The 115343-nt window shown below is 53.4% G+C and carries 108 protein-coding genes, 4 pseudogenes and 1 riboswitch (2 of these 113 cut by a window edge); of the genes and pseudogenes, 57 read left to right on the top strand and 55 right to left on the bottom strand.

Features of this window, described 5'->3' with window-relative positions:
- Window positions 1-1031, top strand: partial view of an ABC transporter substrate-binding protein gene (locus HFD87_RS07395; protein WP_167423173.1) — the 3' portion only. The gene continues 19 nt to the left of window position 1, outside the view; 1031 of the gene's 1050 nt are visible here — the last part of the coding sequence; the start codon falls outside the window, past its left edge; its stop codon occupies window positions 1029-1031.
- Complete coding sequence (locus HFD87_RS07390) at window positions 1031-1717, top strand: molybdate ABC transporter substrate-binding protein (protein WP_167423172.1); 687 nt, start codon at window positions 1031-1033, stop codon at window positions 1715-1717. The genes HFD87_RS07395 and HFD87_RS07390 overlap by 1 nt, the downstream gene beginning before the upstream one ends.
- A 70-nt stretch (window positions 1718-1787) precedes the next feature.
- Here the strand turns inward: HFD87_RS07390 and HFD87_RS07385 are convergent, their stop codons facing one another.
- Window positions 1788-2369, bottom strand: coding sequence for a DJ-1/PfpI family protein (locus HFD87_RS07385; protein WP_045140103.1), 582 nt, complete (start codon window positions 2367-2369; stop codon window positions 1788-1790).
- 151 nt (window positions 2370-2520) lie between these two features.
- Entirely contained in the window at window positions 2521-2904 is a 384-nt protein-coding gene (locus HFD87_RS07380; protein WP_010670360.1) for a cupin domain-containing protein, read from the bottom strand.
- 284 nt (window positions 2905-3188) lie between these two features.
- Between HFD87_RS07380 and HFD87_RS07375 the strand changes: the two genes are divergently transcribed.
- The gene (locus HFD87_RS07375; protein ID WP_010247110.1) at window positions 3189-3986 is read left to right on the top strand and encodes a MetQ/NlpA family ABC transporter substrate-binding protein; all 798 of its coding nucleotides are present in this window, start codon (window positions 3189-3191) and stop codon (window positions 3984-3986) included.
- Between the two features lie 133 nt (window positions 3987-4119).
- On the opposite strand, the gene HFD87_RS07370 is transcribed toward HFD87_RS07375, so the two are convergent.
- Complete coding sequence (locus HFD87_RS07370; protein WP_010247108.1) at window positions 4120-4827, bottom strand: phage antirepressor KilAC domain-containing protein; 708 nt, start codon at window positions 4825-4827, stop codon at window positions 4120-4122.
- 390 nt (window positions 4828-5217) lie between these two features.
- Between HFD87_RS07370 and HFD87_RS07365 the strand changes: the two genes are divergently transcribed.
- Window positions 5218-5652, top strand: coding sequence for a 6,7-dimethyl-8-ribityllumazine synthase (locus HFD87_RS07365; RefSeq protein ID WP_010247107.1), 435 nt, complete (start codon window positions 5218-5220; stop codon window positions 5650-5652).
- Window positions 5653-5707: 55 nt separating this feature from the next.
- Window positions 5708-6181, top strand: a complete 474-nt coding sequence (locus HFD87_RS07360; RefSeq protein WP_010247104.1) for a nuclear transport factor 2 family protein — start codon at window positions 5708-5710, stop codon at window positions 6179-6181.
- 45 nt (window positions 6182-6226) lie between these two features.
- On the opposite strand, the gene HFD87_RS07355 is transcribed toward HFD87_RS07360, so the two are convergent.
- Entirely contained in the window at window positions 6227-6622 is a 396-nt protein-coding gene (locus tag HFD87_RS07355; RefSeq protein ID WP_010247102.1) for a hypothetical protein, read from the bottom strand.
- Window positions 6623-6983: 361 nt separating this feature from the next.
- Here HFD87_RS07355 and HFD87_RS07350 point away from each other — a divergent pair, with 361 nt between their 5' ends.
- From HFD87_RS07350 to HFD87_RS07340, 3 genes are all read left to right on the top strand, one after another.
- The gene (locus tag HFD87_RS07350; protein WP_064690786.1) at window positions 6984-7754 is read left to right on the top strand and encodes a MerR family transcriptional regulator; all 771 of its coding nucleotides are present in this window, start codon (window positions 6984-6986) and stop codon (window positions 7752-7754) included.
- 122 nt (window positions 7755-7876) lie between these two features.
- Window positions 7877-8266 carry a DUF1090 domain-containing protein gene (locus tag HFD87_RS07345; protein ID WP_167423171.1) on the top strand — a complete coding sequence of 130 codons (390 nt, stop codon included), beginning with the start codon at window positions 7877-7879 and terminating at the stop codon, window positions 8264-8266.
- A gap of 465 nt (window positions 8267-8731) precedes the next feature.
- On the top strand, window positions 8732-10006 hold the full coding sequence (locus HFD87_RS07340; RefSeq protein WP_010247095.1) for a Glu/Leu/Phe/Val dehydrogenase: 1275 nt from the start codon (window positions 8732-8734) through the stop codon (window positions 10004-10006).
- Window positions 10007-10048: 42 nt separating this feature from the next.
- Here HFD87_RS07340 and HFD87_RS07335 read toward each other — a convergent pair whose 3' ends face one another.
- Window positions 10049-11218 carry an ROK family transcriptional regulator gene (locus HFD87_RS07335; protein WP_167423170.1) on the bottom strand — a complete coding sequence of 390 codons (1170 nt, stop codon included), beginning with the start codon at window positions 11216-11218 and terminating at the stop codon, window positions 10049-10051.
- A gap of 297 nt (window positions 11219-11515) precedes the next feature.
- Here HFD87_RS07335 and HFD87_RS07330 point away from each other — a divergent pair, with 297 nt between their 5' ends.
- From HFD87_RS07330 to HFD87_RS07310, 5 genes are read left to right on the top strand one after another with little or no spacing between them, the layout of a single operon-like run.
- The gene (locus tag HFD87_RS07330; RefSeq protein WP_167423169.1) at window positions 11516-12763 is read left to right on the top strand and encodes an extracellular solute-binding protein; all 1248 of its coding nucleotides are present in this window, start codon (window positions 11516-11518) and stop codon (window positions 12761-12763) included.
- A 9-nt stretch (window positions 12764-12772) separates the two neighbouring features.
- Window positions 12773-13681 carry a carbohydrate ABC transporter permease gene (locus tag HFD87_RS07325; RefSeq protein WP_022624334.1) on the top strand — a complete coding sequence of 303 codons (909 nt, stop codon included), beginning with the start codon at window positions 12773-12775 and terminating at the stop codon, window positions 13679-13681.
- A complete protein-coding gene (locus HFD87_RS07320) occupies window positions 13671-14510 on the top strand; it encodes a carbohydrate ABC transporter permease (RefSeq protein WP_033760458.1) in 840 nt (279 codons plus the stop codon). Before HFD87_RS07325 ends, HFD87_RS07320 begins: the two co-directional genes overlap by 11 nt.
- Before the next feature lie 2 nt (window positions 14511-14512).
- Window positions 14513-15460 carry a carbohydrate kinase family protein gene (locus tag HFD87_RS07315; protein ID WP_064690787.1) on the top strand — a complete coding sequence of 316 codons (948 nt, stop codon included), beginning with the start codon at window positions 14513-14515 and terminating at the stop codon, window positions 15458-15460.
- 2 nt (window positions 15461-15462) lie between these two features.
- On the top strand, window positions 15463-16545 hold the full coding sequence (locus HFD87_RS07310; RefSeq protein ID WP_033760468.1) for an ABC transporter ATP-binding protein: 1083 nt from the start codon (window positions 15463-15465) through the stop codon (window positions 16543-16545).
- Between the two features lie 162 nt (window positions 16546-16707).
- On the opposite strand, the gene HFD87_RS07305 is transcribed toward HFD87_RS07310, so the two are convergent.
- Window positions 16708-18648, bottom strand: coding sequence for a methyl-accepting chemotaxis protein (locus HFD87_RS07305; protein ID WP_167423168.1), 1941 nt, complete (start codon window positions 18646-18648; stop codon window positions 16708-16710).
- Between the two features lie 522 nt (window positions 18649-19170).
- Between HFD87_RS07305 and HFD87_RS07300 the strand changes: the two genes are divergently transcribed.
- Window positions 19171-20298 carry a Fic family protein gene (locus HFD87_RS07300; RefSeq protein ID WP_167423167.1) on the top strand — a complete coding sequence of 376 codons (1128 nt, stop codon included), beginning with the start codon at window positions 19171-19173 and terminating at the stop codon, window positions 20296-20298.
- Window positions 20299-20366: 68 nt separating this feature from the next.
- Here HFD87_RS07300 and HFD87_RS07295 read toward each other — a convergent pair whose 3' ends face one another.
- From HFD87_RS07295 to HFD87_RS07225, 15 genes are all read right to left on the bottom strand, one after another.
- Window positions 20367-21761 (bottom strand): glycoside hydrolase family 1 protein, encoded by a 1395-nt coding sequence (locus HFD87_RS07295; RefSeq protein WP_137241102.1) that lies wholly within the window; start codon window positions 21759-21761, stop codon window positions 20367-20369.
- A 12-nt stretch (window positions 21762-21773) separates the two neighbouring features.
- Window positions 21774-23636 carry a PTS beta-glucoside transporter subunit IIABC gene (bglF, locus tag HFD87_RS07290; protein WP_167423166.1) on the bottom strand — a complete coding sequence of 621 codons (1863 nt, stop codon included), beginning with the start codon at window positions 23634-23636 and terminating at the stop codon, window positions 21774-21776.
- A 137-nt stretch (window positions 23637-23773) separates the two neighbouring features.
- On the bottom strand, window positions 23774-24607 hold the full coding sequence (gene licT / locus HFD87_RS07285) for a BglG family transcription antiterminator LicT (protein WP_010247080.1): 834 nt from the start codon (window positions 24605-24607) through the stop codon (window positions 23774-23776).
- A 615-nt stretch (window positions 24608-25222) separates the two neighbouring features.
- Window positions 25223-25567 (bottom strand): YebG family protein, encoded by a 345-nt coding sequence (locus HFD87_RS07280; RefSeq protein WP_022624344.1) that lies wholly within the window; start codon window positions 25565-25567, stop codon window positions 25223-25225.
- Between the two features lie 158 nt (window positions 25568-25725).
- Complete coding sequence (locus HFD87_RS07275; RefSeq protein WP_010247078.1) at window positions 25726-26520, bottom strand: SIR2 family protein; 795 nt, start codon at window positions 26518-26520, stop codon at window positions 25726-25728.
- Complete coding sequence (locus HFD87_RS07270; protein ID WP_010247077.1) at window positions 26517-27077, bottom strand: non-canonical purine NTP pyrophosphatase; 561 nt, start codon at window positions 27075-27077, stop codon at window positions 26517-26519. The genes HFD87_RS07275 and HFD87_RS07270 overlap by 4 nt, the downstream gene beginning before the upstream one ends.
- Before the next feature lie 156 nt (window positions 27078-27233).
- Complete coding sequence (locus HFD87_RS07265; protein ID WP_050679335.1) at window positions 27234-28133, bottom strand: ABC transporter substrate-binding protein; 900 nt, start codon at window positions 28131-28133, stop codon at window positions 27234-27236.
- Window positions 28130-28924 (bottom strand): amino acid ABC transporter ATP-binding protein, encoded by a 795-nt coding sequence (locus tag HFD87_RS07260; RefSeq protein ID WP_010247075.1) that lies wholly within the window; start codon window positions 28922-28924, stop codon window positions 28130-28132. Before HFD87_RS07260 ends, HFD87_RS07265 begins: the two co-directional genes overlap by 4 nt.
- Window positions 28908-29834 (bottom strand): amino acid ABC transporter permease, encoded by a 927-nt coding sequence (locus tag HFD87_RS07255; protein WP_010247074.1) that lies wholly within the window; start codon window positions 29832-29834, stop codon window positions 28908-28910. Before HFD87_RS07255 ends, HFD87_RS07260 begins: the two co-directional genes overlap by 17 nt.
- 9 nt (window positions 29835-29843) lie before the next feature.
- Entirely contained in the window at window positions 29844-30362 is a 519-nt protein-coding gene (locus HFD87_RS07250; protein ID WP_010247073.1) for a GNAT family N-acetyltransferase, read from the bottom strand.
- Between the two features lie 10 nt (window positions 30363-30372).
- Window positions 30373-31314, bottom strand: a complete 942-nt coding sequence (locus tag HFD87_RS07245; RefSeq protein WP_010247072.1) for an ABC transporter substrate-binding protein — start codon at window positions 31312-31314, stop codon at window positions 30373-30375.
- An 11-nt stretch (window positions 31315-31325) separates the two neighbouring features.
- Window positions 31326-32639, bottom strand: a complete 1314-nt coding sequence (locus HFD87_RS07240) for an LLM class flavin-dependent oxidoreductase (protein ID WP_167423165.1) — start codon at window positions 32637-32639, stop codon at window positions 31326-31328.
- 80 nt (window positions 32640-32719) lie between these two features.
- Entirely contained in the window at window positions 32720-33871 is a 1152-nt protein-coding gene (locus HFD87_RS07235) for an amidohydrolase (protein ID WP_167423164.1), read from the bottom strand.
- 23 nt (window positions 33872-33894) lie between these two features.
- Entirely contained in the window at window positions 33895-34893 is a 999-nt protein-coding gene (locus tag HFD87_RS07230) for an MsnO8 family LLM class oxidoreductase (RefSeq protein WP_010247069.1), read from the bottom strand.
- Between the two features lie 553 nt (window positions 34894-35446).
- Entirely contained in the window at window positions 35447-36181 is a 735-nt protein-coding gene (locus tag HFD87_RS07225) for a GntR family transcriptional regulator (RefSeq protein WP_010247068.1), read from the bottom strand.
- Window positions 36182-36757: 576 nt separating this feature from the next.
- On the opposite strand from HFD87_RS07225, the gene HFD87_RS07220 reads away from it, so the two are divergent.
- From HFD87_RS07220 to HFD87_RS07210, 3 genes are read left to right on the top strand one after another with little or no spacing between them, the layout of a single operon-like run.
- The gene (locus HFD87_RS07220; RefSeq protein WP_010247067.1) at window positions 36758-37207 is read left to right on the top strand and encodes a PTS sugar transporter subunit IIA; all 450 of its coding nucleotides are present in this window, start codon (window positions 36758-36760) and stop codon (window positions 37205-37207) included.
- A 48-nt stretch (window positions 37208-37255) separates the two neighbouring features.
- Window positions 37256-37528 (top strand): PTS sugar transporter subunit IIB, encoded by a 273-nt coding sequence (locus HFD87_RS07215; protein ID WP_010247066.1) that lies wholly within the window; start codon window positions 37256-37258, stop codon window positions 37526-37528.
- Between the two features lie 39 nt (window positions 37529-37567).
- Window positions 37568-38941: a PTS ascorbate transporter subunit IIC gene (locus tag HFD87_RS07210; protein WP_167423163.1), complete on the top strand. Its 1374-nt coding sequence runs from the start codon at window positions 37568-37570 to the stop codon at window positions 38939-38941.
- Window positions 38942-39056: 115 nt separating this feature from the next.
- On the opposite strand, the gene HFD87_RS07205 is transcribed toward HFD87_RS07210, so the two are convergent.
- Window positions 39057-39470 (bottom strand): type II toxin-antitoxin system HigA family antitoxin, encoded by a 414-nt coding sequence (locus HFD87_RS07205; RefSeq protein ID WP_010247064.1) that lies wholly within the window; start codon window positions 39468-39470, stop codon window positions 39057-39059.
- Entirely contained in the window at window positions 39467-39778 is a 312-nt protein-coding gene (locus tag HFD87_RS07200) for a type II toxin-antitoxin system HigB family toxin (protein ID WP_010247063.1), read from the bottom strand. Before HFD87_RS07200 ends, HFD87_RS07205 begins: the two co-directional genes overlap by 4 nt.
- Window positions 39779-40218: 440 nt before the next feature.
- On the opposite strand from HFD87_RS07200, the gene HFD87_RS07195 reads away from it, so the two are divergent.
- The 13 genes from HFD87_RS07195 to HFD87_RS07135 all read left to right on the top strand — a co-directional run bounded on the left by HFD87_RS07195 (window position 40219) and on the right by HFD87_RS07135 (window position 56988).
- Complete coding sequence (locus tag HFD87_RS07195; RefSeq protein ID WP_167423162.1) at window positions 40219-41772, top strand: aspartate aminotransferase family protein; 1554 nt, start codon at window positions 40219-40221, stop codon at window positions 41770-41772.
- 10 nt (window positions 41773-41782) lie between these two features.
- Complete coding sequence (locus HFD87_RS07190) at window positions 41783-43075, top strand: lysine N(6)-hydroxylase/L-ornithine N(5)-oxygenase family protein (RefSeq protein WP_010247061.1); 1293 nt, start codon at window positions 41783-41785, stop codon at window positions 43073-43075.
- 1 nt (window position 43076) lies between these two features.
- Window positions 43077-45431 carry a GNAT family N-acetyltransferase gene (locus HFD87_RS07185; RefSeq protein WP_167423161.1) on the top strand — a complete coding sequence of 785 codons (2355 nt, stop codon included), beginning with the start codon at window positions 43077-43079 and terminating at the stop codon, window positions 45429-45431.
- Between the two features lie 77 nt (window positions 45432-45508).
- The gene (locus HFD87_RS07180) at window positions 45509-46735 is read left to right on the top strand and encodes an MFS transporter (RefSeq protein WP_167423160.1); all 1227 of its coding nucleotides are present in this window, start codon (window positions 45509-45511) and stop codon (window positions 46733-46735) included.
- 318 nt (window positions 46736-47053) lie between these two features.
- Complete coding sequence (nudI, locus tag HFD87_RS07175) at window positions 47054-47479, top strand: nucleoside triphosphatase NudI (RefSeq protein ID WP_022624355.1); 426 nt, start codon at window positions 47054-47056, stop codon at window positions 47477-47479.
- Between the two features lie 347 nt (window positions 47480-47826).
- The gene (locus HFD87_RS07170; protein WP_167423159.1) at window positions 47827-49461 is read left to right on the top strand and encodes a TIGR04028 family ABC transporter substrate-binding protein; all 1635 of its coding nucleotides are present in this window, start codon (window positions 47827-47829) and stop codon (window positions 49459-49461) included.
- 12 nt (window positions 49462-49473) lie between these two features.
- Window positions 49474-50415, top strand: coding sequence for an ABC transporter permease (locus HFD87_RS07165; RefSeq protein ID WP_033773385.1), 942 nt, complete (start codon window positions 49474-49476; stop codon window positions 50413-50415).
- The gene (locus HFD87_RS07160) at window positions 50412-51263 is read left to right on the top strand and encodes an ABC transporter permease (RefSeq protein WP_010670388.1); all 852 of its coding nucleotides are present in this window, start codon (window positions 50412-50414) and stop codon (window positions 51261-51263) included. The genes HFD87_RS07165 and HFD87_RS07160 overlap by 4 nt, the downstream gene beginning before the upstream one ends.
- Window positions 51260-52879, top strand: a complete 1620-nt coding sequence (locus HFD87_RS07155; RefSeq protein ID WP_060679216.1) for an ABC transporter ATP-binding protein — start codon at window positions 51260-51262, stop codon at window positions 52877-52879. Before HFD87_RS07160 ends, HFD87_RS07155 begins: the two co-directional genes overlap by 4 nt.
- Entirely contained in the window at window positions 52876-53883 is a 1008-nt protein-coding gene (locus HFD87_RS07150) for a putative FMN-dependent luciferase-like monooxygenase (RefSeq protein WP_062758887.1), read from the top strand. The genes HFD87_RS07155 and HFD87_RS07150 overlap by 4 nt, the downstream gene beginning before the upstream one ends.
- Complete coding sequence (locus HFD87_RS07145; RefSeq protein WP_167423158.1) at window positions 53880-54980, top strand: alkylhydroperoxidase domain protein; 1101 nt, start codon at window positions 53880-53882, stop codon at window positions 54978-54980. The genes HFD87_RS07150 and HFD87_RS07145 overlap by 4 nt, the downstream gene beginning before the upstream one ends.
- Window positions 54981-54982: 2 nt before the next feature.
- Window positions 54983-56122: an amidohydrolase gene (locus tag HFD87_RS07140; protein WP_167423157.1), complete on the top strand. Its 1140-nt coding sequence runs from the start codon at window positions 54983-54985 to the stop codon at window positions 56120-56122.
- 20 nt (window positions 56123-56142) lie between these two features.
- Window positions 56143-56988: a VOC family protein gene (locus HFD87_RS07135; RefSeq protein WP_010670393.1), complete on the top strand. Its 846-nt coding sequence runs from the start codon at window positions 56143-56145 to the stop codon at window positions 56986-56988.
- A gap of 114 nt (window positions 56989-57102) precedes the next feature.
- On the opposite strand, the gene HFD87_RS07130 is transcribed toward HFD87_RS07135, so the two are convergent.
- On the bottom strand, window positions 57103-57513 hold the full coding sequence (locus HFD87_RS07130) for a type II toxin-antitoxin system HigA family antitoxin (RefSeq protein WP_167423156.1): 411 nt from the start codon (window positions 57511-57513) through the stop codon (window positions 57103-57105).
- A 170-nt stretch (window positions 57514-57683) separates the two neighbouring features.
- Window positions 57684-59906 carry a ferric-rhodotorulic acid/ferric-coprogen receptor FhuE gene (gene fhuE, locus HFD87_RS07125; protein ID WP_167423155.1) on the bottom strand — a complete coding sequence of 741 codons (2223 nt, stop codon included), beginning with the start codon at window positions 59904-59906 and terminating at the stop codon, window positions 57684-57686.
- Window positions 59907-60350: 444 nt separating this feature from the next.
- On the opposite strand from fhuE, the gene pagP reads away from it, so the two are divergent.
- Entirely contained in the window at window positions 60351-60920 is a 570-nt protein-coding gene (gene pagP / locus HFD87_RS07120; protein WP_033768928.1) for a lipid IV(A) palmitoyltransferase PagP, read from the top strand.
- Between the two features lie 18 nt (window positions 60921-60938).
- Here pagP and HFD87_RS07115 read toward each other — a convergent pair whose 3' ends face one another.
- The gene (locus HFD87_RS07115; RefSeq protein ID WP_167423154.1) at window positions 60939-62045 is read right to left on the bottom strand and encodes a site-specific integrase; all 1107 of its coding nucleotides are present in this window, start codon (window positions 62043-62045) and stop codon (window positions 60939-60941) included.
- Between the two features lie 307 nt (window positions 62046-62352).
- Here HFD87_RS07115 and HFD87_RS07110 point away from each other — a divergent pair, with 307 nt between their 5' ends.
- Both HFD87_RS07110 and HFD87_RS07105 read left to right on the top strand, forming a co-directional pair.
- The gene (locus tag HFD87_RS07110; RefSeq protein ID WP_167423260.1) at window positions 62353-64527 is read left to right on the top strand and encodes a TonB-dependent siderophore receptor; all 2175 of its coding nucleotides are present in this window, start codon (window positions 62353-62355) and stop codon (window positions 64525-64527) included.
- Window positions 64528-64821: 294 nt separating this feature from the next.
- The gene (locus tag HFD87_RS07105; protein WP_010247042.1) at window positions 64822-65043 is read left to right on the top strand and encodes a hypothetical protein; all 222 of its coding nucleotides are present in this window, start codon (window positions 64822-64824) and stop codon (window positions 65041-65043) included.
- A gap of 175 nt (window positions 65044-65218) precedes the next feature.
- Here the strand turns inward: HFD87_RS07105 and HFD87_RS07100 are convergent, their stop codons facing one another.
- The 4 genes from HFD87_RS07100 to HFD87_RS07085 form a co-directional block, all read right to left on the bottom strand.
- On the bottom strand, window positions 65219-65401 hold the full coding sequence (locus HFD87_RS07100; RefSeq protein ID WP_073999505.1) for a hypothetical protein: 183 nt from the start codon (window positions 65399-65401) through the stop codon (window positions 65219-65221).
- Entirely contained in the window at window positions 65398-66036 is a 639-nt protein-coding gene (locus HFD87_RS07095) for a TetR/AcrR family transcriptional regulator (RefSeq protein WP_061703176.1), read from the bottom strand. The genes HFD87_RS07100 and HFD87_RS07095 overlap by 4 nt, the downstream gene beginning before the upstream one ends.
- 171 nt (window positions 66037-66207) lie before the next feature.
- Window positions 66208-66519, bottom strand: a complete 312-nt coding sequence (locus HFD87_RS07090) for an antibiotic biosynthesis monooxygenase (RefSeq protein WP_167423153.1) — start codon at window positions 66517-66519, stop codon at window positions 66208-66210.
- A 106-nt stretch (window positions 66520-66625) separates the two neighbouring features.
- Window positions 66626-67492: an alpha/beta fold hydrolase gene (locus HFD87_RS07085; protein ID WP_031292354.1), complete on the bottom strand. Its 867-nt coding sequence runs from the start codon at window positions 67490-67492 to the stop codon at window positions 66626-66628.
- A 175-nt stretch (window positions 67493-67667) separates the two neighbouring features.
- Here HFD87_RS07085 and HFD87_RS07080 point away from each other — a divergent pair, with 175 nt between their 5' ends.
- Window positions 67668-68069 (top strand): VOC family protein, encoded by a 402-nt coding sequence (locus tag HFD87_RS07080; RefSeq protein WP_010247037.1) that lies wholly within the window; start codon window positions 67668-67670, stop codon window positions 68067-68069.
- 207 nt (window positions 68070-68276) lie between these two features.
- Here the strand turns inward: HFD87_RS07080 and fetB are convergent, their stop codons facing one another.
- The 4 genes from fetB to HFD87_RS07060 all read right to left on the bottom strand — a co-directional run bounded on the left by fetB (window position 68277) and on the right by HFD87_RS07060 (window position 72290).
- Window positions 68277-69056: an iron export ABC transporter permease subunit FetB gene (fetB, locus tag HFD87_RS07075; protein WP_167423152.1), complete on the bottom strand. Its 780-nt coding sequence runs from the start codon at window positions 69054-69056 to the stop codon at window positions 68277-68279.
- Window positions 69043-69711 (bottom strand): iron ABC transporter ATP-binding protein FetA, encoded by a 669-nt coding sequence (gene fetA, locus HFD87_RS07070; protein ID WP_010247035.1) that lies wholly within the window; start codon window positions 69709-69711, stop codon window positions 69043-69045. The genes fetB and fetA overlap by 14 nt, the downstream gene beginning before the upstream one ends.
- Window positions 69712-70013: 302 nt before the next feature.
- Window positions 70014-70502, bottom strand: a complete 489-nt coding sequence (locus HFD87_RS07065) for a hypothetical protein (protein ID WP_163852104.1) — start codon at window positions 70500-70502, stop codon at window positions 70014-70016.
- A gap of 429 nt (window positions 70503-70931) precedes the next feature.
- Window positions 70932-72290: an esterase-like activity of phytase family protein gene (locus HFD87_RS07060; RefSeq protein WP_167423151.1), complete on the bottom strand. Its 1359-nt coding sequence runs from the start codon at window positions 72288-72290 to the stop codon at window positions 70932-70934.
- 304 nt (window positions 72291-72594) lie between these two features.
- Between HFD87_RS07060 and HFD87_RS07055 the strand changes: the two genes are divergently transcribed.
- On the top strand, window positions 72595-73194 hold the full coding sequence (locus HFD87_RS07055) for a hypothetical protein (protein ID WP_022624377.1): 600 nt from the start codon (window positions 72595-72597) through the stop codon (window positions 73192-73194).
- A 521-nt stretch (window positions 73195-73715) separates the two neighbouring features.
- On the opposite strand, the gene HFD87_RS23105 is transcribed toward HFD87_RS07055, so the two are convergent.
- Entirely contained in the window at window positions 73716-74891 is a 1176-nt protein-coding gene (locus HFD87_RS23105; RefSeq protein WP_167423150.1) for a PAS domain-containing protein, read from the bottom strand.
- A gap of 816 nt (window positions 74892-75707) precedes the next feature.
- On the opposite strand from HFD87_RS23105, the gene HFD87_RS07045 reads away from it, so the two are divergent.
- Window positions 75708-76880 carry an EAL domain-containing protein gene (locus tag HFD87_RS07045; protein ID WP_010670407.1) on the top strand — a complete coding sequence of 391 codons (1173 nt, stop codon included), beginning with the start codon at window positions 75708-75710 and terminating at the stop codon, window positions 76878-76880.
- Window positions 76881-77046: 166 nt separating this feature from the next.
- Here HFD87_RS07045 and HFD87_RS07040 read toward each other — a convergent pair whose 3' ends face one another.
- Complete coding sequence (locus tag HFD87_RS07040) at window positions 77047-77910, bottom strand: LysR family transcriptional regulator (RefSeq protein ID WP_029519200.1); 864 nt, start codon at window positions 77908-77910, stop codon at window positions 77047-77049.
- A 101-nt stretch (window positions 77911-78011) separates the two neighbouring features.
- Here HFD87_RS07040 and HFD87_RS07035 point away from each other — a divergent pair, with 101 nt between their 5' ends.
- Both HFD87_RS07035 and HFD87_RS07030 read left to right on the top strand, forming a co-directional pair.
- Window positions 78012-78863, top strand: coding sequence for an alpha/beta fold hydrolase (locus HFD87_RS07035; RefSeq protein ID WP_181955672.1), 852 nt, complete (start codon window positions 78012-78014; stop codon window positions 78861-78863).
- A 4-nt stretch (window positions 78864-78867) separates the two neighbouring features.
- Window positions 78868-79470 (top strand): glutathione S-transferase, encoded by a 603-nt coding sequence (locus HFD87_RS07030; protein ID WP_010670410.1) that lies wholly within the window; start codon window positions 78868-78870, stop codon window positions 79468-79470.
- Window positions 79471-79758: 288 nt separating this feature from the next.
- Here the strand turns inward: HFD87_RS07030 and HFD87_RS07025 are convergent.
- A pseudogene (locus tag HFD87_RS07025) lies at window positions 79759-79947 on the bottom strand (LysR substrate-binding domain-containing protein); the annotation flags it as partial.
- A 441-nt stretch (window positions 79948-80388) separates the two neighbouring features.
- On the opposite strand from HFD87_RS07025, the gene HFD87_RS07020 reads away from it, so the two are divergent.
- Complete coding sequence (locus HFD87_RS07020) at window positions 80389-80736, top strand: hypothetical protein (protein ID WP_167423149.1); 348 nt, start codon at window positions 80389-80391, stop codon at window positions 80734-80736.
- Between the two features lie 163 nt (window positions 80737-80899).
- Here HFD87_RS07020 and HFD87_RS07015 read toward each other — a convergent pair whose 3' ends face one another.
- Window positions 80900-82315: an MFS transporter gene (locus HFD87_RS07015; RefSeq protein ID WP_243207464.1), complete on the bottom strand. Its 1416-nt coding sequence runs from the start codon at window positions 82313-82315 to the stop codon at window positions 80900-80902.
- A gap of 413 nt (window positions 82316-82728) precedes the next feature.
- Window positions 82729-83892, bottom strand: a complete 1164-nt coding sequence (locus HFD87_RS07010) for a mandelate racemase/muconate lactonizing enzyme family protein (RefSeq protein ID WP_010247024.1) — start codon at window positions 83890-83892, stop codon at window positions 82729-82731.
- A 192-nt stretch (window positions 83893-84084) separates the two neighbouring features.
- On the opposite strand from HFD87_RS07010, the pseudogene HFD87_RS07005 reads away from it, so the two are divergent.
- A pseudogene (locus HFD87_RS07005) lies at window positions 84085-85010 on the top strand (LysR family transcriptional regulator).
- Window positions 85011-85273: 263 nt separating this feature from the next.
- Here the strand turns inward: HFD87_RS07005 and HFD87_RS22945 are convergent.
- A pseudogene (locus HFD87_RS22945) lies at window positions 85274-85373 on the bottom strand (rhizopine-binding protein); the annotation flags it as partial.
- A 64-nt stretch (window positions 85374-85437) separates the two neighbouring features.
- Window positions 85438-86391 (bottom strand): MBL fold metallo-hydrolase, encoded by a 954-nt coding sequence (locus HFD87_RS07000; RefSeq protein WP_167423148.1) that lies wholly within the window; start codon window positions 86389-86391, stop codon window positions 85438-85440.
- Window positions 86392-86472: 81 nt separating this feature from the next.
- Between HFD87_RS07000 and HFD87_RS06995 the strand changes: the two genes are divergently transcribed.
- Window positions 86473-87399 (top strand): LysR family transcriptional regulator, encoded by a 927-nt coding sequence (locus HFD87_RS06995; protein ID WP_167423147.1) that lies wholly within the window; start codon window positions 86473-86475, stop codon window positions 87397-87399.
- A gap of 196 nt (window positions 87400-87595) precedes the next feature.
- On the opposite strand, the gene HFD87_RS06990 is transcribed toward HFD87_RS06995, so the two are convergent.
- The 6 genes from HFD87_RS06990 to HFD87_RS06965 form a co-directional block, all read right to left on the bottom strand.
- Window positions 87596-89020, bottom strand: coding sequence for a trehalose-6-phosphate synthase (locus HFD87_RS06990; RefSeq protein WP_167423146.1), 1425 nt, complete (start codon window positions 89018-89020; stop codon window positions 87596-87598).
- Between the two features lie 458 nt (window positions 89021-89478).
- Window positions 89479-89988: a GNAT family N-acetyltransferase gene (locus HFD87_RS06985; RefSeq protein WP_241689622.1), complete on the bottom strand. Its 510-nt coding sequence runs from the start codon at window positions 89986-89988 to the stop codon at window positions 89479-89481.
- A gap of 46 nt (window positions 89989-90034) precedes the next feature.
- A complete protein-coding gene (locus HFD87_RS06980; protein ID WP_033768883.1) occupies window positions 90035-90712 on the bottom strand; it encodes an anti-sigma factor domain-containing protein in 678 nt (225 codons plus the stop codon).
- Window positions 90709-91257 (bottom strand): sigma-70 family RNA polymerase sigma factor, encoded by a 549-nt coding sequence (locus HFD87_RS06975; protein WP_033768880.1) that lies wholly within the window; start codon window positions 91255-91257, stop codon window positions 90709-90711. Before HFD87_RS06975 ends, HFD87_RS06980 begins: the two co-directional genes overlap by 4 nt.
- A gap of 61 nt (window positions 91258-91318) precedes the next feature.
- Window positions 91319-91879 (bottom strand): fasciclin domain-containing protein, encoded by a 561-nt coding sequence (locus HFD87_RS06970; protein WP_167423145.1) that lies wholly within the window; start codon window positions 91877-91879, stop codon window positions 91319-91321.
- Between the two features lie 329 nt (window positions 91880-92208).
- Window positions 92209-93783 (bottom strand): methyl-accepting chemotaxis protein, encoded by a 1575-nt coding sequence (locus tag HFD87_RS06965; protein ID WP_167423144.1) that lies wholly within the window; start codon window positions 93781-93783, stop codon window positions 92209-92211.
- A gap of 299 nt (window positions 93784-94082) precedes the next feature.
- Between HFD87_RS06965 and HFD87_RS06960 the strand changes: the two are divergent.
- Window positions 94083-94361: pseudogene (locus HFD87_RS06960) on the top strand (GrpB family protein); the annotation flags it as partial.
- A gap of 27 nt (window positions 94362-94388) precedes the next feature.
- Here HFD87_RS06960 and HFD87_RS06955 read toward each other — a convergent pair.
- Window positions 94389-94910, bottom strand: a complete 522-nt coding sequence (locus tag HFD87_RS06955) for a GNAT family N-acetyltransferase (RefSeq protein ID WP_033787104.1) — start codon at window positions 94908-94910, stop codon at window positions 94389-94391.
- Between the two features lie 109 nt (window positions 94911-95019).
- On the bottom strand, window positions 95020-95694 hold the full coding sequence (locus HFD87_RS06950) for an SOS response-associated peptidase family protein (RefSeq protein WP_033787106.1): 675 nt from the start codon (window positions 95692-95694) through the stop codon (window positions 95020-95022).
- Window positions 95695-95827: 133 nt separating this feature from the next.
- Between HFD87_RS06950 and HFD87_RS06945 the strand changes: the two genes are divergently transcribed.
- From HFD87_RS06945 to map, 3 genes are all read left to right on the top strand, one after another.
- Window positions 95828-96262, top strand: a complete 435-nt coding sequence (locus HFD87_RS06945; protein WP_122459766.1) for a hypothetical protein — start codon at window positions 95828-95830, stop codon at window positions 96260-96262.
- A gap of 1042 nt (window positions 96263-97304) precedes the next feature.
- A complete protein-coding gene (locus HFD87_RS06940) occupies window positions 97305-97550 on the top strand; it encodes a ParD-like family protein (RefSeq protein ID WP_010247005.1) in 246 nt (81 codons plus the stop codon).
- Window positions 97547-98332: a type I methionyl aminopeptidase gene (gene map, locus HFD87_RS06935; RefSeq protein WP_010247003.1), complete on the top strand. Its 786-nt coding sequence runs from the start codon at window positions 97547-97549 to the stop codon at window positions 98330-98332. The genes HFD87_RS06940 and map overlap by 4 nt, the downstream gene beginning before the upstream one ends.
- A 35-nt stretch (window positions 98333-98367) precedes the next feature.
- Here the strand turns inward: map and HFD87_RS06930 are convergent, their stop codons facing one another.
- Both HFD87_RS06930 and HFD87_RS06925 read right to left on the bottom strand, forming a co-directional pair.
- Entirely contained in the window at window positions 98368-99462 is a 1095-nt protein-coding gene (locus HFD87_RS06930) for a sensor domain-containing diguanylate cyclase (protein ID WP_033773481.1), read from the bottom strand.
- Window positions 99463-99664: 202 nt separating this feature from the next.
- Window positions 99665-99973 (bottom strand): hypothetical protein, encoded by a 309-nt coding sequence (locus HFD87_RS06925; RefSeq protein ID WP_010247001.1) that lies wholly within the window; start codon window positions 99971-99973, stop codon window positions 99665-99667.
- A 230-nt stretch (window positions 99974-100203) separates the two neighbouring features.
- Here HFD87_RS06925 and HFD87_RS06920 point away from each other — a divergent pair, with 230 nt between their 5' ends.
- From HFD87_RS06920 to HFD87_RS06910, 3 genes are all read left to right on the top strand, one after another.
- Entirely contained in the window at window positions 100204-100428 is a 225-nt protein-coding gene (locus tag HFD87_RS06920) for a hypothetical protein (protein WP_010246998.1), read from the top strand.
- 2 nt (window positions 100429-100430) lie between these two features.
- On the top strand, window positions 100431-100673 hold the full coding sequence (locus HFD87_RS06915) for a hypothetical protein (RefSeq protein WP_167423143.1): 243 nt from the start codon (window positions 100431-100433) through the stop codon (window positions 100671-100673).
- Between the two features lie 93 nt (window positions 100674-100766).
- Complete coding sequence (locus HFD87_RS06910) at window positions 100767-101453, top strand: hypothetical protein (RefSeq protein WP_010246994.1); 687 nt, start codon at window positions 100767-100769, stop codon at window positions 101451-101453.
- A 218-nt stretch (window positions 101454-101671) separates the two neighbouring features.
- On the opposite strand, the gene HFD87_RS06905 is transcribed toward HFD87_RS06910, so the two are convergent.
- Complete coding sequence (locus HFD87_RS06905) at window positions 101672-102721, bottom strand: NAD(P)-dependent alcohol dehydrogenase (RefSeq protein WP_167423142.1); 1050 nt, start codon at window positions 102719-102721, stop codon at window positions 101672-101674.
- Between the two features lie 113 nt (window positions 102722-102834).
- On the opposite strand from HFD87_RS06905, the gene HFD87_RS06900 reads away from it, so the two are divergent.
- A complete protein-coding gene (locus tag HFD87_RS06900; RefSeq protein WP_010246990.1) occupies window positions 102835-103227 on the top strand; it encodes a helix-turn-helix domain-containing protein in 393 nt (130 codons plus the stop codon).
- A 29-nt stretch (window positions 103228-103256) separates the two neighbouring features.
- Here the strand turns inward: HFD87_RS06900 and HFD87_RS06895 are convergent, their stop codons facing one another.
- Window positions 103257-104078, bottom strand: coding sequence for a Cof-type HAD-IIB family hydrolase (locus tag HFD87_RS06895; RefSeq protein ID WP_167423258.1), 822 nt, complete (start codon window positions 104076-104078; stop codon window positions 103257-103259).
- A 255-nt stretch (window positions 104079-104333) separates the two neighbouring features.
- Here HFD87_RS06895 and HFD87_RS06890 point away from each other — a divergent pair, with 255 nt between their 5' ends.
- Window positions 104334-105596 (top strand): DUF1479 domain-containing protein, encoded by a 1263-nt coding sequence (locus HFD87_RS06890; protein ID WP_010670439.1) that lies wholly within the window; start codon window positions 104334-104336, stop codon window positions 105594-105596.
- Between the two features lie 75 nt (window positions 105597-105671).
- Window positions 105672-106421 carry a DNA-binding transcriptional regulator YciT gene (locus tag HFD87_RS06885; RefSeq protein WP_159226844.1) on the top strand — a complete coding sequence of 250 codons (750 nt, stop codon included), beginning with the start codon at window positions 105672-105674 and terminating at the stop codon, window positions 106419-106421.
- Here HFD87_RS06885 and HFD87_RS06880 read toward each other — a convergent pair.
- Complete coding sequence (locus tag HFD87_RS06880) at window positions 106418-107437, bottom strand: LacI family DNA-binding transcriptional regulator (RefSeq protein ID WP_167423141.1); 1020 nt, start codon at window positions 107435-107437, stop codon at window positions 106418-106420. The two genes, HFD87_RS06885 and HFD87_RS06880, sit on opposite strands and share 4 nt — an antisense overlap.
- 256 nt (window positions 107438-107693) lie before the next feature.
- On the opposite strand from HFD87_RS06880, the gene ascF reads away from it, so the two are divergent.
- From ascF to HFD87_RS06850, 6 genes are all read left to right on the top strand, one after another.
- Complete coding sequence (gene ascF, locus HFD87_RS06875) at window positions 107694-109160, top strand: PTS cellobiose/arbutin/salicin transporter subunit IIBC (RefSeq protein ID WP_052271342.1); 1467 nt, start codon at window positions 107694-107696, stop codon at window positions 109158-109160.
- A 36-nt stretch (window positions 109161-109196) separates the two neighbouring features.
- Window positions 109197-110627, top strand: a complete 1431-nt coding sequence (locus HFD87_RS06870; protein ID WP_163641272.1) for a 6-phospho-beta-glucosidase — start codon at window positions 109197-109199, stop codon at window positions 110625-110627.
- Window positions 110628-110733: 106 nt separating this feature from the next.
- Window positions 110734-110836: riboswitch (TPP riboswitch) on the top strand.
- A 68-nt stretch (window positions 110837-110904) separates the two neighbouring features.
- Entirely contained in the window at window positions 110905-111606 is a 702-nt protein-coding gene (locus HFD87_RS06865) for a TenA family protein (protein ID WP_167423140.1), read from the top strand.
- A complete protein-coding gene (locus HFD87_RS06860) occupies window positions 111603-112343 on the top strand; it encodes an ABC transporter ATP-binding protein (RefSeq protein ID WP_158149830.1) in 741 nt (246 codons plus the stop codon). The genes HFD87_RS06865 and HFD87_RS06860 overlap by 4 nt, the downstream gene beginning before the upstream one ends.
- Window positions 112340-113101 (top strand): ABC transporter permease, encoded by a 762-nt coding sequence (locus tag HFD87_RS06855; RefSeq protein ID WP_010246973.1) that lies wholly within the window; start codon window positions 112340-112342, stop codon window positions 113099-113101. The genes HFD87_RS06860 and HFD87_RS06855 overlap by 4 nt, the downstream gene beginning before the upstream one ends.
- 23 nt (window positions 113102-113124) lie before the next feature.
- On the top strand, window positions 113125-114060 hold the full coding sequence (locus tag HFD87_RS06850; RefSeq protein WP_167423139.1) for an ABC transporter substrate-binding protein: 936 nt from the start codon (window positions 113125-113127) through the stop codon (window positions 114058-114060).
- A gap of 42 nt (window positions 114061-114102) precedes the next feature.
- Here the strand turns inward: HFD87_RS06850 and HFD87_RS06845 are convergent, their stop codons facing one another.
- Window positions 114103-115343: the 3' portion of an EAL domain-containing protein gene (locus HFD87_RS06845; RefSeq protein WP_050679293.1), read on the bottom strand. Its footprint extends 526 nt past the window's final position; only the last 1241 of its 1767 coding nucleotides appear in the window; the start codon falls outside the window, past its right edge; it ends in the stop codon at window positions 114103-114105.

Below are 115343 nucleotides of genomic sequence, written 5' to 3'. Positions count from 1 at the left end.
CATGCACACTCGGTTTACTGATACTCCTTCCGCTCTCTTCCCAGGCATCGCGCCAGATAACCGATCAGACAGGCCGCCAGGTCACGATTCCTGATCGTGTTGATCGTATTGTGGTGCTTCAGCATCAGACGCTGAACCTGCTGGTGCAGATGAACGCGACCGATAAAATCGTCGGTGTGATGGCGAACTGGAAGCAGCAACTTGGCGACAGCTATGCCCGCCTGGCTCCTGAGCTGAACCAGAAAGCGACACTGGGGGATCTGACGCATGTTGATCCCGAAAAACTGGTGGCGCTGCATCCGCAGGTGGTGTTTGTGACCAACTATGCGCCGCATGAGATGATCGACAGCATTACCGCGCTGGGCATTCCGGTGGTGGCTATCTCACTGCGTCATGACGAGCCGGGTGAAAAGGCAAAAATGAACCCCTCTATCCGCGACGAGGAAATGGCCTATGACAAAGGACTGCGTGAAGGGATTACGCTTATCGGCGAGATCATCAATAAACCGGCAGAAGCAAAAGCGCTGATTACGGCCACCGATGAGGGCCGCAAAATCGTCAGCGACCGCCTGAAGGATGTTCCGGCGGAAAAACGCATTCGCGCCTATATAGCGAACCCGGAACTGACCACCTACGGCTCAGGAAAATATACCGGCCTGATGATGCTGCATGCGGGCGCGGTCAATGTCGCCGCAGCGACCGTAAAGGGATTTAAAACCGTGTCGATGGAGCAGGTCATCGCCTGGGATCCACAGGTGATTTTTGTGCAGGACCGTTATCCCTCCGTCGTGAATGAAATCAACAGTTCACCACAGTGGCAGGCTATCGACGCGGTAAAAAATCATCGCGTCTGGCTGATGCCGGACTACGCCAAAGCATGGGGTTATCCAATGCCGGAAGCGATGGGGATTGGCGAATTGTGGATGGCGAAAAAACTCTATCCGCAGAAATTTCAGGATGTGGACATGAATAAGCTGGCCAATAAGTGGTATCAGCGCTTCTATCGCACCGCTTATCAGGGAACAGAGTGATGCGCGTACTGGCGGCGGGCAGCCTGAAAGCGGTCTGGCCCGCGCTAATGGCGTACTTTCCTGAGCCAGTTGAAACCCGGTTTGGCCCCGCCGGTTTGCTTCGCGAACGGATTGAAGCCGGTGAGCCCTGCGATCTCTTTGCTTCAGCCAGTGAGGAGCATCCGCAAAAATTGCTGAACGCTGGGCGAGCGCTGGCAGTCATACCGTTCACGACTAATAAACTCTGCATCACGGTTCGCAGCGATCGGCTACAGGCGGGAGACGACTGGTATCAGTTACTCACCCGCGACACACTGCGAATCGCAACCTCCACGCCCACCGCCGATCCCTCTGGCGACTACGCGCAGGCCCTTTTCACCCGGATGGGCAAAGCCGGTGAAGCGGTGCGCCAGCGCGCAAAGGCACTGGTGGGTGGGCGCGACTCTGCACCCATTCCCGCAGGCAGGCTGGCGGCAGAATGGATTATCCTGGAGGATCAGGCGGATCTGTTTATCGGTTATGCCAGCCATCGGGCTGCCCTGAGCCAGATTGCCGGGCTGAAAGTTGTTGATATCCCTGCGGCTTTCAATTCTGTTGCGCGCTACGCCTGTGCAGTCATTACGCCAGAGGCGCGTCGGCTGGCGGATTTTTTAGAATCGGAGCAGGCAAAAAAGGTACTGCGGGAAGCGGGATTTGGCGGGAAGTAAATGCCTTTTCTGTCGCGGATGACTTTGCGCCCTGCCAGCATCTCGCTTTAAGGGCGCGAAACACAGCTCATTAAAGCTTAGCGAAATCCACCTTAAGCTTGTGACTGATATGTTCAGCCTGCTCGGTGGCACTATCAGCGTCGCCAGTCAGGATAAAAGCGATCGCGAAGGCGAAATCAAACGCCGCGCCCAGATCCTGTCCACTCAGCAGATTGCCATCTTTCACTACCGAGGCATTAACGTAAACGCCATCGGTGACACCTTCTGATGACGTCCCAGAACTGACATAGCGACGCCCCCTTAAAAGACCCTGTGGCGCCAGCACTCTGGCCGCTGCGGAGCAAATTGGGCAGACCAGGCGGCCCGCCTCATCATGGCGGCGAATAAAATCTATCACTGCCGCATTTGCCGCCAGATTTTTGCTGCCGTCAGGACCACCCGGCACAATCACCGCATCAAACAGCCTGTCCCGATTCGCCTCCAGCAGCTCATCGGCGACAACCTTCACATGATGATAACTGTTCACTTCGCGATAGGGCTGACAGGCCAGGGTTGTAACCTGAACGCCCAGGCGTGAGAGGATGTCGAGAGTGATAATAGCCTCAGCTTCTTCAAAGCCTGGGGCAAGCAGCAGAGCAACATTCTTATCCATGAAAATTCCTTTTTAATTGGTGTGGATGAAGCAGAGAGCGTTTAATCCTGGTCTGTGCAGGCGCACCCTTTACTGATCCGAATCAAGTCTGAGCAGGGTTTTTAAACGGCAGCGGGCGACACTACCGTGGTGCGTCATGAAGTAAGTGCGTTTAAAACTCTTCCGGCTCGCCCGGCAGTGGCTCGGTCAGTTCCTGCCCTTTAACACCGGCATAGGTAATCACCAGTTCGGCTGGCTCATCCAGGGTGTAACCGCGATGCGCACTGTTGACCGTCTCATTGAGGGCTTCACCCGCATGGAAGGTGCGCTGTTCGCCGCTCTCTTTATCCTCAACAATCAGGGTGCCGGAAAGAATAAACGCCGCATTCGGCATTGGATGGGTGTGCCAGGGTAATGACGTATGGGCAGGCAGTGACAGCCGCATAACAGTCAGCTCAGGTTCGCCGGTGGGATAGGCCTCAAGAACGTCACCGTTCCAGGCCTGGCTGCTGCGCATCACTTCAACCGCGTTAATTTCGTTATCTTGCTTCGACATGGTTAATCCCTGTTAATAATCAATAGAATGCCAGTAGTGACCGATAAGTAAGCTTAGAAGAAAACTGTGTTGATGCCCGCCTGCGTTTTAATAAGCCTGTTAACAGGAATTTTCCGCCAGCGAACAGAGGGATGAAAACCGGCCATTAGCGGACTGGCTGAATTACTGATTAATTAATGTTCAATATTTGCGTTGTGGTTATAAGATATATTCCTCAGTCAGTACGCAACCTGTGAGTTCTGTATTATCTTTGAAGCCATCAACCACCTGAGGGATTTCTGATAATGAAAGGTCTGTTTACGGCATTACTCGCCAGTTCTGTTCTACTATTATCCGCCTGCTCAAAAGATGACGATAACAAAGTTAAAGTTGCGATTAATACCGGGCCTGATGAAGCAATCTGGCAGGTGGTAAAGCAGGTGGCGAAGGATAAATACAAGCTGGATGTCGAAGTGCTTAACTTCAATGACTATGTGCTGCCAAATGAAGCGCTGAATAATAAAGAAGTTGATGCTAACGCCTTCCAGAGCCTGCCTTATCTGGAATCACAGTCTAAAGAGCGCGGCTATAAGTTTGCGGTAGTGGGTAAAACGTTCGTCTTCCCGATTGCTGCCTATTCGCACAAAATCAAGAACATCAGTGAGCTGCAGAATGGTGCCACTATCACCATCTCTAACGAAGCCACCACGCTGGGACGCAGCCTGCTGCTGCTGCAGGCGCAGGGTCTGATTAAACTTAAACCGGATGTGGGGTATTTACCGACCTCACTGGATATCATCGAAAATCCAAAAAATCTGAAGCTGGTTGAAGTGGACACCCCACAGCTGACCCGCACCTTAGACGATCCCAACGTGACCCTGTCGATCATTAATACTAATTTCTCGGCTCAGGCTGGATTATCAGCGCACCGCGATGGCTTATTTATGGAAAGTGCCTCATCGCCTTACGTCAATGCGCTGGTATCACGTGAAGATAATAAAGACAGCGATAAAATTCAGAAGCTGAAGTCAGCGCTGCAGTCACCGGAGGTGGCGGCCAAAGCCGAAGAAGTTTACAAGGGTGATGCGATTAAAGGCTGGTGAGTTGCCCGATAATCGATCATTAACGATCCAAAAAGGCCGCACTCTGTTGCGGCCTTTTTTTATATCTGCACTTTTACAGGCACATCTGCCAGCACTTATACATCCGCGCCAGCCCGCAAGATCACAGGAACGGTTACGCAGCTGCGCCTTTTGGCTGAGCAGAGAGATGCCCTGCCCACAGACTGGCGACCCATTTCACCCCTTTAGACGTAAAACGTGCCTGAGAGAAAGCGTGCTGATTTTCACCCGTGCCGGTGTGCAGCGTAAAGTAGCCGGCCTGCATATGGTAGTGCTGCGGCGTCAGGGTGCCTTTTGCGCGATACATGATGTTGCGCTCCAGCAGAAACTGGCGAAACTCCGGTTCTTTCACTTTCAGCATTTTGCAGAGCTGCCGAAAGCCCAGCGAGTCATCAACCTCAACGAAGTTATCAAAGAACGCCGCCTTGGGTGCCGAGAGAGCCAGTTGCTGCTCCGCCGCCTGACGCTGTTCAAACTGCTCAGCCCAGGCGCGAGCGGCTTCAGCCGGATTGGTAAAGTCAGGCAGATGGGTCGTCTTCTCGCGGTCCTGCCAGCGATCCAGCACTTCTGCCGTGAAGCCTGGCGACAGGCGTGCCACGGCCAGCAGCGAGTCACGCTTGCACAGACGGTACTCCTGACGCACTTCCCCTTCCCGCTCATACTCATTCACGCTGAGCGGCTGGGAGAGACGCTGAGCCGTCTCCAGACTTTTGATTAACCGCTTCACTTCTCCGTGTGTAATACCGGTCATCTGAGCCAGTTCACGACTGCTCATTGTGACCGATTGTTCCAGAGATTTGAGGCTTTCAGTTGAAATCATCATGGGTTCACCCCTCGCTAACGCTACCAATACCCGGCGGGCAGTCGATTAATTATACAAACAACTGTTCAAATATCCAGTATTTTATTTAAGCAATAACGTAACTGGAAGCTGTTACGCAAACAACAGGGTGTGAGGCGGTTTGGCGGGCTGAAGCGTGTGTGTTGAGTGCCTTGCAGGAGACGTTGCAGGCTTTTGCTGCAGCATAAGCGGGTAATCCATCGCTCAGTTATTTACATATAATCACAATGATGGACACAGACTCTTTACATTACAGTATAGTGAAGGCTGTCAGCAGGTTACTGGCCTGCCGGGCGCACTATTTTTGATTCGGGGTGCAGGGGCGCAATCTGGCCCGTTACCACTGGATGTCACCTTTTACTGGAGTAAGTCATGCAGCCGTTGAAAGTCGCCTTTATTAAAGCTAACTGGCACAGCGAAATCGTTTCTCAGGTTCTGACAGGATTCGAACAGGAACTGGAAAGCCGCGGTACATCATACGAGATTAAAACATGGGATGTTCCGGGCGCTTTTGAAATGCCGCTGCTGGCGCAACGCCTGGCGCAGACCGGCAACTACGATGCGATTGTCTGTGCAGCACTGGTGGTGGATGGCGGCATCTATCGCCATGATTTCGTCGCACAGGCTGTAGTAAGTGGTCTGATGCAGGCGCAGCTGGCAACCAATGTGCCGGTCTTCTCGGTGTCACTCACGCCGCATAATTTCCAGCCATCGGCCGAGTTTATCGACTTCTATACTCAGCATTTCGTGAAAAAAGGTCAGGAAGCGGCGCGAGCCGTCTGCCAGATTCACGCCCTGGAACTCTGATACGACTGTAACGAATGCTGACAATGCGTTTGCCTGCGCTGTTAAGGAGAGAAAGTTGGAAAATACACGTCCGCCTCTACCGCCATTTACCCTGGCTGCACAGGCGATTGAAAAAGTCCGGCTGGCTGAGGATGGCTGGAACAGCCGGGATGCGGAGCGAGTCGCTCTGGCCTATTCAGCGGACAGTAAATGGCGCAATCGCGATACCTTTCTGACCGGGCGGGCAGAAATCATCGCCTTCCTGCAGCAAAAATGGCAGCGGGAGCAGCAGTATCGGCTGATTAAAGAGTTGTGGAGTTTTGACCAGAACCGGATTGCGGTGCGGTTCGCCTATGAATGGCATGACGAGCAACGGCAGTGGTATCGCTCATATGGCAACGAGAACTGGGCCTTTGATGAGCAGGGTTTAATGCAGCAGCGTTATGCCAGCATCAACGATCTGAAAATCAGTGAAGAACAGCGGCTGTTTCACTGGCCGCAGGGCCGACGCCCTGACGACCATCCTTCACTGAGCGAACTGGGATTATAGTGCCAGCCCTTCCAGCGGAGAGCGCAGCTCTCCGCCGTCATCCACTCAGCCCTGCTCGTCCTTGTTCTCAACAAAGGTCGCTTTGTTGCGTGTGACCGTATAAGCCACTTTTTTTACATCTTCCGGTGACGTGGTCACTTCTACCGGTGCAATGGTCACCCGACCCATGCCAAACAGAGTGGGTACATAGCCACCGACCTGGTGTTTTCCGGCCGGAACATGCAGCAGCATGCTTTCGCCGTTAGGCAATCTGCCGGCGTCTTTACCATCTACAGTCAGGAATACACTGGAGCCATCATCTGCGCGGGTCTTGATGTGTGAGACATCAATCTGCGTCGGGCCAGCAGCAAATTCATCTGGCGCATCGCTGGCGGCATGTTTTGCACAGCCAGTCAGTACAGCAGCAACCGTTACAACGGCGAGACTAAAACGATAACGCATTGGGCACTCTTTCTCCTGATCATCAGAACCCGCTATTTTAGCGATTTAGCGGGAGGATGTAAGGGGGATAAGAGTCGGCATGCTCTTAAAAGAGGCTTAAAAGTACCGATTTCCCGGTATATTTGCGTAAAGAATATTTACTGAATAAATACACAGTATTTTTATTGCCTGATCGCAGCGCTTTTAACCTGCTGATCAGCATAAATTTAATCGGAGAATAACAACGAATAAGCGTAGCGTCACAGGCACATAGCGCCGATTTGCCTTAACTCTGCCTCTGTTAATTGGCTGTTATAAGGTTCATAGTGGTGGTTCATCCCCGGTTAATCCCGGCGGCCTTCCCCTCTACAGAGGGCACGATATGCATTCTTATACCACCGATACTGTTTGCGCCATAACCGGCACCCATCCTGCTAACCTGAAGAGCTGGATGAAGCAGGGATTACTGACGCCGCAGCAGTATCAGGAACGCTGGAGTGATCATCACCTCAGTGAAATCCAGACCCTGGTTGGCTTAACAGCCACTGGCGCGACGCTCGACGAAATCTGGCAAGGTCAGCAGGCTGCTTCGACGGTCACCACCTATGGCTGGGCGGCGCGCAAAGGCGACCTGCTCTGGCAACTGGAATTTGGCACACCGCTGTCGCTTTCACGCCAGATGCACACGATGTCCAGCCACTATAGCGGTGATGATTTCGTCATTAATCTGCTGCGGCCGCTGAGCGCCTGGCTTTACGCCGATCTCCGCCGGGGAGCGTCACGTCGCCTCAACCGTTTTGAGCAAACCGTGCAGCAGCAGGCGGATAAAGTCATGCGCGCCTCATCGCGCAATGAATCTTCTATTCCTCTGTTTCTGGAAGCGGTGAGCGTACTTGATAAAACCGAAATCTGGCTTGAAGCCATTCGTCTTACTGCGATGGGCTTTAATGTCGAGGTTGACTCGCGTGCAACCGGGTTGCCAGCCGTTAAAACCGACCTTCATCAGCATCATGTGATGTGGTGTGGTGCCGGTATCAGCCAGCAGATGCAGGACTATTTTGAACAGCAGAGTCTGGATGGCCATCCGGTAATGCTCAGTGGACCTGATTGTAACCTGCAATTTGCCCAATCCAACGCCTCCAGCGCTGCCTGACAGCAGGCAGCGCCTTCTTTACCCCTGTTTTTCCGCGCCAGTAAATAATTTTTTTCGTTAAGAATCTCTTAAGGTGGTTCCGTATACTGGTGCCACAACCCTGACTCATTGACGAGACTAAGATGAAAAAGACCTTACTGACCTTCAGCCTTCTCCTGTTACCACTCACTTTTACTGCTGCTCACGCGGCCTCTGGCCTGACCGGTTGTGCAGCCAAAAAGCAGGAGCTTGAGACCCAGCTCTCTTTTGCCCGCCAGCACAATAATACCCATCAGGTTGCCGGCCTTGAAAAAGCGCTGAGCGAAGTAAATCAGAACTGTACCGAAAGCAGTCTGCTAAAGCAGCGTCAGGAAAAAGTGGCAGAGAAAAAGTTGAAGGTACAGGAACGCGAACAGGAACTGGCTAAAGCGAAAGCTGAAGGCCGCAGCGCCAGCAAGATCCAGAAGCGCGAAGATAAACTGGCTGACGCTCGCCAGGAACTGAGAGAAGCCGAGCAGGCTCTGCATCAGTAAAACTCATTCTGGCCAGCCACTGCGCTGGCCCGTTATTCTCCCTTCCCCAGCCCTGACCCTCTCTCCTTTCTAAATACCTGATTAGCCTGCGCTATTAACGTCCAATCCATTACTTTATGTAATCCTTTGATTACTTATTCTCATGCACTTAATTGGTGCAGCAAAGTCAACATGGTTACGATCAATTATTTAACTTTTTGAACGCCCTCAAAGATTTGAAAGATAGCGATATTTCTTGTCCTATGCAGAAAATACGCACTCCACGCGCATCTTTATTCGTCTGTAAGGGGCCAGCAATACTAATCTATTCACTTACCCTGCCCCAAAACAGGGCATTACTGCGTTGTGTCATGGCTGATGCCACATCTTATTTGTTTCAGTAGTGTTAGATTATGTCGGCGCAATGCAATGCGCTCTCCATCCACGGCTCCACACAATAAATAACTTCATTAAGAAAGGTTTTTTATGGATAAGTTATCTTATGCGTCTGAAAGCAGCACATCTGCCTGGTCCACCTATTTACAGCAAATCGACCGGGTTGCGCCTTATCTGGGCGATCTTTCACGTTGGATAGATACTTTGCGTCATCCAAAACGTGCGTTGATTGTTGATATTCCTCTCCAGATGGATGATGGCTCAATTCGCCATTTCGAAGGCTATCGCGTTCAGCACAACCTTTCGCGCGGCCCAGGAAAAGGCGGTATTCGCTACCATCCGGATGTCGACCTTAATGAAGTGATGGCGCTCTCCGCATGGATGACCATCAAATGTGCGGCGGTTAACCTGCCTTATGGCGGCGCTAAGGGCGGCATCCGCGTTGATCCGTTCAAACTGTCCGACGGTGAACTTGAGCGACTGACCCGCCGTTACACCAGCGAGATCGGCATCATCATCGGGCCGCAAAAAGATATTCCTGCGCCAGATGTCGGGACCAACAGCAAAGTGATGGCGTGGATGATGGATACCTACTCCATGAACCACGGCACAACGATTACCGGCGTTGTCACGGGCAAACCGATTCATCTGGGCGGTTCACTGGGGCGTGAAAAAGCCACCGGTCGCGGCGTGTTTATTACCGGACGCGAAGTGGCACGCCGTGCAGGTATTGAAATTGAAGGCGCACGCGTTGCGGTCCAGGGTTTCGGTAACGTCGGCAGCGAAGCGGCACGCCTGTTTGATGAGGCGGGTGCTCGTGTGGTAGTGATTCAGGATCACACCGCGACGCTGTTTAATGCCGATGGCATCAACATGGCTGCCCTGACCGAATGGCAGATCGCCAATAAGCAGATTGCCGGTTTCCCTGGTGCGCAGAGCATTGATAAAGAGGCGTTCTGGACCACAGGGATGGATATTCTGATCCCGGCGGCACTGGAAGGTCAGATTACCCGTGAGCGTGCTGAAGTCCTGAGTTGCAAAATCGTGCTGGAAGGCGCAAACGGCCCGACCTATCCGGATGCCGATGACATGCTGGCCACCCGCGGCATTATCGTGGTGCCGGACGTGGTCTGTAATGCCGGTGGCGTGACCGTCAGCTACTTCGAGTGGGTTCAGGACATGGCCAGCTTCTTCTGGAGCGAAGATGAGATCAATCGTCGCTCAGACAAGATCATGACGGAAGCGATGGTACACGTCTGGGAAAAGTCGAAGGAGAAAGATTGCTCGCTGCGCACCGCGGCCTATATCGTGGCCTGTGAGCGTATTCTGATGGCGCGTAAAGATCGCGGTATCTACCCGGGTTAATGCCTGTGGCGCTGTTGCCTGCAGCAGCGCCCTTTTCCCTGACTACTTCATCAGCACCTGAAACTTCGGATTAAATTCATCGAAAATCGGTAAAGCGGCGGCGCCGAGAGCGGCTGTATCGCTGCCGGTCATGCCAATTTTTAGTCGCATATCGTTAAGATAGCGTCCGCGCACCGACTGATAAAGCGGCGGCAATCGCTGCACCATCTGCTCCAGCAACGGCGCAGGCATCATCCCGCCAATAATTACCGCCTCAGCATCAAACACCGACTCCAGAATATTGATCGCCTGACGTAACGGCGTCGTCACATTCTCAATCCATGCGGTAAAACGCGCGGGTTCAATCTGTAACAGATCTTCGGGCAGCGCCCGCATTGGATCGAGACCGCAGAATTCATAAGCGGCCTGCACCGAGACGTAACGCTCGAGGCAGCCCTGATTTCCGCAGTAGCAGTCGCGACCGCCCGGCTCGACCACAATGTGTCCGATTTCGCCCGCATTATGGGCGTGGCCGGTATAGATATGACCATCGGTGAAGATCCCCGCGCCCAGGCCGGTGCCGATATAGAGATAGATAAAGGAGTTCAGGTGGCGCGCTGTGCCGTGAAAGCGTTCGCCGATGGCGGCGACCGTAGCATCATTTTCCAGCGTCACCGGCAGACCACTGATGGTGGCGAGTTCAGCCTCAATATCGACCTGCTCCCAGCCGTTCAGCGTGGTCGGCCCCACTGATGAAATGCCCTCCACACCAAAAGGCCCTGGCATCACCACGCCAATCCCCAGCACTTTTTGCCACTGAGTACCCAGGAAGGCGCGCATCTCCTCCAGCACGCTGGCAATGCACGCCAGGGTGGCAGCAGGCTGGGGCTTTTGCACCAGAACGAGGCGGCGGAAACGCACTTCGCCGCTGAGATCGACCAGAACCAGCAGCAGCGTCTGGTGATCAAGATGGATGCCGATCGACCAGGCACTGGTGGGATTGAGCGTAACCGGAATTGAGGGCTGACCACGCCCGCTGCGGCGCGGCTGGCGGCTGGTCAGCAGTTCGGCCTGCTCCAGTTCCGCCACGATATTCGAGACGGTCTGCGGCGTCAGTGCCGTCATGCGGGCCAGTTCGGCACGGGTCAGCTCACCGTGCAGGCGAATGGCTTCAATCACCACACGTCGGTTATGCGCCCGCGCATGTTCAAGGTTGGTACCCGAGGTTTTCATGTTGTTTTCCATTTCAGCGGGACCCGACAGTATTGGTCTCCGAATGCATTCGGGCAAACAATATCTTTGATGCTGCACGCAATTCTCGCGCATCAGGATAGGCAATTTTGCCATAAAAGCGCAGTCTGAGTTTTAGCGTTGTTACGGCTTTGTTGCAATGCCCTCCGGCACTGTGGCACGCCGTTTGCTTAGATTCAGACAGGTCAGTTCACCCACTGACCAAAATTATGCCCCCGATTAAATCAATCAAATTGATTTAATTAACCGACAGCCTGTTGCTGCACAGTGGAGAAGACCATGTCACAGCGTTACACACCCCAACTAAAAGCCGGTTTTGCCGCCTTACTGATGTTAAGCGCAGGCAGCGCGGCGGCGGCCAGCCAGATCAATGCCCTGTTTATGACCCAGGCGGCTTACAGCGAAAATGATATCCGCGCGATGACGCAAAATTTTCAGAAGCAGCACCCGGATGTCAGCGTCAATCTGGAGTTTGTTCCTTATGAGGCGCTGCACGACAAGATTGTGGCGGCGCGTGGCGCGGGCGGCAATGGCTATGATGTGGTGCTGTTCGATGCCATCTGGCCAGCGGAATTCGCCCGTTTCGATTTGCTGCAGGATGTCAGCGCACGCATTACGCCAGAGGATAAAGAGAAGGTCTTCCCGGGCGCGATGAACACCGTGGTTTACAAAGGTAAAACGCTGGGTATGCCGTGGATCCTCGACACCAAATACCTTTACTACAACAAAGCGATGCTGGCTAAAGCGGGCATCACCACGCCGCCACAGACCTGGCAGCAGGTGCTGGATGACGCGAAGATCATCAAGGATAAAAAGATTGTCACCTGGCCGCTGGTCTGGAGCTGGTCCCAGTCTGAGGCACTGGTGTGTGACTACACCACACTTGTTTCAGGCTTTGGTGGTCAGTTCTATCAGAACGGCAAACTTAACTTCTCCAGCCCGGCTTCACTCAAGGCGCTTAACCTGATGAAAAGCTCGCTCGATGAGGGCCTGAGTAACCCGGCGTCGCGTGAATATCTGGAAGAGGATGTGCGTAAATCGTTTTCTAATGGCGATGCGGCTTTCGCGCTGAACTGGACCTACATGTACAACATGGCCAACGATCCGAAGCAGAGCAAAGTGGCGGGCGACGTTGGGATCATGCCTGCGCCCGGCGATGCGCCAGGAAAAGTGGGGGCGGTAAACGGCTCAATGGGGCTGGGGATCACCAAAGGCAGCACCCATGCCAACGAGGCCTGGCAGTACATTCAGTACATGACCTCACAGCCGGTACAAAACCAGTATGCGAAGCTCAGCCTGCCGATCTGGAAATCCTCTTATCAGGATGAGGCGGTGAAAAAGGATCAGGAGAGCCTGATCGCCGCGGCGGACAAATCACTAAACGTGATGCTGTCACGTCCGGAGACCGCTGACTATTCCCGTCTGTCGAACCAGCTGCAACAGCAGTTACAGCAGGTGTTGCTGGGTAAAGCCCCGGCGCAGGACGCGATGGCGACGGTTGATAAAAGCGCCGCCCGGCTGCGTTAAGGAGTCACGATGCTGAGTTTGCGTCAACGCGAACAGCGTCAGGCATGGGTGCTGCTGGCACCCATGTTGCTGGTGATGCTGCTGTTAACCGCCTGGCCTCTGCTGCGTACCATCTGGCTCAGCTTTACCGATGCTGCGCTGATTGGCAGTGGTGAAACGCCTGCCTGGATTGGGCTGGAAAACTATCTCTATGCGCTTAGCGATCCCGACTTTCGGGCGTCGATCTGGCGCACACTCTATTTCACCCTTGTGTCTGTCACCGTTGAAGGGATTATCGGCGTGCTGGTGGCGCTGCTGCTGAATCAGAAATTCATCGGGCGCAACGTTTTGCGGGTGCTGGTGATTCTGCCGTGGGCGCTGCCGACCATCGTCAACGCCATGATGTGGCGGCTCAACTTCAACCCTGATTACGGCAGCATCAACGCCCTGCTCAGCCAGCTCGGCATCATTGACGGCTATCGCAGCTGGCTGGGATCGCCGGAGGCGGCGCTCAACGCGGTGATGTTTGCGGATATCTGGAAAAACTATCCGCTGGTCACCCTGCTGGTGCTGGCGGCGCTGCAGTCGATCCCCGAGGATCTGTTTGAAGCGGCACGACTGGACGGTGCCTCCGCCTGGCGGCGTTTCCGGGCGATTACCTTCCCGGCGATTGTTGCACCGCTCGGCGTCGCGCTGGTGTTACGCACCATCGATGCCTTTAAAATCTTCGACATCATCTACGTGATGACGCGCGGCGGCCCGGTGGACAGCACCAAAACCCTGAGCTTTTTCGTTTATCAGGAGTCGTTCAGCTATCTGCGTGCCGGCAGCGGTGCCGCCTACGCGATACTGATGACCCTGATGTGCGCCCTGCTGATCACGCTCTATCTGCTGATGTTATGGCATCAGCGCCGCCGGAGTACCGCTTATGAAAACTAAACTGCGACGGGTGCTGCGTTACGGGGCTGCGCTGCTGGTCGCCGTCAGCATTCTGGCCCCGATGGGCTGGCTGTTTCTGATGAGTGTCAGTTCTGCCAGCGATCTCTCCCGCGTGCCGCTGGAGTGGCTGCCGCGTCAGTGGGATTTCAGCCGCTATCAGGGGCTGGTTTCGCTGGCACCGAATCAGCCCGGCAACGTTTTTCTGCACGCGCTGGGCAACAGTTTGCTGGTGGCGACGGTGGCCACAGCGATCTCGCTGCTGCTGGCGATACCCGCAGCGTTCAGCTTCTCACGCTACAGTGGTCGTGATGCCTGGCTTTCCGGCGCTCTGGCAATCTATATGGTGCCGCCCGTGGCGTTTGTGCTGCCGCTCTACTTTCTGCTGCAACAACTGGGGCTGCTCAACACTCGTCCCGGCCTGGTGATGGTCTACTGCTCACTGATCCTGCCGTTTCTGACCTGGATGCTGAAGAACCAGTTCGACTCACTGCCACGTGATATCGAACAGGCAGCACGGCTTGATGGCCTGCGCTTCTGGCAGGTTCTGCTGCGCATTACGCTGCCGCTGGCAAAGCCGGTGCTGGGCGCTGCCGCGCTGTTCGGCTGGCTGCTCGCCTGGGATGAGTTTTTCTACGCGCTGCTGTTCACCAGCAATATTTCGGCACAGACCCTGCCGGTCGCGATTGCCGGTTTTACCGCCGGACGCGCGACCGATGACGGACTGATCGCGGCAATCGGCATTCTGGCTTCGGTGCCGCCACTGTTTATTGCCATCTGGTTGCAGAAGACGCTGGTCAGCGGTCTCACCAGCGGCGGAAGTAAGGGATAATTATGGTCACTACCCTCACGCCCACCCTCTATGTGGTGGGCAATATAAATGTTGATTTAATCATGAGTACGCTCAGCGACTGGCCGCAGCGCGGCACGGAAGTGATGCTGCAGCACAGCGAGTTACGTCCCGGTGGGTCCGCAGGTAACTGTGCGCTGGCGCTGGAGGCGATGCAGGTGCCGCATCGGGCCATTGCCAATCAGGGCGACGATGGCTTCAGTCACTGGCTCGCCAGTCACTTTCCTCATAGCGCTGCATACTGGCCGCGCTATGCCTGTGAAACCTCGCTGACGGTAGGCGTGACCCATCCCGATAACGAACGCTCGTTTCTCAGCAATCACGGCCATATTACCGTGCTGACCGCGGACGATGTGCTGGCCCAGTTGCCGTCGCAGGCGACGTCGGGCGACATCGTACTGCTGTGCGGCACCTTTCTCTGTCTGGAACTCTATGATCACTACCCGGCACTGCTGGCCGCGCTGCAACAGCGTGGCTTCTGTGTCGCCGTGGATACCGGCTGGCCGCCTGCGGGCTGGAGCGATGCGCTTCGCTTACAGATTGGCAACTGGTTAGCGGACTGTGACTGGCTGCTGCTGAATGAGGTGGAAGCGCTGGGCTTATCGGGCGCAGAACTGCTGGATGAAAGCGGTAAACAGCTGGCAGCCCGGCTCAGTGGTCGCGGCGGCTGTGTGATTAAGTGTGGCGCAGAGGGCGCACGTCTCTGGTCTGCCGCCTCTGTGCAGTATGCTGCTGCCCAGCCGGTAACGGTGGTAGATACCATTGGAGCCGGTGACAGTTTTAATGCCGGTTTTCTTACTGCACTGCTCTATCACCAGCCATCGCACACGGCGCTGCGCTGGGGCATTGAAGTGGCATCACAGGCGATAAGCAGCTCTCCGCGCCGCTATCCCAGCTGGCAACAACTCCAACTATCAAATGAGGTGCGCTGACCATGGCCAGTGTTGAACTTGTACAGGTGGCGAAGCGCTACGGTAAACAGAGCGTGCTTCACCCGCTGGATTTAACCATTCCTGATGGCAGTTTCACTGTGCTGGTCGGCCCCTCCGGCTGCGGCAAATCAACCCTGCTGCGGCTGCTTGCCGGTCTGGATACCGTCTCTGACGGGGCGATCATGCTGGATAAAAAACAGATTAACGATCTCGATCCTGCTGACCGGGATATCGCCATGGTGTTTCAGAGCTATGCGCTCTATCCGCATCTCACCGTCGCGGAGAATCTGGCGTTTCACATGCAGGTGAAAAAGGTGAAGCGCGAGGAGCAAAAAAGCAAAATCGCCCGCATTGCCGGCATTCTCGGCATCGATCAGCTGCTGCAGCGTTATCCAAGAGCGTTGTCGGGTGGACAGCGGCAGCGCGTGGCGATGGGGCGCGCCATGGTGCGCAATCCGCAGGTGTTTCTGTTTGATGAGCCGCTTTCTAATCTTGATGCGCAGTTACGCATGGAGCTGCGGGCCGAGATTAAGTCGCTGCATCAGCGTTTCAAAACCACCATGGTCTATGTTACCCACGATCAGGTCGAGGCGATGACGCTGGCGGATCAGATTGTGGTGATGAAAGAAGGGGTCATTGTGCAACAGGGTGCACCGCTGGCGATTTATGACCGCCCGGTTAACACCTTCGTGGCGCGGTTTATCGGGTCACCGCCGATGAATCTGCTGGATGCCCGTTTCCAGACACGCGATGGGCTGCCTGGCGTCTGCTGTGGCGAGCAGTGGCTGCCGTTGCCGCGTCGCTGGCACAGTGCGGCACAGCAGCAGGCCGATCAGCCGGTCACGCTTGGCGTACGACCCCACGATCTGATTTTTGATGCCAGCGGGCAACCGGCGGCGGTCAATATTGTTGAGATCACCGGCGAATCGACCCTGCTACATCTGAACTGGCAGGGTTTCCCGCTGCATATGCAACTGACCGGCCGCAGCGATGCCGTGCCTGGCGGCACGCTGCCGGTGACCGTTAATCCGGATAAAATGCACTTGTTTGATGCCAGCAGCGGCATGCGGCTGACGGAGCAGTGATTAATCTGAAGTCAGCACTGAATGCAGGCGGCAAAACCGCTTTAAGCGATGGGAGCAAACGCCTGTAGCAAAGCATCGCGGGCCAGGGATGGCCCGCGTTGAGCCGCCACGGATGGCGCTTTTGCGTCTTTGCGTAAGGCGTATGCTCCCTGAGCCGCCTCCTTACGCCAGATGAAACTGCTCCACCGTCTGTGACAGCTGCTGCGCCTGATCCTCCAGCGAACTGGCGGCAGCCGACATCTGCTGCACCAGCGCGGCGTTCTGCTGGGTGACGCCATCCATTTCATTGACGGCAATCGTTACCTGACTGATGCCACGCGCCTGTTCGCTTGATGCTGTAACAATCTCACCGATAATCCCCTGCACCGAATTCACCGCCTGCATCATCTCCTGCATGGTTTTACCGGCATCGTTTACCAGCCGGACGCCGCTCTCGACCCGCACGCTCGACTCTTCAATCAGTGCGCCGATCTCTTTCACCGCGTTCGCGCTGCGCTGGGCCAGATTACGCACTTCAGAAGCCACCACCGCAAAACCGCGTCCCTGCTCACCGGCACGTGCAGCCTCCACCGCCGCGTTCAGCGCCAGAATATTGGTCTGGAAGGCAATGCTGTTGATCATGGTTGTAATGTCGCCGATCTTTTTCGAACTGTCATCGATCTGCGCCATGGTCTGCACCACTTCACCCACCAGCGAGGCACCACGACTGGCGATGTGGGTAGCGTTTTCAGTCAGGCTGGTCGCCTGCTGCGCGTTATCGGCATTCAGGCGAATCGTGGCGCTGATCTGCTCCATGCTGGCTGCGGTCTGCTCCAGCGCGGCGGCCTGTTGTTCGGTGCGTGACGCCAGATTGAGGTTGCCGCTGGCAATTTCGCCCGCTCCCTGGCGTACTGATTCACTGGAATCTTTAATCTGCCCGACAATCTGCCGGAGCTGGCTTTGCATGGTATCCAGGGCGAAAAAGAGGCTGCTGCGATCGCCGTTTTTCACCACAATCGCGTTATCCAGCTTGCCATCAGCGACGGCCAGCGCAATATGCGCCGCTTCAGCCGGCTCACCGCCAATCGGACGCAACACTTTACGGCTGAACAGCATGCCCAGCACCGTCCCGACCAGCAGAACGCTCACGACCATCAGGATCACCGCCCACATCAGCTGCCGGTTTGAGGCGGCCATCACCTGACTGACCGGTGCCACCACGCCGAGATACCAGGGTTTGTCGCTGTTACCTATCATCACCGGCTGCCAGGTGACTAAAGCGTCTTCACCCAGCACGGCATCAAATCGCTGGACGACTTTCGACGTAAAACCCTCTTTTTCGCCTTTCCAGGGCTTCCCGGCTTCATCTTTCACCGGCGAAGAGACCACATTCCCGCCGTTAGAAAGCAGCAGCGCATAGCCGCTTCCCTGCCAGGGTTTGATCTGATTCACTTTCTGTTGCAGTGATGCCAGTGAAATGTCAGAGGTAACGATCGCCTTTAAGGTGCCCTGATCGATAATCGCGGCGGCGACGGAGGTGAGCAACGTCGGTACGCCGTTGTAAGCATAGCTATAGGGTTCGGTGAGCGTATCTTTTTGTGATTTTTGCGGGATCAGATAGTAATCGCCCTGACCCGGTGTCAGATAGGAGAGCAGCGGATGCATCGCGTATTTTCCTGACGCGTCACGATCGACAAAAAAGGCATAACGGCCCTGCGGTGCCTGACCTGGCTGTGAAGCGAACTCGGCATCACGGCCATCAAACGCATTCTGTTCAAATATCACTGACATCGACAGATAGTCAGGGTTAGCACGCAGCGCATACTCCATCACCTTATCGGCCGCTTTGCGATCGGTAATACCAGCGTGGGGCAAGGCAATCAGACTTTGTCCAAGGTGACTCGCGACATCACGTGCATGGCTCAATTCCTGCTGTACCTGTAAGGCACGGCTCTGCGCAATCTGCTGCAGATATTGTTCGGCCAGCGCCTTCTGCTCTTTACCGGATTGCCAGCTGAGAACCCCAATCGTCACGGTAAATCCCAGCACTATCGTTAAACCACCCATGATCAGCATCTGGGCACGGGTACTCATTCTTTTCTTATGTGTTAACTGACTGACCATAGTGCTTCCCCTGAAATTTACCTGGCTCAATACCTCCTTGTAGTTATGGTGCTCCTGAGATCATCTATCGGCGGCGTTTTTTTGAACTTTAATGGCCATTTCCCCGCCGTGATGGGGGTCTCACAGCGCGTGATTACGGGAAGTTGATCGCAAAGGGATTATCGCGCTGCGAATGAACGGCCTTTTTTTGATCTGCAACAATACTGGTGCCCGCCATTACTGTCAGTTTATGTCAACAGTTGCTGTAGCCCCCTTATCGCAGTGGAGATAGAACAATGATCGGTAAATCAGGATTAGCTGTTGGGATGGTTGTCTGGCTGGCATATGTCGCCTGGATCGTTCACTACTATTCAGACACCTTTATGCAGTTCTCCCGCTAAGCAAACAGGACCTTCGGGTCCTTTTTTTTGCCTTCACTTCAGCCGGGTTGGCCTGTGAGCCAAATATTCGCTATTATCGACTCATTCTGTGAGCCGAATAACCTCCTTTATTCGGCTCATCCACCCTTAGCGTGAGCCGATTATGAGCGTTACCTGGATCTGGCAACAGCCGGACTGGCCCCATTTTCAGTGGCAGGACGCCGTGCTGTTACCGCGCCTGCGCCATCTGCAGCAGCAGCGCGGATTGCTGCTGGGCCGTGCCAGCCTGCATTCAGACAGTGAAACCCAGACGCTGGATACACTGCTCAGCAATATCCTCTCCTCTTCCGCGATTGAAGAGGAGCGGGTCAACGTGCAATCGGTCCGCTCATCGCTGGCGCGTCGGTTAGGCGTGACGGAAGAGCAGCCCTATCCGGTCTCCGATCGTTCAGAAGGCCTGGCTGCCATGATGCTCGATGCCATCAATAACCGCAGCCAGCCGCTGGCGCCTGAGCGTCTCTGTCAGTGGCATCGCTGGCTTTTCCCGGCCGATGAGTGGACGGTGCAGCGCCTGAGCGTCGGCACGCTGCGCGGCAGTGAGCCGATGCAGGTCATCTCAGGTCGCATCGATCGTCCCACGGTGCATTTTGAAGCGCCGCCGCGACAGGGACTGGAGCCGCAGCTGGCGCAGTTTATTGAGTGGTTCAACAGCAGTCAGCATGATGTGATGCTGGACCCGTTGCTGCGCGCCGCCATCTGCCACCTCTGGTTTGTCACCCTGCACCCTTTTGATGATGGTAATGGTCGTATCACGCGTGCGTTAACCGATCTGGCGCTGGCGCAGGCCGACAGTCAGAGCATCCGGCTTTATGCCATGTCACCCGCCATTCTGACGCAGCGTGCCGGTTATTACCGCATCCTTGAGCAGACGCAGAAAGGCGGCCTGGATATCACCCACTGGCTGGTGTGGTTTCTTGATATCCTGGATGAGAGTCTGCAACAGGCGATGAACGTCATCGATCGCACTCAGATGAAAGCGCGTTTCTGGCTGCGGCATCAGGGGATGGGATTGAGTCCGGAACAGGTGAAAGTGCTGAACCGGCTGCTGGATGGCGGCGAGCAGGGTTTCGAACTGGGGATCAGCGCCAGTCAGTACCAGAAGGTCGCCAAAGTGAGTAAAGCCACCGCGACCCGTCATCTGGCCGATCTGGTTGAAAAAGGCTGCCTTTACCGGCTCGAAGGCGGAGGCAGGAGTACCCGCTATCAGGTTAACACCCGCGAGAAGCCCTGAACCGGGCTGTTTTAACTGCTAACCGGGAGTACATCGCGATCGTTGTGATGTACTCCTGAGTGCGGGAATTACTCTTTAAGTGAAGCCCCGTTGGTCGCAATGACCTCTTTATACCAGTAAAAGCTTTTCTTCCGGCTGCGGGCCAGCGAACCTTCCCCGGTATCATCGCGGTCAACATAAATAAAACCGTAACGCTTAGACAATTCGGCTTTTGATGCGCTGACAAGATCGATAGGTCCCCAGCTGGTATAACCCATGACCTCCACGCCATCGTCAATGGCCTCACGCACCTGAACCAGATGATCGTTGAGGTAGCTGATGCGATAATCATCCTGCACGACGCCCGTTGCATCCGGTATGTCTTTGGCGCCCAGTCCGTTCTCAACAATAAAAAGCGGCTTCTGATAACGATCCCACAGCAGATTCAGTAAGGTCCGCAAGCCCACCGGGTCAATCTGCCAGCCCCATTCAGAACTCTGCAGGTGAGGATTTGGCACCATGCTCAGAATGTTACCCCGCATCTGCTGATTCAGTGCTTCATCGGCGGTCACGCAGCCGGACATGTAATAGCTGAAGGAGATAAAATCGACGGTTGACTGGAGTATCTGGCGATCGGCATCCGTGATATCCAGCTGAATATTATTCTCGCGAAAGAACCGCAACATATAGCCCGGATAAACACCACGGCACTGAACATCGCCAAAAAATTGCCATTTCCGGTTCTCCTGCAGCGCTTCCAGCACATCATCAGGCTTACAACTGAGTGGATAGACCAGCCCTCCCAGCAGCATATTGCCAATGCTGGCGTCCGGGTTAATCTCGCGGCAGGCTTTCACCGCCAGCGCACTGGCGACCAGTTGATGATGAATTGCCTGATACACCTCAGCTTTGCTGCTGGTTTCCGGCAGACCCACACCGGTCATCGGCGCGTGAAGCGACATGTTAATTTCGTTAAAGGTCAGCCAGAGTCTGACTTTCTTCCTGTAGCGGGCAAACACCGTGCGGGCATAATGCTCAAAGAAGCCAATCACCTGACGGTTACCCCAGCCACCATACTGCTTCACCAGGTGCCAGGGCATCTCATAATGTGACAACGTAACAAGTGGAGTAATGTGATGTGCGGCAAGCTCATCGAATAACCGGTCATAAAAGGCCAGACCGGCCTCGTTAGGTTGTTGCTCGTCACCGTTCGGAAAGATGCGCGTCCATGCGATTGAAACCCGCAGACAGCTGAACCCCATCTCTGCAAACAGCCTGATATCGTCCGGATAGCGGTGGTAAAAGTCGATCGCGATGTCTTTGAGGCTTTGGCTGCCCTCAACGCGCTCCGATACCGGGCCAAAAATTCCCTGTGGCTGAACGTCAGAGGTTGAGAGGCCTTTGCCCTCTTCCCGCCATGCGCCTTCAACCTGATTAGCGGCAACAGCACCGCCCCATAAAAATGAATCCGGGAAAGTTTTCATCCTGTTCTCCTTTTATTGACGAGTGACGCTGAGTAAAGGCGTACCTGCAGTGACCGCGGTCCCTGCAACAGTCATCACCTCAGGATACTCATCGCTGTTAGTGATAATGATCGGTGTTGCCAGGTCATATCCGGCATCGAGAATGGCCTGACGATCGAACTCCAGCAGCAGATCGCCGGCCCTGAACGCGTCGCCCACTTTTACATGTGCCGTGAAAGGTTTGCCGTCGAGCCTGACGGTATCGATACCCACATGGATCAACAGCTCAATCCCGCTGTGACTCAGCAGCCCTATGGCGTGTCGGGTCTGAAACAGGGAGGCCACCTCACCCGCAAAAGGCGCAATCACTTTGTTGTCGGAAGGGATGATGGCCACACCCTGTCCCAGCAGGCCACTGGCGAAGGTTGGATCGGGAATCTGACCAAGCCCCAGAACGGTGCCCGTCATCGGTGACAGAATGTCATCTTCGCCAGGGGTAATCGGGAGCGCTGCGTCTGGCGCCGTGTTTCGGGGCATGCCCGCTACCAGCGTCATGCCGCAACCCAGTGTCAGCGCGAGTAGCGTCCCGGCAATACCGCCCCATAACGTGGAATCCACACCGCCAGGTGGGATCATCTGTGCGATGGTAAAGATGTTGGCAAAACCAAATGAATAAACGTGGGTGCTGCTGAGGCCGACAATGGCACCGCCAATAGCGCCCGCCACGCAGCCAAAGATAAAGGGACGGCGCAGCGGCAGATTAACGCCATAGACAGCCGGTTCAGTGATACCAAAGATCCCTGCGGTCACGGATGAACCCGCCAGCATCTTCTGTCGTGCATCCCGACTGCGCAGAAACACCCCCAGCGCCGCGCCAACCTGGCCCATGACAGCAGGCAACAGCATGGGCAGCATTGAGTCATGCCCCAGTACGGCAAGATTGTTGATCATCAGTGGCACCAGTCCCCAGTGCAAACCAAAAATCACACAGACCTGCCACAACGCGCCCAGGGCGGCACCAGCCAGCCAGGGTGCCAGCGCATAAATCCACTGGTAACCGTTCGCCAGTATCTGACTTAAGCCTGTGGCCAGTGGGCCAATCACCAAGAAGGTCAGCGGCACGGTGACGCTCAGACAGATCAGTGGCGCAAAGAAGTTTTTCATGGAGGCGGGAAGTCGCCGGCTGCTCTGTTTTTCCAGCCAGCAACTTACCCAGGCAGCGAGAATAATCGGGATAACCGACGCACTGTAATTAAACCAGGTTACAGGGATGCCGAGAAACGCGTCCGTCATTTCACCTGACTGCTGGCTGGCATTAAAAGCTGCAATCATCGTCGGGTGGGTCAGCGCCCCACCAATCACCATGGTAATAAAGGGATTGCCGCCAAATTTCTTCCCGGCGGTGTAGCCCAGCACCAGAGGAAAGAAGAAAAACAGGGCATCACTGGCTGCAAACCAGATTTTATACGTTCCACTTTCAACAGAAAGCCAGCCACAGACCACGGCCAGCGCCAGTAAACCTTTTAGGATCCCGGAGGCGGCGAGAATGCCGATAAACGGGGTAAAAATGCCTGATACAATGTCGATCAGATGATTGAAAACATTACCCCCGGTCTTTTCCCCTTCTGTTGCTGCAGAAAGCTCATCAGCCAGGCCCGCTTCACTACGCACTGCCTGCCAGACATCATGAACGTGGTTGCCAATCACCACCTGAAACTGCCCGCCGCTTTCAACGACCATAATAACGCCCGGATTTTTCTTCAGTCCTTCAGCGTCGGCTTTATGGTTATCTTTCAGTTTGAAGCGTAACCGGGTGGCACAATGAACCAGACTTACGATGTTCTCCCGGCCACCAATATGGCTGAGGATATCTTGTGCCAGCGTGTGATATTCCATCTCGATTTCCTTACAACCGATGCCTGCGGACATCAGTTAACTGAGCCAAAAATGAAAAAAACCTGAGAACGTCCTCCTTTCAGAGGCCGCGCTCAGGTTTTGCCTGCGTAAAGCAGTAACAATCCGGTTTATGGAGCTTATTGCCCCTCTTTTCTCACCCGTTCGATGTTAATGGCGAGAAACATGATCTCTTCTGCGGTCAGATCACGCTGATAGCTTTGTTGCAGATGCTGCGCGATTTTCACCGCACATTTCCAGGCTTTGGGATAGTTATCTTTTACTGCTGTATGCAGCGATACATCGTCATCGTCCACCACGGTACGCGTCAGCATCCGCTGAGCAAAAAACTTCAGATGAGTGACAAAACGCTGGTAACTCAGCGACGATTCGATGTACTCCAGCTGCAGTTGATACTTCACCAGTTGCAGAATCTCCTGCATAACCCGGGTGACATGCATCACTTCCGGCATTTCATTATTGAGCTGCGCCGTCACCAGATGTAGCGCGATAAATCCGGCTTCATCCTCCGCCAGTTCGACATTCAGACGACGTGAAATGATAGCCCTGGCCTCCTGACCCAGTTCGAACTCTTTGGGGTAGAGGCGTTTGATATCCCATAGCAACACATTTTTAATTGCCAGACCTTTTTTCTGCCTTTCAATGGCAAAGTAGCAGTGGTCGGTCAACGTGATATACAAGCTCTCCTGCAATGTCCCCAGACGTTGTGTTGCCAGATCAATAATGCGGTCGCAGGTGGTCATCACTTCTGGAGGGATCTGGTGTAACAACTCCTCCAGACGACGTACCAGCAGATCACTTTGCAGCGCAAATACCTTCTCAATGTGCGCAGCGTTGAGACTGTCACCGATGCGCTTCTGGAAAGCCAGTCCACGCCCCATCACGACCTGTTCGCGTCCCTGCTCATCCTGAACCATCACCACGTTGTTATTAAGAATTTTGGCGATTTTCATCGGAACCCCAGAAACAAAAAAACCTGACATCCGACAGAGGCCAGAAGTCAGGTTTTGCCTGCCTAAGCAGTAACAATCCAGTTCGGGAACTCTATCAGTTTTAGTCGTGACCTCAATCTGTCAGGGCAAAAAGCGTGACAGCGATCGAAATCCTCTTATTAACTTAAAAAGTGACTACCGTGTTGAGTTCAGTCACCCAGGCATCCTGCGTGTGGCGATACCCGCAGGACGAGACCAGTATTAAAGCCCAGGGTGCGGTTCCGGGCAGCAAAAGGGGTATGACGCTCAGTGGAATGGAAACTCACGTTATGGGAGGAAGATAGTCATGCGAGGAAGGTCGTCTGAAAAATCGACTAATGGACTGCAGCGTTCATTAACTGCCATTTAGCGATTAAAAACACACCGCTTTGAACGCTTTTGTCACTGATCACAATATTTTGATTTATCGGACGAAAAGTTTTTAACGTGTGAAATCGTTCCGTTGAGCGTCAGAGCCCGTTATGCAGGGTAAAAGAGTGGAAGGAAGACTATCTGTAAAAAAGTTAGCAGGAGAACAGCTCAAACCGCTATTCAGAAACAGCAACGCCGGAAGGTTCGCTTCCGGCGCTGTTGAGATTACGCGGCTTTAACGGCGCGCACTTTCTTTGCAGCAGGCTCTTCCTGCGGCTCATCCGCGCTATCGTCTGAGACAGCTTCTGGCTGAGAGACGGGTGCTGCTGCCGCTTCCGGCAGTTTGCTGGTGCGCAGAATATGCTGAACCGCATCTTTTTGCTCTGCAATCAGCAGGCCCAGCGTTTCTGCCTGAGATTCATCCAGTGCAGGTTGATGCTGTAACAGCCAGTCGGTGAAGGCTTCGGCCATATCGAGCATTTTGTCGTAGGCATCGGCCTCTTTCTTATTGGCAAACGTCATCTTCTCTTCACCCTTTCTGACTACTACAAATTTTGTTTCAACAGCCATCTTTTCGCCCTCAGGTACTGTGTATACATACAGTATATCATGCCGATCCTGCTTTGCCAGCAGAGAATAGAGTTTATCGGTTGTGCACGGGCTAACCTTAACCTGGCACAGGCTTTTTTCATTTTTCCTGACGCATTCTCCGCCGCGAGGGCCGGCGGCTACACCAGCAGCTCTTCAAGAAACATCGCCAATGCCTTACGGGGATCGTCCTCTTCCGAGACGATCACCTCAATCCCCCACTGCCCCAGCACCTCTTTGGCCACCGGGTTGTTCCGGTTAGTGAACAGGTACGATTTTGGCCGGGCGGTTGCCAGCCCGGTGCGGCCCCACATCTTGGTCAGACGGTAAAACAGCAGGCGAATATTGAAATCACTTATGCTGTAGCCGACAAACAGCACTGAGTTGCCCATCACATCGTGAGTCAGTTTGATGTCGAGCGGCGAATCAAAATAGAGGCGTTCAAAATAGCTGCTCTCATCGAGCACGATTGAGGTGTCATCATCAAAATCACCGTGCAGCTTGATGATGTGACGCTTATCTTCGGTGAGAGAAACCAGGTCCGCGGCGTTTGCCACTTTATAATAGGGTACGCCGTGCGCTTCATGCGCCGCTTCCAGCCAGCGATCGTAATTGGTGGTGTAGATACGCGAAAAGTTACCCTGGGTAATCATGGTATGAATTTCAGAAGAGCGGACATCAATATCGGGGCGATGCCATTCGCGATCCATCCAGCTGCGCAGCGGGCCAAGCGAACCTTTTTTCTGTTTGTAATACTCCGCCAGCGACAGGTGCGTGCCATAGGTATTGAAGATTTTTGGATCGTAACCCAGCTCATTAGCAAGATGCGCAATCAGTTCATGCCACTCGGGCAGGCCAAAATTGCGCGAAATACCGGCACCGGCAAACAGAATCAGTTTGCCGGAATCATAGGCGCGTTTGAGTTCAGGTTTCATGCCATGCCCCGCGAGGTTTTTAAAAAGGTGGCGAAGCGATCCAGCGCGATGCGCCGCATCGAGATCTCATTCTTGAGTTCGCCCATTTCAGCAAACGTCTGCTCATAGCCTTCGGGAATAAAGACGCAGTCCCACTGAAAGCCGCGCGTTCCGGCAGGTTTCGCGGCGATAGTGCCGCGCAGTTCACCCGAAAACTGGTACATTTTGCGGCCATCGCAGTAGCCCAGCACCGTTTTGGCCGTCACGGCCTGGCTGTCGAGCCCCTGTACCAGCGCGGTAAAGCGCTCAGCGTCCAGGCGGTTCCAGAAGATGCGGGTCAGACCGGCGGGCAGGCCATTGAGGCCATCCAGATAGAGGCCGGTATGCTCCACAAACAGCGGTCGCCCAATCAGCGAAAAGGCTTTGGTCAGTTTGTCGCGCACCAGGTCGAGTTCGTTTTCAGTCTGAATTTCTTCGATGCGACGGGCGATGGGCAGAACTTCGACCCCGACAGGTTCGAGTATTTTGCGCACCTCCGCCAGCTTTTGCTCATTGGCAGAAAGGAATCTGATTTTCATGGGGCTTCCAGGTCAATTACTCCGCCACGCAGTGAGGATTTTACGGAAACAGGCGGGCAGGATAAATCACTAACGCTGGAGAGTGTAGTTCAATTCTGTGCTCATCAGGTTGAAGTGCGCAGAACCGGCCGCAGCAGGCGAGCCGGTTCTGCAGACTCAGTAAACAATGCCGGGTGGATTCACCGTGGACTGAGTGATGGCCTCATCCTGTTCGCCCCAGCGTGCCAGCACCTGCTGATACTGCCCGCCTGCGATGGTGCCATCCAGCGCAGCCTGCAGCGCGGGTGCCAGGCCATTGCCCTTTTTGGTGGTCACGGCTACCCAGGCGCGAAACGGTCCGCTGCCAACCAGCTTTGTCTGTCCGCGTGACGCCACTTTCCAGGCCGCCATCGAGTGAGGGCCAAACATCGCATCTGCCCGTCCCGACAGTAGCGTCAGCGTCGCGGAGGCATCATCAGTCAGGTAAATCGGCGTTACCGCAGGCAAACCTTTAGCCCGGTTCTGCTCATCCCAGCTCAGTAAAATACGCTCCTGATTGGTGCCCGAGGCGACGATAATCCGCTTACCGGCAATATCCGCCGGACTATTAATCTTGCTGATATGACTGTCGCTTTTCACCGCAAAAGCGTGGTTGTCGGCGCGATACGTCGCAAAATCGAACTTCTTCTTGCGCTCTTCGGTCACGGCAATATTGAACATCGCAACATCATAGCGTCCGGCGCTGATGCCCAGCGGCCAGTCCTCCCAGGAAGCCGGAACCAGCCTGAGTTTCAGCCCCAGGCTATCAGCAAGGAGTCGGGCGATATCGGGATCGCTGCCGATCCGCGTGACGTTATCAGACGCCAGCAGCGACAGCGGCGGCGAGTTGGTCGCTGAGGTAGCGACCGTCAGGGTGCCCGGTTCGATAAAACGGTAATTGGCCGGAATTTTACCAATAGCCTGCGGATTGGCCGGGGCATGAATCGGCGTCTCGTTTTGCAGGACATCGAGCTTCTCAGCCGCAGAACAGGCCAGCGCCGGAAGCAGCGTCAGAACCGTTAACGTTAATGCCCTCATAACACGCGCGCCAGAAAGCGTCGGGTGCGCTCATGACGCGGATTATTGAGCACCTGGGTGGTGCTGCCCTGCTCCACAATCCGGCCATCCACCATAAAGACCACGTTGTCCGCCACTTCACGGGCAAAGCCGATCTCATGCGTCACAATCACCAGCGTAGTGCCGGAACGCGCCAGCTTTTTAATTACATCCAGCACTTCGCCCACCAGTTCAGGATCCAGCGCCGAGGTTGGCTCATCGAACAACATGACCCGTGGATTGAGCATCAGCGCACGCGCAATCGCGATGCGCTGTTGCTGCCCGCCCGAAAGGTGACGCGGCCACGCATCGGCTTTATGCCGCAGGCCCACAATATCCAGCAGTTCGCCTGCACGCTGTATCGCTTCCGGTTTCGTTAACTGACGATGGGCAATCGGCGCTTCAATCAGGTTATCCAGCACGCTGAGGTGTGGGAACAGATTGAAGTTCTGGAACACGTAGCCGACGTTGATGCGCTGGCGCAGAATCGCCTTCTCTTTCAGTTCATACAGCTTATTGCCGCGCTGCTGATAGCCGATGTAGTCGCCATCAATCTGAATAAATCCTTCGTCGACCCGCTCCAGATGATTGATGGTGCGCAGCAGCGTGGATTTACCGGAGCCGGACGGCCCGAGGATCACCGTGACGGACCCCGGTGCCAGTGACAGCGATACATCATCCAGCGCTTTATGTTTACCAAATCGTTTACTGACGCCGGTGATGCTGATGGCACCGGTAGTGTGTGAGGTGCGGTAATCAATGGCTTCGGACATGGCTGATCTCCTCGGTCGGATGAAGTGGCGTGACGCGGTTGCGCCATTGTCGCCAGCGCGACGGTTGCGGTTCACGGGTGACGCTGCGGGCCATCCAGCGTTCGGCGTTGTACTGAATCACGGACAACACGGTGGTGATAATCAGATACCAGGCAGCACCGACCATCAGCAGTGGGATCACTTCCTGATTGCGGTTGTAGATCATCTGGATGGTGTAGAACAGCTCCGGCATCGCCAGCACATAAACCACGGATGTGCCTTTCGCCAGACTGATGATCTCGTTGAACGCGGTGGGGATAATGGCGCGCAGCGCCTGCGGCAGAATGATGCGGAAGGTGCGGCGTGTGGCGGAGAGACCCAGCGCGGACGCGGCCTCTACCTGACCGTGATCGACGCCGAGGATCCCGCCGCGAATAATTTCCGCGCTGTAGGCCGCCTGCACCAGCGTCAGACCGATAACGGCTGCCTGAAACTGCCCCAGCACGTTAATCGTCTGATATGCCCCCCAGGAGAGGCCGGTAAACGGAATGCCGACAGACAGGGTGTCGTAGAGATAGGAGAAGTTATAAAGAATGATCAGCACCACAATCAGCGGCAGTGACCTGAACAGCCAGATATAACCCCATGCCAGCGTGCTCAGCAGCCAGGATGAGGAGAGACGTGCCAGCGCCAGCAGACCACCCAGAAACAGACTGAATATTGTACCCAGCAGCGTCAGCAGCAGCGTCTGACCCAGACCGTGCAGGATCACCGGGTCAAAGAACCAGCGGGCAAACACGCTCCATTCCCAGCGCGGATTAAAGGCCACTGACTGCACCACGCCTGCCAGAATAAACAGCGCAACGATAGCCCCTGCCGTGCGTGCCGGGTAGCGTGCCGGCACCACCTGCAGATGTTGATGTTTGCTCATGGTCACTCCTTAACTCGCCGCGGCGACGTTATAGACGCCGATCACTTTGATAAAACGCAGTCGTCCGTCGTGCGGCGGCTGGCCATAACGCTCCAGATCCCCGCTGAGATCGAACTGTGGCTGATAACCGTGACCGGTATAGAGCCGCACCGCCTCCGGCTGACGGAAGCCGGTGGTGAGAAACAGCCGCTGATAGCCCGCCTGTAAGGCGCGACGCTCCAGTTCCTGTAACACCACCAGCGCCAGCCCCTGACGCCGCAGATCGCTGCGGGTCCAGATGCGCTTCAGCTCGGCGGTCTGCGGGTCATAGGGTTTATAAGCGCCCATCGCGATGATCTCGCCGTCACGCTCCAGTACGATAAACAGCCCCTGCGGCGGCAGATACCATTCGGTCAGCTCCTGTTCCAGCTCGTTACGACGGGAAAAATAGTCGCCATAGCGTGCGGAATATTCGCCAAACAGGCCGCCCAGGATCGGTTGCAATTCCGGCGCGTCGGGTGAAACTTCGCGAAAAGTGGATTCACTCATGGTCAGCTCCTTAGTCGCCCAGCCCGGCGGGATTGATTTCGGAACGATCTATCTTCTCAACACCTTCACCCCAGCGGTTCAGCACCTTCTGATAGTCACCGTTGCCGATCACACCGTTCAGCGCGGTGCTGATCGGTTCCGCCAGACCGCTGCCTTTCTTCACGGTAACGGCAATGTGCGCCGCTTTGGGCCAGCCGCCATCGACGCTGCCGACGAGACGGGTTTTGCCGGTCAGTGCCGCTTTCCAGGCACCAATCACATTGGGACCAAAGTAGGCATCAGCCCGGCCAGCCTGAAGAGCCAGCGTCTGAGCGGCATCATCTTTGGTATAAACCGGCGTAAAGGCTTTCAGTCCCTTTGCCTGATTCTCTTTATCCCACGCCAGCAGAATCGCCTCCTGATTGGTGCCGGATCCCACAATGATCCTCAGCCCGGCAATATCTTCTGCTTTGGTCAGTGACTTTATCGGGCTGCTGGTTTTGACATAAAAGCCCAGTGAATCTTTGCGGTAGGTGGCGAAGTCGAACTTCTCTTTACGATCTTTGGTCACGGTAATGTTGGAGATCGCCGCGTCATATTTGCCCGAGGCCACGCCCAGCGGCCAGTCTTCCCAGGACGCTGGCACCACGTTGAGTTTTAATCCCAGGCTGTCAGCCACCAGCCGGGCAATATCCACTTCGCTGCCAAGCAGGGTTTTGTTGTCATCGGAAAACACCGTTAACGGCGGGGAGTTCAGCGCTGCGACTGCCACGGTAAAGGAACCCGGCACCACAAAACGATGACCCGCAGGCAGTTGCGCGATCGCCTCCGGATTCTTCACGGTATTGATCGGCGCTTTGTTAGCTTCAAGGCTGACGCGCTGGCCGTTATAGGAGACGCTGGTATCTTCAGCCAGCGCATGGCTACTGGCCGCCAGAATAAGCAGGGCGATAAGACGCGATGTTTTGTTCATGGCTTGTGCTCTTATTGTGAGGTGAACTGATTAACGGGTTGTTTCAGGGCGAAGCTGTCACGAAGCGTGCTGCCCGGATAGTCGCGGCGCGTCAGGCCGCGAGCCTGCAAAATCGGCACCACGCGGTCGACAAAACGTTCAAAGGTATCGGGCGTGCCGCCATTAATGATGAAGCCGTCAGTAGCCTGGGTTTCAAACCAGAGCTGCAGGCCATCCGCCACCTCTTCCGGCGTGCCGTGAAACAGCGGGCGTGGTGTTGCCGCTTCCAGCGCGGCCTGGCGCAGGGTATGCCCATGCTGCTGTGCTTTGCGTTTGATCTCGTCGGTGGTGCTGCGGAAGCTGTTCTGACCGATGTCACCGATATCCGGGAACGGCTGATCCAGCGGATACTGTGAGAAGTCGTGATGGTCGAAGAAACGCCCGAGGTAGTTAAGCGCATCGGTAATCGACACCAGCGCCGCCGTGGTCTGATACTGGCGCTCCACGTCCTCTGCATCATCGCCAACAATTACACTGACACCCTGGAAGATGTGCAAATCGTCTGGCTGACGGCCATTCGCCACCAGTTGCTGTTTCACATCCTGGTAAAATGCCTGCGCCTCTTCACGCGTCGGCTGATGGGTGAAGATGGCGTCAGCATGACGCGCCGCCAGTTTTTTACCGTCGTCGGACGCGCCCGCCTGGAAGACAATCGGACGACCCTGCGGCGTGCGGGCGATGTTCAGCGGCCCCTGTACCTGGAAGAAATCACCGTGATGATCGAGCGTGTGCAGCTTCGCCGGATCGAAAAATTGTCCGCTGGCCTTATCACGCACAAAAGCATCCTGCTCCCACGAATCCCACAATCCTTTCACCACCTGCAGATACTCATCGGCAATGCGGTAACGCAATGCGTGCTCCGGGTGCTGCTGACGCGAGAAGTTTTTGGCCGAGCCTTCCAGCGGTGACGTCACCACGTTCCAGCCTGCACGCCCGCCGCTGAGATGATCAAGGCTGGCAAACTGACGCGCCACGGTGAACGGCTCGCTGTAAGAGGTCGATACCGTGCCGACCAGCCCCAGATGTTCAGTGACGCCCGCCAGCGCCGAGAGCAGCGTCAGCGGCTCAAAGCGATTCAGAAAGTGCGGGATCGACTTTTCGTTAATAAACAACCCGTCGGCGACAAACAGAAAATCGAGTTTGCCCTGCTCCGCCTTGCGGGCGATTTTTTTGGCGTAATCCAGATTAATACTGGCATCGGCCTGCGCCGCCGGATGGCGCCAGGCAGACATGTTTCCCGATGCGCCATGCAGAATGGTACCCAGCCGAAGTTGTCTTGTGGTCATGATGCTCTCTCTTTTTTAGTCGTAGCGATGCCCGACGACGGTGGTCAGAACCATCGTGCTGTAGCGGGTTGCAGATGAATTCAGTTCAGAATGGCTTCCCGACATCGCGCGTTAAGATGTTGCAGCGCCTGGCGAGCCAGTCGGGCGAAGTAGTCGGCGGCGGGCGCAATCAGCGCCTCATCCGGGGTAAAGCTGGCATGGTGCAGACCAAAGTCACTGGCGCTGCCGATGCTGACAAACGCCCCCGGCACCTGTTGCAGATAGAAGGCAAAATCCTCACCCAGCAGATGGAGATCGGCGGTCTGCACCCGATAGCCCGCCTGCTGCGCCACTTCGCTGCTGAAGGTCGCCCAGTGCGCATCGTTGATCAGCACTGGCGGGCCAGGATGCCAGCTGAGGGTTGCCTGCGCGCCATTGGCGTCGGCGAAGTGCTCAACCAGCGTGCGCACCCGCTGTTCCAGTTCGGCGCGCACCTGTAAATCGTGGGTTCGGGCCGTGCCGCCAAACTCAACGCCGCCGGGTAATACATTCCAGCTTTTGCCGCCGTCGATGCGGGTAATGCTCAGTACCAGACTGTCCAGGGCACTGAAGCTGCGGCTGGTGAGTCCCTGTAACGCCTGGATAATCTGGCTGGCCGTCACAATGCTGTCGACACCCTGCTCCGGATACGCGGCATGTGCGCCTTTGCCGGTGACGCGGATAATAAATTTGTCAGCATTCGCGTAGAACGCCCCGCTGCGGGTGGCAAAGGTGCCGACGGGCAGCGAAGGCTCGTTGTGCATTCCGAAGATAGCCTGCACCTCATCCAGTACCCCCGCCTCAATGAACTGATGCGCACCGCGCGCTATCTCTTCAGCGGGCTGGAACAGGATGCGCACCCGGCCAGCTAACCGATCGGCTTGTGAATTGAGCTTTAAGGCCGCACCCAGCATCACCGCGCTGTGCAGGTCATGACCGCAGGCGTGCATCACGCCAGGATGGCGGGAGTGAAAACGCACCCCGCTCGCCTCATGGATCGGCAGCGCATCGATGTCGGCGCGCAGCGCGATCACCGTCTCTCCGCTGCCAATTTCTGCCACCAGGCCGGTTTCCAGTGGATAGTCCAGCAGCCGGATGCCCGCCGCCTGCAACCAGCCCCGCAGTCGCGCGGTGGTGGCAAATTCCTGACCCGACAGCTCCGGCCAGGTGTGCAGTTCGCGTCGCCATTCAATCAGTTGTGACTCAGGGTTCATGATGACTCTCCACTGACGGGGATTCAGGCTGCGACCAGATGATGCGTGGCCAGCAGTTCAAGTGACTGCAGACGTGCAACCGGCTCAGTAATCGGCGTGTCGATAACAAACTCATCAATGTCAAAATTATGATGCAGCGCGTCCAGCTGGGCATGAACCTGCGCCGCCGTGCCTTTCAGAAGTGACGGCGTGCGCGGCTCAATCTGATAATCGCGGTATCCACCCTGACGCACATAGCGCTCCGCCTGTTCCAGACTGGCGACGTTGACGCTGGGGCCATCTTTCACCGCTACATGGTAGTGACGAAGATTGGCTACCAGCAGGTCAGCCCCGGCGGGTGAGTCGGCCACCACCACCTGCACGGCCACCAGGGCGCGCTGACCCTGGCTCAGGCGGGAGTAGGTACTCAGCGCATGCTCCAGCAACTGGCGGTCGCCATTAAGGTGAGCGGCAAAGACAAACTGCCAGTCCAGACTGGCGGCCAGCCGGGCGCTCTCTTCACTGGCACCCAGCAGAAAACGGTTCGCCGGACGTGACGGCAGTGGCGTGGCGGCTAAACCCTCATCGTCAGGATCAGCCTGACCGGGCTTCAGCCAGCTATCCAGCAGCTGAAGCTGTTCGGCAAAGCTCCCTTTTTTAGCGGCATCAACACCCTGTTGCAGCGCATGGGTGGAGAGTGGAAGTCCGCCCGGCGCTTTGCCCACGCCGAGGTCAATACGGCCCGGTGCCAGCGAAGCGAGCAGATTAAAGTTCTCTGCCACTTTATAAGGGCTGTAGTGCTGCAACATCACGCCGCCCGATCCGACGCGAATATGTCGTGTCTGGGCAATGATCCAGGCAATCAATACCTCAGGTGAAGGACTGGCCAGCTGCGCGGTGTTGTGATGTTCCGCCAGCCAGAAGCGGTGATAACCCCACTCCTCTGCCCGCTGCGCCATCTGCAGCGTGCGCTGCAGCGCCGCGGTGGGTGATTCACCCTGCAGCACGGGCGCTTTATCTAACAGACTTAATCGATATGCCATTCACCTGGTCCTTGTTTATTCCGGTTGCAGACCAGTGTGCTGCGCAGTCGATCATTGGTAAAACATCATATTGTTTTATGCATTATTGATTTCGTCATAATGGAGAACAGTGAGAAGTGAAAGAGGGAAAACGGGCTCTGAAACAGGGAATCAGGCAGATATTTTGCGTATAACGCTATTCGTTGCCTGATATTAAGGTGAGTAAAATCGGCGAACTGGCAAAGGTTTGCAGAAAATCGTCTTACGTATTGAAAGATGACAGCTGTTGTTAGCCGCGACTGCAGGAATTCAGACAGCCTGAATTCATGGCATTGAAATACATTCTTCACAGGATGTTGAAGCACGGGTCGCCAGATAGATAAATAAGCATATGAAGAATGCAATTGAGTCAGAGATAACTCATTGCAACTGCCAGATGATTTACAGGACCTTATACATTATCCGGAATTAAGATCCTCTACTGTAATGAGAGGTGTAAACCGGGCACGAATCTGTCTGATAGGGTCATATCTGGGCACAGCAAAGCATTGAGCCCAGAAACAAGATTATTTTTCTAAGGCCGTTGCGAATTTTGTTTCAACGGGAAGAATCGGGTGTTGATAAGCGCCACATTCACTTCACAGGGAACGCCGTCGTCGAGATAAACGGTTTCATTAAGCTGAATGACAGCATCCCCTTCAGCTAAATTAAGCAGAGTAAGCGACTGTGTATCCGTAAGATTGACGGCCGTTAAATGCTGGTCCCTTAGCTGCACTTTCTTACCGGTAACTTCTTCAATGTAGGCATATTTTGACAGTTCCAGCTTGCTGAACTCCATGCTGCTAAACATATTAACCGGCAGGTGAATATGTTCCAGAGCCACCGGGATGTCATCGAAACACATCAGGCGTAAAATTTTATAGATCTGATCGCTGTTTTTAATACGCAGCGCCTGAGCGATATCAGCAGAAGGAACCTTGATAATGCTAACCGATATGATTTTTCTTACACCTTTATGGCCATTTCTTTGCGCCTGGTAATCAAAAGGTGAAAGCACATGATATCGGTTCGCCTGGCTACTCATCTCCGTAGAACCGACAAAAATACCCGACCCTTTAACCCGGTAAATTCTCTGCTGCTCCACCAGAATGCGTGTGGCTTCACGCACCGTTGCGCGAGTAATACCGATGCTTTTGGCAATTGATATTTCGGTATCCAGTTTCTCTCCGGGTCGAAGGCCATCATCCTTAATTTTATTGAGGATGTAATCAACAACCTCTTTTTGTTTTTCAGTAATGCCATCAACCATTGGCTTTCTTCCCGTTTGAGTGAAGGACAGACTCCCTCTAATCCGTGTCAGTACAGTTCTGCCTGACATTGCCGGATGAGTACCACTTCCGCTAGCTGAATATGTGATCAACTTATCAAATTGGCACTGATGTTAAGCCTGATAAGCAATATTTTAACTTTACATGTTGTGTCCGTACACGTCGAAGGACATCATCAGGATGACTAGACACCTTTAACATGTACAGATGTGATGACCGTTGTGAAATATAACCCCATCTGAACAATGAGAAAATATTTTTTTAATAACTCCATGAAAATCATGAATTTTAAGGATGTTGCCTCCTTTTACTACATTCGATTTTTGTCTCGCTCTGCTGACAGAAAGTTTATCTAAAAAAGTGATAACGGGGGTTTTGAGGGAAACTGACTGTACATACTCAGGAATTTATGAAAAATCGGAATGCATAACAGGCCCTGTTCCGGTTGAGAACATTTTATATGAGATGGGTTATGCGCAACCGGGAGCAGGCAAACGCCACACGGTTTATGCGTTTAGTTAAATTTTATTGCGCATTTAAACAGGAGGAGTAAGACGATGTCACACCTGGCTAAGTGGTTAAATAACGAGAAAATCCAGTACGTCGAAAGCGTGACTGACTGGCAGGAAGCGTTAGTTATTGCGGGACGTCCTCTGCTCAGTGAGGGCGCAATATCGCAGGATTATATTGATGCGATTATTCAGCAAAAAGAGGAGATCGGCCCCTTTTTTGTCATCGCGCCCCAGATTGCCATGCCCCACGCACGCCCGGAACAAGGCGCACACAAACTGGGGTTGTCGATTGTGCTGCTGGGTACAGCAGTGAAATTTGACTCCGAAGAAAACGATCCGGTGAAGGCTATTTTCATGTTTGCCGCACCGGACAGTAATAGCCATATCGAAATGATCTCCCAGCTGGCGGAAGTGCTGTCCGATGAAGAGATCATGGCGCAGATATTCAATGCGAGCAGCAAAGAAGCGCTCATGACGATTTTATCAGGCGTTTAGTCTGCCCGTTGAAACGCGACTTTTAATCATTAGTTAATGAGGTTTGATATGAAAATTATGGCGGTGTGTGGTTCAGGTTTAGGCAGCAGCTTCATGATGGAAATGAACATCAAGAAAGTGCTTAAAACGATCGGTGTTGAAGCTGAAGTGGAACATTCGGATCTCGGCTCTGTCACCCCCGATGTGGCAGATGTTTTTGTTATGGCCAAAGACATTGCTTATAGCGCAAACCTTCCTGAACAGAAGGTCATCATCATTAATAACATCATTGACCTGAAAGAAGTGGAGCAGAAAATACGTGAGTATTTTGAGAAAAAGTGACGCTAATAATTAGATAAACACCTTACCCTCGAGGTTAATATGTTTACTCAAAATCTTTTGCAGTTCGTCGTCGACGTGCTGAAAGTGCCCTCTATATTAGTCGGACTGGTGGCATTTTTCGGACTGATTGCGCAGAAGAAGCCGTTTCCTGATGTTATCAAGGGCACGGTAAAAACTATTCTGGGCTTCCTGGTACTGGCAGGCGGTGCGACCGTTCTGGTCGGTTCACTGACGCCACTGGGCGACATTTTCAAACATGCGTTTGATGTTCAGGGCATCATTCCTAATAACGAAGCGATGGTCTCTATCGCTCTGGCAAAATATGGTGCGCCTACCACGATGATCATGGCCTTCGGCATGGTCGCCAACATCATTGTCGCCCGCTTCACCCGACTGAAATATATCTACCTCTCAGGGCATGTGACGTTTTATATGGCCTGTATGATCGCGATTATTTTATCGGTTGCTGGTTTTGAAGGTATTCAGCTTATTTACACCGGGTCACTGCTGTTGGGCATTCTGATGGCCACCTTCCCGGCGATCGCCCAGCCCTATATGCGTAAGATCATTGGTGGCGACCATGTCGCGCTGGCGCATACCGGGACAATTGGCTATGTCTTATCAGGCTGGATCGGCTCTTTGGTAGGCAAAGGATCTAAATCCACCGAAGAGATGAACATGCCAAAAAACCTCAGTTTTTTGCGTGACAGTACCATCTCGATCTCTCTGACGATGATGATTATCTACTTAATCCTGTCGGTGTCTGCCGGTAAAGAATATGTAGAGGCTAATTTCAGCAATGGTCAGAACTACCTTGTTTACTCCTTTATTCAGGCCATTACCTTCGCGGCGGGTGTCTTTATCATTCTGCAGGGTGTGCGCTTAATCCTGGCTGAAATTGTCCCTGCCTTTACCGGCTTTTCAGAAAAACTGGTTCCGGAAGCCAGACCGGCGCTGGATTGCCCGATTGTCTTCCCCTACGCCCCGAATGCGGTGCTGGTTGGCTTTATCTCCAGCTTTGTCGGTGGCCTGGTGGGGCTGTTTGTACTCGGTCAGCTGCACTGGGTATTGATTCTGCCGGGTGTGGTTCCTCACTTCTTCTGTGGCGCTACGGCTGGCGTGTTTGGTAATGCGACCGGCGGCAAGCGTGGGGCGATTTGCGGTGCCTTTGCTCATGGCCTGTTAATTACCTTCCTGCCTGTCGCCCTGCTGCCGGTACTCGGACAGATAGGGCTGACCAACACCACCTTCTCGGATACCGACTTCGGCGTCACCGGCATCCTGCTGGGTAATATGGCTCACTTTATGGATAAGGGAACCATTACCATGATTATCACCGGCATTTTTGGCTTGTTAGTGATTTATAACTTTACGGCTAAAAAGAAGGTGCCTGTAGAAACGAATGCAGGGTAATAGTAACGCTTAATGGCAACCAGAAAGGGCAATGAGCGCTTTCTGGTTGTTTGCGGAATACCTTCATCATTCAGTTTCCAGAAAAAAAACCGCACTCATATAAGTTCAGGCTAAGTTATTCAGCGAATGCTTCAAACGGCAGGTTAAAACGCGCTGCCAGTCGGGCTTTATGTTTATCCGTCAAAGGACGATCACCACGCAGGATACGACTGACATAAGAGCGCTGCCCTATTTCATCCGCAAAAGAGGATTGAGTCAGGCCGTGCTGATCCATGATGACTCGCAAAAGTGCTACTCCGCGCGGAATAGCATCAGTACGCGCGTTAAACGCAGCGAACTCAGGGGCGCTGTTTTCGTATCGGGCGACTTTATCAGACAGTATCTCTACTAACGGGCTGTCCGGCTGGTGCTCAACCAGATATTCAACCAGTTCCAGCGCCTGCTCGTAGTCCCTTTTATCGGTACTGCCTCCCAGAAAGGGAACAATTCTGACCAGGTCATTGGTCGCCTGGATTGCTTCGGTAATCATTCTTTACTCTCCCGGTACTTCTTCACCAGCTTGTCATATTCCGCATGCGTCACGATGTGTTTGATAAAAATTTTGCCGCGATCAAAGTCAGCATAAAACATGATTCTCAGGCTGTTTCCGCCCACATCGATTACCCACCACTTTTCCCGGTACTTCATGCGGTCAAGGCTCTGAAAGCGAATTTTCAGCGCATCTGGCGTGGCAAAGTTTTCGTCCCTTAGGACCAGATAAGCCGCATCCAGTGCGGAGGCATGATTTGGATAAATTATTGCCGCTTCCCTGAACGGCCCTCTTGAGATGATATGCATTTTTCTCTCAAACTTTCCATGTTGGAAACATTCTAACCCACAAAGCTAATGTTTCCAACATGGAACACACGCAGATGAGTTCTGAATGAATTGCTGGCGCTAAACCTAGTAAAAAAAGGATTATTCCGATCCAGAAAAGTGATCAACATCACATTTTCAACATTAGACATACTAATAAATAAAATTTAACAACAAAACATTTGAATGATAATGATTAACATTTACACTCTCATCCGCATATAACAAAGCGTTTAACGCTGCCAAATCCACAAATAATATGCGGTATTTATTCTTTTTAAGGTGAAAACACTAATCCATTTAATGGTCAGGGTTTTTATCTGGTTAGTTAGTTTTATGTTTACTGGAGTTGTTGAGCGGACATCCAACGCTGCTGACCTTACGTCGGCAGGGTCACTGGTATTAACGCACAGGAACTGAACATGCTTTTACGCTCATCCACTCAGGCGGCACAGGATCTCGCGCCAGCATCCAATGCCAGCGGTGCCGAAACGGCTATTTTTAACGATCAGCAACTGGCGGCCTGGTCGCAGCAGACTCAGGAGGTGCTGGCGCTGATGACCCGTACCGTTACCGGCGTTGAGAAGCCTTTCAGCGGTATCCTGCCCCATGAACTGGCGGCGGAATTCAGTGAGGTCGATCTCGATCGTCCGCTGGGTAACAACGATGACGCCCTGACAGAGCTGAGTCAGCTCTATCTGCGTGACGCCGTCTGGTTTCACCACCCTAAATATCTGGCGCACCTGAACTGCCCGGTCGTGCTGCCCTCTCTGATGGCTGAGCAGATTATGGCGGCAGTGAATAGCTCGGTCGACACCTGGGATCAGAGCGCAGGCGGTACGCTGATTGAGCAGAAGGTGATCGACTGGACGCTTGGCCGCATCGGCCTGCCTGCCGGATCTGATGGGATCTTCACCAGCGGCGGCACCCAGTCCAACCTGATGGCAATGCTGCTGGCGCGTGATAGCTGGTGCGCGGCACATCATCCGGGGCATCTGATTAAACATCGCGGCCTGCCTGAGACCGCGTCGAAATGGCGAGTGTTTACCTCAAAACTCAGCCACTTCAGCATCCAGAAATCGATGGCGATTTTAGGGCTGGGCTATGACGCAGTTATCGCCGTTGATCACGACGCCCACTACCGTATGGACGCAGCGTGCCTGGCTAAGGAGATCGAGAAATGTCGCAGTGAAGGGCTGATCCCGATTGCTGTGGTTGCCACCAGCGGCACCACGGACTTTGGCAGCATCGATCCGCTGTCGGAGATTGCCCGTCTTTGTGACAATTATGGTTTGTGGATGCACGTTGACGCCGCTTACGGCTGTGGGTTGCTGGTCTCAGAGAATCATCGCTCACGCCTGAATGGCATTGAACGGGCTGATTCCGTCACCGTCGATTATCACAAATCTTTCTTCCAGACCGTCAGCTGCGGTGCGTTCTTTGTGCGGGACAGCCACAATCTGAAGCATGTCACGCACCATGCAGATTACCTGAATCCGCTCAGTGCCCAGCAGGAAGGCACACCGAATCTGGTCAACAAAAGCATTCAGACCACCCGCCGATTTGATGCGTTGAAAATGTGGCTGACCCTGCGCGTGATGGGTCCGGCGGCGCTGGGTGACGCTTTCGATACGCTGATAGAGCTGACACAGGCGGCTCATGAGCGGTTAACTGCGCATCCTGCTATCGAAGTGCTGCACGCGCCTGAGCTGACCACCCAGATTTTCCGCTACGTGCCCGGCAAAAACGCCAGCGACGCACAGATCGACGAAATCAACGCCGCTATCCGTAAAGCGCTCTTCCGCTCCGGCAACGCAGTGATTGCCGGAACCAAAGTCGATGGGCGTCAGTACCTGAAATTCACCCTGTTAAATCCCACCACGACCATCGCCGACATCGAAGATGTGCTGAGCCTGATCGCGCAATATGGCCGCGAGCAGGTACGTGCGTCTGCGCTGAACGCGGCGAAACAGTGAGAGCTCTGAAATGAATAATTCCGTTTACGATTTTATTGGTATCGGTATCGGCCCTTTCAACCTGAGTCTGGCCTGTCTGAGTGAGCCGGTTGAGGGACTGAACGGTCTTTTCCTGGATGAGAACCCAGGCTTTGACTGGCACACCGGCATGATGCTGGAAAATGCCCATCTGCAGACGCCGTTTATGGCCGATCTGGTGACACTCGCCGATCCGACCAGCCCTTACAGCCTGCTTAACTACATGAAGGAAAAGGGGAAATTATACTCTTTTTATATCCGTGAAGACTTCTTCCTGATGCGCAAAGAGTATAATCAGTACTGCCAGTGGGCCAGTTCACGGCTCTCTAATCTGCGCTGGAACAGCCACGTTGAGTATGTCAGCTACGATGAGGCGGCTGGCGTCTATCAACTCCAGGTGACCGACACCCGGAATGGTCAGAAACAGAACTATCTGGCACGACATCTGATCCTCGGCACCGGGCCTAAAGCCTGGATGCCGGAGTGCAGCCAGCCGCACCGCCAGCGCCTGACGCACTCAAGCCACTATCTGGTCAACAAAGCGGAACTGCAGCAGAAGCGTTCCATCACCGTGCTGGGCAGCGGCCAGAGCGCGGCAGAAATCTACTACGACCTGCTGACCGATATCGACCGCTTTGGCTATCAGCTCAACTGGATCACCCGCGCGCCGCGCTTCTATCCGCTGGAGTACACTAAGCTCACGCTGGAGATGACCTCGCCGGAGTGGGTCGACTATTTCCACGCGCTGCCCGCCAGCACCCGCGACGAACTGAATGCGCGCCACAAGAATCTCTACAAAGGCATCAACAGCAGCCTGATTAACGACATTTATGACCTGATGTATGTAAAACAGCTCGATGGCGATCTGAACGTTAACCTGTTTACTCACTCGGCGCTGACCGCTATGCGCTGGCTGCCACAGGGAGAGTTCGAGCTGACGCTGCATCAGGAGGAGCAGGATTGCACCTTCACCCGTCGCACCGAAGGACTGGTGATGGCGACCGGCTATCACTACCAGCCACCGATGTTTTTAGAGGGCATCAACGCCCGCCTGCGCTGGGATGACAAAGGCCGCTACGACGTGCAGCGCAACTACAGCATCGATTATCACAATCAGATCTTCGTGCAGAACGCCGAACTGCACACCCACGGTTTTGTTACGCCGGATCTCGGCATGGCCTGCTACCGCAACTCGGTGCTGCTGCGCGAACTGACAGGACGCGAGGTCTACCCGATCGAGCGTCAGATTGCCTTCCAGACCTTCCCGGCTAAATCGGAGCACTGAGATGAGTTCACAAACACTGTTCAGCGCCGCCCGCCCCGCAGGCCAGTTCACCCTGAGGCCCATGCTCGCCAGCGATGCGCCGCTGATTCATCGCTGGGTCACCCGCGATTACGCCCGCTTCTGGGGCATGCAGCAGCAGAGCCTGAATCAGGTCGCTGAGTTCTATCAGACGCTGACTGCAGCCGATCCCCATGCTGCGCTGATTGGTTGCTGCAACGACCAGCCGGTCTGCCTGATTGAGTGCTATCGCGCCAGCGACGATGAGGTCGGCAAGTTTTATCCTGCCGCACCCGATGATTACGGCATGCATATTCTGATTGCCCCCGCCAGCCAGCCGATCAGAGCCTTCAGCTGGCAGGTCTTCACGCTGGTGATGGACTACATGTTCAGCCGCCCCGAGGTGCGCCGCGTGGTGGTAGAGCCAGATGTGCGCAATGAGAAGATTCACGTGCTGAATAAGCGTGCCGGGTTCCGCTATCAGCACACCATCGACATGGGTCATAAAACCGCCTGGCTGGCCTTTTGCCAGCTGGCAGATTATCAACACGCGTTACTGCAGGAGTCGCAGACTATGAACACCCCCTCTTCTCTGATGAACGGTACACATCTGACGGGCGACCAATGGGCGCAGGCAAACCGCATGCTGATCCGGAAAGCGATTGCCGAGTTCGCGCATGAGAAAATCATTACGCCACAGGAGTCGGGCGACGGCAGCTATCAGCTTTCGGTGCCAGGCGGTGAAGCAAGCTACCATTTCCGGGCGTCGCGGCTGGCGCTGGATCACTGGGAAATCGACGCCGGCTCACTGCGCAAGCAGGAGAACGGTCGTGATCTGCCGCTGGATGCGTTGAAGTTTATCGTGGAGTTTAACGGGGAGATCGGTATTACACAGGCACTGCTGGCGACCTACATGGAAGAGATCAGCAGCACGCTGTGCAGCAGCGTTTATAAGCTGCAGAAGAATAATCCTGACAGCCAGGCGCTGGTCTCAGCCGATTTCCAGACGGTGGAAGCGGCGATGACCGAAGGCCATCCCTGCTTTGTTGCCAACAACGGGCGTATTGGCTTCGATGCTCATGATTATCTGGCGTATGCGCCCGAGGCCGCCGCGCCCGTTCACCTCATCTGGGTCGCGGTTCATCGCCGCAACGCCCATTTCTCCAGCCTCAGCGAGCTGAGCTATGAGCAGTTGATGCGTGATGAACTGGGCGACACCACCCTGGAGCAGTTTACTGCGCAGCTGGTGAATAAAGGGCTGGCGGTTGAGGAGTATATCCTGATGCCGGTGCATCCGTGGCAGTGGCAGAACAAACTACTGACCGTATTTGCGGCGGACATCGCCAGTCACGATATTGTTTATCTCGGCACCGGAGACGATGCTTACCAGGCGCAGCAGTCGATCCGCACCTTCTTTAACCGCAGCCAGCCCACGAAGCGCTACGTGAAAACCGCCCTGTCGGTGCTGAACATGGGCTTTATGCGCGGACTGTCCCCCTACTATATGGCGACAACGCCTGCGATAAACGGCTGGCTGGAACAACTGGTTGCTGGCGATGCGTGGCTGAATCGCTGTGATTTCCGCATCCTGCGCGAAGTCGCGGCGGTCGGCTATCACAACCGCTACTATGAGCAGGCGATCAAAGGCGACTCAGCCTATAAAAAGATGTTCGCAGCGCTGTGGCGGGATAATCCTGCGGCCAGCCTGCAGCCCGGCCAGCGTCTGATGACCATGGCCTCTTTCCTGCACGTCGATCACCATCAGCAGGCACTGCTGCCAGCGCTGATAGCGGATTCTGGTTTGCCCGCGAAGCAGTGGATAGAACGCTACCTGACCTGCTATCTCAGCCCGCTGCTGCACTGCTTCTATCAGCATGACCTGGTGTTTATGCCGCACGGTGAAAACCTCATCATGCTGCTGGAGAACAACGTGCCGGTCAGTGCATACATGAAGGATATCGGCGAAGAGATCGCCGTGATGAATCCGGATGCGGTGCTGCCGGAAGGCGTGCAGCGTCTGGCCGTGGATGTGCCGGAGAACCTGAAGCTGCTCTCGATCTTCACCGATGTGTTTGACTGCATCTTCCGCTTTATCAGCGCGATTCTGCATCAGTCAGGAACGCTGCCGGAGGAAGAGTTCTGGCAGGCGGTGGCGCAGTGCGTGAAGGATTACCAGCAGGCGCACCCGGAGCATGCCACTAAGTTCGCGCGCTATGACATGTTCGCGCCGGAGTTTACCCGCTCCTGTCTGAACCGCCTGCAGTTGGCGAATAACCAGCAGATGATAAACCTCGCCGATCCCGCTGAGAACCTCAAGTTCGCCGGAACGCTGAATAACCCGATCGCCCGCTGGCGATAAGCGTTACACCGTCACGCTGAAATTATGCGGTCACCCTGGTGGCCGCTTTTTTAATGGCTTTATCGCAGGTATCCGTAATGGTTTCTTTCGAACCGGTCGCGCAACTGACCCGACGACATCTGATCTTCCCGCTGTCGCTGGTGTTGTTTGAGTTCGCCACCTATATCGCTCACGACATGATCCAGCCCGGCATGCTGCTGGTGACTCAGGAATTCAAGGTCGGGCCGGAGTGGGTCTCTACTTCGCTCACCGCCTATCTGGCCGGTGGCATTATGCTGCAATGGCTGCTTGGCCCCCTCTCTGACCGCATCGGACGACGTCCGGTGCTGCTCAGCGGCGTGGCCTTTTTTATGCTCTCGTGTGTGGCGACGCACTGGGTGCAAAGCATTGAGCAGTTCGTCCTGCTGCGTTTTCTGCAGGGCGTCAGCCTCTGTTTTATTGGCGCGGTAGGCTACGCGGCGGTGCAGGAGGCGTTTACGGAATCGCTCAGCATCAAAATGATGGCGCTGATGGCCAACGTCGCCCTGCTAGCCCCGCTGGCCGGTCCGCTGGCGGGCGCGGCTTTTCTTACTGTGGGTGAATGGCGCACCCTGTTCTGGCTGATTGGCGCTATTGCGGCGCTGGCGCTGGCAGGTCTGTGGTTTGCGATGCCCGAAACCGCAGGTGACCGGCAGAAACCGCTGTCGCTGCGATCGATTATCAGCGGTTACGCGGCATTGCTGAAGGATCGTCAGGTGATGCGCGGCTCGCTAGCCATCGGACTGGTCACTGTGCCCTGCATCGCATGGGTCGCATTGTCGCCGGTGATATTAATCCACGATGCGGGACTCAGCCGCATCGGCTATGCGTTGTTACAGCTGCCGGTCTTCGCCGCCATGATTGCGGGCAACCTGACGCTGGGACGCTTATCCAGCCGTCTGCCCATTGAACAGCCGTTACGGCTCGGTGCCTGGCCGGTGGTCTGCGGGCTGGCAATCGCAGTAACCGCTACCGTGCTAAATCCGCAAAGCTATCTGTGGCTGACTGCCGGAATTAGCCTCTACGGCTTCGGTGCCGGGCTGGTCAGCGCCGGACTCTATCGCATGACGCTTTTTTCCAGCAGCGCCGGAAAAGGCAGCGTGGCGGCGATGCTCGGCATGGTGAGTATTCTGATTATTGCGCTGGGCATTGAAGCAGCCAAAACCGCCTATTTTAGTTACGGCACCGGCGGCTTCAGTGTGGTGAACCTGATCTGCGGTCTGCTGTGGCTGGTTCTGGTCAGCGCTTTTCTGCGTGCAGGCCAGCGGAAATTGTGCGCGGAATAATCGAATATATTTAGCAGTGCGATACAGTGCTTGCCCGCACTGCTAACCATAAAGCATCCGGTTACGGCATCATTAAAGCGTGATCGCCGCACCATACCCTTACAATTTACATGGTTATAATCTTTCTGATTTGAGAATTCTTAAGAGTGCTTACTGGTTTTTATAACAGGAATGCCACTTTCGTGACATCGGTGTCAGAAACATTGTCTTGCTAAGCTGATGAGCGGTAAGTATGACCAGAAAAACGACAAAACAACTATCGGCCTTCTGAACCGCCCATTTCAGATCTGGAATTTTTAACATCAATAAGGAGAAGTAATGCGACAGAGAGTCATTGTGTGCCCGGTCATTCAAAATGAGGGTAAATATTTGCTATGTAAAATGGCATCTGACAGGGGGGTTTTTCCTGGACAGTGGGCTTTGCCAGGCGGCGGAATGGAGCCAGGTGAAACAATCGAAGAAGCATTAAAGCGGGAAATCAGGGAAGAATTAGGCGAGGCGCTCAAGATAACAAATATCACACCCTGGACGTTTCGGGATGATGTCAGAATCAAAACCTATTCTGATGGAATGACTGAAGAAATTTATATGATCTATCTTATCTTTGATTGTCTGAGCGCAAACCGAACAATAACCTTCAATGAAGAGTTTCAGGAGATTATCTGGGTAGAACCTGAGGCTTTAAAAAACATTGATCTGAATGAAGCCACCCGGATTACGTTTAGCCAAAAAGGACTTATCTGAATATGCATTGCAGGATCTCCTTAAAAGTCTATCGATAACTTAAGTACGATTTTAGCTAAACGGGGCAGTGCTTATGCAACGGAAAACTTCAGCGTTTTCTGGCATGTCCAGTGTTTCAACACTGCCTCATCTTACACTCTATTCATGGGCTCCCTGCTCTGGCAATGGATGCCGATTTACACTTTGAACGTTTATCTTAGGTCATCCCATTCAGACTAATATCAACCACCCAATCCCGCATTTATTTTTTTCAGATAAGCTTTGACCAAATCGTTACTTTATCTGTGTGTTGCGTCATTCGATGATGATTCCGCCTGCTGAGGCAATTGATAACAAAGGAATTCACCATGAAGACGTTATTTCCCCTTAAACCACGCGCACAAACGCTGGTTTTTACTTTACTTGCCGGGACTCTGACCTTTAACGCGGTGGCTGCACCGGTCAAAGGCGGTACGCTGATTTATCTTGAACAGCAGGCACATACCAACCTCTATCCCCCTGCCGGCGGCTTTTACCCTAATGGCGGCATTCTCAATCAGATTACCGATAAATTAACCTGGCAGAATCCCGAAACGCTGCAGATTGAACCCTGGATTGCGGAAAGCTGGACCACCAACGCCGACAAAACCGAATACACCTTTAAATTACGGCCTGGCGTGACTTTTTCCGATGGCACACCATTAGATGCGAACGCGGTGGCGAAAAACTTTGATACCTACGGGCTGGGAAATAAAGCGCTGCGCCTGCCGGTATCGGAAGTGATTAATAACTATGAACGCAGCGAAGTGATCGACCCGCTGACGGTGAAATTCTATTTTAAAAAACCCTCGCCCGGATTTTTACAGGGCACCGCCACCATTGGCTCTGGCCTGGTCTCGCTGAGTACCCTGGCGCGCAGTTTCGATCAGCTGGGCGATGCCCGTCACATTATCGGCTCCGGCCCGTTTGTAGTTAGTGATGAGAAGCTCGGTCGGGAGGTGGATCTGGTAGCGCGTAAAGATTATCAGTGGGGACCGAAAAACATTCAGCAGCAAGGTCCGGCCAATCTGGATGCGATAAAAGTGATCGTGACGCCGGAAGACAGCGTGCGCATCGGTGCACTGCTGGCGGGCCAGGCAGGCCTGATCCGTCAGGTGCAGGCCTACGACGAGAAGCAGGCTAAAGATCAGAACTTCCCGGTTTATGCCGCGCCGACCCGTGGCGTAAACGACAGCCTCAGCTTCCGTCCGGATAATCCGCTGGTCAGCGATATCCGGGTGCGTCAGGCGCTGCTGCACGCCACTAATTCCAAACAGGTGGTTGAGACGCTCTTCTCGCCGAACTATCCGCAGGCAACCTCGGTCGTGGCGACCACCGCCGCCGGCTACGTCAATCTGGCGGACAAACTCACTTTTGATCTGGCAAAAGCGAAGGCATTGCTGGACCAGGCGGGCTGGCAACCGGGTGCCGATGGCATCCGTGAAAAAGCTGGCCAGCGACTGGCGCTAACCGTCTATGAATCACTGCCGCAGCCGCAAAACAAAGAGGTGCTGCAACTGGTGGCGCAGCAGTGGCGCCAGGCGGGCGTCGCCCTCAGCGTTAAAGCGGGCGATGCCGGCAGCAAAACGCTGGATAACCTCGACCCCCTTAAGACCCCGCTGAACGTCACTGAAGTCGGCCGCGCCGATCCCGACGTGATCAAAAGCAGCTTCTACCCGGCTAACCGCGACAACCTGCTGCAGAAAGGCGGCTCCAGCGACAAAGTGAAAAACTTCCGCGATGACAAGCTGAACCAGCTGCTGGTCGCCATCTCCGCTGAAGTTGACCCGGCAAAACGGTTACAGCTGACCGGTGACGTTCAGCGTTATCTGTTGGATCAGGCCTATGTGATTCCGATCTTCGAAGAGCCGCAGGTCTATGCCGGTGCGCCCTGGCTGAAAGGGGTCAGTTTTGAAGCGGTAGGCCGTCCGGCACTCTATGGCGCCTGGCTGGAAAAACAGTAACCGGAGGTGAGGATGCGTCATTATCTGCTGCAACGTGCTGGCCTGGGTGTATTGGTCCTGTGGGCCGCGTTTACCCTGTCGTTTGTGCTGCTACAGGTGCTGCCAGGCGATGCGGTCCTGATCAAGTTTCAGAATCCGGATCTCGGCCTGAGTCCGCAGCAGATTGCTGAGATGCGTCAGGCCTATGGCGCGGACAGCCCGCTGTGGCAGCAATATCTGCACACGCTGGCGGCGATGCTGCACGGCGACTTCGGCTATTCGGTGCAGGCGGGCGTGCCGGTCAGTGAACTGCTGACCAGCAATCTGCCTGGCACGCTGCGACTGGCCCTGTGCGGTTTTTTGCTGGCGACACTGCTGGCATTCGTGCTGGCGACACTGTCGCGGCTGCCTGCCCTGCGCGGCCTGCGTAATCTGCTGCAGTCACTGCCCGCGCTGTTTATCTCAGTGCCGACCTTCTGGCTCGGCATAGCCCTGATTCAGCTCTTCTCATTCCAGCTGCGCTGGATCCCGGTAATCAATCCCTCACCGTGGCAGGGACTGATTCTGCCCATTATTACGGTCGCCGTTCCGATCTCTGCGCCGCTGGCTCAGATTCTGTTGCGCAGCATCGATGAGGTTGCAACCCGGCCTTTTGTGGCGGTGGCGCGCGCCAAAGGGGCCAGCGAGCACTACGTGCTGTGGCGGCACATCCTGCGCAACGCCATGCTGCCGGTGCTCACCGTGGCGGGCCTGCTGCTGGGAGAACTGATTGCCGGTGCGCTGATTACCGAAACGGTGTTTGGCCTGGGCGGTCTGGGACAGCTGACGCAGCAGGCGGTGAACAATCAGGATGTGGCGGTATTGCAGGCGGTAGTGATGATCTCCGCGCTGGGTTTTGTGGTGATCAACCTGCTGGTGGATCTGCTGATGCCGCTCTTTGACCCGCGCTTACAGCTGTTACGAGGTGCAACATGAGTCTGGTTGATTACGCTGCCGCGCGGCAACCCGTGGCGGCAAAGAGGCGCACTTTACAGTTCTCGCCGGGCCTGTGGCTCGCCGTTTCAGTCATGCTGCTGGCCGTACTGGCGGCCCTGTTCCCGGCCCTCTTTACCCAGGCCAGCCCGATTGAAGGCGTTGCGGGTGCACAGCGACTCTCTCCGCAGGCCGGACACTGGCTCGGCACCGATCAGCTTGGCCGCGATCTCTTTGCCCGCATCGTTTACGGCGCGTCCCATTCACTCTCCGCCGCCGTCATGGCGGTGGCGATCGGACTGCTGGCAGGTACCGCGCTGGGTCTGGTGGCAGGGGCTATCGGTGGCAAAACTGAATCAATTGTGATGCGCGCAGTGGATGTCCTGCTGGCGATTCCGGCGCTGCTGCTCTCTCTGAGCGTGCTGATTTTACTCGGTTTCGGCACCCTGAATGCCGCATTAGCAGTGGGCATTGCCTCCATCGCCAGCTTCGCCCGACTGGCACGCGCCGAAGTGGTGCGCATCCGTCACAGTGAGTATGTCGAAGCGGCTTACGGCAGCGGCGGCCGCTTTTTCAGCGTGTTGTGGCGTCACATTCTTCCCAATGCGCTGACGCCGGTGATCGCCTATGCCGCCCTGCAATTTGGTCAGGCGATTCTGGCGCTGTCGACTCTGAGTTTCCTCGGCTACGGCACCCCGCCGCCAGTGCCGGAATGGGGTCTGTTAATCGCTGAAGGGCGTAATTATCTGGCTACCGCCTGGTGGCTGACCACTTTTCCTGGTGTGGTGGTGGTCGCTGTGGTGCTCGCAGCCAACCGCATCAGCCAGCAACTTTCAGGAGGACGCCGATGAGCGCTCAGCCGTTACTCGCGGTCAACAATCTCACGCTAAGCTATCGCAGCGGCAACCGTTGGCAGCCGGTGGTACATAACGTCAGCTTCGAGCTGCAGCCCGGTGAGATGGTGGCGCTGGTCGGGGAGTCCGGCTCCGGTAAAACCACCACCGCACAGGCGATAATGGGTCTGATGGCGGAAAATGGCCGCCGCGAAGGGGGCGAAATCCTGCTCAACGGCGTGGATATCAGTCAGTGGTCGCAAAAGCGTTTCGATACCCTGCGCGGTGCGCGCATCAGTCTGGTACCGCAGGATCCCGGTAATTCCCTGAACCCGGTGAAAACGGTCGGCGAACAGGTGGAAGAGATCCTGCGACTGCACCTGAAATTACCGTCAGCGCAGCGCCAGCAGCGGGTGATTGACCTGCTGAATCGCGTCGGCCTTAGCCATCCGGAACAGCGGGTTAAGCAGTATCCGCATCAGCTGTCGGGTGGCATGAAGCAGCGGGTATTGATCGCCATTGCTCTCGCCCTGCAGCCGGAGATCATTATTGCGGATGAGCCGACCAGCGCGCTGGATGTCACGGTGCAAAAGCGCATTCTCGATCTGCTGGACAACCTGCGGCAGGAATCCCGCACCGCCGTGCTGTTTGTCACCCACGACCTGGCGCTGGCGGCGCAACGCGCAGATCGTATTATCGTGTTTCGTCACGGCGAGATTCAGGAATCGGGCCGCACTGAACAGGTTATCAGCGCGCCTGCTCATCCTTATACCCGTCAGTTACTGAATGATGCGGCACCACAGCGACCCGCCAGAGTTAAATCTGCAACCGCCCGTTTTTCTGCCCCCGCCATCCGGGCAACCGGCGTGATGAAAAGCTTTTCGCTGGGCAAACAGCAGCGTTTGCAGGCGCTGAACCAGGTCAGCTTTCAGGTGGCGCGCGGCACTACGCATGCACTGGTAGGCGAATCCGGCTCAGGCAAAACCACGCTGGCGCGCATCGTTATGGGTTTTGAAACCGCAGACAGCGGCGAGGTGACGCTGGATGGCATCGTGGTCAACGGATTACGCGGCGAGGCGCTGCGTCAGCTGCGGCGGAAGATCCAGTTTGTCTATCAGAACCCATTTGCCTCGCTCGATCCGCGTCAGACGCTATATGCAATTATTGAAGAGCCACTGCGTAATTTTGAGCGACTGAGCCGCAGTCAGCGCCGTGAGCGCGTAGAAGGGATGACCACGCGGGTGGCGCTGCCGCTCTCTCTTCTGTCACGTCATCCTCACGAACTTTCCGGCGGACAGCGGCAGCGTGTGGCGCTTGCGCGGGCACTGATCTGCAAGCCGGAGATTCTGGTACTGGATGAGGCGACCTCGGCGCTGGATGTCACGGTGCAGGCGCAAATCCTCGACCTGTTGCAGCAGCTCCAGGCCGAACTGGGTCTGACCTATCTGTTTATCACGCACGACCTGGCGACGGTGCGGCAGATTGCCGACAGCGTCACGGTGTTAAAAGCGGGCGAAGTCGCAGAGCAAGGTGACGTTGTCACGATTTTCAGTGCGCCACAGCATCCTTATACCCGGGAATTAATGGCTGCCATTCCTCCGCTTATTCCCTTAACCCACAAGGAGTCAGCATGAGCCGACGTCTCGGATTTTTTACCCGGCTGCTGGATAAGGTGCCGGCGAAACAGCGCTATCAGCTGGCCACCGAACAGATTCAGCATGCCGAACGCTGCGGATTTGATAATGCGTGGATTGCTCAGCACCATTTTCATCAGGATGAGGGGGGTCTGCCGTCGCCGCTGCTCTTCCTGGCGCATGTCGCCGCGCAGACCCGCACCATCCGGCTCGGCACCGCCATCATCACCCTGCCAATGGAAAATGCGCTGCGGGTGGCTGAAGATGCCGCAGTACTGGATCTGCTGGCAGATGGGCGGCTGGAGATCGGGCTGGGCTCCGGTGGCACGCCGGATTCTTTTTTGCCGTTTGGTCTGACCTTTGCCGAGCGCGGTGCCGCTTTTGCCGACCATCTGCATACGCTGCTCAGTGCCTGGCGCGGGGATTCACTGGGGCATCCTGATAATCATCTCTATCCCGCCGCGCCGCAACTTGCCGGACGGGTGTGGATCGCCACCTTCTCGGTTGAGGGCGCAATCCGTGCCGCTCAGGGCGGCCATGGCCTGATGCTGTCCCGCACCCAGCCGCGCCCGGCGGGCCAGCCTGAGCTGCCGCTGGATGCATTGCAGAATCCGCTGATCGATGCCTATCTTGCGGCACTTCCTGCGGGAACCACTCCGCGCATCCTCGCCTCCCGTACCGCATTCGTGGCCGATTCTGACCGCTATGCCCGTCAGGTAGCTGAACCGGGAATTCGTCAGCAGGCTGCGCAGTATCGTGGCGAATTACGCGGTGAACGCTTTGATGACCTGCTGGCGCAGTTTGATGCCCATGTTGGCGGCATCGATCAGGTGCAGCACTCGCTGGCGCAGGACAGCGCACTGGCGCGCGTCACTGACATCTCATTTCAGGTGCATTCGGTTGAGCCTTCGCATGCCGACACGCTGCGCTCGATTGAACTGATTGCCCAACATCTTGCGCCCGCGCTTCGTGCCGCTGGCGAACCTCACAGGAGAATTTCATGAATCAACCTGACGATTTGATTGCCACACTGGCAGATATCGATCCCGATTCCGAACTGGCCCATGCGCGCCAGACACGTCACGCCGCCACACAACATGCTCAGGGTAGCTACACCCTGTTGTTTAGCCAGGGTGATGAAGATTTTCCGCTGGCGGAGCGCCGTCTGCTGGCCGCTCAGGTTGCAGGCTGGCATGCACAACCCGGCCTGCAGGCGCACTACCAGCCACAGGAGAGTCTGGCCGGGAGTGTTCGGATCAACGCGGCACAGGCTTTTGCCCATCGCCTGACCTTTGAGCCGGTTACTGCTGCTCCCGCGCATCTGGAGGCTTTGAAACAGGCGGGCTGGAGCCTGCGCGGCATTGTCACACTGGCACAGCTGGTGGCGTTTGTCAGTTTTCAGAGCCGGTTGCTGGCGGGTCTGCGCAGCTTACAGGGCGATGAGGCATCGGGTGAGGTTGCCCCGGTAGTCGCCGGTCACTGGCACGAGGCCTTACATACCGCCAGCGGCAAAACTGCCCTGACCGCGTTTACGCAACAGGAACTCGGCTGGGAGCCCTGGCTGCCGGCAAAACCGCTGTCGGAATTCAGCGAGGAAGAGCAGGCGACACTGGCAAAATTCGGTCACACCGACTCCGACTATTTTCGCCTGCTGGCGCGCAATCTGCCGTTGCTGGAGCAGCGCACCCTGACCGATAAAGGCATTTTTTATACCGCAGGAGGGCTGCCACGCGCCGAGCGCGAACTGGCTGCCACCGTGGTAAGTAAGGTCAACGGCTGCATTTACTGCGCATCAGTCCATGCGCGTAAAGCCAGCCAGCTCTCAAAGCAGGATGAAGCGGTACAGAAGCTGCTGAATGTTGCACCCGGCGCGGTGTTATCTCACGGACACGCCGCGCGCTGGCAGGCGATCATCGAATTCTCAGCAGCGCTGTCGCTGACCCCTGCCCAGCCGACACAGTCCCAGCTATCTGCACTGCGTGAACAGGGTCTGGATACGCTGGCCCTGCTCGATCTGATTCAATCAACCGCCTTTTTTGCCTGGGCTAATCGCCTAATGCTGACGCTGGGCGAACCTTTTCTGCCGGAACAACAGGGATAATCATGACTTTGCCTTTAACCGACCAACTGGTGCAGTGGCGTCGCGAACTGCATCAGCATCCGGAACTTTCGAATCATGAATTTGCCACCACGGAACGTATTACCCGCTGGCTGGAGCAGGCCGGAATCCGGCTGTTGCCGCTGGGGCTGAAAACCGGCGTCGTGGCTGAAATCGGTCATGGCGAACCCCTGATCGCCCTGCGCGCGGATATCGATGCATTACCGATTGAAGAAACCACCGAGCGCCCATGGCGATCACAGCAGCCGGGCGTGATGCACGCCTGTGGTCACGACGTTCACAGCGCCGTGATGCTCGGCGTGGCGTTGCAGCTGAAACAGCAGGAAGACACGCTGCAAGGCCGGGTACGGATTCTGTTTCAGCCCGCTGAAGAGACCTTTAATGGCGCACGTCAGCTGATTGATGCCGGTGCGCTGGAAGGCGTTCAGGCGATATTCGGCCTGCACAACGCGCCCGACCTGCCGCTGGGCACGCTGCGTAGTCGGGCGGGTGCGTTTTATGCCAACGTAGACCGCTTTGTTATCCGCATTGAGGGCAAAGGCGCCCATGCCGCACGACCGCAGGAGGGCATCGATTCGATTGTGATTGCCAGCCATATCGTAACAGCTCTGCAGACCCTGCCGAGCCGGGTGTTCAGCTCGCTGGAAACGGTGGTGCTGAGCGTGACGCGCTTTACCGCCGGTAATACCTGGAACGTGCTGCCACAAAGCGTTGAGCTGGAGGGCACCGTGCGCACCCACAACGGCGAAATTCGGGCGCAGATCCCGCACCGCATGCGATCCCTGATTCAGGGTATTGCCGCCGGGTTTGGTGCGACCGCCGAACTGGAGTGGACTGAAGGACCGCCGGCCCTGATTAACACGCCAGGCTGGGTGGATGTTGCTCTGGACGTTGCCCAACAGAGTGGCTATCTCGCGGAGCACGCTGACTCGCCGCAGATGGGCGGAGAAGATTTTGCCTTCTATCTGCAGCAGGTGCCGGGGGCATTTGTCAGCATCGGCAGTGCCAGCGAATTTGGTCTGCATCACGCCGCCTTCGATCCTGATGAAGCGTTGATTGGCCCGGCGGTGGACTACTTCACGCAGCTGGTGCCGCGCGCGTTGCAGATTGTGGCGGCGCAATGACGAAAAAAAGGAGTGCTGCTATGTCAGTTCAGGTTCCACAACCGATTCTTGATCATGCTGTGATTAACGTGGCCGACCAGCTCGACAGCGCCAGCGCGCGCTTCCGAAGGCTCGGCTTTCAGCTCACTGAACGGGGTCATCACTCGCTGGGATCGAGTAATCACCTGGCTATTTTTGGTGAGAACTACCTGGAACTGCTGGGCTATGAGACGGGCAAAGGGAGCCAGCGCGCCGATCTCTGGCAATCGCCGCTGGGATTGAGCGGTCTGGTGTGGAAAAGCAGCGATGCAGAGAGTGAGTTTCAGCATCTGCAACGGCAGGATCTGGATGGCGATCCGCCAGCGGCCTTTCACCGTCCGGTCACCCTGCCCGACGGTTCGGTGAGTGAAGCGCACTTTCGGACCGTACGGATTCGCCCTTCGCTGGTACCCAATGGCCGCAGCTTTTTTTGCCAGCATCTGACGCCCGAAGCGGTATGGCAGCCGGCATGGCAGCGTCACCCCAATGGCGTGCGTAATATCAGTGAGTTTGTGATTGTCGCGCAGGATCCGGCGCTTTCAGCGCTGGTCTATAGCCGCCTGTTTGGGGCCGCTAAGGTGCTCGCCTGTCCCGAAGGCGCCTTTGTCCTGCGCGCGGGTGCTGCCACGGTTCGTTTTGCTTCGGCAGACTATGCGCAGCAGCGATTTGGCCCGCTGCCGGAAGACTATGATGGCAGCGCCCGGATGGTCGCGCTGGGTTTTGAGACGGAAGATCTCGACCTGGTGAAACGCGCGCTGGTGAAGGGTGAAATTGCCTTTCAGGAGCAGCCCGAGGCGATTGTGGTGGAGTCGGCAGAAGGTTTTAACCTGGCACTGCGTTTTACCTGAGTGCAGATTCAGGAGGTGATGAAAAACGCCTCTACTGAGGCGTTTCTTCAGAGCACGGACCGATAAAATATAAAGACTTATCGAATCTTAATAGTCCATCGCAGCACGCTTAAATCAGAAAAACAGAGATGGCGACAGGCCAAACCGGGCGCATAATGCCCGGATATGCGACACAGTCAACTGACGTTCGCCGCTGAGGATTCGGCTAACCAGCGATTTTTTACCGATCTCATTTTCGAAGTCGCTCAGGCTAAGATTGTGTTGCTCAATAAGCACGCGCAGAATGCCGGGGCCTGTGCTGATTTCATTTTGACGTGCATTAAATTCGGCCAGCTCCGGATCTTTATCTTCATAGTGAGCAATGCGCGCGCAAAGCAGGTCAACCAGCGGATTATCCGGCTCATGTTCAATCAGATATTCGACCAGTTCCAGTGCTTCTTCATAATCCTCGCGCTGGCTGCTGCCAGCCAGCAGCGGTACCGCTTCAGCGAGCTCATTTGACAGCCTGATAGCTTCAGTATTCATTCGGTAACCTCCCGATATTTCGCGGACAACTGTTGATCGCTCTGCACATGCTGTGAAGCCTTTCAGCCGATCGTTTCAGCAGACAAAGGCCATAAAATTAAACTCTCCGATCTTAATATAAAAAAACGCCTCAACTGAGGCGTTTTTCACAGGCTTTACAACGACACAAATCAGAAAGTGTAGCTGGCGGTCACTGAGAAATTACGCGGTTCGCCGTAGACTACGGAGCTGGCCACGTTAGTGTCATACTCTTTGTCGAACAGGTTATTGAGGTTGCCCTGCAGCGACAGATTTTTGTTCACCTGATAACGGGCGAAGAGATCAACCAGCGCATAGCTGCCCTGACGGGCACGCCAGGTGCCATTGCCTTCCGGGCCACCGACATCATTCCAGATATGTGTCTGCCAGTTCACACCGCCACCCAGCGTCAGCTGCTGCAACGTCGGCAGGCGATAGCTGCTGAACAGGTTAAAGCTGGTCTGCGGCAGTTGCGGGTTAAAGGTGCTGCCATCGCGGTTTTCCGCAATGTAGCGCGTGCCGCCCAGGGTCATCTGCCAGTTGTCGGTTAATGCGCCGTTGACTTCAAACTCCACGCCACGACTCACCACGCCTTTACGGCCAATGTACGCGACATCACCTGACCCCTGAACCGTCTGAGTGGTTGCTTCACCGACATTATTCAGCTCGGTGCGGAACACCGAAATCGAGGTGGTGAAGCGACTATCCATCCAGTCAGATTTCAGGCCTGCCTCGTAGTTTTTGCCGATAACGGGCGACAGGAAAGCGCCGCTGGCATCGCGATAGTCCTGTGGCTGGAACACCGAGGTATAGCTGGCGTAAGCCGACCAGTTTTCAGCAAAGTCATAAATCAATCCGCCGTAAGGGGTGGTGTTATTTTCTTCCATTTCACCGCCTGGCGTTTCACGGTTCCAGTTAGTGTAACGAGCACCGATAATCAGGTGCAGCGGATCGGCGAGCGACAGACGGGTCGCCATATAAGTCGATTTCTGGCGAACCAGTTGGGTATCGCTTGCTGGCAGACGCGGCGTCCAGGCCGATTCCGGATACTGACCGTTAAACTCGTTGTAGTTGCCCAGCGACTCCGATGAGATATTCTCAAAGGTACTGAAGTACTTGTTATCCTGGCGGGTGTAATTGACGCCGACCATCAGCTCATGCTGACGACCCAGCAATTCATAAGGACCGCTGGCGAAGGCATCAACGGCATCCACTTTACGTTTACCGGTGTTGTAACCGGTCCCGCCTACCACCGGATAGTTGGCATACGAAGAGACGCCCGCCCCGGTGTTACGATCGAAATAGCCATCAAGATAGATCTGCTTACTGTCGAGGCGCATCTCGTTGTGCGCGCCGTTCAGCGTGATGTTCCAGCCGTTATCGAAGTCCTGTTTCAGGTTCACAAAGACTTTACGGTTCTCTTTATCGTTGTAGGCCCAGTCAGGTGCGGTGTTGTAGCCGCGTCGGGTATGTATCTGCGTGCCGTCTGTGTACCAGCGCGGCGCGCCACCCCACATGGTGGAATCCGTATTGACCTGGCTGAATTCATAGCCGACCGAAAGCGTGGCAGAGTCGGTCAGGTCAGCGTCAACCACGCTATAGATGAACTGTTTTTTGGCGCCATAGCGCTCTATGAAGCTGTTGTTATCCTGCCATCCCGCGATCAGCCGGCCACGAACATTGCCTGAGTCACTGAGCGGAGCCGAGAGATCGGCCACATAACGCTGCTTATTCCAGCTGCCGTAACTGGCGGAGACGGTGCCGCCGAACTCTTTGCTGTCGGCGTGTTTGCGCACCATATTGATGGCAGCTGATGGATTGCCCGGTCCGGTTAACAGACCGGTCGCTCCGCGCACCACTTCAACGCGCTCATAGAGCGCCATATCGGTCTGCGCATCACCCAGGTTCCAGCGAGCGGCAAAGGCAGTAGGGATACCATCGACCATGTAGTTGTCGATCATAAAGCCGCGCGCATAGTAGTTGGTGCGATCCATATCACCACTGATACCGCGAATACCGGTGGTATTTGCGAGCACATCATTCAGTGACTGGAGTTGCTGATCGGCCATACGCTGCTTACTGACGATGCTGACTGACTGCGGGACATCACGTACGGTGCCCAGCATTTTAGTGCCCGCACGGGTAACCGGTACGCTGTAATCAGTGGCGGGCGAAGCGGCTACGGCATCATCGGCTGACGCGCTGACCGTCATAGTCTGGTTATCGCTGGCAGCGGGTGCGCCGGTCTCTGCTGCATGAGCAGCGTTATGCGCCAGCGACGAGGCGACGATGGCAGCCAGCAAGGAGAAGCGGAATGGACGTTGCAGAGCAGAGGTGCCCGTCGCCCCGGGGTGTTGAAGATCGAAAGCGTTCATTAATTCCTCAATTATCTTTATGTTTTTATGCTGCCACTGTCACGACCATGCTTCCTGCGGACATCGCTGCCCTGCTTATGGTTTGAGGAACCAGAAACCTTTCCCTGAGCGCCTGCGCGCGGGTGTGATGAACTTCTAAAACAAATGAGAAATATACGCATTGCGATTATCATTGCAAGATTTTGTTAGCAAACAATACGAATTTTTTCAGGAAATTGTCTGCGCGTGAAAGGCGGCTGGAGGGTAATAAAGGCAAGGAGGCGTTTATGGGGTCAGCGCGCCCGCTGACTTGTCAGAGAAGCAGGGCTGCTGCATCATTTTTTGATAAAGATAAAATCCTGTAATGGCCGTTCATTGAACTGTAGTTGTCACTCCTGATGCCACAATATCTGCCTTAAATCTTTTATCACCTTATTTAACACCAGATATTGCAGGAATTCGTACGTGCGCAAAATTTCAATGCTTAAAGCGCTGATAACGACCACCGTTTTCAGTGTTTTTTCAGCCCACTCCGCCACACTTGTGGAGACCGTGAGTGCGGGCTGGGATAATTTCAGTGATAAAGTCGCCACAACCTGGCAGCAGCCTGAAGGTTACGACTTTTATCTGCCCGCGATTACCTGGCACAACCGTGCCACTTACGATCGTGAACACATCAATAAATATAATGAAAGACCCTGGGGCGCGGGCGGAGGTATCTCCCGCTACGATGAAAAAGGGAACTGGAACGGCATCTACTTAATGGCGTTTAAGGACTCCTTTAATAAATGGGAACCCTTTGGTGGCTATGGCTGGGTGGCAACCTGGCGTCCGCTGGCCGACCAGAATTTTCACTGGGGTGCGGGTTACACGGCGGGCTTTACCGCACGGCACAACTGGGATTATATTCCGGTGCCTGCGCTACTGCCGCTGGCCTCTGTCGGCTATGGCGATCTCGATTTCCAGATGACCTATATTCCCGGCACCCATAACAACGGTAACGTCTATTTTGCCTGGCTGCGCTACCACTTCTGACAGTTGCCGATATAAGCGTTAGCGTGACATCGCCATGAGCGATAGATCGTCCAGCGTGAGGGTTTCGCCATCATAGCGATGACGCAGCAGATGGTAGCTTTCGCATTCAATAATCTGCTCAACCGCGTCCGAAAAGATATTCATGGCGCTGCGCATCTGGCTCAGATAGTCATGGGTGTCATAGACCCGATCGATGCCTTCCAGCGCATGGTTCATGATTTTTCGGGCGACGTCATTAGGCGTGTCGAGCGCTGAGAGTTTTGAACGCGCAGTCCTGCGCAGATCGCGCGGGGTAAACGCCTCCAGTCCCAGCCCACGGGGAGCGCGGATCATCCGGCGAAGTGCCTGATTCATCGCGCCTTTTGACAGCGGCTGTTGCGGATCGCGTGGCGCGGGCACCAGCCAGGGTGAGGCTGGATCGGCGGCGCGCAACAACGCTTCGATGCACTGACGCATCAGCGGTGAAATGGGCAGCACATGCTCACGCTGCGACTTATTGCGCGTACCCTGCATCCACAATCCTAATTGCAGATCGAACTCCGCTTTCTGCGCCTGCACAATTTCATCCGGCCGCCGGGCGCTGACCAGGCATAAACGCAGCGCCCAGCGCGCCTGTTCCGAGAGTGCCCAGTTATCCAGCCCGTGCCAGAACACCCAGATTTCTGCATCGGTAAGTTGCCGACTGCGCGGCGGCGTAGCGCGACCCGCGACATCACGCTTTTTCATTGAAGCGATGGGTGAATGATCGAGATAGCCCTGCATCTCTGCCCAGGCGAGAAATTGTTTGGTCAGCGCGAACACCCGCCGCGCCTCCTCTTTTTTACCGTCGGCGATCAGAATGTTATAGAGCCGGTTAAGGCGTAAGCGGTTCAGCGTTTTGAGTGGCTGCGAACCGATGTTCGGCAGGACATGTTTCAGCAATGAGGAGATGGCGATCTCCGGGCGGCGCCGGCTGATCAGCAGCGAGAGTTTTACCCAGACCTTCATCACCTGCTCCACCGTGCCTTCATCGCCAAAATTATCCAGCTCACTAAGTGAAGCCTTTTTAACCTGCTCCAGCCAGATCAATACATGGCGGCCTACGTGGGCTGAACGCGCAGGGATCTGTGTCAGATCTGGGGTCACATTTATACCTGTTAGTCACTGCAGAGCGCGCCATTCTATCCATTGTTTATCCATGACTCCAGACCTAATAAGTCTGGAGTCATAAAGACGCGTTCTGATGAAATCTGAGGAAGTTTTCGGGTGATGACCAACAAGTAAAACTAACGTCACTTCTCCCTTCTGGTCACGGTTATGGCGAATAAATAGCCCATTGTTATGGAATGTAAAGGTGGCTTACCGCGATATACAATGATAACTATTATCATTATCATACGCATTTGCTTACATACCTTAATACTTCAGGGAGATTTTCTAAGTGAATGTAACCATGCGTGTCCATAAGCGCCCTGTTGCGCTACTGCTGGCCGGTTTATTGAGTACCTCTGCTAACGGCGCTAATCAGGAAGAGACAGAAAAGCTGGCTGATGATGAGACGATGCTGGTCACTGCTGAACAGGAGCTGAAACAGCAGCCTGGCGTTTCGGTGATCACCTCGCAGGACATTGAGAAAAACCCACCGGTCAACGACCTTTCCGACATTATCCGTAAAATGCCAGGCGTTAACCTTACCGGCAATAGCGCCAACGGTGTACGCGGTAACAATCGTCAGATCGATATTCGCGGCATGGGGCCGGAAAATACGCTGATTCTGATTGATGGTGTGCCGACCACCTCGCGCAATTCGGTTCGTTATAGCTGGCGTGGCGAGCGCGATTCCCGCGGTGACTCAAACTGGTTACCACCAGAAATGGTTGAGCGGATTGAAGTGATTCGTGGACCGGCGGCAGCCCGTTACGGTTCCGGCGCGGCCGGTGGCGTAGTTAATATCATTACCAAACGCCCGACCAATGACTGGAGCGGATCGCTGTCGCTCTACACTAACCAGCCGGAAGATGATAAAGAAGGCGCAACCCGCCGCGCTAACTTTAACCTGAGTGGTCCGCTGGCGGGCGATGCTCTGACCATGCGGCTCTATGGCAACATCAACAAAACCGACAGCGATGCTTTCGACATTAACCAGTCGCACAATGGCTCCGGCGCCGCCGGTCGCGAAGGCGTTCGCAATAAAGACATCAACAGCGTGCTGTCGTGGAAGATTACGCCATTACAGGTGCTGGATTTCAGCTACGGATACAGCCGCCAGGGCAACATTTACACCGGGGATACCCAGTACAGCAACGGTGCCGGTAATGCCTTGATCGAATCTCTCGATGGTTCGGAAACCAACCGTCTGTATCGTCAGACCTGGGGCCTTGCGCATAATGGCATCTGGGACTGGGGACAATCTAAGCTCACCTTTAACTATGAAAAAACCAATAACACCCGCCTGAATGAAGGCACGGCGGGTGCGGGTGAAGGCCGGATCAACAGCAACACGTTCTCAACCAGTCGCTTTGAAAGTTACCGGGCAGGAGGCGAAGTCAGCTTCCCGCTGGAACTGCTGCGTGAACAGACCGTTACGCTGGGATCCGAGTGGAACCGTGATGAGCTGAACGATCCAAATTCAATGAACGGCACCAGTGCGCCTGGCGTATCCATCGACGGTGTCAGTGGTGATGCGGGCAGCCGCAACAGTAAAAACAGCGCAACGCTGAGCTCACTCTATTTTGAAGATAATATTGCTGCGACCGATAGCACTGAAGTGATCCCCGGTCTGCGTTTTGATTATCACGACACCTTTGGTGCGAACTGGAGTCCGTCGCTCAATATTTCTCAGGCTCTGGGAGAAAGTTTTACCCTGAAAGCGGGTATCGCCCGTGCGTTTAAAGCCCCTAACCTTTATCAGTCCAGCGAAGGCTATTTACTGGCGACGCGGGGAAATGGCTGTCCGATCAACGTTACCCGTGGCAGTTGCTATCTGCTGGGCAATGAAAATCTCGATCCTGAAGTCAGCATCAATAAAGAGCTGGGTATCGAGTTCAGTCAGGATGGCTATATTGCGGGTATCACCTGGTTCCGCAATGACTATAAAAACAAAATCGTCTCCGGGACGGAGGTGCTGGGTTACGCCTCTAATGGTAACAATATCCTGCAATGGAGTAACGGCGGCAAAGCGGTAGTGGAAGGTCTGGAAGGCAATTTCACTATCCCGCTGGTCAGTGACGAGCTGGAGTGGCGGACTAACGCGACTTACATGATCGAGTCGAAGGATAAAAAGACCGGTAATCCGCTGTCGATCATTCCTGAATACACGATCAATACAATGCTGGACTGGCAGGTGACGCAGGATTTCTCCACTAATCTGAACTGGACAATGTATGGTCGTCAGAAACCACGCCAGTATGCGGAATCCCGCACAGAAAACAATTCTATGTCGAATCGCGAAGTCGGCGCTTATTCAGTATTTGGTGTCAATTTTAATTATGACATCACCAAAAATCTGCGTGCCAATGCCGGGATTAATAACCTGCTGGATAAGCAGCTATATCGCGAAGCTGATGGTGCATCAACCTATAACGAGCCGGGACGCGCATATTACGCCGGGCTGACAATGTCCTTCTGATCTGCAGCAGCGCTTCCCGGTGGAGGCGCTGTTTTTTCGTCGTCGTCGAAAAACCCCCTGTTTACACTCCCCCCTATTTATCTTCTCAGTGCTAATCTCTGGCTGCCGCTTAACGAGCCGGAAAGAATCTGACTCACGGGTATGGCATTAAATACTCACATTCCGTCTGGAAAGCGTAACGACAGGTAACTAATGTCGTGATTCCTGTATCCCGGCCAGCGAAACACCCCAGAGTGCGGCTATGCTCTGTCGGGTTCAACCTGCAACTATAACTAACTATCAGGATATTAAGTGATGAAAAAATTATCAGTTATCGTTATTGCTACCGGGCTGTTTTTGTCGGTCAATTTACAGGCTAATGCCCAGGGCTGTCTTAAGGGAGCCGCAGTAGGCGGCGTCGCAGGTCATGTTGCTCATCATGGTGTGGCCGGTGCCGCAGCGGGCTGCGCAGTCGGTCATCATATGGCGAAGAAAAAACAGAAAGAGGCTGAGCAAAATCAGCAGTCTCAAAAATAAGCTGAGTTTGTAGCATCGATGTAAATCAGCCGATTACCGGGCAATGATAATGTCCGGTAATCGCTGAGTGATAACTATTCTGAGTCTGTTGCATCGCTAAAGTACGGCGCATTAAGGGCAGCCGGTTATGTTAATTATGTTTATTTGAACTCGATGTCTTTAAAGGTGCAGTGATTTAGGTGAGTGACCAGAAATTTGAATAAGGTACGCATATTTTTAATTCAGACAGTGGAAAACGTCTTTTGAAAAAACGTCCTTTATCGACCCAGCCGCACAATGCCATGCCATCTTCATATTCAATTACCACCATTATTCTTCTTCTTTTTCTTCGCCGAACAATGGTGCCCACTTCAATCATGCGGATGCCTTAACCGCACTATTGCCGGTTACGTCATGGGTATCTGAAAGTATCGTTCTGACAATGAAGTCATTACTTTTTCTCAGATCTCCAATCGCTGGCTGGAGTTTTCCATATATCCGCATACCTTCCAGCATCATGAAAATGCTTTGAGCCATGACTCGCGCATCTTCATCCTGGCGAAATACCCGCTGATCCTGGCCTCTTTTTAAGATGTTCTCTATCTCGTTAATTAAATGGTTAAATTTAAAGGAAACTTTCCCTTTAACCTCTTCGTCTCCGGGTAAAAGTTCACTGGCTGCCGCAATAGTAAAGCACCCTTTCTCTCCGGCAGGAGCAGATGATAACTGAGCCACAAATTCGAGCGTTTCTCGCAATGCAGCTTCTGGCGACATTTCTTCATTTCGTTTCACTGTCCTTGAAATGCCTTCATCCATATATCGCTGCAAAGCAGCCAGGTAAATAGCACGCTTATCGGGATAAAGTTTATAGATGCTGGCACTTGCAAGACCTGATGCTTTCATAAGATCAGCCATAGATGTTGCCTGATATCCCTTCTGCCAGAAGCATTCAAGTGCGGTGTTGAGGAACGTCTCTGGATCGAATTCTCTGGGTCTGCCTGCTGATGCTTTCATAAGGTTCTCCTGTTTTGAAGGTTGATTGTAGATCGATCAATCTACAATTAAAAGGCTTTATCTAAACCTTGTGTTAAAAGTCATGCTTTTTGCCTGGTAAAATTTAATGCTGAGTCAGTGGACAGGCACAGGTGAGTCATTGGCCGCCTTCTGGCGGCGGCAGGCAAATACTTATAATGGGATTACAGTCTGGACCTGATGCTGAAAAACGTAGGGATCTGATAGCAACTCATATTCTTCATCGTCCGGATAGGTAACGGCAATCTGATACTGTTCGCCTGCAAAGGCTTTGATGGCTTCTAAATCTTCCCAGTACGTCGCAAGGAAGAAATGCTCCCATTCGCCCTGCGTTTCTCTGCGTACATAGGCTCCCAGATTCCCTGGTGTCGCTTCTGAATGTTCAACACCAGTCTCCTGCAAGTGAGTTGCAAAACCTTCGGCGTGCCTGGCCGGTACGCATCCGTGCCATGTTCTTACAATCATGTTGCTATCCTCATGTTGTTGAAGAGTTTAACCATAACATGACAATGCAGGAACAACGATTCGTTCTCTGAGGATGGAGAATGGGATGTTACTGCGCAACGGCCAGTTAAGGATTCTCATGCAATAAAAAATGCCGGAGCTCAGTTGTCACTTCTTCTGGTGCTTCTTCAGCCATATGGTGACCGCTGGCTATCGCTTTACCCCGAACATGTGGTGCCCAGGATTTCCAGATGCCCAATAGGTCGCCGTAAATATCTTCCAGATCATCATATTTTGACCATAAACAGAGCGTCGGGCATTCAATCAATCGCCCATTCTGACGATCATAAAGCTCATGCTCTTTGTCTATAGTAAGACCGGCACGATAATCCTCGATCATCCCATGTACAGTCTCCGGATCGTGTATAGCTCGTCTGAATTCAATGTATTCATCATTCCCCATTGTTTCGGGCTGGCCTCCATACCACTTGTCCGGATCGGCTAAAATTGCCATTTCGGGTTTTTCAGGCTGAGCGAAGAAGAACCAGTGATACCACTGTCGGGCAAACTTCTCATTACACCGGTTGAGCGCTTCAAGTATGGGTATACAATCCAGTACAGCTAGTCGTGTAATTCTCTCAGGGTAATCAAGTGCGGCCCTATATGCTGTATAGCTACCTCTGTCATGTCCCACCAGCGCGAATTGATCAAAACCTAACTGGCTCATCAACTCAATACAATCTTTCGCTTTAGCTCGCTTAGAAGAACCAGCATGATTGGGCTCATCAGCAGGTTTAGATGAGCGGCCAAATCCCCTTAAATCGGGACAAACCACGGTAAAAGATTCGGCAAGTTGCGGGGCCACCTTTGACCAGGTTACGTGGGTGCGGGGGTGTCCATGCAACAGCAAAACCGGAGGGCCATTACCTCCATAGCGAACATTTAGCACTGCTTCAGAAAGTCTGACTTTTGTATGAGTAAATCCCTCAAACATTTTTTGATACCCGCGCCATAAATTTATAAAAATTATAGGCTTAAGTCAGCTGATGTATCTTTATTACAACGGCTTAATACTGTGAAGACTGAATCAATTCACCCAACTCCGGAATACTCGTTTGTGTTAAAACAATGTTTCAAGGCAACCAGGCCTGAAACATGACGGAGCAGAAATGAGAACGCAAAAGCGATGTATGGGTTATGTGGCCATCGTGGTTGATGACTATGATCGGGCAATTGAGTATTACACCGAAAAGCTGGGTTTTACCCTTGTTGAGGATACACCGCAGCCAGGTAAACGCTGGGTTGTAGTTACACCTGACCCTGAAAGCGATTGCAATCTTCTTCTGGCTCGCGCTTCAAATGACAGACAGGAAGGTTTTATCGGCAATCAGTGCGGCGGAAGAGTATTCCTTTTTCTGCAGACGGATGACTTCTGGCGAGACTATAAAGCCATGAAATCGAAAGGCGTTACATTCTCCCAGGAGCCTCGTGAAGAGGAGTACGGAACCGTGGTGGTTTTTGAAGATCTGTACGGCAACCGCTGGGACCTTTATCAGAACAGGCAGAATTAAAAACCAAAGCCAGTTGTGTATCAGGCATCCAGATGAACAATAAAAGTACGAACCCTGCCGGCATACTTCAGATCAGCGGGGAGTGTTTTTGAAGCATCCCCTGAGCACTCTGCTATCAATTAAGCGCTCGCGAGCAACAGAGCGCCGTGTGATAGCAGACTTACTTTCCTCACAAGCTATAACCTTCAGATCCGCCAATCAGTTTCGCTAATCCAGCGATCTATCCGATATTTTTAGCTGCGCCCTGGCATTATAAAAACGACGATAGGATAAATAGATAGCAATGATCGTTGACAGACTGGCAGTTCCTATCAGCATAAACGTAACCATAATCTGATACTTAATCGCCTTGAGCGGATCTATTCCGGCGAAAATCAGTCCGGACATCATCCCTGGCAGGCTGACCAGTCCGACGGTTTTGGCAGCGTCCACCGTCGGCATCATGGCTGTACGAATGCTGTCGGCAATGATGCGGCCCGATGCCAGCTTCACCGATGCGCCAAGGCTCAGCATCTCCATAATTTTCTGCTGGTTGTCGCTGAAGCGCTGGTTCAGGTTGCTGTAACAGAGCCCTACTGCGACCATGGCATTACCGGCGATCATGCCCGTGATGGGGATGACCTGCATCGGAACAAACGCTATCGCTCCGCTCAGCACCAGAATCGTTAGCGTGATAACGGTGCCACTAAAAATAGCGACAAACGATATCGTAAAGGCGTTATCAATATTTCGTCCGCGTTTACGGGCGTTGATCGCGGCATTAACGCAGATAAACAGCACCATCAATACCGTGAGCCAGCTGTTATTAACATCGAAGATCGACTTTAATACAAAGCCGACAATGACCAGCTGAATTATCGCCCGGGATACACTCCAGAGAATATCTTTGCTCATGCCGAGCTTTTCTTTCTGGCTGATAAGCAGCGCTATAGCCACCAGCGTCAGTGACAGTAACAGCGAGGTGTCACTGATATTATGCTGATTCACGCTTATTCTCCTTTTCTGGCGGCTCAAGCCGAAGCACCTGCTCAGCCTGCTGGATATCGTTAACGTCATGGCTAATCCGCACCACGGCTACCTTTTCTTCAGCTGCGATCCGGTTAATCAGTGAAAGTACTGATAGTCTGTTCTCTTCATCAAGGGCGCTGGTGACTTCATCCAGCAACAGCACCTCAGGCATGAACTGCAGATTGCGCAGTAGTCCGACACGCTGTTTTTCTCCGCCTGAAAGTTGTTCAACAGGTTTATTCAGCATATCCGGAGAGAGATTTACGCTTTCCAGCGCAGCAACAAGTTTGTCCCGCTGAGGTTTCTGACGGCGAATCTGCCATGGCAGCGCCAGGTTGTCATATACCGTCTGACCAAACAGTTGCGGCGTCTGAAAACAGTACGAGACCTGCTGGCGATAGGCCTCTGCTCTCAGCGTGGTGATATCACTGTTCCTGAAGAAAAGTTGCCCGGAGGTGGGGGTAATCAGCGAAGCAAGGATTTTGAGGAAGGTGCTTTTTCCGCTTCCGGATGGACCGGTCAGCAAGACGCAATCACCCTGATATAACTGCAGGGAGACCGGTTTCAGTAGCTGACGATCCCCGACTGAAAAAGCGACATCCTGCACATCCAGCAGGAGTGAAACTCTGTCCATATTTGCGCCTCAGGACCTGACAAATTGAGTGTTGGCAGTATCAAAAAAAGCAGGAGTTACCCTTCACAGGCAAATTACCGGTACTGCATGTTGCAGCGCACTCACACTGCTGGCGTGGGCGCTGCAAGGCAAATGTACATCAGGCTATGAAATATAAGGCATTTAATTGCGGCTATGCATCTTCTGAGTAAAAAATCAGTGTGTGGAGGTGTCCGCCAGCCAAAACTCAATATGATCCTGCGCGAGGAACGTGGCAGGCATCGGGTTTAAATCAGAGTGGCAGACACGCTGTCACCCGACAATTATTTGTTTTTCCAGCTGGTAGAAACCGGGTTGGTTACGGTGTTTTTTTCCTGAGTATAGGTGCCGTTCTGCTGCGCAATGGCTTCACCGGTATCCACAATGGCATTCTGAATAAAGACGTTCTGCCTGTCACCTCTGATAAAAGTTAACTGATGAAAAGCCGTTTTATTGCCCCAGTCAGCAGAAGGCAGAGAGATAAAACGCACGGTGAAAGTTTCATCATCAAACTTGCCCTGCATAACGTAAACGCCGTAGTGGTTTTCGCCCTGAGAAATGATTTTATAGGTACCGTTGTCGTAATAATAAATCTCCGCATCCGGAAACGGCTTTTTGTCATACATTTTTCGGTAGTGCAGCACCTGTTTGATGGTGGGCTGGCCGAAGCTGACGGTGAGGTTTTTACCATCTGCCGACGTCGTCAGACCTTCAGCGTGAACACTGCTCATCAGCATTAACAGACTTGTAGCGGCCATTGCGGTTGCTTTCACTCTCTTTCTCCTCAGCGGATTATGGGGACAACAAGCGTATAAGACCCCAGAACTTACACGGTGGTGAGTATCTGTTGAAGAGGCAGATAACACATTATTACACAATGTTATAATCACGCCCTGTAACCTGGCGACTTGAGCCGTAGTTGACCGGGTTGCCCGATATCGAAAGCGCTCGGATGCAGAAGGAAGCGGTTATCGCATTGAAAATAAAAATAAACGCCAGACTGACGTTTAAAGTTCGCCAGTGACGCTTAATGCCGCAACGCGGTGGAAAGCTGTTTAACTGCTTAAACGAATATCGGTCTGCTGCCGGCCGCTATAACAAAACGGCGCAGACCGATCTTTCGCTGGCAAATCCGGGCTGAATCCTGCTCTTTTACAGAAAATCAGGCACTAAGCGCAGACAGCCCAGGGCAAGGGGAACGTTTATTTCAGCGGTTCCGGCAGCGTTACGATCCACAACTCGCTGTCCGACTCCGGTTTCTTCAGCGGCTTCACGCCGATCGTCGTTGCAACCGGCTTACCCTCTACAGTAAGTTCCCCCTTTTCGTTCAGCCGATAATCCTTGCGCTTCTTACCTTCCACCGGATTTTGCATGACCGTTTTCACGCCGAAGTCATTGTCATTGGCGACCGCCAGGGTTTTACTGTCGATAAGCGCCAGTCCTTCGGCCTTCTCCTGCTGCCAGCCGAGTTGACGTAAATCGACCACCAGCGTTTTAGCTGCGAGCTTAATGCCTCGCTGCGCCAGCGCTTTCTCGTCGTCCGACTCCGGATACTCACCAGGCTTATCGAATGCGGCAAGATCGGTAGCCGCACTGAGGTCCACCTTATAGATAAGGTTGCGCATCGCGTCGTTTTTATCGCTGCCTTGTTCAATCAAGAGAATATGCTGATTATCGAGCGCCACGATATCGCCAATTTTGGCGTCGCTGTTTTTACTGTAAGCCTCGCTGTCGATAGGGTATCCATACATCGCGGTTTTACCGGTCGCCGGATCGAAGCTCACCAGCCGGGTAAAGCGCGCCTGCTTTTTACTTTTACCGTCGATATCCAGCGTACTCTGCACCGCGGCGATGATGCGCCCGTCCGGCATACGGGTAAGCCCTTCAAAACCACGATTAGGCTGACGCCACTTAAGAATATTAGGCAGTCCGCCCGCAATGGATTTTTCCCCTTCAATAGCCTGCGGCCCGTGAATCGCCAGAATCTTGCCGCGTTGATCAACGTTAATCAGAAACGGGCCATATTCGTCGCACAACCAGTACCCGCCCTTCCCGTCCGGCGTAATGCCTTCCGTATCCAGACCACGGTTATCGCCCTTCAGCACTTTCAGTGTGTCGCTTAACGCGACTTCATTGGTTGAGCCGATGACACCATCCTGTAGCGGCAATCCGTTGATATTGCCCTTGTCGTCATGCAGCGGTCGGGCATCCGTGGCTTCTGCTTTGCCGTTCTGCACCCGAATATTCATCAGCAGCGGAGCGAAGTCTGGCGTGACGAAAATTTTTGACTCATGTTTGTCCACATCGGGTGAGTCGGCATTCGGCCCACGATCGGTGACGGTCGCGAAGGTGAGCGCATCCCCCTGGTTACCGGTAAAGAGCAAACCGGAGCCGATTCCCACCGGCAAACCATCCGGAAACGCGCTGGCGAACGCGCCGCTGTAGCTCACGCGCGTACCTTCCGGAAAACTGACGATATAGTGCTCAGCCTGAGGTTGCGCCGCAAGACCAGAAAACGAGAGCGCACAACTGATAACCAAAGAAATCGTTTTTATTTTCATAATATTAAATCCATGAGAGAAAGCTGACAGCGTAAAGAACATAAATGACAGGAAAATGATATTTGCGATAAAAACGGACAGCTAACAGGTTGATTTTGCCACCGTTAAGGCGCCGGCTGGTGAGGTGGTGAACGTAGAGTGAACGTTGCCTTGTGCGCAACGCTGTCTGCTCAGTGCCAGGAGCTGACATTGGCAGAAAAATGATTGTTATTCATCACCATATTGCTATCGTTATGCACTTCCGGATGTGAACCACAGATGAGAAAGCTTACGGGCTACTCACTTTTCAAAAAAAGGATTTGATATGTTTATGCGCCGTGCTTCTCTGTTTTTAATGTCAATGATGGCTATATCCCAGGCCCAGGCTGCTAACCTGCGGGCTGCCGATGTAATCACCTTTGATGTTGCCGGGGTAAAAACCGGTATGGATTATGATGAGGCCGTAAAAGCCATGACTGAGCACTTTCATGTGCCAGCATCATCGTTAGACGTTGATAAATACCCGGCTCTAAATGTGGTAACAGGAGATAAGCAGCCACAGTATATTGCTTACGAAAAAAACGGCGTCAAACTGCTTGTACATTTTGAAGGCCGTGTTCCTGCAGATCCGAAACATGCGCTGGCTGTGTCTCAGATTTCTTACGAGCTCCCATACTCCACTGAGAATAAAAATGCCATGGCCAAAGCCGCCGTTGAAAAATATGGTGTCCAGTCAAATGCACCTTATACACCAATGGTTTGGTGTAAAGCGCCCGGAAAAATGGCAACCATGGCATGCGGCCCGGATCCTGAGCAGCCGGTACTGAAATTATCAGGCACATCCCTGGAGATGAATGACCCATCGTGGACAAATGCCCGTATTAAACTGATGGACAGTAAACAAACCCGCACACCTGGTTTCTAAAGTGACTGATGCCGCCAGATGATCTTCTGGCGGCTAAGTGCCAGACGCTGTTCATGGTTTTATGACAAAGGCTGAAGAGCAGCAGGTGATATTCAGGCGAGATGATTATCAAACGTGATGCGGGACAGATCTGCACAAAGCCAGCTCAGATAAGCTTTCAGTCCTTATTGAAAATTTTTATAAAACATACACAGAGCCTCAGCCACCAGCAGGCTGGCATTTTCTAATGACTTTAATCTGACTCAACGCCCATAACAAACCTCTATCAGACACATGATTTCTTAAAGCCCAGGCTGATAAAAGATGACAAGGCCATACTCTCTGCTTTGAGGTGGTGAGTAACTCCCAGAGCCAGTTTGCATACGGAAATGTGTACTCGCTCCGGGAGAATTTTCATAGGTTGAAACTGCGAACTGAACTGATGTTCTGGTTAGAGTAAATCAGAGACAGGCCGTCGTATCTCTTCACCAGAACATCCCTGTATTTACCTGAGATAAGCGTTCATCAATATGTGATGTTTATTATTCAGGCGATTTTTCTATGCCGCTAGCAGAATTACTTATTCGCATCTGAAGACGAGAAATGTGTCCGGTGATATCTGCCGTCCTTTCTGCTAATCCCCGGATAGCACTGGCGATAACAGAAAACCCACGGCCATGTACACCTGCTCTCGCGGCTTCGATACTGGCGTTCAGTGAAATGAGTTTGATCTGCGCAGCAATAATCCCGTTTTCAGAGACGAGTTCGGCAATTTCTTTTGCGGTTTCGGCGGTCTGAATGTTTCGCCTGACTTCGCTTTCCTCATGTCGGCCACGGTCTTTACGGCCCTGAATATCAATAAGCGCGCCGACGGCACGCAAAGGGGTACCATCAGGTGCACGTTTAGTCTGCCCGCGGGCCTGAAACCACCGGTATTCACCACTTCGCAGTTTAAGACGATATTCAATATCAAAACCGGTTTTACCACTGAAGTCCATCAGGTGGTTGACGAAAGCATCGAGCGCATTCTGTTTGTCATCCGGGTGAAGGCGTGATGCCCAGCTGTCCATCACATCAGGAAACTCTTCAATGGTTTCAAAACCCAGCAGCTTCCTGAACTGCGGTGACCACCAGAATACGTTGTCGGGATTCAGGGGATTTCCGCCAATAATATCCAGATCCCAGAGGCCGTCATTAAGCATTTCGCGCGACAGGTCAAAACGGGTGGAGACAATATCAAACTGGCGGGACTGGGACGTTTCTTCTTCTGTATTCTCTATAACGGCAACCAGGCGCGGCGGCGTAAATTCACGACTGTATGATGCACGGATGCAAAACCACTGAAAGGTATTTGCGCCAGTTTTGATCAGGCAGCGTAACAGCTTTTCATCACCGCTATGTTTGAGTGTATGACTTATCAAACCTTTGAACGCTTCCCGGAAATCCGCATGGATCATCTGGATCAGCGAAGAGAGCCCGACCTCCTTCTGCAGAGGCAATCCCATAAGCTGGCGTGCTTCAGGTGAAACAAATGCAGGCGCGTCACTTTTAAGATCGGTCGTCTCAACATACCAGTAGCCTTTCTGGCTGAGGTTCATAATACATTTCAGCAGCGTGGTATCACTATGATCCACATCCAGCGTTTCATCGATAAATTTCTCAGCGATATCCATCGTTGTCGGCTCTTTGGCGGACTGTTTCCGGAATAAATTCAGCATTATTTCTCCTGGTGAGCATATACAGGCATAAAAATATGCCTGAAAGGGTTATCGGCAGAACCTTCTGGATATTCAGTTAAAGGTCGCTGGTTTGAATTAATACTGTAACAAGATGCTATAGATAGCTCGCCAGCTATAGCTACCGGAACAGAGATGATGGATGAGCATCACCACCAGCGTGCTAAATGTATTTTTTTGAAATCATGTGGCACAAAATTATCTTTGGTCTATGATATCTGAAAAATTTCAGGCCTTATAATCCCGACGCTCCGATCCCCCATGAAGATTCACAGTGAGTTGTTATGCTGAGTTTTGACATACGGTTGTGAGTTTATATTTTCCGGCTATCGCAGGTATTAAATGAGTGGCTTAGCTTTGAGCTGCCACCTCTGCCTGCAGACAAAAGTCCGGACATGACTTATTGATATCCATAAGTATAATTCGTCAACGCATAAGAGAGCCTGGCTGCTGATCATATTAAATGCATTAACAGGGTTTAATATTTAACTTAAGCGATATTTTTATGGGATTGGTTTCACTTTGTTTCTGGTTTACCATACCAGATACCATCAGCCTCATGCAGACCCGTGAGTTAAATAAATATGGCATTTTATGTTCATGAAACTTGCCCGCTCACTGACATCATAGCTATGTATCTCGCACTTAATAACCATAGACAATTTAAGGCCTCCGCAAAATGACGTTTGCAAAAGATTAATTTTCCGCCGCAAACAAAACAGGGTTTTAAAAAGGTTTTCTATTCCGTTCCCGCTCAGGTCATCAATGCCTTACAGAAATACGTTTCAGGATATTTAAATGAATGAAAAATTGAAAGATGCTGATGCTCGTGCAACTTATCAGCAGCTAATTAAATCGGGCGAGTTTAAACCTTTTTTTCAGCCGATAGTCTCACTTGAGGATCAGCGCGTAGTAGGTTTTGAATTGCTGGCACGGCGTATTTTGCCCGAAGGGCTTATCGTATCTCCGGCTGAGTTCATTCCGGCTATGGAACATCATGGGTTACTCAATGAGCTGATGATAAGTCTGGCCGCTCAGGGATTCATGACAGCGAGCACCTGGCCAGAACACCAGTTTCTGTCTTTAAACGTTTCTCCTTCACAACTGAACGGTAAGCACCTTCCCGAAATTTTAAGAAAACTGGCTGAACGTTATCAGTTCAGCCTTTCGCGGCTGAGGATAGAAATCACCGAGACAGCATTGATCGATGATATAGAGACGGCTCATGCAGAACTCGAAGCATTGTCTGAAATGGGTTGTATGATTGCTATGGATGACTTTGGCACCGGCTGTTCAAGCCTTGCCTGGCTTATCCAGCTTCCCGCCAGCACGATTAAGATTGATGGCAGTTTTATTCGTTCAATGCTTCAGAAAAAGGATAGCCGGAAAATTATCTCCAGCGTAGTCGGTTTGGGCCGCAGCCTGGATATGGACGTCATTGCTGAGGGTGTTGAAACAGAGGAACAAGCTGAGATGTTGCGGGGTATCGGCTGCGCTTATGCACAAGGCTACTTATTCAGCAGGCCGATCCCGGCTGAAGAAACACATAATTTTCTCACCGCTGGCTCTGGCCGTAAATTTCATAGTCGTGTGGCACGAATGTCTCTTGAGCAGCGCGCGCATCAGATTTCATCGATGTTTGCTGCGCCTGACACCTCTATCTGCTTTCTCAGCCCTGAACTGATGATTGTTGACGCAAGTGATACCTTTGCAGCGCGGGTTGGCTGGCCAATGCAGGACATTACCCATCGCCATATTTTTGAAGTGATACCGTCTCAAGCTGAGAAGCTGCTTTGGTTGCAGGATTTCAGGACAAAAGGTCTTCCTTACCCTCCATTTGAGGTAAAGCTGCCCGGCGGTAGCACCGATTTGGTTATGATTACGCGGGTGGAGGATGAGGCAAAAGATTTACTGGGGTTTTGTGTGTTTGGCTTTAACATTGACCGTCAGAACAGCCTTGTTCAGCCTTAGTGCCAGTTTATGACATCAGATGATACTTCCCTGTCGCTAAAATAACCTTAACGGTGCAGGCTTCAGTTTCAGGTTGTTAGCTGAAGATGGGGATAAGTCCGCCTGGTCGGAAGCGGACATTATTAACAACGCCTCTTTTCATCAACTAATTGCAGCCACTTCACTTTCAATCTTTATGCATCAGCCGGGTCAGCATCTCGCAGAAGGCTTCGCTTGCTGGGTTAACGCGGTATTTGTTCAGGCGTAGCAGGCAATCAACCGAAGGCAGAGGCATCAATTTCTCAAGTTCAGACACGCTACAAATCGCTTTATCAAGGCTGTATTGATTGAGTATTCCCACACCTAGCCCGGTGGTTATCGCCGCAAGCATACCTGCTACTGAAGGACACTCCAGCATCACAGCAAATGGGATATTTGCCTGCCGAAGTTTCTCCTCAGCCAGGTTACGATAATAGCAATCCGGTCCCCAGGTAATAAGCTTCAGGCTCTTATCCGAGTCATGTCGCCAGGCAGGCGTTGCGTACCAGTATAAATTTTCACTCCACAATACCGTATCTTCCGTCGATGCCGTGCCCGTGAAATCCTGATGTAAAATGATCTCCAGACTTCCTTCAGAAAAATGCTGACGCAGGAGATGACTTTGCTCCACCACCAGTTGTATATCCACCTCTGGATGGTGGTGAGTGAAGGTTGAAATCACCCCGCATATTTCAGTCATTGAGATGTGTTCAGTGACCCCGATTCGCAGCTTGCCACGCAGTGCCGAAGGCGAAAAATAGGCTACGGCATGATCGTGTTCAGTAAGTATTTTTTCCGCATGTTGCAGCAGAACGCTGCCCTTTTCTGTCGGAACGGCTTTTCCGGCGATGCGCGTTAATAGCTGGCATTGAAGTTGATCTTCAAGCCGTCTGAGCTTCCAGCTTACAGCGGACTGGCTCAGGTTGAGGAGTAATGCGGCCTTACTCATATTGCCCGTTTGCAGCACGGTCCGGAACACTCTGAGTGAGTCAACGGAGAGTCGTTTATTCATTTTTGTATGACAAAAGTAGGATTACAGCGGGAAAGAATGTCACTGGTGTCATATTCAGTCAACGGATAGCCTGACTGAAACAAACACAACGGAGAAAGCAGATGCCCGCTAATAACCCATTACTGAATGACGACGTTCTGATAAACGGTTGTCGCATTGCGACCGGAGTCCATGGTTCAGGAAGACCTCTGGTGCTGGTTCATGGCACGCCCGCACACTCAATAATCTGGCAGTCACTGGTGCCGGTATTTGTCGATGCGGGTTTTCATGTTCATCTGTATGACCTGGCTGGGTTTGGCGCGTCAGAGCGCCCTTTGACGGCTGATACTTCGGTTACCGCTCAAGTCAGTTTTCTGCTGAAACTGCTTGAACACTGGCAGCTCGAAAAAACAGATCTTTTTGGTCACGATATCGGCGGGGCCATTTCACTCAGACTGGCGTTCGACAACCCATCCCTTCTGAAGACGCTTACGATTGCCGATATTCCGAGCTACGATTCCTGGCCTTCGCCCACATGGAAAGATATGCGGGATCACTATGCGGATTATGCGCTGATCCCCGCCACTGAGCATTACCGCGCGATGTGGCGCCAGTTAAAGATGGCTGTTTTTAATAAGGATCGTATGACTGAGCAGCGGCTGGAAAATTATCTTGCACCGCTTTGTGGTGTGGTAGGGCAACCTTCATTTTATCAGCATCAGGTTGCGCACTATAATGAGTGTTACACCAGTGACTTTGCAGAAAAATTGCCGCAACTCCGGCTGCCAGTACAGATTTTATGGGGCGCCGAAGATGAATGGCAACCCGTTGAGTATGCAAGGCGTTTGCAGCGCGACATCGTCTCTTCCACGTTGCATATCTTTGAACAGGCCGGGCACTTTTTAATGGAAGATGCCCCCTTGCCAGTCGCCGCACAGGTAATTGATTTTGTTAATCAACATAATATGAGGTAGAGCCATGATCCTGATCGGAATGCTGGATTCACCCTATGTCAGACGGGTTGCTATTTACATGAAAGTATTGGGTATTCAATTCGAGCATCGCCCGCTTTCGGTATTCGGCGATTTTGATGCCTTAACGAAAATTAACCCGGCCGTTAAAGTTCCAACGCTTATCACAGATGATAATCAGGTGCTGATCGATTCCACACTAATCATTCATTACCTTGAGAAATATTGCGGTCATTCGCCTGCACCTACATCAGCGTCCGGCGTAGAAGAGTTCCGGGATCTGCATCTTACCGGCTTCGCCCTGGCCGCCTGCGAAAAAGCGGTGCAGATTGTGTACGAACAGCGCCTCAGGCCGGAAGAAAAACAGCATCAGCCCTGGGTGGATCGCGTAACTCAACAACTGCATGGTGCCTGGCAGACGCTGGAGAACGGGCTGCGGGAAAGTCATCCTGACATGCTGTCCGTGGCCGGTATCAGCATCGCAGTGGCCTGGAGTTTTACAGAATTGATGCTGCCGGATACCGTCAGCCGTGAGCGATATCCGGAATTGGCCGGGTTTACATTGCTAGCCGAACAGCGACCGGAATTTCTGGCAACGCCTTTGATTTAATGAGGATGGGTTTTGTATATAAGAGCCCAATGATGCCTTACCTAATGTATAAAGAACTTATAGCTTTAGAATTAGTCGATAGCAAAAGGTGACTCAATGAGCACCAATTGAATATCTTCATACAATATAAATAACTCTTAATAATCTAATAAAGGCAAATAAACGTAACATCCGCTTTTTGCATATAACGGGCAATGCTCTGCTCTATGCCAGAAACGGGCGTTTATGATTTTGAATTAAGCATAAAAGTGCATACGATTTCAGAAAGCATTAACTTCCCGATACGGATTACAGAGACAGGCCTGACTCAGCAATAAAAACGATAAAGCAGCGTATTCTCGATGAGAGATATCGGCTGGCCGGCCAGAGTGCCGAGAAATACCCCTGCCTGGTACAGTAACCGGGCAATACCTCTTTCAGTTGCCCCGAATCCAAAGATTCACGTACGACAAAATCGGGCACATAGCTGATACCCATACTGACTGGTATGCTACACGGATAACAACAATATATGAGTCAGCACCTGATGTCATACTGACGGCCTCCGGTTAAACGTGACGGCAGGATTGAGAGATGAGCGATTGAAGAGCGCGAAAAATCTTAAACTTAATCTGATGTTCATCCTGTTAAGTGGCTGAAACACACAGCTAACGCGTTGCGCATATAGATAAATGCATTCCCCACTGGAACGAATAACCTGCCACCTGCTGGCCTTTCCTTAAGTCAAATCCGCGCCCCGACGCCATGATCGGGTTACACCTCAGTTATTGATAGTGCCAGCGAAAACTGGAGTAAAAATAACGCGCGTTATCGTAACCTTAGAACTCTACATTTTTCATTCAAAAACAGTAACTTCTCCTCTGATTACAGTTCGCCTATGCTGGCTGCTCATTAAATTTCACTTCAGAAGGATCTGTTATGTTTGTTGTGCCCGCATCCTACAGTGCAGAGGCTGTTCAGTGCCTGTATGAAGTTATCGGCATACTCAACCTGAACGGCGTACGCTGCCACGTTATCTTTGACAGTCAGGCATCCCGCGCCGCAGTGATCCAGGCGGACGCAATAGAGGAACATGGCGAAATGCGCCATCCTGTGCTGGCCGTACTGGAAATGGAACGCGTAACGAGTATCAACACCATACTGCGCATCAAATCGTTCTGGACCGATTCCGAGGGCGCTCAATCAGGTGTGGAACCAGGCACGCTGGCAAAAGCGTTGTATAAAGCGCTGACAATAAAGAAACATATCACGCTGGTGGGATTGTAGGCATTCTGAAGCCCGTGAAGTACGGGCTGTAACAGTCAGGTATTGAGAGAGATACACGCCGGGGATGAGCATGATAATTCCACAGGTGCACAGGAGTGCTTAATGCTGATCCGCGCATCCTGCCCGATCGGGCGTTCGATGGCAGTGTGAAGATTCCGCTTTATTATTGATGTGTTGATACTGCTCTGTGTGAAGACACAGAGAATGCCTTGCTGAAGTCCCGGATGCGTTCCTCACGTCCCACGGCAAGGGCAAACAGCACGCCACCCACAATAGAGAACATCCCCAGAACACCCCATGCCAGCGTCATATCACTACCACCACCCAGATGCTTGAGGTATCCGGCAACAAGGGGGCCGCCAGACTGTCCAATGAAGTTACTGCATGCGCCGACAAAAGCCACCGCAGGGACGGCTTTCTTTGTCGGGAGAATTTCAGTCAGCCTGACGTAAACCAGTGGCACCAGCATCTTCATTGTCAGGCCGACAAACATGAATAATCCTATCTGAGCCCAGTAATACTCCAGCGGCACAAAAGCGGCAGCCAGTAATGCCACACCACAGAGGATGGTGGGAATAGCGGCATGCAGTCGTCGCTCCTGGTTGTACTTATCTGAACGCCGGGTGATGTACCAGATGCCCAGCATCGTCATCAGGAATGGCATCCCACTGATGAGACCGACCATAAATTCACTGAGCGTGCCATACCCTTTGAAAGCTGTCGGCAGCCAGAGCGTAAAACCGTAAGCGAGCATGCTATGCAGGGAGTAGCCGATCAGCATCAGCCAGAGGGCCGGTATTTTGAGAATGGTCCACCAGGGATCGGATTTCTCATTCCTGTAGTTTGACTGCTCAGCGGCCAGGTCTTTCTGGATATAATCCCGATCTTCGGCACTCAGCCAGCCAGCGGCCTGAATACTTTTAGGAACCAGATAAAACCAGATGATGCAGAACAGCCAGGCCGGTGCACCTTCAATTACCATCATCAGGCGCCAGTTATGATGTGCAAGGATCCAGCCAGATATCGGACCGGCCAGAAACGCGCCCGCACCCAGGCTAAGATTCCAGATTCCGAATGCACGCCCCCGCTCAGGCTTCATAAACCACTGGGCCAGGAACATGGCCGTGGCGGCCTGAATTGGACCTTCAGCGATGCCCAGTAAGAAACGGATCGCTACCAGTTCACCGAAGTTACGCGTCAGGCCGGTAAGCATTGCGCAGGCCCCAAACAGAAACAGGCTGAGGCCGATTATTTTCCGTGATCCAAAACGGAGAGCCAGCCATCCTGCGGTAAATTGCGTGGCGACGTAACCCCAGGCAAAGGCACCGCCAAGCCAGCCGGCTTTAACAGGACTCAGGCCCATTTCAGCTGTTATATGGGGCAGCGCCATGCCTATATTCACCCGATCAAAAAATGAAATGGTATACATGATGAATACGGCAGGTAATATAATTGTCCAGCGTTTATTTCCGATAAGCGCATGACCCTTGAGAGTTTTCTCACTCATGATAACTTCCTCATTTAACACTGTGGCAGGGGGAGGAAATGCTGACTTCAAATCCATCTGAATATCAGTCAAAATGTTTTTTATTCATTATCCGAAGGATGTTACGGAGAAATGAGCAACCTTAAAGCAAAAGGCGAAGATAAACAGGCAAGGCGTCAGAATTCATGACTTGCTCTAAATTTCTGATATCTATAAAAACTTCCAATGCATATTTAACCCGGCAAGAATATCTGAATATCGATAATTCAACGGTTAGCTGATATACCCACAAGAAGATGTTGTGCCTGAATCAAAGCCAGCCCTTCAACCCGAAATTATTAACAATGCTACCAGTTGCCAGTTCAATAACGCCCTCTCCTCTCAGATTCAGATAAATTTATTCTTCCTGAGGCGTCAGGTTAATTAAGAGATTGATATTTTTCCGCAGCCCCTCGGCTTAACGAGGGGCGCAGTGACATTAAACATACCGTAATGTAAGCGAAAACTTATTCAGCCAGCGCCCGCATTTCTTTAATGAGGTCTGATTTGCCTTCGAATCCGATACCCGGCAGTTCCGGCATAATAATATGGCCATCTTCAACTTTCACCGAGTCCGGGAAACCGCCGTAAGGCTGGAAAAGATCGGGATAGCTTTCGTTACCACCCAGACCGAGGCCGGCGGCGATATTCAGGGACATCTGATGGCCGCCATGAGGTATGCAGCGTGACGGTGACCAGCCAAACTGCTCCAGCACATCCAGTGTGCGCAGATACTCAACCAGCCCATAGGAGAGCGCGCAGTCAAATTGCAGATAGTCGCGATCCGGACGCATACCGCCATAACGCAGCAGGTTTCGCGCGTCCTGATGTGAAAAGAGGTTTTCGCCCGTTGCCATTGCGCCTGGATAGAACTCCGACAGGGCTGCCTGCAGAGAATAATCGAGCGGATCGCCAACCTCTTCGTACCAAAAGAGCGGATATTCACGCAGCATTTTTGCGTAGGCAATACCGGTTTCCAGATCAAAGCGACCATTGGCATCAACGGCGAGGCGCGCTTCGCTGCCGATTTCTTCCAGTACGGCCTCAATACGGCGGCGGTCTTCGTCCAGAGAGGCACCACCGATTTTCATTTTCACAACGTTATAGCCGCGGTTCAGGTAGCCGCGCATTTCCTGTCGCAGTGCGCCAGGGTCTTTACCCGGATAGTAGTAACCCCCAGCCGCATAGACGAAGACGCGCGGATTAGCCTCAACGCCCTTCATTTCGGCCAGCAGGCGGAACAGCGGCTTGTTTGCAATTTTTGCCGTTGCATCCCAGATGGCCATGTCCAGGGTTCCCACTGCAACTGAACGCTCGCCATGACCGCCAGGCTTTTCGTTGCTCATCATCACAGCCCAGACTTTATGCGGATCCAGGTTGTTACCTTTGGCATTCAGCAGGCTTTCGGGATCGGCTTCCAGGATGCGGTCACGGAAGCGTTCCCGGATGAGGCCACCCTGGCCATAACGGCCGTTAGAGTTAAAGCCGTATCCCACTACACGGCGCCCGTCGACTTCAACATCTGTCACAACGGCGACCAGGCTTGTCGTCATCTTGCTGAAATCGATGTACGCGTTACGAATAGGGGAAGCAATGGGTTTGGTAATTTCTACAACATCAAGGATGCGCATGATCTCTCCGGTAGTTCTCAGTCAAAGACTGTTTTACTAAAATACCTACGCAATCAGTTATGTCATGCCATCTGTTTATCGGTATTCATCGGCACAATGAAGTAGCGTAGTGTTAAAGGACCTGATTGTTCTGTCTGCTATTATCCTAAGCAGTACGTGGGTTCCGTTCTAATGCCAAAGAGGCAGCCTGTAATGCAAAATCGGCATCACCTGGAGTTAACCTGGCTTGAAGACTGTATTGCGCTGGCGCAATCACTCAATTTTTCCCGTGCGGCAGCTTCACGATATGTGACACAGCCTGCATTCAGCCGCAGAATCGTCTCGCTGAAGAGTGGCTTGGCACGCCAATTTTTGAAAGAAATCGTCGGGGCGTCAGCCTGACCCGCGCCGGAGAGGTTTTCGTCAGGCAGGTGCCGGAACTTATTCGTGCGCTTTATACCCTGAGGAGTGAATCTATCGAGGCCGCAGGAGAGGCCCGACCGGATGTTATTTTTTCCGCCACGCACGCGCTGTCATTTTCTTTTTTTCCGGCACTGATGCGTAACAACGAAAAAATTGCCCGCTTCGGATCTTTTCGACTGTTATCAGACTCATTAAGTGCCTGCGAACGCATGATTGAGAAAGGTGACGCGCAATTTCTGCTTTCTTATTACCATCCTCATATGCACATTCATCTCGATCAGTCGAAATATCTCAGCGTCCGGCTTGGACAGGAAATTTTACAGCCGTATTCACGATGCGATCCGACAACGCGTGAGCCTCTATTCCATGCGTCAGGCGGTAAGAAGTTTCCTTTCCTCTCCTATTCTGCTGAATCCGGCCTGGGCCGCATCCTGTCTAATACCTCACAGGTTAACCGGGCCAGACGCGGAATGGATATTGCCTTCACGGCCGATCTTGCTGCCACCTTACTCGCCATGGTCAAAGCCGGAGACGGCATCGCATGGCTGCCGGAAACACTGGCAGCGCCGGATGTTGATGCTGGCTCGATTGCCGTAGCAGCTAATAAGGAGAGCGCACTCTGGATACCCATAGAGATCCGGCTGTTCAGACCCGCAGCGAGGATGTCCCGGGCGGTAGAAGCGTTGTGGGAAATTTTCTTAGATGGTCAAATCTGAGCGGAAAACCATTTTGCGCTGATCGCGACGGCATCTGAAATGAATAAAGCGAGAACACATCAGAACCGCAAACTGACAATATATGCACGCCAGCTTTCCGTTTTTAATTAAAGCGGTCCTGAACTCGCGCGCATGTCCGTTTTTGTCAGATGCGGTCATTTATTTCATGTGAACAACAGGAGAAATTAACGTAACTTCTGAACCAGAAATTATCCTGCATTCTCAGCAGAGAAGCTTTGGTAATTCTCAGGCGTAATCAGCATCTAAGGCACCCAGTTAAGCGTCTCAACTTTCTTCTTATCCAGCAGCGCTTTGGTCACCTGGACCGTACACCTGGCCTCTGGCATCCTGAAAAATAGTCAGCGCCGCCTGTTAACTCACATCAAAATTTTTCTCCCTGATATTATTACGTTTTTTAGTTAAAAACCTACTGCCCAAGCTGCGTGGTGTAATTAGCGGGCACCCAGCGATAAGCGTTACCTTCATGCTGCACATGGCCCAGGCCAGGGAAGGCGATATGCGCCGCAGCCACCCAGTAGCCCTGATCTGCAGCCTGTTTCAGTACCCTTTCACGTGTAGTGATAGCCTGCTTCTGATTGACATCAAAATGGATGGCCACTTCAGGATCGGGCATTTGCACCGCTTTGGCATGGATAATATCTCCCCACAACACCAGGGTCTGACCTTCACTCTCTACGCGATAAAGTACGCTGCCCGGCGTATGGCCGGCTGTCGACTCTGCACGGATTCCCCCCGTTAATGTGGCTGGTGCCATAAACGTTTTAAGCAGGCCAGCATTGATGACCGGGCGAAGAGTCCGTTCAGATTCTGCAAAGGTATGGGCCTGACTGGTCTCTACCCTGCTGACGTTAGCCGGATTAAGCCAGAAATCGACATCCCGTTTATCCACGAACACTTCGGCCTTTGGAAAAGCAGGCTTGCCCGCGCGTGAAACACCGCCTGAATGATCGGCATGAATATGGGTTAAGAGTACGGCATCGATCGACTCTGCCGAATAGCCAGCGGCGGCCAGATTAGTCAGCAGATGTCCGCCATTGTGTCCAAAAAGCTCACCGGCCCCGGTGTCGATTAAAATGCGCTTTTTACCATCATCGATAACGAAGGCATTGATTGATGTTTCGGCCTGCGGCGTCATCGAATCTCTGGCCATTTCCTGGTTTAGTTTTTCAGGCGAAATGTTAGTCAGTAATTTATTCAGGGGAACGGTAACCGTGCCGTCGGAAACCGCGGTAATGCGTAATTTTCCCAATGTCATCCGGTAATAACCCGGAGCTTGCTGATCCCACGCAGAGGTCTGTTCGGCCGCATAGACCGGACTGAACGCGATAAGAGAAGCCACCAGCATCAGTAAAATTTTCATAAATATCTCTCCAGAAAGTTTCATCACAACGTGGTGGGCAGTATCATTACGCAACCTGTATCACTCAAATTGATTAAACTGATGCTCACTATCAGAGAAAATGATTTTCATCGAATCGACCTGAATTTACTGACGGTGTTGTTGGTTCTGAAGCGGGAAGGCAGCGTGTCGCGTGCGGCAGAAAAGCTGCATCTGGGTCAGCCAGCAGTCAGTAATGCACTGGCCCGATTGCGGCTAATGTTCAGCGATCCACTGTTTGTGCGCACGGCGAAAGGCATGGAGCCTACCCCGCGTGCTGAAGCGCTGATCGCTGAGCTGGGCCCGTTAATGGCACAGATGCAGAACGTATTATTTCAGCCAGCATCCTTCACGCCTTCTGAGGCGACACATATTTTTCGGCTGGGGATGAGCGACTGGGTTGAACGCTGGCTGATGCCGGGACTATATGAGCGCATCACGCGCACAGCTCCCGGCGTGACTCTTCAGGTCACGGCCAGCGATCCCTTCAGGGATGCAGAACTGGTCGCGCGTGGAGAGATTGATCTTGCCATTTCGGTTGGCGAGAGCACACCCGCCACGCTCCAGCGCGAGAAGATAGTGTCACACAACTTTTGTACGTTGTGGCACCCGGAACAGCTTTCGTTGCGTGCACCGTTGACGCTGGAGGATTATGTGGCGCATGACCATCTGCTGGTTTCCTATCGCGGGGCGAACTGGAGCGCCATCGATGACCAGCTTGCGCCATCAGGAAAGGCCCGTTCGATTCGCTACGTGACGCCGCATTTTTCCTCTCTGCCTCCGCTGCTGGCGCGCGCACCCGCGTTAGCCACCGTTCCCGCTGGGCTGTCGGTTGAGTGGGTGACGCATTACGGCTTATGCTGTAGCCCGGTACCCATTGAAACACCGGAAATAGCCCTGTCACTGCTCTGGCATAAACGGCTTGATAACGATTTGTCACTGCGCTGGCTCAGGGAAGAACTGCGTAACGTGATGACAGAACGAACCTGAATAGCTGCTCTCATGGGAAGCTAAGACCTGTAGTGACACCTTCGTTCGATGAGGACCTTAACCTCATGTTATTGAGCGCAAACTCACAGAGCCCATGAATAAGCAGGTAAAATTTTACCTGCCCTGCTCTCTATCCGCGTGATGCTGTTTGACGTCCACACCATCCCTTTTAAATCGCCGTTTTAACCTATAAAACTCAGTACCGCGCCCGGCTACTGCTCAGGTGCGGAAAAAATGCAGGCGACGGCAAGGCTTCCGGGGCAGTTGGCTCAGCGTTCAGCATGCGCAAAAATGACTCAGCCCAGTGATGGCTGTTGTACATATGCAGTCCCTTTATCAGACGGGCATGCAGAGACCGCCGTTCGTGTAACGGCATCTGCAATGCACGATGTACCGCACTGGCCATTGCATCAGGATCATAAGGATTGACGATGATGGCACCCTCCATCTGCTCGGCTGCACCGGCAAACTGCGAGAGGATAAGCACCCCGGGATTTTTCGGATCCTGCAGGGCGATATACATTTTGGCCATCAGGCTCATGCCTGCCATCAACGGCGTCACCAGCGCAACGCGTGAGGCACGATAGATGCCGGCCTGCTCTTCGCGGCTGTAGCCATGAGTCAGATAGTTCACCGGATACCAGTTCATTGTGCCATGCACGCCATTAAGCTCCCCACACAGTGCTTCCAGAGCGTGACCGAGTTCTGACGCATCATGTGCGTGTCCGGCTGCAGGAGGCGCCAGCTGCAACAGCGTGATATTTTTCTGGTAGCAATCATGTTTTCGCAGCAACACTTCCATAGTGCTGATCCGGTAAGGCAGACCTGAACTCTCATCAAGATGGCCGCCGCTTAGCACGGTATTTTCGGGCAGGCTTTCGCGGCACTGCATTTCCATGTAAGCACAGCTGTTGCTATCACGCAGAGACTGGACATCGTCAAGATCTATTCCGACAGGAAACACACCCACCCTGATAATCCGGCCATGAACACGAAAGCTTTGCGCTTCCAGCCGTTCTATACGGAATTCGCTCTCCAGCCAGACCAGGAAGTTATTCATATCCTGCACGGTCTGAAAGCCAATCAGATCACAACATAACAGAGAGTCAGTGAACCAGCGCCATTCGGGTATGGTTTCAAACATTCTGCCAGCCGGGAAAGGTTGATGCAGAAAAATACCCACTAAGTTGGTCAATCCTTCTTCACGGATATAGGTGGCACAGCCTAGCAGATGGTAATCCTGAATCCAGATAACATCGTCGGGTGCGGCGTTTTCGCAGATGGCGCGCGCATAGGCTTTATTGATGTTTTTATATTCCTGATAGCCGCTGGCGGAAAAACGAACCATGTCCGGACGCTGATGAAAAACAGGCCAGAGCCCTTTATGAATATAATTGTGGTACCCCTCATTAAGCTCGCCAGGCGTATAGGGGAAGGTCACGGTTTCATACTGGCCCATCTGCTGCACGGCGTAGGGTCTTGGCGCATCCTGAGGCATCACCCTGCTTTCACCATCCCAGCTAATCCAGACGCCTCCCTGACGGGAAAGGATGCCGTCATAAATTGCAGTAAGCGTCGAACGTTGACATTGATTATGCGAAACAAGAATAAGGCCTGACATGCTGTATTCCTTAAGAACCCGCTGCGGAGAGGCACCAGTGCCTGGCAGCGAGCTGCTATTAATAGGAGGTCGGAGAATAAACTGGAGAAAACCACTCATGAATGTGCACCCTGTCCACTTAATGCCTGCAGACGCTTTTTGCAAAATCGGGTTGTGACCGCCATCGTGTAACGTTGTCACGTAAATGCCCGGTGCCGTTAATTAAACCGAACGGCCTGTAAAAAAGGCGTAAAAAGAGTCTGATGAAGTGTAAAAACGCTGCAAATCACGCGCCCTATATAGCATTAGCGGACAGCAATGGCGCAAAAAGTCAGTGAGTTCAATACAGGGAATATACGCAGGTAAAAATAAAGAAGGCGGGTTGGCCCGGTTCCACTCGCCCCTAAAGCTGGTTTGATAAATGCGTGGCCGGGCCGTTTTATTGCAGAAACAGAGAACTTAACAATCTCTTTGTTAATTCAGAGCTGAGCGATCATTGTCTGGAATGATACGCCGTTAAAAAATTTGACCTCCCCGACTTTTTTAAATCCCCTTTTCTCATAAAAAGGGACGGCAAGGAGTGAAGAACGTACGCTAATTTCTGCACGCAGTTCGGGAATCGCCTGCTGCCAGAGTGCCTTCGCTACCCCTTTACGCTGACATTTCGGATGTACAAAAAGGTATTTAACTAAATTGCCTTCGAAAAGGGTGAGTACGCCTGTCACCTCACCTCTTTCCACGGCAATCAGCCAGAGATAGTCATCTGAAACAATCAACGGTTTAAGCGCATCGGGTTTTATGCTGTCGATAAACCATTGCGGACAGGGTTCCGTCTCTGAAAAATTACATTGCATCGACACAATATGTATCAGCTCACTGATGCCTGCCGCATCAGACTCCAACGCCGTTCTGATTTCCATTCTTTTGTCATTCCCCCCTGATTTGGTTAAGGCAAGGGGATGAGGTTTGCCATTTGAAAAGCCATCCACTCCCCTTTTCCGCTGAATCCCGGTCCGTGGACCCGCGTCCTGATGATTAAAGCACCGTGACTTTGCCCTGGAAAATCACCGGACCGGACGGCCCGCTGAGCTTAGATCCCCCCACCGGCTCCAGACTTACCGCCAGTACCGTCTGATTATCTAACTCGCCAGGCGGTAACCGGAAAACATTACTGTCGCGGTGATTGATCAGCCCCAGAGATTGTGGCGCAGCACTGCCCCTGATCAGCCAGAGCTGCAGGTTTTTATTCTCTGGCAGCGTGATGTTCAGCGCCGAAACCTGAAGGAGTGAAGCTGACTTATCCAGATTCACCACAAACTGTGCATCGGGCTGTGCGCCGCTGAGTACCGCAATCGGCTGCAGAGACTGTGGGGCATCCGGTTTGCTTAAATGGGTGAAAATGAGGATGCCAGCCATTGCCGCCGCCAGGCCCCAGCCGAGCCAGAAGCCAGGATGCTTGCGGATTGATGTCGTGCCAGAGACGCCTGCATTCCGGCCAAGATCCTGCTCAATCTGCTGCCAGACCGTAGAAGGCGGGATAACGGCGTGAGTGAGCAGATCAATGCCGCTGAACGCTTTCTGCCAGTGCAGCACCTCCGCGGCGAATACTGAATCGTCATTGAGGCGTTTATCCAGCCGATGACGTGTCACATCGTCGGTAAGGCCAAGCACATATTCCGCCGCAGTGAGATCATGTTGTTCCTGCCCAGTCATAAGCCTATGCACTCCCGAAGATGGGTTAACGCGCGACGGATCCAGCTTTTCACCGTTCCTTCAGGCTGACTCATTGAGAGCGCAATCTCACTCTGTGAGAGGCCACGATAATAGGCGAGCGAAATGCTTTGTCGCTGCTCAGAGGGTAAGTGCGCCATGCAGTGCTGAAGGCGACGCGCCTCCGCATGACTCGCATCGGCAGGAAGTGGCGTCTGGAAACCCGCTTCCGCTTCGCTTATCTCATCCACGGAACAGCTTCTGTTTTCATGTTTACGGAGGAAATCAATCGCCCGATTTCTGGCGATGTGACTGAGCCAGATATGCGGCTCACTGCGCTTATCGTCGTAATAGTTAGCCGACTGCCAGATTTGAATAAACGTATCGTGCAGGATCTCTTCTGCCCAGTCCCGGCGTCTCACCATCCGCAGGATGATCCCATAGAGGCGGGGCGACAGAACGCGGTAAAGCTGCTCAAGAGCAGCTTTATCACCGACGGCTATCTGATTCATTAAACCGGCCTGAATATGGGGCACATTTTTTGTCATCGGCTTCCCTGTGAAAGATGTAGCCACGCGATAAGTGGCTACACACAGTATAGGTAACGCTTTACGGCATCAGCACGGTATCAATAACGTCAATCACACCGTTACTCTGATTCACATCATACGTGGTGATACTGGCAATATTGTCCTGAGCATCCTTAAGCTGAATATTGTGCGGGCCATTTGCCATCACCCACAGTGATTCGCCATTCACCGTTTTCAGCTCGGCTTTGCCTCCTCCCGCTTTGATTTTTTTCTCCAGCGCTTTCATGTCCAGTTTTCCTGCAACCACGTGATAGGTCAGGACACTGGTGAGTTTTTGTTTATTCTCTGGCTTAAGCAGGGAGTCGACGGTGCCCTTAGGCAGTTTTTCAAAGGCGGCATTGGTAGGCGCAAAAACGGTAAACGGCCCCTTCCCTTCGAGTGTCGGGACCAGACCGGCGGCTTTAACTGCCGCCACCAGCGTGGTGTGGTCTTTCGAGTTAACAGCATTCTCAACAATATTTTTCGATGGGTACATGGCGGCACCGCCGACCATCACCGTGTCGCTGTCCATGCTCGCCGCATAAGTGGCGCCGCTGAAGACTAATGCAGAAAAAATCAGAGTTGGCAGGAATGGTTTCATTTTCACTTTCCTCATTGAGTTAACGGACAGGGCGAGAGCGCCCTTATCTGTTAATACGAATGAGCAGCGAAAACGGATGCAAAAAAAATTTAAATTTTTTTAATCTGAGGGGGTTCAGGCTGAGGCGATATGCAATAAGCCCACCAGAGGTGGGCTTATCATAACGAGTCCATACTGCGTCAACTTCTGCTTTTCACGAACAGCAGACAGCCGTCATTACTGGCAAGAAATAGCTCCCGGTCATACATTCCAGTAATGTAAAAACCTATGACCCGGACAGCTCAGATGCTCTCCACCCACGTCTTTCGCCGTGAGCTACACGCATGAACTTAAATGCGAAAAGCATTCACTGCTTCACGTAAAGCGTGTGCCTGGGCTGAAAGCGACTGTGATGCCGAAGAGGATTCCTCAACCAGCGCGGCGTTATTCTGCGTGACGCCATCCATCTCGTTCACTGCGATGCTGACCTGTGAAATGCCCTGCATCTGTTCAGCTGAGGCGAGTGAGATGTTATCCATCGCGACGGCAAGTTTTCCAACCATCGCATTGATATCAAGAATGCTCTTGCCGGTGCCGGTTGCCACGACAACACCACTTTCGACCTGCGCCACAGCCTCTTCAATCAGATGTTTAATATCTCTGGCTGCCGTTGCACTGCGCTGTGCCAGCGTCCTGACTTCACCCGCAACGACGGCGAAACCTCGACCCTGTTCGCCCGCTCGCGCGGCTTCGACTGCCGCGTTAAGCGCCAGAATGTTGGTCTGAAATGCAATTCCTTCGATAACGGAGGTAATATCCCGGACTTTCACCGCGCTTTTTGAAATATCATTCATCGTCTCTGACATGCGCTGCATATCGTGTTCACCCGAACGCGCCAGCGCAGCGGTTTCACGGGCTGAATCCGCGGTCTGCTGTGCGCCCGCTGCATTACTTTTTACCGTGACCGTAAGCTGCTCAATACTGGCGGCGGTTTCCTGCAAAGCGGCGGCCTGCTGCTCTGTACGGGAAGAGAGTTCAGTATTGCCCTGGGAAATTTCATCAGCTGCCATGGCGACCGAAGCGGAAGAATCTTTAATCTGCGAGACCAGGTCACGCAGATTGCTCTGCATGCTATCCAGAGAAGCCATCATGCTGACGGTATCCCCCTGACGCAGGGTCACTTTTGTCGTCAGATCGCCCGCCGCAATCGCAGCGGCCAGGCCCTGCGCATGCGAAGGTTCTCCACCCAGCTGAGTCTTGATCCAGCGGGTGATCAGCCCACTCATCACAAATCCCATCACAACAAACAGGGTGGTCAGGCCTGCCAGCGTCATATAAACACCGGAGAGCGCCTGCGTGGACGTTTCGGCCGTTTTACTCGTTACCCTCGCCTGATAATCAACCATCCCATCCACTGCATTGCGGTAGTGCGAAAGCGCAGGGATCAGTTCACCACGGAGTTTTTCCGGGAACGGAGTGGCGTTCTGCTTAAACAGGTTTCGCTCTGCCTGATGAAGCGGACCCGCTGCCACTTCAATTTTATTTAATTGCGTGGAAGCCTCTTCTACTTCAGCAAGATTGATCCCCGGAATGCTTTTGGCACCGTTGATCAGTTCCCGGAAATGCGCAGTGGTATTATCACTGTTGGTCTGCAACGCAGAGAACTGGGTTTTTATAGTGGCCTCTGCCTGAGGCTGAGTGTCTGAAGCCACGGACAGTAAAAGGACAGTTTGCTGAGTTAAATTATCTTTTAGCGTCTGCAAGGCCTGGAGATCGCCCAGCCGCGCGCGCGTCAATTCCTGCTGATCGCTGGCCGTATTGAGTTTAAACCCGGCAAATCCTGTCACAAAAACGCCCGTTAAGATGACTGTGAGGAATGCCGCAGTGAGCATGACGCTTAATTTTATTTTTTTGTTTCGATACATAGGAGACCCCGATGTTTGAATAAATAGGTTATCACCGACGTTCCGCTTCTATGGCTCGCTGGTACTGGATCTGTTATCGGCAGCGGGGAAAAAAATTACAGTAATGAAAGGGGTAAGAAGCGATGATTCCTGGGCTGAGTAAAAAGGTAAATCCCTGACGGATGCCATTAAGGCAGTGAGTGTTATTCTCGTAACTTGTCGCCTGAATGCGGATAAAACTATTCCAGCTTCGCTTGTGGCACCACGGATTTAACAGACTCTTCAGCGTCAATTGAGATGACTGACAATAGAAGTGTCCTCGTGGTGAGAACGGAATCTCAGACCGCAGATATTTCATTAAGGGTGGAGAGCGGCGCAGCCATCAGGTGCATGCGTTTGCAGCTGGAGACGAACAGATAATAAGGCACCTTGCTTTCCGTGATTACCTCAGAGAAAACAGAGATATCGCAGCAACCTATGCTGAGATAAAGCGTGAAGCAGCATCACTCTGTAACAACGATGCTCAACGCTACAGCGCGCTCAAAGCGAACTTTATAGCGCATCATCTACAGCTCGCACTGATTGACCTGAAACGATAGGTACTGACAGGACAGGATATATCCTCCTCACCCCCGTTTTTGATTCCATTCATCCTGACTCAGGGTAAACAGCATGCTTGCGGGCGCATTTTCCACATCATAAATATCCCGGGTATGACGGAGTCCGGCGTTAATCAGAACCTTTTGTGAAGCCAGATGATTCGCTCTTACGACTGCAGAAATTTCAGCCAGTTTTATCTCTTCGAACCCATAACTAACTGCATAGTTCGCAAATTCCGTCGCCAGTCCTTTCCCCCAGGATTCCGGAGAGAAACGATATCCAAGATTATTGATCGTGATATCGGCAAAGCTTCTGATGCTCAATCCCCCAAAACCGATGATTCTTTCTGGATTATCCTGAAGCGAGATAGCCCAACTGCCGAAGCCATTCAATTCCCAGTGACGGATAGAGCGCGATAGCACTTCCCGTGAATGATGGATATCCGGATGTGGGCCCGCGGGATTAAACGTATTCGTCGCAGGGTCGCCGTAGATCCTGTAAAGATCATCGGCATCTGATGGGGTGACTGGCCGAAGAAACAACCGCATAGTGTCTTGCTGCAAAATAAACGCTCTCAGATTAAGAAACGAGTGATCCTGTTTTTATAACGGGAAACGGTGCGGGAAACTAGGTAAATCTCTCACCTCATCAGTCTGTTCAGTCAGGCTTGATCTCTTTAATAAGCGCTTCACCCTGATTGTGGATGTTGCCGACTTTGGCTGTAACAGGATGCCAGGTAAAGTCCTTTTCCGGCAATGCGGCTTCATGTGCAATTTCCTGAGCACGGTCCGACGTGGTTTCGGCACTGAGCCATTCGCGTACAGCATCCGCACTTAAAACCAGCGGGCGTCGGTCATGGATATCAACCATGCCTTTATTGCTCGCTGCCGTTACGATAACAAAACCCTCATGCCCATGATCCTTACCATAAGGAGCTTTGCCGATAGCGGCGAAGAACAGCGGTTCTTTCTCTTTGTGGTAAATAAAGTAAGGCTGTTTTTTGTCGCCCTCTCGCTTCCATTCATACCAGCCATTGGCAGGAACAATGGCGCGACCATGCTCCCACAGCGGTTTGAACATGCGTCCCGTCGCAGCGGTTTCACCACGCGCATTGATAAGCGGTTGTTTGTCCCACCACTCCGGACCGTAACCCCAGTAAACCGGATCAAAGTGCAGTTCATTATCCCGCTCATTGAGCAAGAGCACTTTGGTGCCTGGAGCTACGTTAAAGCGGTCTATCGGCTCCGGATCATAAATAATTTCATCGGGCTTCATCCCCAGGGATGCAAAGTAATCGTCTCTGCTGCTGTACTGCGCAAACCGTCCACACATGGGGACCTCCTCTCATAAGGATAGCGCAGCGTTGAAAGAGTTAAATAAATCTAAAAAAATTGTTCTTCTGGCTGAAGATATCGTGATTTTTGACGAGAACATAATTAATGAATATGAATAAACTGGAGCAGTAATGAAGGGAATTATTTTAAGTCTGGCTATGGCATCACTGATGGCTGCCTCGTTTACAGCTGATGCGCGCGGCCATCGTGGTGGGGGTGGGCATAGAAGCTACAGCCATAGTTTTAGTTCAGCTTACTCATCACAAACAACGACACCCAGAATCAAGAAGAGATATTCCAGCAGCAAGCGAACGGCCAGATATGCTACTGCAGGCGTGGCGGGTTATGGCGCATACCAGGCCCATAACTACACGTCATCCTACGTGCGTGAGAAGGGCCGTCAGGCCGCAAGAAAACCCTCAACGAACAGCTATGACAACCAGTATCCAAATCAGCCCCAGGCTCAGCCGGTTAGCCAGAATATGGCACCGACATGTTCACCCTTATCTATGGTAAGCCAGCCGGGCTATACAAACCTGCCTGTATGCCTGGGCAGTGTTAATTGATTTCAAGCCTTGTAGCGATGAAACGACGATGAATTGATATTTTTCAGGAAGACACATTTTACAGAATGCCACTTACCGCACCCCGGAGAGGTCATATTTTAGTGACTTCGTAGGGACACGAACCTTTAATAATATGAGATATAACTCATGACCATAGTTTTTATACCTGCCCTCATCCCATTACTGATGAGAATTGAGAATGAGAAAGGAAGCCCGCTTACTGAGCAGGAAGTCAGTAGCATCCGTGATAATGCCACAACTATCGAAGTGCCGCGTGATGTTGCTCTCGCCATGGCTGAATGCCGCGGTTACTTCGATATCAACCCTGAAAGTTGCTGGGCTGAATGGAGCTTGTACCGGAGTAAGAGTTTGCTGTCTGTTGCTGACAACGGATAACTGCATCGCGGTGCACATCTGCACCTCATGTTTTAGCAGCCGGTATCTGACGGCATAGCTTCAGAGATCGACATACTGTTAGCATCAGTTCTGGCTGGCTCATGGGCTACTACATATAGCCATACCGTGTAAAAGTAGTCAGGAAAATATTTTTTAACTGTGTTTGTTGTCATGAGCCGCAGAGAGGAAATTCCTGAAGCTGCAGAACGTTGCATGCAACAGAAAGGGTTTTATCAGACACCGGTTTAGCTTATTGTCGGTCTGACTTGAAAATTTTATGAAAATTAAGAAGCAATTATTTTCTTCATGATTACATCCCTGATGTTTGCCCGGATTTTATATCATCTATTCTACAGTCTTAATATCCACAGCCACCAGAACAACCCAGTACTTCATCTGCTCAGTCATCAGCTACGTTTTCAAAAAAAGACAGTGTTTCGGCGCTTTTTCGGCGGGGCTGCCCTACTGTTACCTGGCCATACACACCTCTCTATTATCTATAAATTTTTCTGTCGCGACCGAAATGCGTGGCCGTGGGTCATCATTCTGTACCCTGCTTCAGACGCGCAACAATCTCACCCCTCTTTTCAAATCACGCCGATAGCGTTAAGCTATACGAAACATATACGTTTCATATAAGGCTTGCATGGGTATCGTAAAAATCTCCGATCTGATGCATGAGAATCTGCGCATCGCCAGTCAGGCGATGAGCCGCTCAATTAATGCACAGGCAGAACACTGGCTAAAACTCGGTATGCTGGCTGAACTCTATCCGCAGCAGACCCAACATCAACTGGCGCAGATGCTAATCCGGCTTGAACTGGAAGGCAGCGCTGATATACGCAATATGCTCCCTAAAGAGAGCCTCACCACACAAGGAGACGTGTCATGAACAGCGTTAAAATTCATACCGCAGCGGAAATCGAAATGGCACGGGCAGCCGGACAGGCTGCGGCTCAGGTGCTGGCGATGATTACACCTCACGTCCGTCCCGGCATCACCACGGAAGAGCTGGATGATATCTGTCACGATTTTATTGTGAATGAGCTTAAAGTGACGCCAGCAAACATCGGTTATCACGGTTATACCCGTACCACCTGCACGTCGGTCAATCATGTGGTCTGCCACGGCATCCCGGCCAGCAAAAAACTCAAGGATGGCGATATCGTTAATATCGATGTAGCGATCATCAAAGATGGCTGGTATGGCGATACCAGCCGGATGTACTTTGTCGGCACACCGTCAGTCCGTGCCAAACGTCTGGTGGAGATCACCTATCAGTCGATGGTCGCCGGTATCAAAACCGTACGTCCTGGCGCGACGCTGGGCGATGTGGGCGCGGCTATCCAGCGTGTCGCTGAATCGGCTGGCTTCTCGGTGGTGCGTGAATATTGCGGTCACGGTGTCGGCGAAATTTACCACACCGATCCACAGGTGCTGCACTACGGCACGCCGGGTGAAGGGATGCCACTGAAAGCAGGCATGATTTTCACTATCGAACCGATGATTAATGCCGGTAAAGCCGGAACCAGCGTGCTGTCAGATGGCTGGACGGTGGTCACCAAAGATCGCTCGCTCTCGGCACAATGGGAACATACTGTCGCTGTCACCGATGAGGGTTTTGATCTGCTCACACCCTGGCCTGAAGGCACCGGCGACTACCCGGCGATTTAATCTCTCAGCCTGAGACAAGGTCTCAGGCTGTATGATTAACTGCCCCTGACTTCACTCAGCGTTTCCAGCGTGCCGGAATGCCACAACTGCACATCGTTACGTCCGGCGCGCTTAACCTGATACAGCGCCTCATCGGCGCACCTCAGCCATTCATGAATTGTCGCCGCATCGCATGCCGGCGCAATCCCGATACTCACCGAGCACTGAAAGGTAGATGAAGCCGGCAGCCGCAGCAGGGCAATACCCTGTCTGATCTGCTCTGCCAGCAACATGATGCTGGTTTCATCCGCATCCCGCACAATCACACACAGCTCATCGCCGCCAAAGCGGGCAGGTATATCTTTCAGGCCGACGCTGTCACGCAGTAGTGCCGAGATTTCTGCCAGCAGGAAGTCGCCGGCTTCATGCCCGAAGGTGTCGTTAACCTGTTTGAAGTGATCGACATCCAGCAGCATCAACCAGGCTTTACCCTCACCTCGCTGTGTACGTAAAAACTCGCTTTCAAGCCGCCGCTCAAAGAGACGTCGGTTAGGTATTTTCAGACCAGGATCCATCAGCGCAATGCGTTCCAGCTCCTGATTCTTCTTTCGCAGACTCAGGGTCAGATTGTGTGAAACCACGCTGAGCGCCAGCAGATAGCCGCTGGCGAGCGGCAGAGTCAGCCAGACGGTGCGGGTAGAGAAGGTCAGCTGCAAAGGCGCCTTTTCGGCTAACCAGGCCAGTAAAAAGGTCAACAGAAAGGCCTGCAGAGCAGACTTCAGCTGAACCCAACCGCCCGCCGAGTAACGATCAGAGATCAGTACCGCCATGATAATAATCGAGGGAAGCGGACTCAGCGCCATGGTTGCCACCCAGAAGCCGCCGAATGCGGCATCCAGCGTCAGATTCTTACGTTCAAAACCCGTGGGATCGCGCGATCGCAATGCCAGTCTGAAAGCGGCATAGGGCCAGACAAACGCATTAGTAAATAGCAGTGCGCAGAGTTCCAGGCTTTTTCCCAGCTCCATCAATACTGACAGAATGGGCAGGAAACAGAGAAAGGTGCCGAGCTGGCGCATCATGAACATGCGGCGCACAAATCGCGTTGATCGGCGCTTCAGCTGAATATCGTCAGGAGTGTAGTAATTCATATGCAGACTGAAGCAGCAACAGGTTATGGCAGTTTATCGGCAATTAATGAATTAAGGTAAAATATTTACAGAATATTCTTATTGCGGGCCGCGAAAGGCATCTCGTCAGCCTGTGACTTGTGTGCCGGGGACGATGGCAGTCAGGGGACATTAGCAGTAATGTGAGAAGATACCGCGCGCCATGAATACGCGCGGAAGCTTTTTATCGGCGGCCTTTAACCACTGAGGCAGACCAGTTGAAATCGCTGACTTCGCTGGCGGTCATTGAAGAAGGTTTTTTCTTACGCAGCGGTTTTTTCTTCTCCTTCTCAGCCTGCGCCCTCTCCTTCTCCAGTTTGCTGGTCATGATGATCTGACGAGCTTCACTATTGAATTCTTTCTCTTTTTTGCTATCAGGCTCTTTACCGGTTCGTTGACGGTACTTCTCGGCCAGGCCCTTATAGGTTTGCTCGACGGCCAGTCGTTCATCAGCGTTGAACTGATCAATGGAAATCATCTTTTTATCGTTCATAGCGGCGTGTCCTCTGGCGAGTTATTCCGGCAAGTGTACCGCATTTGCGGTCCGTTAACGCAGGGAATGGCATTAATCCGGTGAGCTGCTGATTCCGTCAGCACACACAGCCCGGTAATTTCTCTGAAACATGCGTTTAGCCCTGTAAAAAATAGGGTTATCTCTTAATATAAAACTAATGTTCATCAGGTTTACTGGCAGTGACCACGTACTGCCGAGGAGCTGAAGGAATGATAAAAGAGACCGATCGCCTGTCACAGGCATTATTACGGCGGCATGGGATTGGCGTTAAACAGAAACGTATACACTTCCGTGGCAGGGATCTGCTGTTTCAGCTGCACAACGCCCGCTATGAGGTGTTCAACGGCGATCGCTGTATTGCAACCGTCGATACCAACAATATCAATGAAGCCATTAAGCAGTTTAAAGCGCTGGACCATCCAGGGGAGAAATAGCCATGCCAGACTATCGTCTGTTTCAGAAAGAGCAAACAGTCAGAGCCGTGAACACTGAGCGGCAGGATCAGCAGGACGCGTTAATGGCTGAAGGCTATAAGATGGTGTGGGACGTGGTGCATGCCGATAACGCCGATGCCGCGCTGCTGCGCTATCAGCAACTGCGTCACGAAGAGGATAATGCTGAGCAGAGTTTCGCAACCGATTCAGTTTCAGGTAGCCTGATGAACCTGATATCCCGCTGAGTCAGTGCGGGGCTGAAGGTATAAAGCCAAAGTTACTGTTAATTCATGCTGTGCTGATTAGAATAAAGGAAATTTCCCGAATACAGGTTTCTGATGAAAATCACCATTCACAAAGAAGATGAGCTGTTTATGCACAACTTCTTTGCTGCGCCATGCCACACCGTTGAAACAGACTCACCACAGGCACAACAGATTCAGCAATCGCTTCAGCTGGCCATCCAGCAAAAAGGTGCAGAGGCTGATGGCGACTGGAAACGTAGTCTGACTTTTCTGATTCTGTTTCTCTTTTTATATGCTGCGCTGGGTGCCTCGCTGACGCTTGATCTCAGCACCACTGGCACGCCTCATAAGAGTATTGAATATGCGCTGGAAGCGATTCCGGTGCTGATCGCTTTCTCCGGCTTCTTCATCTCTATTCTCTATCTGTTCCTGACCCGCGCCAGCGCGCGTAAACAGCGTAACTGGGAAAGGACTATCCTGGTGCTGGAGAAATACTCCATCGGAAATCTGTTTAAAGCGACGCATACCCAGGGCGGTGGTACCAGCAACTACTCCGTGCCCAACCTTTCTATTTCGCTCGCGCTGTTTATCTGCCTGACCTGGCTGGTGATTTATAACTATCTGACATTTACCACCAGCGGAGTGTTTGGCAGTGTCATCTCCCTGTTTATCAGCACCATGGTTTATGTGATTCTGGATATTCAGCTACTTAAGCCTTTTACCCATGTTGTTGAGAAAGAAGAAGCGGAAAAGAGTGACACGGATAAAGAGCAGGATTAACTGCACCCCGTAAACGTCAAACAGATACCCGGTCAATGAGCCGGGTATTTTTTTTCTAATCAGAACGATCTTGCTGCAAGACCCCTGCTGCACGGAGTTCAATGAGGTGGGTTGATATTAAAACATTTAAGTATGTTGTAACTATAGGCAGGGCTTAATCCTTTGGGTTCAGCCCGTGTAAAAGTCAGACGGCCCGCTTTCACAGCGGGCCGTATTCATCACCAGTGGGTTTTCTGCATATCAATGACAAAACGATATTTCACATCGCTGGTCAGCATACGTTCAAAGGCAGTTTCGACCTCTTCACCGGTGATCATCTCAACATCAGCCGTGATGTTGTGCTGACCACAGAAGTCGAGCATCTGCTGCGTCTCCTGGATGCTGCCAATTGAGGTGCCAGTGATGCTCAGGCGACGAAACACCATCGGTGTCACATTCGGTGATGGATGAGGTTGATCGGGTATGCCCACCAGCACCAGCTGGCCATTGGTTTTCAGCGCACTGAGATAAGGATCGAGGTCGTGTGGTGCAGCGACACAGTCCAGAATGATATCCAGTGACGCCTGGCAGTCAGCCATTTGTGCGGCGTCTCGTGAGATCACCACGTTCTTAGCGCCGAGCCGGCGTGCATCTTCCCCTTTCGCCGGAGAAGTCGTAAACAGGGTGACTTCTGCGCCCAGTGCGCTGGCCAGTTTAACCGCCATATGACCCAGTCCCCCGAGCCCGACCACACCCACACGATCGCCTGCTTTGACTTTAAAATGCTGCAACGGTGACCAGACGGTCACGCCAGCGCACAGCAGCGGTGCCACCGCATTCAGCGCCAGATTGTCGGGCACCGTGACCACAAAATGCTGGTCGGCGATGACATGCTGCGCATAGCCCCCAAATGTCGTATTGCCGGTGTATTTATCCGTGCCGTTGTAGGTCGGCGTGAAACCCGCCTCACAATATTGCTCTTCCTGCTGCTGACAGAAATAGCATTCACCGCACGAGTCGACCATCACGCCAACGCCAACCGTATCCCCGGCGGCAAATTTAGTGACGTTGCCGCCCACTGCCACTACGCGTCCGACAATTTCGTGACCGGGAACCAGCGGATAGCGGCTGACTCCCCATTCATTACGGGCCATATGCAGATCGGAGTGACAAACACCGCAGTAAAGAATTTCGATTTTCACATCGTCAGCCTGCAGCTCGCGTAACTCTACCTGGCCTGCCCGCAGCGGCTGATCTGCCTGGGACGCTATCAGTGCGTTAATTTTCATCTGTTTTGCCTCTTTTCACCTGGTGGTCGTAAAGAAAGCGGCCCACTATAGACACACGGAACCCCATTTGGTAGTAGTTACCTTTTGGTTACCATACTATCTGGGAAGTCACTATGCCGGTCTGGGTTGAAGGAAAACTTTGCTTTTATGCGGATTCACCGCCACGCCGCCTGCTGGAACTCTTTTCGGTGAAGTGGAGCACGATGGTGCTGCATGCGCTCTATCACTGGCCGGAAAATCGGGCACGCACGGGTGAACTGGAGCGCAGCCTGCAGGGTATTTCGAAGAAGATGCTGATTCAGACGCTGCGTGAGCTGGAGCAGCGCGGACTGGTGTCGCGTCAGGTCTGGCAGGTGGTGCCACCAAAAGTGGAATACAGCCTCACGCCGTTGGGGCATACCTTCGCACAGCCAATAGAGCAGATGTATCAGTGGGGACTGGAGAATCAGGCTGCGCTGGATGAAATGGAACATCACGCGCGCAGCCATCAGGAGAGTGGCGGATAGAAGGCCGCCAGTTCTCACGCAGTGCAGGCTTAATCGAACGGGAATTCGCGCGCCAGCACGCGGGAAATGACATTCAGCGCGCCTTCATCATTGTTGCTCTGAGTCTGATAGCGCGCCACGGCAGCGACCGAATCAGCGGCATTGGCCATTGAGAAACTGAAGCAGGCCTGACGCAGCATCTCAATATCATTGGCGCTGTCACCAATCGCCAGCACTTCGCAATCGCTGATGCCCCACTTTTCCTGCAGCAGCGCAATGCCGTGTGCCTTATGGCAGCCGGGAATAATGAGATCAATAAAGCCAAAACCGCTGGATACCGGATGCATGATGTTTTCCAGCTCGCCCAGACGGGAATGCAGTCTTTGCAGCAGTGCATCCACCCCTTCGTGCTCCAGCTTCAGCGAGAATTTGAAAATGGTGTCGTCGATGGCATAGAGGTCATCGCGTTTTTCCACCCGGTGATAGTGGTTTGCAAGCATTGCCATCACCTCATCAGAGGTGGATGAATGCATATAGGCGCCGTTGCGTCCACAGACCACGACCGCGATGTCAGGTTCATGCGCCAGGATATCGAGGATCTTATGCACTTTCTCCTGAGCTAACTCTCCGCAGAAGATCTCTTCATTACAGTCAGAAACCCATGCGCCATTTTCCGCCACGAAAGCGATCTCATCTTTGATGTCGGGAAAATAGCGCTGCAGCTGGTAATACTGATTACCACTGGCCACCACAAAACGGATGCCCTTCTGCTTCAGCAGCGCATACTGACGTGAAAACCGCTGAACGTTGTACTGCTTATTGTCGTCCAGAAAGGTGCCGTCCATATCCACCGCAATCATCTTAACCGCCATCTCGCCTGCCCCTATACGTTCGCCGTTCTGTCCTTTCGGCTGATTGATTTGATTCATAAAGCTTACTCGCTGTGTGGATTAATGAGAATGCAAATAGTGACTTTGCTAACGGCTTTCAGAGCGTTCCGGTTCCGGAGTTGTGTTATCACGCACGTTTATTTTCGTTAAAAGGATGTTAACCTCAGTCGAATATTACGAATGAAGGTTATTTTAATTACATTCGTAACTCAACCCCCAGATATTCAGGAGCACGAGATGCGTGAAGATTCCCGATCAACCCCTTTACCTGACGACGTCAAAACCGCTATTCGCGAGATGAAACAGCAGTTACGTCAACAGATTGGTGATGTTGATGCCCTTTTCCGTCAGGTTTGCGACAACATCACTGCTGCGATTGCTGAAGCAAAAGCAGATGAAAAGCGCACGGGCAGTGCCTGGCCGGTAGTGCCCATGCAGGACATTGCAGCGGGAAAGGTTTCGGATGAAACCCGGGCGCTGATTAAACGTCGCGGCTGTGTGGTAATTAAGCAGCACTTCGCGCGTGAGCAGGCACTGGCATGGGATAAGTCGATGCTCGACTATCTGGATCACAACCGGTTTGACGAACACTATCGCGGCCCCGGAGATGACTTTTTTGGATCGCTGGCCGCCTCCCGCCCCGAAATCTATCCGATTTACTGGTCACAGGCGCAAATGCAGGCGCGGCAGAGCGCGGCAATGGCTGACGCGCAATCTTTTCTGAACCGGTTATGGAAGTCTGAATCGCAGGGCAGGCAGTGGTTTGACCCGGATGTCAGCGTTATCTATCCCGATCGCATCCGTCGCCGCTTGCCGGGCACCACCTCGAAGGGATTAGGCGCCCATACCGATTCCGGCGCGCTGGAACGCTGGTTACTCCCCGCGTATCAGCAGGTTTTCAGTAAGCTGTTTCACGGTGATTTTGCCGCTTACGACCCCTGGGATGCAGCTCACCGCACCGAAGTGGATGAGTATGATCTGCCGGGTACCACCAAATGTTCCGTGTTCCGGACCTTTCAGGGCTGGACCGCACTCTCCGATATGATCCCCGGTCAGGGCCTGCTGCACGTGGTGCCGGTGCCGCAGGCGATGGCCTATGTTCTGCTGCGCCCGCTGCTTTCAGACGTACCTGAAGATGAACTGTGCGGCGTCGCGCCGGGCCGGGTGTTGCCCGTTAATGAACAGTGGCATCCGCACCTGATTGCAGGACTCTGTTCGATACCGGCCTTAGAGGCGGGCGATTCGGTATGGTGGCACTGTGATGTGATCCACGCCGTTGCACCGGTTGAAGATCAGCAGGGCTGGGGCAATGTGATGTATATCCCCGCTGCGCCAATGTGTGACAAAAACCGCGCCTATGCCCGGCGGGTTGCACAGGCACTGGAGCAGGGACGTTCGCCGGGAGATTTTCCGCCGGAAGATTATGAAACAGAGTGGGGCCAGCGTTTTACGCTGCAGGATCTCAATCTTAACGGACGCCGGTCGCTGGATTTGTCCTGATCCCAATCCCGCGTTGTACACCAGCGCGGGATATCCCTGTTACACTGGAGCTTCTTTTTTCTGCGAAACGCAATTATGAACCCGCGACATCATCAGATTATTCAACTGGTTAATAGCCGGGGCAGCGTAACGGTCAGCGAACTGGCGCAGCTTACCGGGGTTTCTGAAGTGACGGTGCGGCAGGATCTCACGCTGCTGGAACGCGACCGGTTGCTGCGGCGGGTTCACGGTTCCGCGCTGGCGCTGGACAGCGATAACGTCGGCACCCGCATGAATACCCGCTATCCCATCAAGCAGGCGCTGGCACGACATGCGGCCAGCCTGGTTCAGGCGGGTGAATCGGTCTTCATCGAAGGCGGCAGCACCAATGCGCTGCTGGCGCGTGCGCTGGCTGACCGCGCCGATCTTACGCTGATTACCGTCAGTCACTATATTGCCCAGCTTCTTCGGGAAGCCACCTGTGAGGTGATTGTGCTCGGTGGCCTGCTGCAGAAAAGCAGTGAGTCAGTAGTCGGCCCGCTGACGCGGTATTCCATCCAGCAGGTTCATTTTCACCGGGCATTTGTTGGCGTGGATGGCTGGCATCCGGAGACCGGTTTTACCGGCCGCAACATGCTGCGCTGTGATGTGGTGGATGCCGTGCTGGCGAAAGGCGCTGAGAGCTATGCCCTGACCGACGCCTCCAAGTTTGGTCAGATTCACCCCTATCCGCTTTCATCCGGTTTTCAGGTCGGGCACGTGATTACCGATGAGACGCTGGATGCGGCGACGGTAGCGCAGCTCAGGGAACAGGCGATAGAGGTGATACAGATCGCCGCAGGTTAAGCAGAACGGCCGGGGCCTTTAGTAACGGAGTCCCGCAGCATCAGACTAGCCGTGAAAGGTGCCTGAGTATGCCAGTCTCCGCCATCCAGCATGGTCAGCAGGCGGTTAATCGTCTCATCGATCATCTCGGTGACCGGCAATTTCATGCTGGATAACGACGGCGTGATGAAGGGCGCCAGCGGAATATCATCGAAGCCAATCACCGAAACCTGCCCGGGTACCGCGATGTTGCATTCAGTCAGACGTTTGATGGCACCAATCGCCATCTCATCATTACTCGCCACCAGCGCGCTGAATGTCACCCTGCGTTCCAGCAGCTGGTCCACGGCCGCCATACCGCTCTGCGCCGTCCATTTACCGGTCACGATTCGCCGGGAATCGGCTTCAATGCCCTGTGCGGCCAGCGCAGCGTGATAGCCGGAAAGTCGCTCGACGCCGGTCGGCGAATCGAGTGAACCGGTGATAAACGCGATCTCGCGATGCCCCTGATTCAGCAGATGGCTCACCGCCGTGGCGCTGCTGGCGTGCTGATCGCTGTAAATGCAGTAGCTATGGTTGACGCGCAGCCGCCGGTTGATCACCAGTATCGGCTGTTTGTGCCGGGAGATAATCGCATCCAGCGCGTCAATGCTCAGGAAGCGCGGATAGATAATGATGCCGTCACAGCGCAGATCGAGCAGAAACTGAATCGCCGCCTCTTCCTGCTCAGCGGTGTGTTTGCCGTCCGCCAGAATCAGCTGGCGGCCCTGCTGCTCCAGTATGCGCGCGGAGTGTGCCATTAGTTCAGTGAAGTAGCTGCCGCTGTAGAGCGTATTGGTGATCACCAGTCCAATGGTCTGAGACGTTTTTGTCGCCAGGTTGCGCGCCAGCAGATTGGGCCGGTATCCGGTTTCGGCAATCGCCTTCAGTACTTTTTCGCGCTTTTCCTGCCCGACATAGCCATTGCCCGAGAGCACACGTGACACTGTCGCTTTAGAGACGCCCGCCCTGTTTGCCACTTCCTGAATCGTTGCCATGGTGATGCTCCTTTGCTGCGTCGTCCTGCAGTCTACCTAAGCCTCTCAATCTTGGAAATATTTACCCCGCCTTAGTATGAGGTTACCTGGCAGCATCAGGTGATGGAGTTCACAAAAAAGAGATCTGGATGATTTTGGTGCTTGTCGGCGCCATGAAAGCACTTCATGATTTTGTGAAACCGGTTTCCTATTTGCCTGCCCGCAGGCGCAAAAACATAAAAACTTTGACCGATTTACCCTACAGAGAAGAGCGATCATGCCCAGAAATTATGCCGAGGTGTCACGCGCCATCGTTGATGCGCTAGGCGGCCTCACCAATATCGAAGCCGTAACCCACTGCATGACCCGCCTGCGGTTTGTGTTGAAAGATGAAGCTCAGGTCGACTATCCCCGGCTCAAGGCGATCAATGGCGTTATGGGCGTGGTGCACAACGACACTCAGTGCCAGGTGATCATTGGTAACAACGTTTCACAGGCTTATCAGGCGGTGCTGGAGCTGGGATCGCCCGCAGCGACATCGACTGCACCCGTAAAACGTAAAATCACGCTGCGAGGCATCGGTGCAGGGATTCTTGATGCGCTGGTGGGCACCATGTCGCCGCTGATTCCGGCCATTATTGGCGGGTCAATGGTTAAGCTGCTGGCGATGATCCTGGATATGGCGGGCGTGTTTGAGAAAGGCTCATCAACGCTGGTCATCCTCAACGTGATTGGCGATGGCGCATTCTTCTTCCTGCCGATCATGGTGGCCGCCTCTGCGGCGCTGAAATTCAAAACGAACATGTCGCTGGCGATCGCCATTGCCGGTGTACTGGTTCATCCCAACTTTGTTGAACTGATGGCGAAAGCGGCACAGGGTCAGGCGGTGGAATTTGCTTACATTCCAGTGACCGCGGTGAAATATACCTACACCGTAATCCCGGCGCTGGTGATGACCTGGATCCTGTCGCACATCGAGCGCGGCGTGGATCGTATTACCCCTGCCGTCACTAAAAACTTCCTGAAACCGATGCTGATTGTGCTGATTGCGGCACCCATCGCGATTGTGCTGATCGGTCCGATTGGCATCTGGATCGGCAGCGGTATCTCCGCGCTGGTCTACACCGTGCATGGCTATCTTGGCTGGCTTTCCGTCGCGATTATGGGCGCAATCTGGCCGCTACTGGTGATGACCGGAATGCATCGGGTGTTCACCCCCACCATCATCCAGACCATTGCCGAAACCGGCAAAGAGGGCATGGTGATGCCGTCAGAGATTGGCGCCAACCTTTCGCTGGGAGGATCGTCGCTGGCGGTGGCGTTCCGGACCAAAAACCGTGAACTGCGCCAGACCGCGCTGGCAGCGGCGGCATCAGCGATTATTGCCGGCATTTCAGAACCGGCGCTCTATGGCGTTGCGGTCCGCTTAAAACGACCGCTGATCGCCTGTCTGATCAGTGGTTTTATCTGCGGCGCGGTAGCAGGCATTGGCGGGCTGGCCAGCCACTCCATGGCCTCTCCTGGCCTGTTTACCAGCGTACAGTTCTTCGATCCCACCAATCCCATGAGTATTGTCTGGGTCGGTGCGGTCATGGTGTTGTCTGTGGTGCTGTCATTTGTGCTGACGCTGCTGTTAGGTTTTGAAGATATTCCTGAAACCGAACCCGAAACCAAAACCGCACCCGAAAGCGCAACGCAACCTGCGCCCGTTACCGAACGCGCTAACGCGATTAATAGCCACTAAAGGAAAGGGTCACGCTGACCCGGAAAAGAGGATTGCATGTCTGATTCAAGGTTTCCGCAAGGATTTTTATGGGGCGGCGCACTGGCCGCCAACCAGAGTGAAGGCGGCTTTCGTGAAGGCGGAAAGGGCTTAACCACCGTCGACATGATTCCACATGGCCCGCACCGTATGCCGGTCAAACTCGGTCTGGAAAAGCGTTTTACCCTGCGTGACGATGAATTTTATCCCAGCCATGAAGCCATCGATTTTTATCACCGCTATCCGGAAGACATTGCGCTGATGGCGGAGATGGGGTTCAGCGTGTTCCGCACGTCGATTGCGTGGAGCCGTCTCTATCCCAATGGCGATGAACTGACGCCCAATCCGCAAGGCATCGCCTTTTACCGCGCGGTCTTTGAGGAGTGCCGGAAATATAATATCGAACCGCTGGTCACGCTCTGTCACTTTGATGTGCCGATGCATCTGGTGACTGAATATGGCTCGTGGCGCAATCGCAAAATGGTCGACTTTTTTGCCCGCTATGCCCGCAGCTGCTTTGAGGCGTTTGATGGCCTGGTGAAATACTGGCTGACCTTCAATGAGATTAATATCCTGCTGCACAGCCCCTTTTCCGGCGCCGGTCTGGTGTTCGAACCCGGTGAGAACAAGGATCAGGTAAAGTATCAGGCGGCCCATCATGAACTGGTCGCCAGCGCGCTGGTGACGCGCATCGCGCATGAAGTGAATCCGATGAACCAGGTCGGCTGCATGCTGGCAGGCGGCAACTTCTATCCCTGGTCGAGCAAGCCGGAAGATGTCTGGGCTGCGCTGGAAAAGGATCGGGAAAACCTGTTCTTTATTGACGTGCAGGCGCGTGGGGCCTATCCGGCGTACGCCGCCCGCGTATTCCGTGAAAAAGGGGTGACGCTTGAGATCGCTGACGGCGATGACGACATTCTGAAAAACAGCGTCGATTTTGTCTCGTTCAGCTACTACGCCTCACGTTGCGCCTCGGCCGAGATGAACGAGCAGAACAGCAGCGCCGCCAATGTGGTGAAATCCCTGACCAATCCCCATGTACCGCGCAGTGAGTGGGGCTGGGGTATCGATCCGCTCGGCTTACGCATCACGATGAATATGATGTATGACCGCTATCAGAAGCCGCTGTTTCTGGTGGAGAATGGCCTGGGCGCGCGCGATGAGATCGAATCAAATGGCGAGATCAACGATGATTACCGCATCAGCTATCTGCGCGAACATATCCGCGCCATGGGCGACGCAATTGAGGATGGCGTGCCAGTGATGGGTTACACCAGCTGGGGCTGTATCGATCTGGTTGCCGCCTCAACGGGTGAAATGAGCAAGCGCTACGGATTTGTCTATGTTGACCGCGACGACCTGGGTAACGGCACGCTGGCGCGCACGCGGAAGAAATCCTTCTGGTGGTACAAAAAAGTCATCGCCAGTAATGGCGCGGATCTTGAGTGACAACGTCACTTAAAATCTATCGTCATGCTGTTACTGGCGCGACAGCAACGCCGGAACAGAACGCTTATTTCTGCCGTTGTACTCCGGCAGTAATTATCGTATAACCAATGTCTCCGAGGGGTGTCCTGTAATGGGCTGAGATGGCGTAAGCCGAACCCTTTGAACCTGATCTGGGTCATGCCAGCGAAGGGACGGGTCGGCAGATTTTCTGCGTCATCTCCTGCAACATTCCCTGTTCCAGACCGTATGCCCGGATCTCCCTGTTACTGGAGATCCTATGTCACATCCGCTTTTCGACACCGGCTTTTATGGTCGTCTGCGCCTGCATGCGGGCAGTCAATGGCACGCCTATATCGGGCACGATTTTGTGCGGCAACTCGGTCAGGGCAACCTGCCACCCGCCGCCTTCCGCCACTATCTCACCCAGGATTATCTGTTTCTGCTGCACTTCGCCCGTGCCTGGGGCTTGCTGATCAGCAAACTTTCCGAGCCAGAAGCCTTACGCAGCGCAACGGCATCGCTTAACGCCATCGTCAGCGAACTGCCACTTCACCAGGCTTACTGCCAGCAATGGGGCATCAGCGAGGCGGCGATGGCGAGTGAACCCGAAGCCGTGGAAACGCTCAACTACACCCGCTACGTGCTGGACGTGGGTCACACCGGGGATGCGCTGGAGCTGCTGACCGCGCTGATGCCGTGCGTTGCCGGTTACGCTGAAATTGGCCTGACACTACTGCATGATCCCGCAACCCGCTTTGAGGGGAATCCTTACGCGGCATGGATAGAAAATTACGGCGACGAAGCCTATCTGGCTGGCGTTCGCTCCTCACTTTCACTGTTTGAAACCCTGGCCCGGCAGCGCGCCGGTGAACACCGGTTTAACCCGCTGGCGGAGATCTTCACCACCGCGACCCGGCTGGAAGCCGCCTTCTGGCAGATGGGTCTCAACCATGCTGCCGCCCAGCGGATCAGCTCATGAACCTGCCGTGCAGTCCGGTGCCGCCAGGCATTTCAATTCGCCAGCTCAGCCTGAATTATGGCCAGCAGCCACTCTTCAGCCAGCTTGATCTGGAGATCGCGGGCGGTGCTTTTACCGCTTTACTGGGTGCCAGCGGCGTCGGAAAAAGCAGCCTGATGCGGGTCATTGCTGGTCTGACGCCACCCACCGCCGGGCAGGTCAGCGGCAGCGACGGCCTGCCACTGACCGGACGCATCGCCTGGATGGGGCAACAGGATCTGCTCTATCCGTGGCTGACGGTTGAACAAAATGTCTGTCTCGCCAGTCGCCTGAAAGGTGAAAGGGCCGATCGCGACTGGGCGCAGCATCTGCTGATGCGGGTAGGTCTGAGCCACTCTGCGAACGCGCGACCCGCGACACTTTCCGGCGGGATGCGTCAGCGCGCCGCGCTGGCCCGCACCCTTTACACCCGCCAGCCCGTTGTGCTGATGGATGAGCCCTTCTCCGCACTGGATGCCCTCACCCGCGCTCAGATTCAGACGCTGGCCGCAGAAGTGCTGGTCGGACACACCGTGCTGCTGATTACCCATGACGCCGCTGAAGCCTGTCGGCTCAGTCACCACATGCTGGTGATCGGTTCTGCGGGAATTGAAACCTGCCCGCCCCTGCCGGATCAGCCACCGCGGGCTGCAGACGACATACAGGTATTGCAGAGTCAGGCCGCATTGCTGAAGCAGCTGAGCAGGATAGCGGGATGAGATTACACAAAGGTTTTGCCGGTCTTCACCGTGGAGTGATGCTGTTTGCCGGACTGATTGCGCTGTGGTGGCTCGCCACACTGACTTCGGTTCCGGCCTTTCTGCTGCCCTCACCCGCTGCGGTCGCCATCGCACTGTGGCAAAACGCAGGTTATCTCGGCCATCACACTTTGATTACCCTGACCGAGATCGTCAGCGGCATGGCCCTCGGCGTGCTGCTGGGGAGTGTGCTGGCGCTGGGCATGACCTTTTCGCCGTGGCTGCAGCGCTGGATGATGCCGCTGGTGATCACCAGCCAGGCGATTCCGGTTTTTGCCCTGGCGCCGCTGCTGGTGCTCTGGTTTGGTTTCGGCATGGGCGCAAAGGTCGCGATGGCCGTCCTGGTGATCTTCTTCCCGGTGACCTCCGCCTTTTTTGATGGTCTGCGTCGCGTCACGCCCGGCTATCTCGATCTGGCTCGCACGCTGGGCGCATCACCTGCAGCGCAACTGCGCCATGTCCGGCTGTTAGCCGCGCTGCCAGCCCTGGGCTCAGGATTGCGGATGGCGGCAGCCGTCGCGCCAATAGGCGCAATCATCGGTGAATGGGTCGGCTCGGCCGAGGGGCTGGGCTACGTGATGCTGAATGCCAACGCCCGGATGCAGAGCGACCTCTGTTTCGCCGCTTTGTTTATTCTGGTGCTGATGACGCTGGCCCTGTGGCTGACCCTCGACATCCTGCTGCGCCGCCTGATTACCTGGGCACCCGAGACACATTAATGACTAAACCAATGAGAAAACCCATGACAAAAATGCCTCTGTTTACCCTGCTGTTCAGCGCCACCTTAGCCACACAGGCTCAGGCGATGGAGAAACTGACACTGGTGCTCGACTGGTATATCAACCCCGATCACGCACCCATTATGGTGGCCCAGCAGACCGGCGCGTTTGCGGCAGAAGGGCTGGAGGTTAACATTGTGCCGCCTTCTGATCCGGCGCTGCCGCCGCGTCTGGTGGCAGCAAAGCAGGCGGACTTAGCGATTACCTATCAGCCGCAGCTGCATTTCTTCGCCGATCAGGGATTGCCCTTGATGCGGGTGGGGACGTTGATTAACAGTCCGCTGAATACGCTGATGACGTTAGACGAAACGGTAAAAAAACCAGCCGATTTAAAAGGGAAACGCATCGGCTATTCCGTCAGCGGCATTGAACAGGCGACGCTGGCGACCATGCTGAACCATGATGGCGTTAAAGCCGATCAGGTTAAGCTGGTTAACGTCAATTTCCAGCTCACCAGCGCCCTGATGACCGGGCAGGTGGATGCGGTTATCGGCGGCTATCGCAATATCGAAGCGCTGGAGATGAAACAGCACGGTAAAAAACCGGTAGTCTTCAACGTCGAGGATTATGGTGTTCCGGCCTATGACGAACTGATCATCGTCGCCAACCGTGATGAGGCACACTCGGAGAAAATCAAAAAGTTTTTGCGGGCACTGAAGAAGAGTAATGCGCAGTTGCAGGCGCACCCGGAGGAGAGCTGGCAGGCCTTTGCCCGCGCGCATCCGGAGCTGAACACACCGCTGAATCATCAGGCATGGCGTGCCACCCTGCCGCTGTTTGCCGCCGATCCGGCAAAACTGGATCGCGCACGCTATCAGGCTTACGAGCAATTTCTGTTTGATAACAAGCTGATTAAAAGCATCACGCCGGTTGAGCGCTACGCCACCGGCAGTGAGTAATAAGAGAGCCCGCAACGATCGCTGCGGGCCATTTGCCTGGCATCACTTCTGATAAAGCCAGTGTTCAATATCGCTGGCTGGCAGCGGTTTTGAAAAGAAGTAGCCCTGGATTTGATCGCAACCGTAAGTTTTCAGCAACGTCAGGGTGGCTTCCGTCTCAACGCCCTCGGCCAGCACGGTGTAGTTCAGCTCTTTCAGCATCTGAATAATGCATCTGACGATGATTTTTGATGCATCATCTTCACCCATACGCGAGATCAGGGATCGGTCGATCTTGATCACATCCAGCGGGATATCCTGCAGATAGCTGATGTTGCTGTAGCCAGTGCCGAAATCATCCAGCGAGATCACAAAGCCGTGTGATTTCAGCGCTTCCAGCCCGCTGATCGCCACATTGGTTTTGGTGATCAGTTCATTCTCCAGGCACTCAATGCCCAGAATAGAATTGGGTAACTGAGCCGCCGCTAATTTTGCCACCAGCCGATCGGCAAAATCAGGCTTTGCGAAGTCGCGTTCGCTGACGTTGATCGAAACCGGAATCAGATCGTATTCGCGATCCCAGCGCGCAAGCTGCTCAATGGTGTGATCGATAACCCAGTTGGTCAGATCGGAGATCAGATTGGTTTTACCCGCTAACGGAATGAATTCTGAAGGGAAAAGCTCGCCCCGCTCAGGATGATTCCAGCGGATCAGCGCCTCCAGCCCGACCGTTTTACCGCTTTTGAGACAGACTTTAGGCTGCCAGGCCAGGTAAAGCTCTTCGTCTTTATTCAGCGCCTGAGCCAGATCGTTCATGATCATAAAGTCATCGGTGCGCCGCGAGTCGTAACTCTCTTCAAAACACATTGCACTGATGTTCTCATCCACCGCCTCATGCAGCGCGCTCACGGCCTGACGCACCGTTTCATTGGCATCCATCTGGCCCGGTACAAACTCTGTTTCACCGGTAAAGACATCCAGGTCGAGCGTGATATTTTCCGCCAGATCGGCCTTCATGCCCTTAAACAGGTCGATCATGTTATGTGCGGTATAACGACCCGAGTAGGGCTGAACAATGGCAAAACGGCCTGGAGCGAAAGTATAGAGCGTTTCATTCTCCGGAAGATTGAGCCGGTGAGCGACATCCTGCGCCATCTGCTTTAGCAGTTTCTCCATCGGCGCAATGCCCACCGCACGGGAAAGCTCATAGGCGCGAATGATGTCGAGGCAGTCGATAAGAATCAGGCGAAAGCGGCTCTGTGGTGCGACAAGGGTCAGTTGCTGAATATCACGAATCAGACGTG

Source organism: Pantoea sp. EKM21T, assembly GCF_011800405.1.
GTDB classification, from domain to species: domain Bacteria; phylum Pseudomonadota; class Gammaproteobacteria; order Enterobacterales; family Enterobacteriaceae; genus Pantoea; species Pantoea agglomerans.
The sequence above is the reverse complement of the archived record's forward strand: the minus strand, read 5'-3'. Positions and strand labels throughout refer to the sequence as shown.

Coding starts and splice junctions, on each gene's coding strand:
- HFD87_RS07390 (WP_167423172.1), top strand. CDS start 1,031: ATGCGCGTACTGGCGGCGGGCAGCCTGAAAGCGGTCTGGCCCGCGCTA.
- HFD87_RS07385 (WP_045140103.1), bottom strand. CDS start 2,369: ATGGATAAGAATGTTGCTCTGCTGCTTGCCCCAGGCTTTGAAGAAGCT.
- HFD87_RS07380 (WP_010670360.1), bottom strand. CDS start 2,904: ATGTCGAAGCAAGATAACGAAATTAACGCGGTTGAAGTGATGCGCAGC.
- HFD87_RS07375 (WP_010247110.1), top strand. CDS start 3,189: ATGAAAGGTCTGTTTACGGCATTACTCGCCAGTTCTGTTCTACTATTA.
- HFD87_RS07370 (WP_010247108.1), bottom strand. CDS start 4,827: ATGATGATTTCAACTGAAAGCCTCAAATCTCTGGAACAATCGGTCACA.
- HFD87_RS07365 (WP_010247107.1), top strand. CDS start 5,218: ATGCAGCCGTTGAAAGTCGCCTTTATTAAAGCTAACTGGCACAGCGAA.
- HFD87_RS07355 (WP_010247102.1), bottom strand. CDS start 6,622: ATGCGTTATCGTTTTAGTCTCGCCGTTGTAACGGTTGCTGCTGTACTG.
- HFD87_RS07350 (WP_064690786.1), top strand. CDS start 6,984: ATGCATTCTTATACCACCGATACTGTTTGCGCCATAACCGGCACCCAT.
- HFD87_RS07345 (WP_167423171.1), top strand. CDS start 7,877: ATGAAAAAGACCTTACTGACCTTCAGCCTTCTCCTGTTACCACTCACT.
- HFD87_RS07340 (WP_010247095.1), top strand. CDS start 8,732: ATGGATAAGTTATCTTATGCGTCTGAAAGCAGCACATCTGCCTGGTCC.
- HFD87_RS07335 (WP_167423170.1), bottom strand. CDS start 11,218: ATGAAAACCTCGGGTACCAACCTTGAACATGCGCGGGCGCATAACCGA.
- HFD87_RS07330 (WP_167423169.1), top strand. CDS start 11,516: ATGTCACAGCGTTACACACCCCAACTAAAAGCCGGTTTTGCCGCCTTA.
- HFD87_RS07325 (WP_022624334.1), top strand. CDS start 12,773: ATGCTGAGTTTGCGTCAACGCGAACAGCGTCAGGCATGGGTGCTGCTG.
- HFD87_RS07320 (WP_033760458.1), top strand. CDS start 13,671: ATGAAAACTAAACTGCGACGGGTGCTGCGTTACGGGGCTGCGCTGCTG.
- HFD87_RS07315 (WP_064690787.1), top strand. CDS start 14,513: ATGGTCACTACCCTCACGCCCACCCTCTATGTGGTGGGCAATATAAAT.
- HFD87_RS07310 (WP_033760468.1), top strand. CDS start 15,463: ATGGCCAGTGTTGAACTTGTACAGGTGGCGAAGCGCTACGGTAAACAG.
- HFD87_RS07305 (WP_167423168.1), bottom strand. CDS start 18,648: ATGGTCAGTCAGTTAACACATAAGAAAAGAATGAGTACCCGTGCCCAG.
- HFD87_RS07300 (WP_167423167.1), top strand. CDS start 19,171: ATGAGCGTTACCTGGATCTGGCAACAGCCGGACTGGCCCCATTTTCAG.
- HFD87_RS07295 (WP_137241102.1), bottom strand. CDS start 21,761: ATGAAAACTTTCCCGGATTCATTTTTATGGGGCGGTGCTGTTGCCGCT.
- bglF (WP_167423166.1), bottom strand. CDS start 23,636: ATGGAATATCACACGCTGGCACAAGATATCCTCAGCCATATTGGTGGC.
- licT (WP_010247080.1), bottom strand. CDS start 24,607: ATGAAAATCGCCAAAATTCTTAATAACAACGTGGTGATGGTTCAGGAT.
- HFD87_RS07280 (WP_022624344.1), bottom strand. CDS start 25,567: ATGGCTGTTGAAACAAAATTTGTAGTAGTCAGAAAGGGTGAAGAGAAG.
- HFD87_RS07275 (WP_010247078.1), bottom strand. CDS start 26,520: ATGAAACCTGAACTCAAACGCGCCTATGATTCCGGCAAACTGATTCTG.
- HFD87_RS07270 (WP_010247077.1), bottom strand. CDS start 27,077: ATGAAAATCAGATTCCTTTCTGCCAATGAGCAAAAGCTGGCGGAGGTG.
- HFD87_RS07265 (WP_050679335.1), bottom strand. CDS start 28,133: ATGAGGGCATTAACGTTAACGGTTCTGACGCTGCTTCCGGCGCTGGCC.
- HFD87_RS07260 (WP_010247075.1), bottom strand. CDS start 28,924: ATGTCCGAAGCCATTGATTACCGCACCTCACACACTACCGGTGCCATC.
- HFD87_RS07255 (WP_010247074.1), bottom strand. CDS start 29,834: ATGAGCAAACATCAACATCTGCAGGTGGTGCCGGCACGCTACCCGGCA.
- HFD87_RS07250 (WP_010247073.1), bottom strand. CDS start 30,362: ATGAGTGAATCCACTTTTCGCGAAGTTTCACCCGACGCGCCGGAATTG.
- HFD87_RS07245 (WP_010247072.1), bottom strand. CDS start 31,314: ATGAACAAAACATCGCGTCTTATCGCCCTGCTTATTCTGGCGGCCAGT.
- HFD87_RS07240 (WP_167423165.1), bottom strand. CDS start 32,639: ATGACCACAAGACAACTTCGGCTGGGTACCATTCTGCATGGCGCATCG.
- HFD87_RS07235 (WP_167423164.1), bottom strand. CDS start 33,871: ATGAACCCTGAGTCACAACTGATTGAATGGCGACGCGAACTGCACACC.
- HFD87_RS07230 (WP_010247069.1), bottom strand. CDS start 34,893: ATGGCATATCGATTAAGTCTGTTAGATAAAGCGCCCGTGCTGCAGGGT.
- HFD87_RS07225 (WP_010247068.1), bottom strand. CDS start 36,181: ATGGTTGATGGCATTACTGAAAAACAAAAAGAGGTTGTTGATTACATC.
- HFD87_RS07220 (WP_010247067.1), top strand. CDS start 36,758: ATGTCACACCTGGCTAAGTGGTTAAATAACGAGAAAATCCAGTACGTC.
- HFD87_RS07215 (WP_010247066.1), top strand. CDS start 37,256: ATGAAAATTATGGCGGTGTGTGGTTCAGGTTTAGGCAGCAGCTTCATG.
- HFD87_RS07210 (WP_167423163.1), top strand. CDS start 37,568: ATGTTTACTCAAAATCTTTTGCAGTTCGTCGTCGACGTGCTGAAAGTG.
- HFD87_RS07205 (WP_010247064.1), bottom strand. CDS start 39,470: ATGATTACCGAAGCAATCCAGGCGACCAATGACCTGGTCAGAATTGTT.
- HFD87_RS07200 (WP_010247063.1), bottom strand. CDS start 39,778: ATGCATATCATCTCAAGAGGGCCGTTCAGGGAAGCGGCAATAATTTAT.
- HFD87_RS07195 (WP_167423162.1), top strand. CDS start 40,219: ATGCTTTTACGCTCATCCACTCAGGCGGCACAGGATCTCGCGCCAGCA.
- HFD87_RS07190 (WP_010247061.1), top strand. CDS start 41,783: ATGAATAATTCCGTTTACGATTTTATTGGTATCGGTATCGGCCCTTTC.
- HFD87_RS07185 (WP_167423161.1), top strand. CDS start 43,077: ATGAGTTCACAAACACTGTTCAGCGCCGCCCGCCCCGCAGGCCAGTTC.
- HFD87_RS07180 (WP_167423160.1), top strand. CDS start 45,509: ATGGTTTCTTTCGAACCGGTCGCGCAACTGACCCGACGACATCTGATC.
- nudI (WP_022624355.1), top strand. CDS start 47,054: ATGCGACAGAGAGTCATTGTGTGCCCGGTCATTCAAAATGAGGGTAAA.
- HFD87_RS07170 (WP_167423159.1), top strand. CDS start 47,827: ATGAAGACGTTATTTCCCCTTAAACCACGCGCACAAACGCTGGTTTTT.
- HFD87_RS07165 (WP_033773385.1), top strand. CDS start 49,474: ATGCGTCATTATCTGCTGCAACGTGCTGGCCTGGGTGTATTGGTCCTG.
- HFD87_RS07160 (WP_010670388.1), top strand. CDS start 50,412: ATGAGTCTGGTTGATTACGCTGCCGCGCGGCAACCCGTGGCGGCAAAG.
- HFD87_RS07155 (WP_060679216.1), top strand. CDS start 51,260: ATGAGCGCTCAGCCGTTACTCGCGGTCAACAATCTCACGCTAAGCTAT.
- HFD87_RS07150 (WP_062758887.1), top strand. CDS start 52,876: ATGAGCCGACGTCTCGGATTTTTTACCCGGCTGCTGGATAAGGTGCCG.
- HFD87_RS07145 (WP_167423158.1), top strand. CDS start 53,880: ATGAATCAACCTGACGATTTGATTGCCACACTGGCAGATATCGATCCC.
- HFD87_RS07140 (WP_167423157.1), top strand. CDS start 54,983: ATGACTTTGCCTTTAACCGACCAACTGGTGCAGTGGCGTCGCGAACTG.
- HFD87_RS07135 (WP_010670393.1), top strand. CDS start 56,143: ATGTCAGTTCAGGTTCCACAACCGATTCTTGATCATGCTGTGATTAAC.
- HFD87_RS07130 (WP_167423156.1), bottom strand. CDS start 57,513: ATGAATACTGAAGCTATCAGGCTGTCAAATGAGCTCGCTGAAGCGGTA.
- fhuE (WP_167423155.1), bottom strand. CDS start 59,906: ATGAACGCTTTCGATCTTCAACACCCCGGGGCGACGGGCACCTCTGCT.
- HFD87_RS07110 (WP_167423260.1), top strand. CDS start 62,353: ATGCGTGTCCATAAGCGCCCTGTTGCGCTACTGCTGGCCGGTTTATTG.
- HFD87_RS07105 (WP_010247042.1), top strand. CDS start 64,822: ATGAAAAAATTATCAGTTATCGTTATTGCTACCGGGCTGTTTTTGTCG.
- HFD87_RS07100 (WP_073999505.1), bottom strand. CDS start 65,401: ATGATTGAAGTGGGCACCATTGTTCGGCGAAGAAAAAGAAGAAGAATA.
- HFD87_RS07095 (WP_061703176.1), bottom strand. CDS start 66,036: ATGAAAGCATCAGCAGGCAGACCCAGAGAATTCGATCCAGAGACGTTC.
- HFD87_RS07090 (WP_167423153.1), bottom strand. CDS start 66,519: ATGATTGTAAGAACATGGCACGGATGCGTACCGGCCAGGCACGCCGAA.
- HFD87_RS07085 (WP_031292354.1), bottom strand. CDS start 67,492: ATGTTTGAGGGATTTACTCATACAAAAGTCAGACTTTCTGAAGCAGTG.
- HFD87_RS07080 (WP_010247037.1), top strand. CDS start 67,668: ATGAGAACGCAAAAGCGATGTATGGGTTATGTGGCCATCGTGGTTGAT.
- fetA (WP_010247035.1), bottom strand. CDS start 69,711: ATGGACAGAGTTTCACTCCTGCTGGATGTGCAGGATGTCGCTTTTTCA.
- HFD87_RS07060 (WP_167423151.1), bottom strand. CDS start 72,290: ATGAAAATAAAAACGATTTCTTTGGTTATCAGTTGTGCGCTCTCGTTT.
- HFD87_RS07055 (WP_022624377.1), top strand. CDS start 72,595: ATGTTTATGCGCCGTGCTTCTCTGTTTTTAATGTCAATGATGGCTATA.
- HFD87_RS23105 (WP_167423150.1), bottom strand. CDS start 74,891: ATGCTGAATTTATTCCGGAAACAGTCCGCCAAAGAGCCGACAACGATG.
- HFD87_RS07045 (WP_010670407.1), top strand. CDS start 75,708: ATGAATGAAAAATTGAAAGATGCTGATGCTCGTGCAACTTATCAGCAG.
- HFD87_RS07040 (WP_029519200.1), bottom strand. CDS start 77,910: ATGAATAAACGACTCTCCGTTGACTCACTCAGAGTGTTCCGGACCGTG.
- HFD87_RS07035 (WP_181955672.1), top strand. CDS start 78,012: ATGCCCGCTAATAACCCATTACTGAATGACGACGTTCTGATAAACGGT.
- HFD87_RS07030 (WP_010670410.1), top strand. CDS start 78,868: ATGATCCTGATCGGAATGCTGGATTCACCCTATGTCAGACGGGTTGCT.
- HFD87_RS07020 (WP_167423149.1), top strand. CDS start 80,389: ATGTTTGTTGTGCCCGCATCCTACAGTGCAGAGGCTGTTCAGTGCCTG.
- HFD87_RS07010 (WP_010247024.1), bottom strand. CDS start 83,892: ATGCGCATCCTTGATGTTGTAGAAATTACCAAACCCATTGCTTCCCCT.
- HFD87_RS07000 (WP_167423148.1), bottom strand. CDS start 86,391: ATGAAAATTTTACTGATGCTGGTGGCTTCTCTTATCGCGTTCAGTCCG.
- HFD87_RS06995 (WP_167423147.1), top strand. CDS start 86,473: ATGCTCACTATCAGAGAAAATGATTTTCATCGAATCGACCTGAATTTA.
- HFD87_RS06990 (WP_167423146.1), bottom strand. CDS start 89,020: ATGTCAGGCCTTATTCTTGTTTCGCATAATCAATGTCAACGTTCGACG.
- HFD87_RS06980 (WP_033768883.1), bottom strand. CDS start 90,712: ATGACTGGGCAGGAACAACATGATCTCACTGCGGCGGAATATGTGCTT.
- HFD87_RS06975 (WP_033768880.1), bottom strand. CDS start 91,257: ATGACAAAAAATGTGCCCCATATTCAGGCCGGTTTAATGAATCAGATA.
- HFD87_RS06970 (WP_167423145.1), bottom strand. CDS start 91,879: ATGAAACCATTCCTGCCAACTCTGATTTTTTCTGCATTAGTCTTCAGC.
- HFD87_RS06965 (WP_167423144.1), bottom strand. CDS start 93,783: ATGTATCGAAACAAAAAAATAAAATTAAGCGTCATGCTCACTGCGGCA.
- HFD87_RS06955 (WP_033787104.1), bottom strand. CDS start 94,910: ATGCGGTTGTTTCTTCGGCCAGTCACCCCATCAGATGCCGATGATCTT.
- HFD87_RS06950 (WP_033787106.1), bottom strand. CDS start 95,694: ATGTGTGGACGGTTTGCGCAGTACAGCAGCAGAGACGATTACTTTGCA.
- HFD87_RS06945 (WP_122459766.1), top strand. CDS start 95,828: ATGAAGGGAATTATTTTAAGTCTGGCTATGGCATCACTGATGGCTGCC.
- HFD87_RS06940 (WP_010247005.1), top strand. CDS start 97,305: ATGGGTATCGTAAAAATCTCCGATCTGATGCATGAGAATCTGCGCATC.
- map (WP_010247003.1), top strand. CDS start 97,547: ATGAACAGCGTTAAAATTCATACCGCAGCGGAAATCGAAATGGCACGG.
- HFD87_RS06930 (WP_033773481.1), bottom strand. CDS start 99,462: ATGAATTACTACACTCCTGACGATATTCAGCTGAAGCGCCGATCAACG.
- HFD87_RS06925 (WP_010247001.1), bottom strand. CDS start 99,973: ATGAACGATAAAAAGATGATTTCCATTGATCAGTTCAACGCTGATGAA.
- HFD87_RS06920 (WP_010246998.1), top strand. CDS start 100,204: ATGATAAAAGAGACCGATCGCCTGTCACAGGCATTATTACGGCGGCAT.
- HFD87_RS06915 (WP_167423143.1), top strand. CDS start 100,431: ATGCCAGACTATCGTCTGTTTCAGAAAGAGCAAACAGTCAGAGCCGTG.
- HFD87_RS06910 (WP_010246994.1), top strand. CDS start 100,767: ATGAAAATCACCATTCACAAAGAAGATGAGCTGTTTATGCACAACTTC.
- HFD87_RS06905 (WP_167423142.1), bottom strand. CDS start 102,721: ATGAAAATTAACGCACTGATAGCGTCCCAGGCAGATCAGCCGCTGCGG.
- HFD87_RS06900 (WP_010246990.1), top strand. CDS start 102,835: ATGCCGGTCTGGGTTGAAGGAAAACTTTGCTTTTATGCGGATTCACCG.
- HFD87_RS06895 (WP_167423258.1), bottom strand. CDS start 104,078: ATGGCGGTTAAGATGATTGCGGTGGATATGGACGGCACCTTTCTGGAC.
- HFD87_RS06890 (WP_010670439.1), top strand. CDS start 104,334: ATGCGTGAAGATTCCCGATCAACCCCTTTACCTGACGACGTCAAAACC.
- HFD87_RS06885 (WP_159226844.1), top strand. CDS start 105,672: ATGAACCCGCGACATCATCAGATTATTCAACTGGTTAATAGCCGGGGC.
- HFD87_RS06880 (WP_167423141.1), bottom strand. CDS start 107,437: ATGGCAACGATTCAGGAAGTGGCAAACAGGGCGGGCGTCTCTAAAGCG.
- ascF (WP_052271342.1), top strand. CDS start 107,694: ATGCCCAGAAATTATGCCGAGGTGTCACGCGCCATCGTTGATGCGCTA.
- HFD87_RS06870 (WP_163641272.1), top strand. CDS start 109,197: ATGTCTGATTCAAGGTTTCCGCAAGGATTTTTATGGGGCGGCGCACTG.
- HFD87_RS06865 (WP_167423140.1), top strand. CDS start 110,905: ATGTCACATCCGCTTTTCGACACCGGCTTTTATGGTCGTCTGCGCCTG.
- HFD87_RS06860 (WP_158149830.1), top strand. CDS start 111,603: ATGAACCTGCCGTGCAGTCCGGTGCCGCCAGGCATTTCAATTCGCCAG.
- HFD87_RS06855 (WP_010246973.1), top strand. CDS start 112,340: ATGAGATTACACAAAGGTTTTGCCGGTCTTCACCGTGGAGTGATGCTG.
- HFD87_RS06850 (WP_167423139.1), top strand. CDS start 113,125: ATGACAAAAATGCCTCTGTTTACCCTGCTGTTCAGCGCCACCTTAGCC.